The 112,660-nt window shown below is 73.2% G+C and carries 98 protein-coding genes, 1 tRNA gene, 3 pseudogenes and 1 riboswitch (2 of these 103 only partly in view); of the genes and pseudogenes, 40 read left to right on the forward strand and 62 right to left on the reverse strand.

Annotated elements, in window-relative coordinates; translation table 11 throughout:
- The 3 genes from ACFWJX_RS19355 to ACFWJX_RS19365 all read right to left on the reverse strand — a co-directional run.
- Positions 1-113, reverse strand: partial view of a putative bifunctional diguanylate cyclase/phosphodiesterase gene (locus tag ACFWJX_RS19355; RefSeq protein ID WP_383244353.1) — the start only. Its footprint begins 2,023 nt before the window's first position; 113 of the gene's 2,136 nt are visible here — the first part of the coding sequence; the start codon lies at positions 111-113; the stop codon falls past the left edge of the window.
- Complete coding sequence (locus tag ACFWJX_RS19360; protein ID WP_383244356.1) at positions 110-922, reverse strand: SAM-dependent methyltransferase; 813 nt, start codon at positions 920-922, stop codon at positions 110-112. The genes ACFWJX_RS19355 and ACFWJX_RS19360 overlap by 4 nt, the downstream gene beginning before the upstream one ends.
- Positions 923-1,187: 265 nt before the next feature.
- Positions 1,188-2,159: an SCO0930 family lipoprotein gene (locus tag ACFWJX_RS19365; protein WP_383244359.1), complete on the reverse strand. Its 972-nt coding sequence runs from the start codon at positions 2,157-2,159 to the stop codon at positions 1,188-1,190.
- A gap of 486 nt (positions 2,160-2,645) precedes the next feature.
- Between ACFWJX_RS19365 and ACFWJX_RS19370 the strand changes: the two genes are divergently transcribed.
- From ACFWJX_RS19370 to ACFWJX_RS19385, 4 genes are all read left to right on the forward strand, one after another.
- Positions 2,646-2,846: a hypothetical protein gene (locus tag ACFWJX_RS19370; protein ID WP_383244361.1), complete on the forward strand. Its 201-nt coding sequence runs from the start codon at positions 2,646-2,648 to the stop codon at positions 2,844-2,846.
- A gap of 142 nt (positions 2,847-2,988) precedes the next feature.
- Positions 2,989-3,117, forward strand: coding sequence for a hypothetical protein (locus tag ACFWJX_RS19375; RefSeq protein WP_383244364.1), 129 nt, complete (start codon positions 2,989-2,991; stop codon positions 3,115-3,117).
- Between the two features lie 21 nt (positions 3,118-3,138).
- On the forward strand, positions 3,139-3,903 hold the full coding sequence (locus ACFWJX_RS19380; protein WP_383244367.1) for a hypothetical protein: 765 nt from the start codon (positions 3,139-3,141) through the stop codon (positions 3,901-3,903).
- A 210-nt stretch (positions 3,904-4,113) separates the two neighbouring features.
- Positions 4,114-4,644: a hypothetical protein gene (locus ACFWJX_RS19385; protein ID WP_383244370.1), complete on the forward strand. Its 531-nt coding sequence runs from the start codon at positions 4,114-4,116 to the stop codon at positions 4,642-4,644.
- 114 nt (positions 4,645-4,758) lie between these two features.
- Here the strand turns inward: ACFWJX_RS19385 and ACFWJX_RS19390 are convergent.
- Positions 4,759-5,160, reverse strand: a pseudogene (locus ACFWJX_RS19390) (hypothetical protein); the annotation flags it as partial.
- A gap of 711 nt (positions 5,161-5,871) precedes the next feature.
- Here ACFWJX_RS19390 and ACFWJX_RS19395 point away from each other — a divergent pair.
- Positions 5,872-6,543, forward strand: coding sequence for a class F sortase (locus ACFWJX_RS19395; protein WP_383244372.1), 672 nt, complete (start codon positions 5,872-5,874; stop codon positions 6,541-6,543).
- Positions 6,544-6,639: 96 nt separating this feature from the next.
- Here the strand turns inward: ACFWJX_RS19395 and ACFWJX_RS19400 are convergent, their stop codons facing one another.
- Positions 6,640-7,482 carry a polysaccharide deacetylase family protein gene (locus ACFWJX_RS19400; RefSeq protein WP_383244375.1) on the reverse strand — a complete coding sequence of 281 codons (843 nt, stop codon included), beginning with the start codon at positions 7,480-7,482 and terminating at the stop codon, positions 6,640-6,642.
- A 208-nt stretch (positions 7,483-7,690) separates the two neighbouring features.
- Between ACFWJX_RS19400 and ACFWJX_RS19405 the strand changes: the two genes are divergently transcribed.
- Complete coding sequence (locus ACFWJX_RS19405) at positions 7,691-8,152, forward strand: universal stress protein (protein WP_383244378.1); 462 nt, start codon at positions 7,691-7,693, stop codon at positions 8,150-8,152.
- 35 nt (positions 8,153-8,187) lie between these two features.
- Here ACFWJX_RS19405 and ACFWJX_RS19410 read toward each other — a convergent pair whose 3' ends face one another.
- On the reverse strand, positions 8,188-9,318 hold the full coding sequence (locus tag ACFWJX_RS19410; protein ID WP_383244381.1) for a CapA family protein: 1,131 nt from the start codon (positions 9,316-9,318) through the stop codon (positions 8,188-8,190).
- A 220-nt stretch (positions 9,319-9,538) separates the two neighbouring features.
- On the opposite strand from ACFWJX_RS19410, the gene ACFWJX_RS19415 reads away from it, so the two are divergent.
- The 3 genes from ACFWJX_RS19415 (at position 9,539) to ACFWJX_RS19425 (ending at position 11,559) form a co-directional block, all read left to right on the forward strand.
- Complete coding sequence (locus tag ACFWJX_RS19415) at positions 9,539-10,084, forward strand: sigma-70 family RNA polymerase sigma factor (RefSeq protein ID WP_383244384.1); 546 nt, start codon at positions 9,539-9,541, stop codon at positions 10,082-10,084.
- 149 nt (positions 10,085-10,233) lie between these two features.
- On the forward strand, positions 10,234-10,746 hold the full coding sequence (locus ACFWJX_RS19420) for a hypothetical protein (RefSeq protein WP_383244387.1): 513 nt from the start codon (positions 10,234-10,236) through the stop codon (positions 10,744-10,746).
- Between the two features lie 150 nt (positions 10,747-10,896).
- Positions 10,897-11,559 carry a zf-HC2 domain-containing protein gene (locus tag ACFWJX_RS19425; RefSeq protein WP_383244390.1) on the forward strand — a complete coding sequence of 221 codons (663 nt, stop codon included), beginning with the start codon at positions 10,897-10,899 and terminating at the stop codon, positions 11,557-11,559.
- 30 nt (positions 11,560-11,589) lie between these two features.
- Here ACFWJX_RS19425 and ACFWJX_RS19430 read toward each other — a convergent pair whose 3' ends face one another.
- Positions 11,590-12,453 carry an Fpg/Nei family DNA glycosylase gene (locus ACFWJX_RS19430; protein WP_383244393.1) on the reverse strand — a complete coding sequence of 288 codons (864 nt, stop codon included), beginning with the start codon at positions 12,451-12,453 and terminating at the stop codon, positions 11,590-11,592.
- A gap of 31 nt (positions 12,454-12,484) precedes the next feature.
- Positions 12,485-14,572 (reverse strand): SpoIIE family protein phosphatase, encoded by a 2,088-nt coding sequence (locus tag ACFWJX_RS19435; RefSeq protein WP_383244396.1) that lies wholly within the window; start codon positions 14,570-14,572, stop codon positions 12,485-12,487.
- A 121-nt stretch (positions 14,573-14,693) separates the two neighbouring features.
- On the opposite strand from ACFWJX_RS19435, the gene ACFWJX_RS19440 reads away from it, so the two are divergent.
- A complete protein-coding gene (locus tag ACFWJX_RS19440; protein WP_383244398.1) occupies positions 14,694-16,115 on the forward strand; it encodes a lipase maturation factor family protein in 1,422 nt (473 codons plus the stop codon).
- Here the strand turns inward: ACFWJX_RS19440 and ACFWJX_RS19445 are convergent.
- The 5 genes from ACFWJX_RS19445 to ACFWJX_RS19465 are packed head-to-tail and all read right to left on the reverse strand — an operon-like array spanning position 16,103 to position 20,235.
- Entirely contained in the window at positions 16,103-16,942 is an 840-nt protein-coding gene (locus ACFWJX_RS19445; RefSeq protein WP_383244401.1) for an amidohydrolase family protein, read from the reverse strand. The two genes, ACFWJX_RS19440 and ACFWJX_RS19445, sit on opposite strands and share 13 nt — an antisense overlap.
- Positions 16,939-17,136 (reverse strand): hypothetical protein, encoded by a 198-nt coding sequence (locus ACFWJX_RS19450; RefSeq protein ID WP_383244404.1) that lies wholly within the window; start codon positions 17,134-17,136, stop codon positions 16,939-16,941. Before ACFWJX_RS19450 ends, ACFWJX_RS19445 begins: the two co-directional genes overlap by 4 nt.
- Entirely contained in the window at positions 17,133-18,143 is a 1,011-nt protein-coding gene (locus ACFWJX_RS19455) for an aldo/keto reductase (RefSeq protein WP_383244407.1), read from the reverse strand. The genes ACFWJX_RS19450 and ACFWJX_RS19455 overlap by 4 nt, the downstream gene beginning before the upstream one ends.
- Positions 18,140-18,895: an SDR family NAD(P)-dependent oxidoreductase gene (locus ACFWJX_RS19460; RefSeq protein ID WP_383244410.1), complete on the reverse strand. Its 756-nt coding sequence runs from the start codon at positions 18,893-18,895 to the stop codon at positions 18,140-18,142. The genes ACFWJX_RS19455 and ACFWJX_RS19460 overlap by 4 nt, the downstream gene beginning before the upstream one ends.
- The gene (locus tag ACFWJX_RS19465) at positions 18,892-20,235 is read right to left on the reverse strand and encodes an enolase C-terminal domain-like protein (protein WP_383244412.1); all 1,344 of its coding nucleotides are present in this window, start codon (positions 20,233-20,235) and stop codon (positions 18,892-18,894) included. Before ACFWJX_RS19465 ends, ACFWJX_RS19460 begins: the two co-directional genes overlap by 4 nt.
- A 127-nt stretch (positions 20,236-20,362) precedes the next feature.
- Here ACFWJX_RS19465 and ACFWJX_RS19470 point away from each other — a divergent pair, with 127 nt between their 5' ends.
- Positions 20,363-21,082 (forward strand): FadR/GntR family transcriptional regulator, encoded by a 720-nt coding sequence (locus ACFWJX_RS19470; RefSeq protein WP_383244414.1) that lies wholly within the window; start codon positions 20,363-20,365, stop codon positions 21,080-21,082.
- Between the two features lie 91 nt (positions 21,083-21,173).
- Positions 21,174-22,517 carry an amidase gene (locus tag ACFWJX_RS19475; RefSeq protein WP_383244417.1) on the forward strand — a complete coding sequence of 448 codons (1,344 nt, stop codon included), beginning with the start codon at positions 21,174-21,176 and terminating at the stop codon, positions 22,515-22,517.
- Positions 22,518-22,621: 104 nt separating this feature from the next.
- Here ACFWJX_RS19475 and ACFWJX_RS19480 read toward each other — a convergent pair whose 3' ends face one another.
- Positions 22,622-22,795, reverse strand: coding sequence for a hypothetical protein (locus tag ACFWJX_RS19480; protein ID WP_383244420.1), 174 nt, complete (start codon positions 22,793-22,795; stop codon positions 22,622-22,624).
- Between the two features lie 462 nt (positions 22,796-23,257).
- Here ACFWJX_RS19480 and ACFWJX_RS19485 point away from each other — a divergent pair, with 462 nt between their 5' ends.
- Positions 23,258-23,752 carry a hypothetical protein gene (locus ACFWJX_RS19485; RefSeq protein WP_383244423.1) on the forward strand — a complete coding sequence of 165 codons (495 nt, stop codon included), beginning with the start codon at positions 23,258-23,260 and terminating at the stop codon, positions 23,750-23,752.
- Positions 23,753-23,782: 30 nt separating this feature from the next.
- Here the strand turns inward: ACFWJX_RS19485 and ACFWJX_RS19490 are convergent, their stop codons facing one another.
- The 5 genes from ACFWJX_RS19490 to ACFWJX_RS19510 all read right to left on the reverse strand — a co-directional run bounded on the left by ACFWJX_RS19490 (position 23,783) and on the right by ACFWJX_RS19510 (position 30,175).
- Positions 23,783-25,279 carry an SDR family NAD(P)-dependent oxidoreductase gene (locus tag ACFWJX_RS19490; RefSeq protein ID WP_383244426.1) on the reverse strand — a complete coding sequence of 499 codons (1,497 nt, stop codon included), beginning with the start codon at positions 25,277-25,279 and terminating at the stop codon, positions 23,783-23,785.
- A 103-nt stretch (positions 25,280-25,382) separates the two neighbouring features.
- Positions 25,383-26,726, reverse strand: a complete 1,344-nt coding sequence (locus ACFWJX_RS19495) for a wax ester/triacylglycerol synthase family O-acyltransferase (RefSeq protein ID WP_383244428.1) — start codon at positions 26,724-26,726, stop codon at positions 25,383-25,385.
- 154 nt (positions 26,727-26,880) lie between these two features.
- A complete protein-coding gene (gene glgC, locus ACFWJX_RS19500; protein ID WP_383244430.1) occupies positions 26,881-28,101 on the reverse strand; it encodes a glucose-1-phosphate adenylyltransferase in 1,221 nt (406 codons plus the stop codon).
- A gap of 54 nt (positions 28,102-28,155) precedes the next feature.
- On the reverse strand, positions 28,156-29,325 hold the full coding sequence (gene glgA, locus ACFWJX_RS19505) for a glycogen synthase (protein ID WP_383244433.1): 1,170 nt from the start codon (positions 29,323-29,325) through the stop codon (positions 28,156-28,158).
- A 46-nt stretch (positions 29,326-29,371) separates the two neighbouring features.
- A complete protein-coding gene (locus ACFWJX_RS19510) occupies positions 29,372-30,175 on the reverse strand; it encodes a (2Fe-2S)-binding protein (protein WP_383244436.1) in 804 nt (267 codons plus the stop codon).
- A gap of 209 nt (positions 30,176-30,384) precedes the next feature.
- On the opposite strand from ACFWJX_RS19510, the gene ACFWJX_RS19515 reads away from it, so the two are divergent.
- Positions 30,385-31,578, forward strand: coding sequence for a DMT family transporter (locus ACFWJX_RS19515; RefSeq protein WP_383244439.1), 1,194 nt, complete (start codon positions 30,385-30,387; stop codon positions 31,576-31,578).
- Here ACFWJX_RS19515 and ACFWJX_RS19520 read toward each other — a convergent pair.
- Positions 31,568-32,767: a transglycosylase family protein gene (locus tag ACFWJX_RS19520; RefSeq protein WP_383244442.1), complete on the reverse strand. Its 1,200-nt coding sequence runs from the start codon at positions 32,765-32,767 to the stop codon at positions 31,568-31,570. The two genes, ACFWJX_RS19515 and ACFWJX_RS19520, sit on opposite strands and share 11 nt — an antisense overlap.
- A 301-nt stretch (positions 32,768-33,068) precedes the next feature.
- On the opposite strand from ACFWJX_RS19520, the gene gndA reads away from it, so the two are divergent.
- The gene (gene gndA / locus ACFWJX_RS19525) at positions 33,069-34,508 is read left to right on the forward strand and encodes an NADP-dependent phosphogluconate dehydrogenase (protein WP_383244445.1); all 1,440 of its coding nucleotides are present in this window, start codon (positions 33,069-33,071) and stop codon (positions 34,506-34,508) included.
- Between the two features lie 477 nt (positions 34,509-34,985).
- Here gndA and ACFWJX_RS19530 read toward each other — a convergent pair whose 3' ends face one another.
- The 10 genes and pseudogenes from ACFWJX_RS19530 to ACFWJX_RS19575 form a co-directional block, all read right to left on the reverse strand.
- Positions 34,986-35,636, reverse strand: a complete 651-nt coding sequence (locus tag ACFWJX_RS19530) for an aspartate/glutamate racemase family protein (protein WP_383244448.1) — start codon at positions 35,634-35,636, stop codon at positions 34,986-34,988.
- 9 nt (positions 35,637-35,645) lie between these two features.
- Entirely contained in the window at positions 35,646-35,993 is a 348-nt protein-coding gene (locus tag ACFWJX_RS19535; RefSeq protein ID WP_383244450.1) for a GNAT family N-acetyltransferase, read from the reverse strand.
- Between the two features lie 26 nt (positions 35,994-36,019).
- Positions 36,020-36,439 (reverse strand): aspartate 1-decarboxylase, encoded by a 420-nt coding sequence (panD, locus tag ACFWJX_RS19540; RefSeq protein ID WP_383244453.1) that lies wholly within the window; start codon positions 36,437-36,439, stop codon positions 36,020-36,022.
- 580 nt (positions 36,440-37,019) lie between these two features.
- Positions 37,020-37,994, reverse strand: a complete 975-nt coding sequence (locus tag ACFWJX_RS19545) for an NmrA family NAD(P)-binding protein (RefSeq protein WP_383244456.1) — start codon at positions 37,992-37,994, stop codon at positions 37,020-37,022.
- A gap of 103 nt (positions 37,995-38,097) precedes the next feature.
- Positions 38,098-38,268: pseudogene (locus ACFWJX_RS19550) on the reverse strand (short-chain dehydrogenase/reductase); the annotation flags it as partial.
- Positions 38,269-38,349: 81 nt separating this feature from the next.
- Positions 38,350-38,919, reverse strand: coding sequence for a TetR/AcrR family transcriptional regulator (locus tag ACFWJX_RS19555; protein ID WP_383244459.1), 570 nt, complete (start codon positions 38,917-38,919; stop codon positions 38,350-38,352).
- A gap of 365 nt (positions 38,920-39,284) precedes the next feature.
- A complete protein-coding gene (locus ACFWJX_RS19560) occupies positions 39,285-40,664 on the reverse strand; it encodes an NmrA family NAD(P)-binding protein (protein ID WP_383244462.1) in 1,380 nt (459 codons plus the stop codon).
- Between the two features lie 172 nt (positions 40,665-40,836).
- Complete coding sequence (locus ACFWJX_RS19565; RefSeq protein WP_383244463.1) at positions 40,837-41,271, reverse strand: hypothetical protein; 435 nt, start codon at positions 41,269-41,271, stop codon at positions 40,837-40,839.
- Between the two features lie 46 nt (positions 41,272-41,317).
- Complete coding sequence (locus tag ACFWJX_RS19570) at positions 41,318-41,848, reverse strand: protease inhibitor I42 family protein (protein WP_383244466.1); 531 nt, start codon at positions 41,846-41,848, stop codon at positions 41,318-41,320.
- Positions 41,820-42,230, reverse strand: coding sequence for a hypothetical protein (locus tag ACFWJX_RS19575; RefSeq protein ID WP_383244468.1), 411 nt, complete (start codon positions 42,228-42,230; stop codon positions 41,820-41,822). The genes ACFWJX_RS19570 and ACFWJX_RS19575 overlap by 29 nt, the downstream gene beginning before the upstream one ends.
- 76 nt (positions 42,231-42,306) lie before the next feature.
- Between ACFWJX_RS19575 and ACFWJX_RS19580 the strand changes: the two genes are divergently transcribed.
- Positions 42,307-43,374, forward strand: coding sequence for a MerR family transcriptional regulator (locus ACFWJX_RS19580; RefSeq protein ID WP_383244471.1), 1,068 nt, complete (start codon positions 42,307-42,309; stop codon positions 43,372-43,374).
- Positions 43,375-43,543: 169 nt separating this feature from the next.
- On the opposite strand, the gene ACFWJX_RS19585 is transcribed toward ACFWJX_RS19580, so the two are convergent.
- On the reverse strand, positions 43,544-44,416 hold the full coding sequence (locus ACFWJX_RS19585; protein ID WP_383244473.1) for a LysR family transcriptional regulator: 873 nt from the start codon (positions 44,414-44,416) through the stop codon (positions 43,544-43,546).
- Between the two features lie 68 nt (positions 44,417-44,484).
- On the opposite strand from ACFWJX_RS19585, the gene ACFWJX_RS19590 reads away from it, so the two are divergent.
- A complete protein-coding gene (locus ACFWJX_RS19590; RefSeq protein ID WP_383244476.1) occupies positions 44,485-45,366 on the forward strand; it encodes a DMT family transporter in 882 nt (293 codons plus the stop codon).
- Between the two features lie 281 nt (positions 45,367-45,647).
- On the opposite strand, the gene ACFWJX_RS19595 is transcribed toward ACFWJX_RS19590, so the two are convergent.
- Positions 45,648-47,531, reverse strand: a complete 1,884-nt coding sequence (locus ACFWJX_RS19595) for an ABC transporter ATP-binding protein (RefSeq protein WP_383245014.1) — start codon at positions 47,529-47,531, stop codon at positions 45,648-45,650.
- A 342-nt stretch (positions 47,532-47,873) separates the two neighbouring features.
- Between ACFWJX_RS19595 and ACFWJX_RS19600 the strand changes: the two are divergent.
- A pseudogene (locus ACFWJX_RS19600) lies at positions 47,874-48,021 on the forward strand (TIGR00374 family protein); the annotation flags it as partial.
- A 182-nt stretch (positions 48,022-48,203) separates the two neighbouring features.
- Positions 48,204-49,589, forward strand: a complete 1,386-nt coding sequence (locus ACFWJX_RS19605) for a hypothetical protein (protein WP_383244479.1) — start codon at positions 48,204-48,206, stop codon at positions 49,587-49,589.
- Here the strand turns inward: ACFWJX_RS19605 and ACFWJX_RS19610 are convergent, their stop codons facing one another.
- The 3 genes from ACFWJX_RS19610 to ACFWJX_RS19620 are packed head-to-tail and all read right to left on the reverse strand — an operon-like array spanning position 49,590 to position 53,673.
- On the reverse strand, positions 49,590-50,807 hold the full coding sequence (locus ACFWJX_RS19610; RefSeq protein WP_383244482.1) for an NAD(P)/FAD-dependent oxidoreductase: 1,218 nt from the start codon (positions 50,805-50,807) through the stop codon (positions 49,590-49,592).
- Positions 50,804-52,237, reverse strand: a complete 1,434-nt coding sequence (locus ACFWJX_RS19615; protein ID WP_383244485.1) for an FAD-dependent oxidoreductase — start codon at positions 52,235-52,237, stop codon at positions 50,804-50,806. Before ACFWJX_RS19615 ends, ACFWJX_RS19610 begins: the two co-directional genes overlap by 4 nt.
- Positions 52,234-53,673: an FGGY family carbohydrate kinase gene (locus ACFWJX_RS19620; protein WP_383244487.1), complete on the reverse strand. Its 1,440-nt coding sequence runs from the start codon at positions 53,671-53,673 to the stop codon at positions 52,234-52,236. Before ACFWJX_RS19620 ends, ACFWJX_RS19615 begins: the two co-directional genes overlap by 4 nt.
- 287 nt (positions 53,674-53,960) lie before the next feature.
- On the opposite strand from ACFWJX_RS19620, the gene ACFWJX_RS19625 reads away from it, so the two are divergent.
- The 5 genes from ACFWJX_RS19625 to ACFWJX_RS19645 all read left to right on the forward strand — a co-directional run bounded on the left by ACFWJX_RS19625 (position 53,961) and on the right by ACFWJX_RS19645 (position 61,142).
- A complete protein-coding gene (locus tag ACFWJX_RS19625; RefSeq protein ID WP_383244490.1) occupies positions 53,961-54,956 on the forward strand; it encodes a hypothetical protein in 996 nt (331 codons plus the stop codon).
- A gap of 44 nt (positions 54,957-55,000) precedes the next feature.
- On the forward strand, positions 55,001-56,554 hold the full coding sequence (locus ACFWJX_RS19630) for an amino acid permease (protein WP_383244493.1): 1,554 nt from the start codon (positions 55,001-55,003) through the stop codon (positions 56,552-56,554).
- 182 nt (positions 56,555-56,736) lie between these two features.
- Positions 56,737-57,828, forward strand: coding sequence for a mechanosensitive ion channel family protein (locus ACFWJX_RS19635; RefSeq protein WP_383244496.1), 1,092 nt, complete (start codon positions 56,737-56,739; stop codon positions 57,826-57,828).
- 164 nt (positions 57,829-57,992) lie between these two features.
- Complete coding sequence (locus ACFWJX_RS19640) at positions 57,993-60,212, forward strand: NADP-dependent isocitrate dehydrogenase (RefSeq protein ID WP_383244498.1); 2,220 nt, start codon at positions 57,993-57,995, stop codon at positions 60,210-60,212.
- A gap of 132 nt (positions 60,213-60,344) precedes the next feature.
- A complete protein-coding gene (locus ACFWJX_RS19645; RefSeq protein ID WP_383244501.1) occupies positions 60,345-61,142 on the forward strand; it encodes an N-formylglutamate amidohydrolase in 798 nt (265 codons plus the stop codon).
- A 344-nt stretch (positions 61,143-61,486) separates the two neighbouring features.
- Here the strand turns inward: ACFWJX_RS19645 and ACFWJX_RS19650 are convergent, their stop codons facing one another.
- From ACFWJX_RS19650 to ACFWJX_RS19660, 3 genes are read right to left on the reverse strand one after another with little or no spacing between them, the layout of a single operon-like run.
- A complete protein-coding gene (locus tag ACFWJX_RS19650) occupies positions 61,487-61,948 on the reverse strand; it encodes a hypothetical protein (protein WP_383245017.1) in 462 nt (153 codons plus the stop codon).
- A 17-nt stretch (positions 61,949-61,965) separates the two neighbouring features.
- Complete coding sequence (locus ACFWJX_RS19655; protein WP_190046573.1) at positions 61,966-62,604, reverse strand: RNA polymerase sigma factor; 639 nt, start codon at positions 62,602-62,604, stop codon at positions 61,966-61,968.
- Between the two features lie 7 nt (positions 62,605-62,611).
- Positions 62,612-64,048 (reverse strand): S8/S53 family peptidase, encoded by a 1,437-nt coding sequence (locus tag ACFWJX_RS19660; RefSeq protein WP_383244504.1) that lies wholly within the window; start codon positions 64,046-64,048, stop codon positions 62,612-62,614.
- Positions 64,049-64,331: 283 nt separating this feature from the next.
- On the opposite strand from ACFWJX_RS19660, the gene ACFWJX_RS19665 reads away from it, so the two are divergent.
- Entirely contained in the window at positions 64,332-66,896 is a 2,565-nt protein-coding gene (locus ACFWJX_RS19665; protein WP_383245020.1) for a CHAT domain-containing protein, read from the forward strand.
- Positions 66,897-66,919: 23 nt separating this feature from the next.
- Here the strand turns inward: ACFWJX_RS19665 and ACFWJX_RS19670 are convergent, their stop codons facing one another.
- Entirely contained in the window at positions 66,920-68,947 is a 2,028-nt protein-coding gene (locus ACFWJX_RS19670) for a LuxR C-terminal-related transcriptional regulator (protein WP_383244507.1), read from the reverse strand.
- A gap of 95 nt (positions 68,948-69,042) precedes the next feature.
- On the opposite strand from ACFWJX_RS19670, the gene ACFWJX_RS19675 reads away from it, so the two are divergent.
- On the forward strand, positions 69,043-70,128 hold the full coding sequence (locus ACFWJX_RS19675; protein ID WP_383244510.1) for a M12 family metallopeptidase: 1,086 nt from the start codon (positions 69,043-69,045) through the stop codon (positions 70,126-70,128).
- Between the two features lie 150 nt (positions 70,129-70,278).
- Here the strand turns inward: ACFWJX_RS19675 and ACFWJX_RS19680 are convergent, their stop codons facing one another.
- From ACFWJX_RS19680 to ACFWJX_RS19735, 12 genes are all read right to left on the reverse strand, one after another.
- Positions 70,279-71,655, reverse strand: a complete 1,377-nt coding sequence (locus tag ACFWJX_RS19680) for an NtaA/DmoA family FMN-dependent monooxygenase (protein WP_383244512.1) — start codon at positions 71,653-71,655, stop codon at positions 70,279-70,281.
- Positions 71,656-71,673: 18 nt separating this feature from the next.
- On the reverse strand, positions 71,674-72,879 hold the full coding sequence (locus ACFWJX_RS19685) for an LLM class flavin-dependent oxidoreductase (RefSeq protein WP_383244514.1): 1,206 nt from the start codon (positions 72,877-72,879) through the stop codon (positions 71,674-71,676).
- A gap of 78 nt (positions 72,880-72,957) precedes the next feature.
- Positions 72,958-73,149, reverse strand: coding sequence for a putative leader peptide (locus ACFWJX_RS19690; protein ID WP_383244517.1), 192 nt, complete (start codon positions 73,147-73,149; stop codon positions 72,958-72,960).
- Positions 73,149-73,898 carry a GNAT family N-acetyltransferase gene (locus tag ACFWJX_RS19695; RefSeq protein ID WP_383244520.1) on the reverse strand — a complete coding sequence of 250 codons (750 nt, stop codon included), beginning with the start codon at positions 73,896-73,898 and terminating at the stop codon, positions 73,149-73,151. Before ACFWJX_RS19695 ends, ACFWJX_RS19690 begins: the two co-directional genes overlap by 1 nt.
- Positions 73,899-73,957: 59 nt before the next feature.
- Entirely contained in the window at positions 73,958-74,983 is a 1,026-nt protein-coding gene (locus ACFWJX_RS19700; RefSeq protein WP_383244522.1) for an ABC transporter substrate-binding protein, read from the reverse strand.
- A gap of 69 nt (positions 74,984-75,052) precedes the next feature.
- The gene (locus tag ACFWJX_RS19705; protein WP_383244525.1) at positions 75,053-75,883 is read right to left on the reverse strand and encodes an amino acid ABC transporter ATP-binding protein; all 831 of its coding nucleotides are present in this window, start codon (positions 75,881-75,883) and stop codon (positions 75,053-75,055) included.
- Entirely contained in the window at positions 75,880-76,860 is a 981-nt protein-coding gene (locus ACFWJX_RS19710; protein ID WP_383244528.1) for an amino acid ABC transporter permease, read from the reverse strand. Before ACFWJX_RS19710 ends, ACFWJX_RS19705 begins: the two co-directional genes overlap by 4 nt.
- A 209-nt stretch (positions 76,861-77,069) precedes the next feature.
- Positions 77,070-77,219: a hypothetical protein gene (locus ACFWJX_RS19715; RefSeq protein ID WP_158101583.1), complete on the reverse strand. Its 150-nt coding sequence runs from the start codon at positions 77,217-77,219 to the stop codon at positions 77,070-77,072.
- A 32-nt stretch (positions 77,220-77,251) separates the two neighbouring features.
- Positions 77,252-77,373, reverse strand: a riboswitch (SAM riboswitch).
- A gap of 65 nt (positions 77,374-77,438) precedes the next feature.
- Positions 77,439-78,335 carry a glutathione S-transferase C-terminal domain-containing protein gene (locus tag ACFWJX_RS19720; RefSeq protein WP_383244531.1) on the reverse strand — a complete coding sequence of 299 codons (897 nt, stop codon included), beginning with the start codon at positions 78,333-78,335 and terminating at the stop codon, positions 77,439-77,441.
- Between the two features lie 360 nt (positions 78,336-78,695).
- Positions 78,696-79,454, reverse strand: coding sequence for a class I SAM-dependent DNA methyltransferase (locus ACFWJX_RS19725; RefSeq protein WP_383244534.1), 759 nt, complete (start codon positions 79,452-79,454; stop codon positions 78,696-78,698).
- Positions 79,455-79,513: 59 nt separating this feature from the next.
- A complete protein-coding gene (locus ACFWJX_RS19730; RefSeq protein WP_383245023.1) occupies positions 79,514-80,443 on the reverse strand; it encodes a carbohydrate kinase family protein in 930 nt (309 codons plus the stop codon).
- 11 nt (positions 80,444-80,454) lie between these two features.
- Entirely contained in the window at positions 80,455-81,141 is a 687-nt protein-coding gene (locus tag ACFWJX_RS19735; RefSeq protein WP_383244536.1) for a class II aldolase/adducin family protein, read from the reverse strand.
- Positions 81,142-81,198: 57 nt separating this feature from the next.
- On the opposite strand from ACFWJX_RS19735, the gene ACFWJX_RS19740 reads away from it, so the two are divergent.
- A complete protein-coding gene (locus tag ACFWJX_RS19740) occupies positions 81,199-81,858 on the forward strand; it encodes a TetR family transcriptional regulator (protein WP_383244539.1) in 660 nt (219 codons plus the stop codon).
- A 60-nt stretch (positions 81,859-81,918) separates the two neighbouring features.
- On the opposite strand, the gene ACFWJX_RS19745 is transcribed toward ACFWJX_RS19740, so the two are convergent.
- A tRNA-Pro gene (locus tag ACFWJX_RS19745) sits at positions 81,919-81,995 on the reverse strand.
- A gap of 580 nt (positions 81,996-82,575) precedes the next feature.
- On the opposite strand from ACFWJX_RS19745, the gene ACFWJX_RS19750 reads away from it, so the two are divergent.
- The 7 genes from ACFWJX_RS19750 (at position 82,576) to ACFWJX_RS19780 (ending at position 98,322) form a co-directional block, all read left to right on the forward strand.
- Positions 82,576-89,418 (forward strand): SDR family oxidoreductase, encoded by a 6,843-nt coding sequence (locus tag ACFWJX_RS19750; RefSeq protein ID WP_383244542.1) that lies wholly within the window; start codon positions 82,576-82,578, stop codon positions 89,416-89,418.
- 44 nt (positions 89,419-89,462) lie between these two features.
- The gene (locus tag ACFWJX_RS19755; protein WP_383245026.1) at positions 89,463-93,872 is read left to right on the forward strand and encodes a beta-ketoacyl synthase N-terminal-like domain-containing protein; all 4,410 of its coding nucleotides are present in this window, start codon (positions 89,463-89,465) and stop codon (positions 93,870-93,872) included.
- Complete coding sequence (locus ACFWJX_RS19760; protein WP_383244545.1) at positions 93,869-94,186, forward strand: acyl carrier protein; 318 nt, start codon at positions 93,869-93,871, stop codon at positions 94,184-94,186. The genes ACFWJX_RS19755 and ACFWJX_RS19760 overlap by 4 nt, the downstream gene beginning before the upstream one ends.
- Before the next feature lie 2 nt (positions 94,187-94,188).
- The gene (locus tag ACFWJX_RS19765; protein WP_383244548.1) at positions 94,189-95,001 is read left to right on the forward strand and encodes an alpha/beta fold hydrolase; all 813 of its coding nucleotides are present in this window, start codon (positions 94,189-94,191) and stop codon (positions 94,999-95,001) included.
- Positions 94,998-96,158: a glycosyltransferase gene (locus ACFWJX_RS19770; protein ID WP_383244551.1), complete on the forward strand. Its 1,161-nt coding sequence runs from the start codon at positions 94,998-95,000 to the stop codon at positions 96,156-96,158. The genes ACFWJX_RS19765 and ACFWJX_RS19770 overlap by 4 nt, the downstream gene beginning before the upstream one ends.
- Positions 96,155-97,237, forward strand: a complete 1,083-nt coding sequence (locus ACFWJX_RS19775) for a class I SAM-dependent methyltransferase (protein WP_383244554.1) — start codon at positions 96,155-96,157, stop codon at positions 97,235-97,237. The genes ACFWJX_RS19770 and ACFWJX_RS19775 overlap by 4 nt, the downstream gene beginning before the upstream one ends.
- A 140-nt stretch (positions 97,238-97,377) precedes the next feature.
- Positions 97,378-98,322: an alpha/beta hydrolase fold domain-containing protein gene (locus ACFWJX_RS19780; protein ID WP_383244556.1), complete on the forward strand. Its 945-nt coding sequence runs from the start codon at positions 97,378-97,380 to the stop codon at positions 98,320-98,322.
- Here the strand turns inward: ACFWJX_RS19780 and ACFWJX_RS19785 are convergent.
- A complete protein-coding gene (locus ACFWJX_RS19785; protein ID WP_383244559.1) occupies positions 98,286-98,435 on the reverse strand; it encodes a hypothetical protein in 150 nt (49 codons plus the stop codon). The genes ACFWJX_RS19780 and ACFWJX_RS19785 overlap by 37 nt on opposite strands.
- 179 nt (positions 98,436-98,614) lie before the next feature.
- On the opposite strand from ACFWJX_RS19785, the gene ACFWJX_RS19790 reads away from it, so the two are divergent.
- Positions 98,615-99,025 (forward strand): cupin domain-containing protein, encoded by a 411-nt coding sequence (locus ACFWJX_RS19790; protein ID WP_383244562.1) that lies wholly within the window; start codon positions 98,615-98,617, stop codon positions 99,023-99,025.
- A gap of 148 nt (positions 99,026-99,173) precedes the next feature.
- Here ACFWJX_RS19790 and ACFWJX_RS19795 read toward each other — a convergent pair whose 3' ends face one another.
- The 6 genes from ACFWJX_RS19795 to ACFWJX_RS19820 form a co-directional block, all read right to left on the reverse strand.
- Entirely contained in the window at positions 99,174-100,505 is a 1,332-nt protein-coding gene (locus ACFWJX_RS19795; RefSeq protein WP_383244564.1) for an MFS transporter, read from the reverse strand.
- Between the two features lie 118 nt (positions 100,506-100,623).
- Positions 100,624-101,574: a catechol 2,3-dioxygenase gene (locus ACFWJX_RS19800; RefSeq protein ID WP_383244567.1), complete on the reverse strand. Its 951-nt coding sequence runs from the start codon at positions 101,572-101,574 to the stop codon at positions 100,624-100,626.
- On the reverse strand, positions 101,571-102,683 hold the full coding sequence (locus ACFWJX_RS19805) for a 4-oxalomesaconate tautomerase (protein WP_383244570.1): 1,113 nt from the start codon (positions 102,681-102,683) through the stop codon (positions 101,571-101,573). The genes ACFWJX_RS19800 and ACFWJX_RS19805 overlap by 4 nt, the downstream gene beginning before the upstream one ends.
- Positions 102,680-103,402: a 4-carboxy-4-hydroxy-2-oxoadipate aldolase/oxaloacetate decarboxylase gene (locus ACFWJX_RS19810; protein ID WP_383244572.1), complete on the reverse strand. Its 723-nt coding sequence runs from the start codon at positions 103,400-103,402 to the stop codon at positions 102,680-102,682. The genes ACFWJX_RS19805 and ACFWJX_RS19810 overlap by 4 nt, the downstream gene beginning before the upstream one ends.
- Positions 103,399-104,151, reverse strand: coding sequence for a PIG-L deacetylase family protein (locus ACFWJX_RS19815; RefSeq protein WP_383244575.1), 753 nt, complete (start codon positions 104,149-104,151; stop codon positions 103,399-103,401). The genes ACFWJX_RS19810 and ACFWJX_RS19815 overlap by 4 nt, the downstream gene beginning before the upstream one ends.
- Before the next feature lie 180 nt (positions 104,152-104,331).
- Positions 104,332-104,982 carry a GntR family transcriptional regulator gene (locus tag ACFWJX_RS19820; protein WP_383244578.1) on the reverse strand — a complete coding sequence of 217 codons (651 nt, stop codon included), beginning with the start codon at positions 104,980-104,982 and terminating at the stop codon, positions 104,332-104,334.
- A gap of 264 nt (positions 104,983-105,246) precedes the next feature.
- Here ACFWJX_RS19820 and ACFWJX_RS19825 point away from each other — a divergent pair, with 264 nt between their 5' ends.
- Complete coding sequence (locus ACFWJX_RS19825) at positions 105,247-105,591, forward strand: cupin domain-containing protein (RefSeq protein WP_383244581.1); 345 nt, start codon at positions 105,247-105,249, stop codon at positions 105,589-105,591.
- On the opposite strand, the gene ACFWJX_RS19830 is transcribed toward ACFWJX_RS19825, so the two are convergent.
- Positions 105,581-106,600, reverse strand: a complete 1,020-nt coding sequence (locus tag ACFWJX_RS19830) for a LacI family DNA-binding transcriptional regulator (protein WP_383244584.1) — start codon at positions 106,598-106,600, stop codon at positions 105,581-105,583. The two genes, ACFWJX_RS19825 and ACFWJX_RS19830, sit on opposite strands and share 11 nt — an antisense overlap.
- Before the next feature lie 115 nt (positions 106,601-106,715).
- Here ACFWJX_RS19830 and ACFWJX_RS19835 point away from each other — a divergent pair, with 115 nt between their 5' ends.
- Positions 106,716-107,876, forward strand: a complete 1,161-nt coding sequence (locus ACFWJX_RS19835; RefSeq protein WP_383244587.1) for a Gfo/Idh/MocA family protein — start codon at positions 106,716-106,718, stop codon at positions 107,874-107,876.
- Between the two features lie 11 nt (positions 107,877-107,887).
- On the opposite strand, the gene ACFWJX_RS19840 is transcribed toward ACFWJX_RS19835, so the two are convergent.
- Positions 107,888-108,919: a LacI family DNA-binding transcriptional regulator gene (locus ACFWJX_RS19840; protein ID WP_383244590.1), complete on the reverse strand. Its 1,032-nt coding sequence runs from the start codon at positions 108,917-108,919 to the stop codon at positions 107,888-107,890.
- Between the two features lie 201 nt (positions 108,920-109,120).
- On the opposite strand from ACFWJX_RS19840, the gene ACFWJX_RS19845 reads away from it, so the two are divergent.
- From ACFWJX_RS19845 to ACFWJX_RS19855, 3 genes are all read left to right on the forward strand, one after another.
- Positions 109,121-110,269 carry a phytanoyl-CoA dioxygenase family protein gene (locus tag ACFWJX_RS19845; RefSeq protein ID WP_383244593.1) on the forward strand — a complete coding sequence of 383 codons (1,149 nt, stop codon included), beginning with the start codon at positions 109,121-109,123 and terminating at the stop codon, positions 110,267-110,269.
- Positions 110,270-110,284: 15 nt separating this feature from the next.
- The gene (locus ACFWJX_RS19850) at positions 110,285-111,097 is read left to right on the forward strand and encodes an SDR family oxidoreductase (RefSeq protein ID WP_383244595.1); all 813 of its coding nucleotides are present in this window, start codon (positions 110,285-110,287) and stop codon (positions 111,095-111,097) included.
- Between the two features lie 61 nt (positions 111,098-111,158).
- The gene (locus tag ACFWJX_RS19855) at positions 111,159-112,163 is read left to right on the forward strand and encodes a Gfo/Idh/MocA family oxidoreductase (protein WP_383244598.1); all 1,005 of its coding nucleotides are present in this window, start codon (positions 111,159-111,161) and stop codon (positions 112,161-112,163) included.
- A 67-nt stretch (positions 112,164-112,230) separates the two neighbouring features.
- Here ACFWJX_RS19855 and ACFWJX_RS19860 read toward each other — a convergent pair whose 3' ends face one another.
- Positions 112,231-112,660 carry the final stretch of a serine hydrolase domain-containing protein gene (locus tag ACFWJX_RS19860; protein ID WP_383244601.1) on the reverse strand. The gene runs 818 nt beyond the window's last position, so 430 of the gene's 1,248 nt are visible here — the last part of the coding sequence; the start codon falls outside the window, past its right edge; its stop codon occupies positions 112,231-112,233.

Genomic DNA, 112,660 nt, shown 5'->3' on the forward strand with positions numbered 1-112,660 from the left:
TCCTCGAGCTCCGGCCGGGTCAGCGACGTGGAGGTGACCGGGAACACCGCCCGGCTCCAGATCGTCGCGAACCGCCGCAGTCTGTCCTCCGGCCCGTCCGGCTCGGCGGTCACGAAGTGCGCCCCACGCCCGCGAAACCGGAGAAGGCATACGGATCCTCGTCCTCCGGTGCCGTCTCCGGCCGCCAGTGCGGCATCGGCACCAGTCCCGGTTCCACCATGTCGTACCCCTCGAAGAACCGCGCGATCTCGTCACGCGAGCGCATGACCAGCGGGTTGCGAATGTCCTTGTACACGTCCACCGCGCCCTCGGCCCGCTCGGGCGGCAGCGGGATTCCCTCGTACGAGGCGTGCGTGAGGACGAGCAGGCTACCGGGCGCGAGCGCGGCGGTCAGCTCGGCCACCGCAGCGTACGGGTCGTCCCTGTCTTCCACGAAGTGCAGTATGGCAACGAGGAGCAGTGCCACGGGCCGCTCCAGGTCTATCAGTTCTTCCACCGACGGGCTGGCGAGGAGGTCCCGCGGCTTGAGCAGATCCGCGGCGACGACGCCGGCGTCCGCGTTGCCCTCCAGCACCACCTGGCTGTGCGCGACGGCGACCGGGTCGTGGTCGACGTAGACGACGCGGGCGCCGGGCCGGGCTGCCTGGGCCACCTCGTGGACGTTGCCGAAGGTCGGGATGCCCGAACCGATGTCCAGGAACTGGGTGATGCCCGCGTCGGCCGCGTAGCGCACCGCGCGGCGCATGAACGCCCGGTTCGCCTGCATGATCTTGGGAAGTCCCGGCATGAACTCCATGGCCTTGCGGGCCGCTTCCCGGTCGACCTCGAAGTTGTGCGAACCGCCCAGGTAGTAGTCGTAGATCCGCGAGACACTGGGCACGGAGATGTCGATGCTCCGTGGGGCCCAGGCGGGACGTTCCATCTGTCTCTCCAAGGCGTAGGCGATCCGGTGTTCGAGCAGAGGCTACTGATCGCCCGCCAACAGGGCGAGCGGAAACGGAAATTGACCGTCCGTTCCCGGTCACTGCCTGCGGCACGTGCCGAAATGACATACCGGAAAGTGCCCAAGAAAAGTACTCGATGTGACACAGCACAGGGGTCCGCCCCCTCCGTGCGGCGCGGAGGGGGCGGACCGGGGGTCGGACGAGCCGTCGCAGGAGCGGGGATCAGCCCTGGGGAGGTGATCTCTACTGCTCGGGCGCGCCGACCAGCTTGCCGTCGGGGGCCACGGCGTACCAGGTGCCGCCGACGCCCTGACCGTTGATGTCCCCGGGGGCCTTGTCACCGGAGAAGGTGTAGATCGGCGAGCAGTTGACCGTCATCTGCTTGATGCCGTCGGGCCGGGCGAAGCTCATCAGGCCCTTCTTCTGGACACCCTGGGTGTCGTTGGTGGCGACCGGGGCGACGGCCGGCCACTTCTCCAGGCAGGCGCCGAGGCACTCGGTCACCGGCTTCGGCCACGCCTGGTCCTTGACGAAGCGGTAGACCGTCATGCCGTTCTTGTCGACGACGATGTCGCCGAGGTTGGGGTCCTTGCGCACGGACAGGCCGGGCGCGGCGGAGGCCGACTTGGCCTTCTTGCCGTCGGGGGCCAGCGCGAACCACTTGCCGCCGACGCCCTGGCCGTTGGTGTCACCGGCGTTGGTGTCCTTGGCGTAGCGGTACACCGGCCAGCCGTCGACGGTCAGCTGCTTGCTGCCGTCGGAGCGGGTGACCTCACCGAGCAGCGACTTGTCGATGCCGTCGCCGGCCGTGGCGTCGTCGGCCGGCACGGGCGGCCAGGTCGTCGCGCAGTCGCCGTCACAGTTGGACTTGGGCGGTTCCGCGGTGTCCGCGTCGAAGCGGTACAGCGTCATGCCGGCGGCGTCGATCAGCACCTTGCCCAGCTCCGCGTCCGCGGAGACGGCCAGCTGGCCCGCCGTACCGGCCTGGGCGGCGCCGCCCGCTCCGACGGCCGCCGGAGCACTGGCACTGGGGCTGGTGCCCGCGCCGACACCTCCGTAGCCGCTGCCCACGCCGGCGACGGTGCCGGCCGGGGCAGTGACACCCACGTTCTGGCTGGACGCCGCGGTACCGCCTTCCTGACCGCACGCCGTCGTCAGCGCCAGAACAGACACAGCGCTCGCCACGAGTGAGGCGCTCCGCCAGGAGGTCTTCATCTTCAACTCCCCGATCATCCCAAGGGTGTTGCAGCGCCCTGCTGCGCCGCCGCACAGCCATGGGTACGCACGCCGGGGGTCGTTGTGTTCAAACGCGGCACGAAATTCTTTTCGCCGCCTGTGCCGCCGCCCGCTTCGGGCCGCCCGCCCGGTCACCTGCTCGCGTCACCCGCCCGACCACCCGCACACGAGTACGCGCAGCCGGACGTACGAACGCACGCCGGACAAACCCGGGGGAGCGAGCTTCCCCCATTCGGGGCAATCACCCCCGCACGCGGGTATGTGTCCGCGCGCAAGGCCCCATGATCTCGTCGTGCATGGATCCGAATCGACCCGATCCGCCCTCGTGACCAGGGCGTTGGCCCTGGTGACCGTGGCCTGGATCCTCATGGCCGCGCCGGCCGGGACGGCCGAGGCCGACGCCTGTGCGTACGCCTCGACGGGCCCGGACGGCACCGAGGCGGTGGCGGTCGCGGGGAACCCCGGGTGGCCGGCCCCGCCGGGGTGCCCGACACCGACGCCGCCGAAGCCCGAGCCCCCGCCCCCACCGAAGCCGACGCCACCCCCGCCGAAACCGACGCCACCCCCGCCGAAGCCGACGCCGCCTCCGCCGCCACCGAAGCCCACGGCCAAGCCGCCGTCGAAGCCGCCTTCGTCGCCGGCCCCGCCGCCCCGGGCACGACCTGAGCCACCGCCCGCGCCCGCACCCCCGAAGCCCGCGGCACCCCTGCCGCCCCCGCCCCCCGCACCCGCGCCGGCCCCGAAGCCGACCCCCGCCCCCACGCCCACCCCGCCGCCCGAGCCCACGCCGCGGCCGTCCGTGTCACCCGTGAGCTACCCGGCGTACCACGCGCAGCCGCGCCGCGCGCCCGTCCGGCACCACCAGTCGCCGGTCACCTACGTCCTGCTCATCACCGCGCCCGCGATCATCGCCGTCGCCGCGCTGCGGCCCCGCTGACGCCCCTCCAGGAGGCATCTCTTGCCGGAATGGCTTGTTCTCACCCTCGCGATGCTCGCCGCGTGCGCGGTGGTGGTCGCCGTCACCTTCGTCCGGCACCGCACCGCGTCCGAGGACGAGGACCCGTCCGAGACCCCGGACGTCATCGAGTACATGACCATGTGGATCGGCGTGGTGTACGCCATCGTCCTGGGCCTGGCGATCGCCGGTGTCTGGGAGGCCCGCAGCGTCGCCCAGGACCACGTCCAGGCGGAGGCCCAGTCCCTGCACGAGATCTCGGAGCGGGTACGGGTCTACCCGGTCGGCGTCCGCGACCGCGTCCGGGGAGACATCGACGCCTACGTCTCGCACGTCGTCACCACCGAGTGGAAGGCCATGGCCGACAAGGGCGAGGTGACCGAGCGCGGGGACGAACTCCTGGAACGGCTCCGCGTCGACCTCACCGACTACCGGCCCGCGTCCGACTTCGAGGCACAGGCCTATCAGCCTCTCCTCGACCAGATGGCCACCGCCGACCAGGCCCGCAACAGCCGGGCCGGCTCGACCGGGGCGACCATGCCCGGCGTGGTGTGGTTCGGGCTCCTCGCCGGTGCCGTCATCACCGTCGGCATGGTCTTCGCGCTCCAGATCCGCCGCACCACCCGGGAGCTGATCCTGGCGGGGCTGTTCTCCGCGCTGATCGCTTTCCTGCTGTTCCTGATCTGGGACTTCGACGCGCCCTACAGCCGGGGCATCACCGCCTCGGCCGAGCCCTTCCTGCATCTGTTCCCCGACGCCAAGGACTGAGCACACCGGCCGGGGCGACGGCGGGCGACACGCCGACACCGTCCCCCGGTCGAGGGAACGCCGTCCCCTCTCCGGCCCACCCCGTTGCCCCATTCGCGCGACAGGGATCGCGGGAGCGCGCACGTGTTCCTAGCGTTTCGGTCATCGAGGTGCATTTATGGCGCAAGCGGAAAACACCGCGGCTGCTCCTCGGAAACCGGAGGAAACACCATGCACGCCATACGCGTCGCTTCGGCCGCACTGCTGGGTGCCTGCGCCCTGACCGTCTCCACGCCGCCCGCCGTCGCCGCGGAACGCGAGGTCACCCCGTTCGGCTTCAGCGTGCTGCCGTCGACGATCGTGGCGGGCGGCCGGGTCACCCTCCAGATCGACCGGAGCAACGGCGGCTGCGCGGGCGCGGTCACCGTCACCTCGGGGATCTTCGACTCGGTGCACATCGCCGCGCACCGCTCATCGGCCACGACGACGGTCGACCACGACGTCGAGGTGGGCGCGGTGTACCAGGTGACGTTCACCTGTGACGGCGTCAGCGGGTCCACCGGACTCAGCGTCGCCGGCCTCCGCCCGGCCTCCCCCACGCCGGTGCCCTACCCGGTCCCGCGCGGGGTGCGGGCCGGTGCGGGCGGGACCGTCGCAGGGCTCGACATCAGGGAGATCGGGCTCGGCGCGGCGCTCATCGCCGGGTCGGTCGGCGCGGCGTACCACTTCTCCCGGCGGCGCTCCGGCGAGGACGGCGCCTGACCGCGGCCGAACGGCAGGCCTTCGCCCCGGTCCCTTCCCGGAAGGGACCGGGGCGAAGGCCTGTGACGTGCGGTGTCCGTGCTCCGCAGGGTGGGAAGCCGAAGTCGGGCGGGGTCAGGCGCGGCGTTCGGCGCGCCGGCGCATCCAGAACACGCCTCCGCCGATGACGGCCGCGGCCACCAGTCCCCCGCCGATGGCCACGTCGGTCGGGGTGGCACCGCTGGAGCTGCTGCCGCCGAGACCGCCGCGGACACCACCGATGACGGTGAACGCGGTGGGGTTGGTGAGGGTACGGCCGTTGCAGTTGACGGTGATGCTGTGCGAGCCGGGGCGCGCGTTGCTGTTGACCGTCGCGGTGCCCTGCGCCGTGTTGTTGGCGCCGTTGACGGGCTTGAGGTGGGTCGTGGGGAAGGCGTCCGAACTCATGGTGCCGCCGCCCCGGCAGCCGTCGACGGTGACGGTCAGCCGGCCGCCGCGGGCGACGACGCTGGGCAGCGCGACGATGTTGCTCGGGGAGATCGCCCCGTTGCCACCACCGTTGCCACCGCCATTGTTCCCGCCGTTGTTACCGTGGTTCCCGTTGTTGTTGCCGTTACCGCCGTTGTTGTTGCCGTTACCGCCGTTGTTGTTGCCGTTACCGCCGTTGTTGTTCCCGTTGCCGCCGTTGTTGTTGCCGTTGCCGCCGTTGTTGTTCCCGTTACCGCCGTTGTTGTTTCCGCCCCAGTTGTTGTTGTCCGGGCGGCCCCCGCCGTTGTTGTTTCCGGGGTCCACCCAGTTGTTGTCGTTCTGACTGCCCGGGTTGGGCGGCATACCGTCCGCGACGGCCACGGGGGCGGCGAGCCCGAGGACGGCGACCGCTGTGGCCGCGGCCGCCAGGGCGCGTGTGTTTCGCATGTGATCCTCCGCGGAAGGCGCCCCGGGGCCCGTCCCCGGTCTGTCGGCGAGAGAACGCCTCCCGTATCGACCCTCAGATGCCCTGCACGCGCCCGCATTTCGGGAATGGTCCGTCCTGGTGAGAGGACACGCCGAGGGAAATGCGCGCAATCGGATATCGCCGCAGGTCACGGACCGTCAGAAAATTCCTGCGCGTGGCAACTCGGATGGCGGACCGAGAGACGCGCGGGCCACCCGTTCGCCGCTGCCCCGTCGCCGGTTTCCGTTGCGGGACTTAGCGTTCTCGTATGCGCGAAAGGACGTGGCGACGGCCGCGTCGAAAGGGGATGGCGAATGTCTGGGTACGAGCTGTCCGGAACGGCGGAAGAGGAGGAGCGGCCGAAGAAGCGCGCCCCTTGGGGCGTGATAGCGCTTGTTCTGCTGACCGGTCTCGCACTCATCCGGAATGGTTCGGGGGAGTTCGACGCCGGCCCGCCGCAGCCCGCCTCGGCGGCCGCCGCCGACGCCCGCGCGGCCCAGGGCACCTTCGGCAAGGCCGCCCAGCCTTTGCCGTTCTCGGAGCCCGATCGGGTCCGGATCCCCGCCATCCAGGTCGACGCCCCGGTCATGCAGGTCGGCCTGGACACGGACGGCTGGGTCGGGGCGCCGCCCCCGGAGGACCCGAATCTGGCCGGTTGGTTCACCGGCGCCGTCTCCCCCGGTGAGAAGGGGACCGCGGTCGTCGTCGGCCATGTCGACAACATGCAGGGACCTGCCGTGTTCTACGGCCTCGGCGCCCTGAAGAAGGGAAACCACGTCGAGGTGGCCCGCCGGGACGGCAAGACCGCGGTGTTCGAGATCTACGGCATCGAGGTCTTCGAGAAGAACAACTTCCCCGGCGACCGCGTCTACGCCTCCAAGGGCTCCCCCGAACTCCGGGTCATCACCTGCGGTGGCGGTTTCTCCAAGGCAAACGGTTACGACGGCAATGTGGTCGCCTTCGCCCGCCTGATCGAGGTCCGCTGAACGGACCCCGGCCGGGTGGGCGAACGCCCCACCGGGTCGTCGCCGGCCGGAGCCCCCGGGGCGGGTCCGGCCGGTGCTCGAAACCGAACGAGAGGCCTAGGCGCGCTGTCGCTGCGGCACTGTGATGTGGTAGCCCGAGTCCAGGAGTTGGGGCAGGTAGCGGCGCAGGGCCCGCACGCTCTGGGTCCGGTCGCCGCCGGCGTCGTGCGAGAGGACGACGACGCCGGGGGCGGCACCGTTCTCGACCCGGTCGACGATGGTGTCGGTGCCGGGGGAGGTCCAGTCGAGGGTGTCGACCGTCCAGGCCAGGGATTCCATGCCGAGTTCGGAGCCGAGTTGGAAGGCGGCGCGGTTCCAGGCGCCGTAGGGGGCGCGGAACCAGCGGGGCCGTTCTCCGTAAGCGTTTTCGATGACCTCGCTGGTGCGGGTCATCTCGGAGCGGATCTGACGGCGGGTGAGCTTGGTGAGCAGGGGGTGGGACCAGGTGTGGTTGCCGACGGTGTGCCCCTCGTCGGCCATCCGGGCCAGCAGTTCGGGGTGGTAGGCGGCCATCTCCCCGCACACGAAGAACATCGCGGGGACGTCGTACTCGGCGAGGGTGTCGAGGATGCCCGGGGTGTAGCGGGGGTCGGGGCCGTCGTCGAAGGTCAGCACCATGGTGCGGCCGCGTCCGGTGATCCGCAGCAGCGGTTCGCTCCGCACGGGGATGCGGGCGGCGGCCCTGCGCTGTGGGCCGTAGCCGGTCAGGGGCTGGAGGCGGTAGGCGGAGGAGTTCGCCGGGAGGCGGTGCGCGGGCGCGCCGGCCGCCGGGGCACCGGTGCGGACCGGTGTCCCGCCGCCCGTCCCCCACGCGAACAGAGAGGCCGTGCCGGCCGCGCCGACGGCGGCGGCGCCGGCGATCAACGCCCCGCGCCGCGTGAACAACTGATCCTTCTGCATGAGTCATCAGTCGCCCGGCAGGCCCCCGACGCACCACGACAACACCGCCCCGGCGGCATGAATCCACCCGCTCGGCGCAGCGGCTGACTTCCGGGCCGGGTCGGCGGCGGTGGCGTACCAGGGAAGGGGGAGCGTTGCGAGGGCACCGAAGAAGGTCGCGGGTGGCCCGCTCGGCGGCGCGACCTGCGGCTTCCGATAGCCTCTCGCCGTGACGGAACAGCACCCCTCCCCGTTCGAACGGGGCACGGACGGCCCGAAGGTCATCGTGGTCGGCGTGGACGGCTCCGACTCCTCGCTGCGGGCCGCGGCCTACGCCGGCGGCCTGGCCCGGCGCCAGCGCGCCCTGCTCGCGGTGGTGTACGTGCAGCCGGTGATGACGGCGGGCGCGGCGCTCGGGGCGCCGGTGGCGGAGGCGACCGACGAGATCGCCCAGGACATCGTGGCGCAGATCCGGGAGGGCACCGAGCGGTCCCGGGGGATATTCGACGTGCGCTGGGAGTTCCACACCTTCCACGGAGACCCGTACAACGGGCTGGTGAAGGCCGCGGACCAGCTGAAGGCCGACGCGGTGGTGGTGGGCGCCTCGGAGCAGGCCGGCCACCGGATCGTGGGGTCTGTCGCGGTACGGCTGGTGAAGGCGGGGCGCTGGCCGGTGACCGTGGTGCCGTAGCAGCCCCCGCCCTGGGTTCCCACCCGCCGGGCGGTCTACTCCCCCGTCACCAGTCCGTCCTGCGCTGCCCCGCGGCTGAGCACGAGGTCGCGGATGCGGTCGCGTACGCCCTGTACGTCGGCGCCCTGGGCGAGGGCCTTGTCGAGGTCGACGACGCGGCCCGCGTCGAGGTCGAACAGTTCGGGGACGAAGGCGGCCTTCGTCACCTCCCAGCGGGCGCCGGGCCGGGCGGGTGGGGCGAAGGTGAAGCGGGCGACGCTGGACTGGTTGGCGCGCGGGTCGACGACTCCGGCGCGGGTCGGCGTCCCGCCGGCCACCTGGTCGCCCAGGCCGTAGACGACCCAGGTGCCGTTGACCTTCTCGTACGCCTGGGGGACGTGGGCGTGGCCGCCCAGGATGAGGTCGATGTCGGGGCGGCCGCCGGTGCGGGAGGCGGTGAGGGTCCGGGCGAGGCCGAGCTGCCGGTCGTCCGGGGCGTCCTGCCACTCCGTGCCCCAGTGCAGGGAGACGACGACCACGTCGGCGCCGGCCCGGCGGGCGTTCCTGGCATCGGCGACGATCTTGTTCTCGTCGATCAGGGAGACCGCCCAGGGCTGTCCCTCGGGGAGCGGCACGCCGTCGGTGTCATACGTGTACGCGAGGTGGGCGACCTTCGCGGCGCCCGCGCGCAGGAGGGGGACGACGGCGGCCTCGGCCGCGGAGCGGGCGGTGCCGGTGTGCCGTACGCCGGTGCCGTCGAGGGCGTCCAGGGTGCGGCGCACGCCGTCGGGGCCGGAGTCGAGGCTGTGGTCGGAGGCGGTGGAGCAGCCGTCGTAACCGGTGGCGGCGAGGGCGGCGGCGAGCTGGGGCATGGAGGTGGCGGCCGGGTCGGCGGCGGAGTGGACGGTCACCAGGTGACACAGCGCCAGGTCGGCACCGGCGACCACGGGTTGGATGCCCGCGAGCATCGGGCCGAAGTCGTACCCGTTGCCGCCCGCGTCGAAGCGGGCCCGGTCGATGACCGAGGCGTGCGGGAGGATGTCACCCGTGGCCACGAGGGTGAAGCCGCGGCTCGCCGAGGGGGCCGGGCGGCCGGAGGCGGTTTCACGGTCGTGGGCCTGGCAGGCCGCGGCCGCGGCGAGGAGGGCCGTCAGGGCCAGGGCCACCTGGTGTCTGCGCGCGATCACCGAATCACCCCGTTTCGATGTAAATTCATATTTACGCACGTATCACTACTAATCCATGAGCGACGGAGTACGGCCCCGGCGCTCCCGGCACCGGGTCGGATGCGCGCGATCGGCGTAGCCCGGACCGTTCGTCGAACCGTTCGTCGACGCGATCGACCGTCCGCCGCAGACCCTTGTGCGCACTCTGTCCCGAACCGGCGCCCTGCGGTGCCATACGCCCATGACCGCCGGGACCCTCACCGCCAGGACGACGACCGCCGAACACGAACTCGCCGCGCTCCAGCGAGAGCACGGCCGGCCGCTCTTCGCGCTGCTGCTGAGGCTGTGCGACGGCGACCGCCAGCGCGCCGAGGACCTCGTCCAGGAGACCCTGGTCCGCGCCTGGCAGCACCCCGAGGCCCTGCGCACCGACGCATTCGAGTCCGTACGGCCCTGGCTGCTCACCGTCGGCCGGCGGCTCGCCATCGACGCGCGGCGGGCCCGGCAGGCCCGGCCCGCCGAGGTCGGGGACGCGGTGCTGGAGAACGCGCCGGTCTGCGGCGACCACGCCGAACGGGCGGCCGCCACCCTCGATGTGCGCGAGGCTGTGAAGACACTCACTCCGGAACACCGTGAAGTCCTGGTGCTCGTGTACTTCCGAGGGGCGAGTGTGGCGGAGGCCGCCGAAACGCTCGGCATCCCGCCCGGTACCGTGAAGTCCCGCGCGTACTACGCGCTGCGCGCCCTGCGCCGGGTGCTTCCGGGTTACGCGCCCGACCTGGGCTGAAACCCACGGTCGAGTCAAGCCTCCGTAAAGCGCCTTGCCTTGGACCCCGGTTGAGTAATCGGGTGTCCTTATCCGTGTTCCGGATGGGGCCCGGTCGCCGGTTTTCCGGCGCCGAATGAAGCGCACGCACCGGAGGAAGGCAGGAAGGGATGCTGCACAGAGGTCATCAGAGCACGGACGGCGCCGGCGGCGGGGAACTGACGGTCCCCATGGCCTGGCTGTACGCCGAGTACATCGCCGACGAACTGCTGCGGACCGGCGATCTCATGCCGCCGACGTCCTTCGAGTTCCGCGCCGGGCGCGACGCCCTGGCGCTCACCATCTTCCTGTCCGACACCGACGGCGAACTGCCCGGGATCCGGGTGGTCACCCAGCTGGAGACGTGGCTCTCGCTGACGGCGTACGACCAGCCCTGGCAGGACTGGGTCGCCGAACGTATGTCACAACTGGCGGCCGAGACAGCCGAGTCGGAGGGCCCCGACCCCGATCTGGAGCTGGCGTCGGCGGCCTGGCGCTGGCTGGAGGAGACCGAACTGCTCGCCCCCGACCTCAACGCGGTGCCGGGCGGCGCGCCGCCCGGCGAGGACGAGGGCCCCAAGATCTGGACGCCCGCCTGGCAGCTCGGTCTGCCCCTCGGACATCTCGCGATCCACCTTTTCTAGCCGTTCCGGATTCGGACCAATCCATGGGCCGGACCGCTCCGAACATCTGGGTCACGATTCGGTACGGGACTTGAGTGTTTCCTCTGGCTGGTGCGTACCGGTGGGAGCAAGGAGTAACCCCACTGGCACTCAACGGCACGAGGTTTCGGCATGAGGTCCCTGGAGAGGCATCGCGACGTCGGCGCGTACGCGCTGGGCGTGCTGGACGAGGCGGAGGCCTTCCGTTTCGAGGACCACCTCATGGAGTGTCCTCGATGCGCGGCGGAGGTCACCGAGTTCGGCGCCACCACCCGGCAGTTGATGCTGTACCGGAGGGCGACACCGCGCGCCGTGCACCCCTTCGCCGGACCCGGCCCGCAGCTGCTCGACCGGCTCCTCGGCGAGGTCGCCACCCGGCGCCGGGCCGCCAAGCGCCGGCTGCTCTACGCGGTGGCCGCGGCCGTGGTGGTCGCCGTCGCCGGTCCCGCGCTCGCCATGATGGCCGGTGGCGGTGGGAGCGGTGAGGAGCCGGTGCGGGTCGTCGCGGCGACCGACCGGAAGTCGGGCGTGTGGGCGCAGGTGACGGCCGAGGACGAGGTCTGGGGCAGCCAGGTCGAACTCGAGGTGAAGGACGCCGCGGGACCGCGCGCCTGCCATCTGATCGTCATCGGCCATGACGGCTCGGAGGAGATCGTCACCACCTGGATGGTCCCCGACCACGACGCCCGCCCCCACACCATGAAGGGCGGCGCGACCATGCAGTCCGACCAGATCGCGCGCTACGAGGTACGGACGAAGAACGGCGAGACCCTCGTCGTCCTCAGGCCCAGCTAGCGGCACAGCCGCCCCCTGTCGCCCGCCGCCCTACTTCAGCAGCCGCGACATCCGCCGGTCCGCCAGCGGCTTGCCGCCCGTCTGGCAGGTCGGGCAGTACTGGAGCGAGGAGTCGCTGAAGGACACCTCTCGGACGGTGTCGCCGCAGACCGGGCAGGGCTCGCCGGTACGGCCGTGGACGCGCAGGCCGCTCCTCTTCTCCGCCTTGAGCCGTCCGGCCGCCACGCCCCGCGAGCGTTCCACCGCCTCCGTGAGGGTGCTGCGCAGGGCCTCGTAGAGGAGATGGGTCTCCTCGGGGGTGAGGGAGGCCGCGAGTTTGAAGGGCGACATCCGCGCCGCGTGCAGGATCTCGTCGCTGTAGGCGTTGCCGACGCCGGCGATCAGGGACTGGTCGCGCAGGGCGCCCTTGAGCTGCCGTCGCTCGCCGGACAGCAGGGCGGCGAAGCGCTCCTCGTCGAAGTCGGCGGCGAGCGGGTCGGGGCCCAGCCGGGCGACACCCGGCACCTCGCCCGGGTCGCGGACGAGGTACACGGCGAGGCGTTTCTGGGTGCCGGCCTCGGTGAGGTCGAAGCCCTCGCCGGTCTCCAGGGCGACGCGCAGCGCGAGGGGGCCCTTGCCGGGGCGGGGCGGCCCGTCGGGGAGGCGGTCCTTCCAGTGCAGCCAGCCCGCGCGGGCAAGATGGGTGACGAGGTGGAGGCCGTCGGCGGTCTCCAGGTCGAGGAACTTGCCGTGCCGGCGCACCCCGGTGACCGCCTGGCCCTCGACGGCGGCCAGGGGCGGGTCGTACGTCTTCAGCACGCTGATCGCGACGGGCAGGACCCGCACGATCTCGTGGCCGACCAGGTGCTCGGTGAGGAAGTCCTTGAGCGCTTCGACCTCGGGGAGTTCCGGCATACGTCCAGGGTGCCATCCGCGGGCCCGGTGTTCAGCTCCGGTCCGGCACGCCGAACTCGCACCACACGCACTTGCCGCCGCCGCGCGCCTCCACGCCCCACACGTCGGAGAGCAGCTCGACCAGGAGCAGTCCGCGCCCGGAGACGCCCGAGTCCCCGGCCTCGCGGCGGCGCGGCAGGGCGCTGGAGGAGTCCTCGACCTCGACGCGCAGCCGGCGGCCGCCGCCGGCGAGGAGGCGCAGGGTGACGATGGCGGCACCCTCGGTGTGCATGAGGGCGTTGGTGACCAGTTCGTCGGCGACCAGCTCGACGTCGTCGGAACGCTCCTGGGCGCCCCAGGTGCGGACGGCGGCGCGGATCATGTGCCGGGCCTGGGTGAGGGCCTCGGGGTCGCCGGGCGCCACGTGCTGCTGGAGCCGGCTGCCGGTCTGCGCGGCGTCCGGTCCGCGCCGGCGCAGCAGCAGGAGGGCCACGTCGTCGTCACCGCCGCGCTCCTCGGCGACGTCGATGAGCATGTCGGCGAGTTTGCGGACGTCGTCGGGGCCGGTGGCGATCAGCTCGGCGAGGGCGCGCATGCCGTCGTCGAGGTCGGCGCCGGGCTGCTCGACCAGCCCGTCGGTGCACAGCAGCAGGGTGTGGCCGGGGTCGAGTTCCAGGGTGGCGACGGGATACTCGAGGCGGCCGAACTCGGCGGACAGTCCGAGCGGCAGCCCGCCGGGGACGGAGATGCGCCGGCAGGTGCCGTCGGTGCCGCGCACCATGGGGTCGATGTGGCCGGCCCGGACCATCTGGACGACGCCGGTGGACAGGTCGGCCTCCGTGTAGAGGCAGGTGGCGAAGCGGTCGGTGTCGAGTTCGTGGAGGAAGACGGAGGCGCGGGCCATCACGGTGGCCGGGGTGTGGCCCTCGGAGGCGTAGGCCCTCAGGACGATGCGCAGCTGGCCCATGACGGCGGCGGCGTGCGTGTCGTGGCCCTGGACGTCTCCGATGACGGCGCCGACCCGCCCGCCGGGCAGCGGGATCAGGTCGTACCAGTCGCCGCCGATGTCGCGGCCGTGGGAGCCGCCGATGGTGGCGGCGCGGTAGCGGACGGCGACGTCGGCGCCGGGCACGCTGGGGATGGTGCGCGGCAGCATGGCCTGCTGGAGGCCCTGGGCGATGTCCTTCTCCTGCTCGTAGAACATGGCCCGTTGCAGGGACTGGGCGATGCTGCTGCCGAGGGCGACGAGGATGTTGCGTTCCTCGGGGGTGAAGCCGCGCCGGTCGCTGTAGAGCAGGCCCATCGCGCCGATCGGGCGGGCCTGGACGATGAGCGGCAGATAGGCGGCCGAGGTGATCTTCAGGTCGGTGATGTTCGGCCACAGCACGGGGTAGCCGGCCGCGAACTCGTCCGGCGACTCGATGAACCGGGGGGTGAGGGTGCGCACCACCTCGCTCATCGGGTACGGCTCGTCTATCCGGGTGACGAGGGTGCCGGGCACGAAGCTGCCCTCGGGGCCCTCGGCGATCAGCCGGATCCGGCCGGCCTCGACCAGACCCATGACGAGACTGGTCGCGCCCAGATGGATGAGTCCGTGGGTGTCCTTGAGGACGTCGATGACGTCCTTCACGGTCCGCGCGTGCGCCAGGGCGGCGGTGGTGAGCTGGACGACGTTGGTCTGCTCGCGGCGGGCGTCGTCGAGTGCCGCCTCCTCGCGGTGCGCGGCGAGGTCGCGCAGCTCGTCGGTCGCGTCCCGGACGATGCCGATGATCCGTCGCGGGCGGCCCGTGTCGTCGCGCCGGATGTAGCCCTGGGTGTGGGTCCAGCGCAGGCCGCCGTCTCGGCGGCGGATGCGGAAGTAGGCGCCGTAGTTCTCGCTGCCGTCCTTGATGGCCTGGGTCACCAGGGTGTCCAGGCGCAGTGCCTCGGCCGGGGGGACGCGCGGGGAGAGGTTCTCCGGGTGGCCGTCGTACTCCTCGGGGGTCAGGTCGAAGATCTCGTGGGCGCGGGCGTCCATGGCGAACAGGCCGGTGTCCAGGTCCCAGTCGAAGCCGCCCATGCGGTTGAGTGCCAGGATCGGGTCCGGGTGGGCGGGCCAGTCGTCCGGGAGGGACAGTGCGCTCGCTCCCCGATCAACCATGCGCCCACCTTGTCAGGATTTGCCCGATTCTTCGACCGGGAGGGGATCACGTGCGTGACGCGTCCCGGCGTGGAACTCGGCGGGTCTCGGGACCTGGGAAACGGGAGAGGAGCGGAGCTGCGTGGAGTGGTTCACCGCACCCGACTACTGGCTGAGCCGGACGGTCTTCCAGCGGGCGCTGGCCTGTGTGTACCTGGTCGCGTTCCTCACGGCGGCGCTCCAGTTCCGCGCGCTGCTCGGCGAGCGCGGGATGCTGCCGGTGGCCCGCTTCGTCGAGCGGGTGCCGTTCCGGCGGGCACCGAGCGTGTTCCACCTGCGCTGTTCGGACCGCTTCTTCGCCGGGTGCGCCTGGGCGGGCTGCGCGGTGTCGGCGGCGCTGATCGCGGGCCTGGACTCCCTGCTGCCGCTGTGGGCGGCGATGCTGATGTGGCTGGTGCCGTGGGCGCTGTACGTGTCGATCGTCAACGTCGGCCAGACCTGGTACGGCTTCGGCTGGGAGTCGCTGCTGCTGGAAACCGGTTTCCTCGCCGTATTCCTCGGCAACGACGAGGTGGCCCCTCCGGTCGTCGTGCTGTTCCTGCTGCGCTGGCTGCTGTTCCGGGTCGAGTTCGGCGCGGGTCTGATCAAGATGCGCGGTGATCCCTGCTGGCGGAAGCTCACCTGTCTGGACCATCACCACGAGACCCAGCCGATGCCCGGCCCGCTGAGCTGGTTCTTCCATCATCTGCCGAGGCCGCTGCACCGGGTGGAGGTGGCCGCCAACCACGTCACCCAGCTGATCGTGCCGTTCCTGCTGTTCACCCCGCAGCCGATCGCGACGGCCGCCGCGTCCCTGATGATCCTCACCCAGCTGTGGTTGGTGCTGTCGGGCAACTTCTCCTGGCTGAACTGGATCACGATCGTGCTGGCCGTCCCCGCCCTGGAACTCCCCGCCGACCCGCCGTCCACGCCCGACGCCCCGCTCTGGTACATGGTCGTGGTCCTCACGGTGGCCGCGTTCCTGCTGTTCCTCAGCCACCGCCCGGTGCTCAATATGCTCTCGCGGCGGCAGGTCATGAACCGCTCCTTCGACCCACTGCACCTGGTCAACACCTACGGCGCGTTCGGCAGCGTGAGCCGGGTCCGCCACGAGGTGGTCGTCGAGGGCACCCTCGACGAGGTGCCGCGCGCGGACTCCGACTGGCGGGAGTACGAGTTCAAGGGCAAGCCCGGTGATCCACGGCGCTGGCCGCGCCAGTTCGCCCCCTACCATCTGCGGCTGGACTGGATGATGTGGTTCGCCGCCCTCTCCCCCGCCTACGCCGGTCCCTGGTTCGGCGCGCTGGTGGAGCGGCTGCTGGAGAACGACCGCGACACGCTCCGCCTGCTGCGCCGCTCCCCGTTCCCGCCCGACGAGCCCCCGCGGCACATCCGCGCCCGCCTCTTCCGCTACCGGTACACGGACTGGCGGGAGCTGCGCGAGACGGGGGCGTGCTGGGAGCGGACGTACGTGCGGGAGTACCTGCCGCCCACGCGGCTGGCGGGGTCGGCTCAGAGGCCGTAGACGCGGGTGGCGGTGCCCTCGAAGACCTGCGTGCGCTCGTCGGCGCTCAGGTGCCCGGTCAACTGCCGGGCCGTGTCCAGGACCTGGCCGTAGCCGGCCGCGAGCGTGCACACCGGCCAGTCCGAGCCGAACATGAGGCGGTGCGGGCCGAAGGCGTCCAGGGCGGTGTCGGCGTACGGCCGCAGGTCGGCGGGCGTCCAGGTGGCCGGGTCGGCCTCGGTGACCAGGCCGGAGAGCTTGGCGACCGTGTTGGGCAGGGCGGCCAGCGCGCGCAGGGCCGCCTCCCAGGGTTCGCGGGCGCCCGAGGCGACGGGCGGTTTGCCGAGGTGGTCCAGGACGAAGGTGAGGCCGGGGTGGCGGGCGGCGGCCCGTGCGCAGGCGGGGAGTTGGCGGTCCAGCACGACCAGGTCGTACACCAGGCCCGCGGCGGCGACGGCGGCGAGTCCCCGGCGTACGTCCGGGCGCAGCAGCCACTCCGGGTCGGGCTCGCCCTGGACCTGGTGGCGGACGCCCTTGAGGTACCGGCCGCCGGGGAGTTCCCGCAGCCGGGCCAGTTCGTCACCGACGTCGGGGCGGGTCAGGTCCGTCCAGCCGACCACGCCCGCGACCAGGTCGTGTCCGGCGGCGAGGGCGAGGAACTCGGGGGTCTCCTCCGCCACGGTGACCGTCTGCACCAGGACGGTCCGGTCGACCCCGGCGGCACGGGCCTCGGGCGCGAGATCGGCGAGGGTGAAGTCCCGCCGCAGCGGCTGGAGTTCATCGCCGGTGATCCAGTCCTGATCACGGACGGACAGGTCCCAGACGTGGTGGTGGGCGTCGACGGTCACGGCAGCTCCCCTACGACGGGCAGGTTCGCGTCGGCGCCTCGGCCGGAGCAGTCGTGCGCGACGTCGAGCAGCCCGGCCGTCCGGGCCTGCCGGGCCACGTCGCGCGGGAGCCTCTCCAGCCCTGCGGCCTCGCGGTGGGCCTCGTACGCGGCGATCCGGTCGGCGTGGACCCTGGTGTACGCGGCGACCCTCATGACGGCTCCTCCGGCGCCCTCCGCGGTGACTCCTCGCCGGGGACCGGGGCGTCGGGTGGCAGGAGGCCGGTTTCCCGCAGTTCCTGCCAGAGCGCCGGGGGGATCACAGCCCCGAACCGGTCGGCGCAGTCCTCGGTCTCGGCTGCCGAGCGGGCGCCGACGAGGACGCTCGCGACGGCCGGGTGGGCGGCGCAGAAGGCGAGGGCCGCGGCGCGCAGGGTCGTGCCGTGACGCTCGGCCGCGGCCTTCAGGCGCAGGGCGCGGTCGATCAGCTCACCGGGGGCCTGGGCGTAGTCGTAGGTGGCGGTCGGCTTCGGATCGGCGAGCAGGCCGGAGTTGAAGGCGCCGCCGATCACGACCGAGGTGCCGCGCTGCCGGGCGGCGGGCAGGAGGTCGGTGAGCGCGCTCTGGTCGAGGAGGGTGTAGCGGCCGGCGCAGAGCACCACGTCGACGTCGGTGTCGCGGACGAAACGGGTGAGCATGGCGGTCTGGTTCATGCCGGCGCCGATCGCCCCGACGACGCCCTCGGTGCGCAGCCGCTCCAGCGCCGGGTAGCCCTCTCGGAAGGCCGCTTCGGCGTGGTCGTCGGGGTCGTGGAGGTAGACGACGTCGACGCGGTCGAGGCCGAGGCGGGCCAGGCTCGCCTCCAGGGTGCGGCGGATGCCGTCGGCGGTGAAGTCCCAGACGCGGCGGTGGGTGGCGGGGACGGCGAAGCCGTGGGCGAGGTCGTCGCCGACCGCCGCCGAGGGCTCGAGCCTGCGCCCGACCTTCGTGGACACCGTGTAGTCGCCGCGGGGGTGCTCGCGCAGGGCCGCGCCCAGCCGGCGTTCGGACAGGCCGAGGCCGTAGTGGGGGGCGGTGTCGAAGTAGCGGACGCCGCGCCGCCAGGCGGCGGCCACCGTGGCGTGGGCCTGCTCGTCGTCGACCTCGGTGTACAGGTTGGCGAGGGGTCCGGCGCCCAGGCCGAGGCCGGTGACCCGGACGCCGCTGCGGCCGAGGGTGTTCATGAGCCCGCCGGACGCAGCCGCAGGCCCTGCATGCCGCCGTCGACGGCCAGGGCGGTACCGGTCGTGGCGCCTGACAGGGGGCTCGCCAGGTAGGCGATGGCGCCCGCGACCTCGGCGGCGCTGACGAGCCGGCCGCTGGGCTGACGGGCCTCCAGGGCGGCGCGTTCGGCGGCCGGGTCGGCGGCGGCGTCGAGGAGGCGTCCGATCCACGGGGTGTCGGCGGTGCCCGGGTTGACGCAGTTGACGCGGATGCCCTCGCGGACGTGGTCGGCGGCCATGGCGAGGGTGAGGGAGTACACGGCGCCCTTGGTGGCGCTGTACAGGGCGCGCTGCGGCAGGCCGGCGGTGGCGGCGATGGAGCAGGTGTTGACGATGGCCGCGTGCGCGGAGGCCCGAAGGTGGGGCAGGGCGGCGCGGGCCGTGCGGACCATGCCGACGACGTTGACGTCCAGGACGCGGTGCCATTCGGCGTCGTCGTTGTCCTCGACGGTGCCCTGGGCGCCGATGCCCGCGTTGTTGACCAGGACGTCCAGGCCGCCCAGTTCGGCGACGGCGGCCGCGACGGCCTCGCGGACGGAGGCGTCGTCGCCGACGTCGGCGCGGTGGGCGAGGAGCGGCTTGCCGACGCCCGTCGGGTCCAGGTCGAGGACGGCGACGGTGGCGCCGCGCTCGGCCAGCAGTTCGGCGGTGGCCCGGCCGATGCCGGAGGCGCCGCCGGTCACCAGGGCGGTCAGCCCCTCGAAGTCGTTCACTCCGCCTGTTCCTTCCGGTCCGGGAGGTCGGCGGCCCAGAAGCCGCCGCCGGGGTAGGTGTACCGCGCGATCGACTCGGGCCGCATGGCGGCGGAGAAGCCCGGTGCGGTGGGTGCCGTGTAGTGACCTTCCCTGATCACCACCGGGTCGAGGAAGTGGTCGTGCAGGTGGTCGACGTACTCGATGACACGGTCCTCGGTGGTGCCGGTCAGGGCCACGTAGTCGAACATCGACAGGTGCTGGACGAGTTCGCACAGGCCGACGCCGCCGGCGTGCGGGCAGACGGGCACCCCGAACTTGGCGGCGAGCAGCAGGATCGCGAGGTTCTCGTTGACGCCCGCGACGCGGGCCGCGTCGAGCTGGAGGATGTCGAGGGCGCCCGCTTGGAGGAGCTGCTTGAAGACGACGCGGTTCTGGACGTGCTCCCCGGTGGCGACCTTCACGGGGGCGACCGCCTCGCGGACGGCGGCGTGGCCGAGGATGTCGTCGGGGCTGGTGGGCTCCTCGATCCAGTAGGGGTCGAACGCGGCGAGGGCCCGGGTCCAGCGGATCGCCTCGTCGACGTCCCAGCGCTGGTTGGCGTCGACCGCGATCCGCACGTCCGGGCCCACGGCGGCACGGGCCGCCCGGCAGCGCCGGATGTCGTCGTCGAGATCGGCGCCGACCTTCAGCTTGATCTGCCGGAAGCCGTCGGCGACGGCCCGGCGGGCGAGGCGGGTGAGCTTGTCGTCGTCGTAGCCGAGCCAGCCGGCGGAGGTGGTGTACGCGGGATAGCCGCGCTCCAGCAGGCGGGCCCGGCGTCCGTCGGCGCCCTGTCTGCCGCGGCGCAGCAGGGTGAGGGCCTCGTCGGGGGTGAGGGCGTCGGTGAGGTAACGGAAGTCGATCTGGCGTACCAGCCACTCGGGTTCGGCGTCGGCGAGCAGCCGCCAGAGGGGCTTGCCGGCGCGCTTGGCGGCGAGGTCCCAGGCGGCGTTGACGACCGCGCCGATCGCCATGTGCATCACGCCCTTCTCGGGGCCCAGCCAGCGGAGCTGACTGTCGCCGACGAGGTCGCGGCTGAGGGTGCCCGGGTCGGCGCAGAGGTCGTCGACGCAACGGCCGACGATGTGCTCACGCAGGGCGCCGATCGCGGCGACCTGCACATCGTTGCCCCGGCCGATGGTGAAGGTGAAGCCGTGACCCTCGTGGCCGTCGGCCGCGTCGGTGCGCAGGACGACGTAGGCCGCCGAGTAGTCGGGGTCCGGGTTCATCGCGTCGGAGCCGTCGAGTTCGCGGGACGTGGGGAAGCGGATGTCGTGGGTGTCGACCGCGATGACGCGGGCGGGGGTCGGAGGCGCCATGCCGCATATTTATCAGACCACTTCCCGCCCCGGACAGCCCACTGACGGTAAAATGGCGCGTTCATTGCGGATGTGGTCTGACCACTTCAGTGGTCAGGCTGCGCGCACCGGCGACAGGAGAGGTGACGTGAACGAGTCCCCGCCCGGCGGGCCGCCCCCCGCCCCGAAGGGCACGGTGACGCAGCGCGCCATCGAGCGGGTCAAGGAGATGATCGGCGAGGGCCTGCTGGAGCCGGGCCAGCGGTTGCCGACCGAGCGCGATCTCGCGGCGCAACTGGGCATCTCCCGCAGTTCGATCCGCGAGGCGATCCGGGCGCTCACCGTCATGGGGGTGCTGGAGGCCCGGCACGGTTCGGGCATCTACGTGACACAGCTCCGGGCCGGCGATCTGCTGGAGACGTTCGGCGTGGTGGCCGACCTCTCGCGGGGCCCGCGTCTGGTGGAGCTGCTGGAGGTCCGGCGCGTCCTGGAGTCGACGGCCGCCGCGCTGGCCGCCGCCCGCATCACCTCGGTGCAACTGGCCGTGGTGGAGGGCCACTTGGCTGCGATGAACGCCACGGACGACCCGGAGGAGAACCTCGCCCACGACCTCGCCTTCCACCGCGAGATCGCGGCCGCGGCGGGCAACGAGACGATGGCGGCGATCCTGGAGGGCCTGTCCTCACGCACCTTCCGCACCCGCGTCTTGCGGGGGTACCAGGAGGAGGGCGCGTACGCCCGCACCCGCCGGGAGCACGCCGCCATCCACCGCGCCCTGGCCGCCCGCGACCCGGAGGCGGCCAGGGCGGCGGCGGCCGCGCACGTGGGTGAGGTCGAGCAGTGGCTCCGGGCCCAGGTCGGGCCGTGAGGGCCTCTCGACGCGGCGCCCTCCGCGAGGCACAGTTCTCCGTACGTACTCGCGAGTAGCACCCTGCACGCCCGCACACCGAGGAGCGCCTGTGACCGAGTGGGTCGGCCGTACCGCCGTGGAGATCGCCGCCGCCGTACGCGAGAAGCGGGCCGAGCCCCGTGCGGTGGTGGCGGAGCATCTGGCCCGGATCGCGCGGCTGGACGGCCGGATCGGGGCGTTCCGGGTGGTGCGGGCGGAGGCGGCGCTCGCGGAGGCCGACGAGGTGGCGGCCCGCGGCGACCGCGACCGGCTCCCCCTGGCGGGCGTCCCGGTGGCGGTCAAGGACAACCTCGCCGTGCGGGGCGAGTCGACCCGGGTCGGCTCGGCCGCGACCCCGGACGCGCCCGCCGGCACCGACCATGTCACCGTGGCCCGGCTGCGCGCGGCCGGCGCGGTGGTGGTGGGCCTGACGAACGTGCCGGAACTGTGCGTCTTCGGCACCACGGAGGGCGTGCACGGCACCGCCCGCAATCCGTGGGACACCTCCCGCACGGCGGGCGGTTCGTCCGGCGGCAGCGCGGCCGCGGTGGCCGCCGGGATGGTGCCGATCGCCCTCGGCAACGACGGCATGGGCTCGCTGCGCATACCGGCGGCCAACTGCGGCCTGGTCACGGTCAAGCCGGGCCACGGCGTGGTCCCGGCGGGGATCGGCGACGGCGACTGGTTCGGGATGTCGGAGAACGGTCCGCTGGCCACGACGGTCGAGGACGCCCGCCTGATGCTGTCGGTCCTCGCGGACACCGAGGTCGTACGGCCGCAGGAGTCCGGGGCGTTCAGGATCGCGGTGTCCGTGCGCAGCCCGCTGGCCGGGGTGACGGTCACCGGGCCGTACGTGGCGGCGGCTCGCGAGGCGGCCGGGGCGCTGACGCGGGCCGGGTATCAGGTGCGGCGGGCCGAGCCGCCGTATCCGCTGTCGCTCGGCGTCACCTCGCTCGCGCACTGGACGGCCGGTACGGCGGTCGACGCGGAGTCGCTGGACGCGCGCCTGCTGACCCGCCGCACCCGTGTGCACGCGGCGCTGGGGCGGCGGTTCCTGGCCGGGGTGCGCGGCGGCACGGCGCGCGAGGAGCTGCGCCGGCGGCTGGAGCCGTTCTTCGCGGAGTACGACGTGCTGCTCACACCGGCGCTCGCGCGGCGGTCGCCGAAGTCGGCGCCGTGGCACGAGCGGGGCTGGCTGCGCAATGTGCTGGCGAACACCGCCTACTCGCCGCTGACGCCGCCGTGGAACCTGACCGGCTGGCCGGCGATGGCGGTCCCGGTCGGCACCCTGCCGTCGGGCGCTCCCACCGCCGTGCAACTGGTGGGGCCGCCCGGCTCGGAGGTCAGGCTGCTGCGGGTGGCCGAACGGCTGGAGGAGCTGCGGCCGTGGCGGCGGACGGCGCCGCTCGACTGAGGAGCGGCCGGGGTCCGTGGGGCCTGGTGTCGCGGGGACGTGGTGTCGCATGGGCGTGCGGTCCGCACGCCCATGCGCTCGGCGATCGCGAGGGCCCGTCGGCGTCAGTCGACGCTGGGCAGGATGTGGGGTTCGTTGAGGTCTTCCTCGTAGCCCGCCAGTCGGATGGGGGCGGAGCGGGCCCACACGTCGAGGCTGCCGAGCTCCCCGGGCCGGCGGCCCGCACGCTCGGCGCGTTCCTTGGGGCGTTGTTCGCGATCCGTCTTCTCCGGTGTCACCGCGCACTCCTTATGTGTCGGTCACCCTCGGGGCGTGCCGGTCGGTCTGCGGATCCGGCGTCTGGCGCTCCCTCGGGTCTGGCTCAAGGGCAGTTCTGACGCGGTGGCGCCGGCAAACTCCAGAAGGAGCAGGCCGCTGTGAACCGGCTTGTCCCATGACGGACGGTGGGTGTGGGGTGGCACTCCGTCCTGCTGTCCGTCGGCTACAGAGTAACCAGATGAGCGGGATACCGCTCGATCGGGCTGAAAATTTGGGGTAACCATGGCAAGTCACCCACATGTCCCCGCAGATGATTCAACACGTTCGCCCCGATAGGCACCCTTTGAGCTTCACTCGTACGGCGTACACGGCCGCACGGGCGTCGCCTCACCGTTGAGCAGTTCAGGTCCCGTTGGCCCGGTCGCAAGGTCGCCATGCTCTGCTGGCGTACCGCTACGGCTGTCTCGCGGGAGGACTGACGCATGGAGCTGCGCAGCGTCGAGGAGCTGATGGACCTGCTGTACACGGGGCGGGGGGTGTGGGACACCCCGGCCCCCGGGCGCGGGGCCCATCGACACGCGGCCGGCATGCGCGGGGCCGGTGCGCGTGGGGTCGATGTGCACGATCACGCGCTGCAGACCGCCGCGCTGCTGCGCCGCAGCCGCCCCGCGGACAAGGAACTCCAGGTGACCGGTCTCGTGCACCCCATCGGCCGGCTGCTGGGGCCGGCCGACGTGGCGGGCCGGGCCGGGCGCGCCGCCGAGGCCGTACGGGCGCTGCTCGGTGAGCGGGTGGCGCGGCTGGTACGGCGGCATCCCTGGCACGGGCCGGCCGCCGACGACGACGACCTGGTCAGGCTGCGGCAGGCCGACGAGGACGGACGGGTCGCCGGGTTCGACGCGGGGGTGCTGGAGGACTGGCGGACCGTGCTGGAACTGGTGGCGGCCCGCAACTCACGGCTCGGGGCCCTCGACTGACGGTCCCTCACCGAGTGCGGGCGCGCCGTGTCACCACTTGCCGGGGGCGTAGTCCTTCAGGAAGACGCCGTACAGGTCCTCGCCCGACTCGCCGCGCACGATGGGGTCGTAGACGCGGGCCGCGCCGTCGACCAGGTCGAGCGGGGCGTGGAAGCCCTCCTCGGCCAGGCGCAGCTTGTCGTAGTGCGGGCGCTCGTCGGTGATCCAGCCGGTGTCGACCGAGGTCATCAGAATGCCGTCGGCCTGGAACATCTCCTGGGCGCTGGTCCGCGTGACCATGTTCATCGCGGCCTTGGCGGCGTTGGTGTTCGGGTGGCCGGCACCCTTGTAGCCGCGGCCGAACACGCCTTCCATCGCCGAGACGTTCACCACGTAGGCGCGCTTGCCGGAGGCCTTGCGCGCGGCCTCGGCCATGGCCGGGCGGAGCTTGCTGATCAGGATGAACGGCGCCGTGTAGTTGCACAGCTGGGTCTCGAGCAGCTCCACCGGGGAGATCTGTTCGATGGTCTGCACCCAGGTGTTGGTGTCGACGACGTCGGGGACCAGGCCGCCCGCGTCGATGGCCGTGCCGTCCAGGTGCCGGGCGATGCTGGCGTTGCCGGCGACCAGGGCGAGGTCGGCGACCTGCTGCGCGTCCAGGCCGCTGGTGCCGAGGGGCAGCGCGGCGATGCCGTCGACCGCCCCGGAGTTGAAGGCACCGATGACATGGTGGGCGGGCAGCTCGCCGGCGGGCAGGGGGGCACTCTCGCCGTCGACCAGGGCGGCGTAGGCGGAGGGCAGCCGGCGTACGGTCTGCGTCGCGTTGTTGATCAGGATGTCGAGCGGGCCCTGCCCGGCGACCTGGTCGGCCAGCGCCACCGCCTGTGCCGGGTCGCGCAGGTCGATGCCGACGACCTCCAGGCGGTGGATCCAGTCCGCCGCGTCGTCCATCGCCTTGAAGCGGCGGATCGCGTCCTTCGGGAAGCGGGTGGTGATCGTCGTGTGGGCGCCGTCGCGCAGCAGCCGGAGCGCGATGTACATGCCGATCTTGGCGCGGCCGCCGGTGAGCAGCGCGCGCTTGCCGGTGAGGTCGGTGCGGGCGTCGCGGCGGGCGCGGTTCTCGGCGGCGCAGTCCTGGCAGAGCTGGTGGTAGAAGTAGTCGACCTCGACGTAGCGCGCCTTGCAGGTGTAGCAGGAGCGGGGGCGCTGGAGTATCCCCGCGATCCGCATCTCCTCGGTGACCGAGGACGAGGGCAGGACGCCCTCCGTCTCGTCGTCGATGCGCTGGGCGGAGCCGGTCGCGGTGGCCTCGGTGACCGCCTTGTCGTGGGCGGTCTTGGCGGCCCGGCGCTCCTGGCGGCGGCGCTGCTTGACCGTGCGGTAGATACCGGCGGTGGCCCGGCGCACGGCGATCGCGTCGGGGTGGTCGACGTCGAGCTTGTCGAGTTCCTCCAGCACGGCGAGGCAGACCGCCAGCCGCTCGGGGTCGATGCCGGGCCCGTACACGACCTCGTCCATGGTCGCCGAGCCGTCCTCTGTCACCGTCATCGCGCTGCCGTTTCCCTGCTGCCCCGTGCGGCGCTCCGACCGCGCTCGCTTTCGAACCGGGAATTCTACGGAGCGCCTGGGCACACCTCCAAACCCGCGCGGGTCAAGAGTGGCAGGCCGTGATGAGCGTCTCCACCTCCGCGGTGAGCGCCCGCGCGAACCGGTCGAGATCGGGAACCGCCTCGGCGTCCGCGACCAGGCCGAAGTGGACCCGGCCCCGGTACGTCGAGATCGCCACCGCCAGGGACTGGCCACGGGCGAGCGGGGCGTAGGGGAAGACCTCGGTCACCGGGTTCCCGGCCAGCTTCAGGCCGAAGCTCGGCAGGGGCACGCTGGTGACGAGGATGTCGAACCAGAGCCGGGCGGCCTGGCTGACCAGGGGGCCGCCGAGGCGGTGGCCGAGGGCGGGGACGTGGTCGGCGAGCAGGGCGACGGCGCCCGCCCCGCGACCGGGTCCGGCGTCCTTGTTGCGGTTCATGGCGGTCCGGACCGCCGCGAGCCGGCCGAGCGGGTCGGGGTCGTCGACGGGAAGCCGCATCAAGTACCCGGAGAGCCGGTTGCCCTGCGGGTGGGCGGTGCGCGGGCGGCGCTTGGAGACGGGGATGAGGGCGCGCGGGGTCACGCCCGCGCTGCCGTCGCCGCGCTCGTCGAGCCAGGTGCGCAGGGCTCCGGCGACGACCGCGATCAGTACGTCGTTGACGGTGCCGCCGACCACCTTGCGCACCCGGTGCACGTCGTCGAGGTCGATGACGACGCCGCCGGTGCGGCGGGTGCCGGTGGGCTCGGCGGTGAGGGCGCTGGTGGAGCGCATGCCGAGGGTGTGGACGGCGACGGAGGCCCCGATGTCGAGGGCGCGGCCCACGTCGGACACGGCGTCGGACAGGGCGCCGCGCAGCAGGCCGGGCAGTCCCCGCATGTCGGGCAGCCTGCCGCGGGCCGGTTCCGCCGGGCGGGGCCGGGGCGCGGGCAGGTCCATGGGGTCCAGGACGGCGGCGGCGAGGGTCAGTGCGCGCAGACCGTCGGCGAGGGCATGGTGGAACTTGAACAGGACGGCGAAGCCGTCGCCCTCCTCGGCCGGCAGGACGTGCGCCTCCCACGGGGGCCGCCCGCGCTCCAGCGGGCGTTCCATGAGCCGCCCGGCAGCCGCCTGGTAGTCGGCGGTGGGCGCGTGCAGGTGGACGTGGTGCAGCGGGTCGAAGTCCGGGTCGGGCTCGCGCACCGCGCCGCCGAAGGAGAGCGGCCCGGTGGACGGCGCCCACACGTCGCGGATCCGCATGCGCAGTCCGGGGACGGCGGCCGCCCGGCCGGCGAGCAGGTCGGCGGCATGCGCGGCGGCGGTCGGGGAGGGCGCGGCGAAGACACCCAGCGCGCCGAGGTGCATCGGGTTCTCGGGGGACTCGATGTTCCAGAACGCCAGGTCGAGGGGTGCGAGCGGATCAGCAGTCACGGGCTTGCCTCGCGTCGACGGAGAGTGAGCCAGTAGTCAACCCCCTCCCATGATTACGGTCAAGTACGATCAGGCTACGCACAGTTAACAACGGATTAAGTATCGGCCGAAAAGAGTATTCCGCTCGAAAGCGTCACCGATCGGGACACTCCGCTCACGTGACTCTCTGCCCCTTGCCCAGGGCGATCACGCCCGCCTTCGACACCGAGTACAGCTGCGCGTCCCGCTCCGGGTTCACGCCGATCGTCGCGCCCGGCGGGACCTCGACGTTCTTGTCGAGGACCGCCCCGCGCACGACCGCGCCCCGCCCGATGTGCACGTTGTCGTGCAGGATCGAGCCCTGCACGACCGCTCCCGGGTCCACCAGCACACCCGGCGAGAGCACCGAGCGCGACACCTGGCCGCGGATCAGGCAGCCCGCGCTGATAATGGACTCACTGGCGATGCCCCCCGCGTTGAAACGGGCCGGGGAGAGCTGACCCGAGTGGGTGTAGATCGGCCAGCTCCGGTTGTACAGGTTGAAGGCGGGCCGCTCGGCGATCAGGTCCATATGGGCGTCGTAGTAGGCGTCGAGCGTACCCACGTCCCGCCAGTAGCCCTGGTCGCGGGTGGTCTCCCCCGGGACGTGGTTCTCGCTGAAGTCGTACAGCTGGGCCTCACCGCGGTCGGTGAGCTGGGGCAGGATCGAGCCGCCCATGTCGTGCACGGAACGCTCGTCCTCGGCGTCCCGCTGGAGCGCCTCGATGAGGGCCTTGGTGGTGAAGATGTAGTTGCCCATGGAGGCGAACACGCACTCCGGGTCGTCCGCGAGGCCCGGCGGTTCGGCCGGCTTCTCCAGGAACCGCTCCACGGTCTGCCCGTCCGAGCCCGGCGTGATCACGCCGAAGGACGAGGACTCGGTGCGCGGCACCCGGATGCCGGCCACCGTCACGCCCGCGCCGCTGTCGATGTGCTGGGCGAGCATCTGGCGCGGGTCCATGCGGTACACGTGGTCGGCGCCGAACACCGCCACGTACTCGGGACGCTCGTCGTAGATCAGGTTCAGCGACTGGAGGATGGCGTCGGCGCTGCCCAGGTACCAGCGCGGGCCGAGGCGCTGCTGGGCCGGGACCGGGGTGACGTAGTTGCCGAGCAGGCTCGACATCCGCCAGGTCGTGGTGATGTGCCGGTCCAGCGAGTGCGACTTGTACTGGGTCAGGACACAGATGCGCAGGATGTCCGCGTTGACGAGGTTGGACAGGACGAAGTCGACGAGACGGTACGTCCCGCCGAAGGTGACCGCGGGCTTGGCACGGTCCGCGGTGAGGGGCATCAGGCGTTTGCCCTCGCCACCCGCCAGCACGATTCCGAGGACCGAAGGTCCACCACGACGCATGGCCGCTCCCCTCACCCAGATCTGTGATCCATTGCTGCCCCCGCCGGGGGCGCGCTACGCCTGTTTGAGGGTGTCCTCGTACAGTCGGACGGTCCGCCGGGCGACCGCCTCCCAGCCGAACTCCTCCACCGCGCGCACCCGCCCGGCCTCGCCCATGCGGCGGGCGGTGCCGGGATCGCCCAGCACCGTGTCGAGTGCCCGCGCGAGACCGGCCTCGAAGGCGTGGGCCCCCTCGGCTCCCTCTTCCACGGGAACCAGCAGACCCGTCGCACCGTCCTCGACGACCTCCGGGATGCCGCCGACCCGGGAGGCCACGACGGGCGTGCCGCAGGCCATCGCCTCCAGGTTGACGATGCCGAGGGGCTCGTACACCGAGGGGCAGACGAAGACGGCCGCGTGGGTGAGGAGCTGGATGACCTCCGGGCGCGGCAGCATCCGCGGGATCCAGTGCACGCCGTCCCGGGCCCGGCTCAGCTCCGCGAACAGCTCACGGAACTCGCGGTCGATCTCGGGTGTGTCGGGCGCGCCCGCGCACAGCACGACCTGGGCCGCCGGGTCGATGTCCCGGACGGCACGCAGCAGGTGCGGCACGCCCTTCTGGCGAGTGATGCGACCGACGAACAGCACGTACGGGCGGGCCGGGTCGACGCCGATCCGGTTGAGGGCGTCGGTGCGGTGGTCGGGCCGGTACAGGGCGGTGTCGATGCCGTTGTGCACGACGTGGACCCGGTCGGCGTCCAGCGCCGGGTAGCAGGCGAGGATGTCCCCACGCATCGCGCCGGACACGGCGATCACCGCGTCGGCGGCCTCCACGGCGGTCCGCTCGGCCCAGCTGGACAGGCGGTACCCGCCGCCGAGCTGCTCGGCCTTCCACGGGCGCAGCGGCTCCAGCGAGTGCGCGGTCACCACGTGCGGGACGCCGTACAGCTCCTTGGCGAGATGACCGGCGAGGTTGGCGTACCAGGTGTGGGAGTGGACCAGTTCGCGGCCCTCCAGGGCGGCGGCCATGGCCAGGTCCACGGAGAACGTGCGCAGCGCGTCGTTGGCGCCGTCGAGCGCGGACCAGGAGCGGTGGCGCCGGACGCCCTCCGCGCGGCCCTCGCCCCAGCAGTGCACGTCCAGATCGACCAGCTCGCGCAACTCGCGCGCGAGGAACTCGACATGGACGCCCGCCCCGCCGTACACGTCCGGGGGGTACTCCCGGGTCAGCAGTCCCACTCGCACCCGGCAACCCCCTGGGTTCGCATGTGAAGGCCGGTCCCCTTCATGGTCACCCAGACGGGCCTCGTGCGGAAGAGCGCGGGGGTCGTGCGAAGCAACAGTCACCGCAGACCCCACCGCCGGGCACCCGGTGGTAGAGGCAGCAACTGCGGCGGCGGAAGGCCGTACCGGTGAGGGTTCCGGTGCCGGCGAGGAGGGGGTGGGCGAGGAGTTCGGCGGTGAGGGCGCGCGTGCGGGCCGCGGCGTCGGGGCGGCCGTGGGCGCGCGCCCACCCGTCGAGCTGCCGGGCCGCGCCGGCCAGGGCCGAGGCAGCGTTGCCGCGCAGCAGACCGGGGGCGAGGCGGTGGCGGGCGCGCAGGGCCGCCGCCAGCGGTTCGAGGTGGCCGTGCAGGACGGTTGCCGCCAGGGTCTCCACGTCCGCCGGGCGGGCGCGGACCTCCGTCAGCCACAGGTCGTCCGGGGCGCTGCCGTGCGGGTCCCAGCGCAGCAGCCCCGGAGCCAGGTCGGGTTGGCGGTCGTAGAGGACGGCGCAGCCCAGCGCGACCGACCACAGCCGGGCCGCGAGTCCCTGCTGGGCGATGGAGGCGGCGATGCGCGGCTCGGGGGCGCGCAGGGCGCGGGCGACCTTGCCGATCCGGAGGGCCACAGGGTCGGCCGGCGGATCGCCGGGGGCGCCGGGATCGCCGTTCGCGCCGGTCGGCGCCGCGGAGTAGGCCTCGGCGAGCGTCGGCAGGAGCCGGGCCGGTTCTCCTGGTCCGCCGGTGGGCGGTGTCGTGTTCAGGGCGAAGAAGCCGCCGAGGGGGCGCAGGGCCGCCAGTTGGGGGTCGAGGTCCACGAAGTGCAGTAGTACCAAGGAGGGCAGGGGCCGCGCTCAGGGGGATCCCTGGCGTATCCCCCACCCTGGGGAGGACTGTGGGCGCTTCGTACTCCATCGGTAGTAGGACCCAATGCGTGCTCAGGTACGACGACGGGAACAGATCGACAAGGCATCGTGTTGGTTATGAGAGCCGACCGTTCGCCGCGCCGGGCCCCGGGGCCCCGCCTCACGCAGAGGACCAGCTGATGAGCGCCCTCGCGTTGTCCGTGGTCCTGTCGCTCGTCTCCGCCGTGGCGTACGCGGCCGGGGCGATCGTGCAGGAGCAGGTTGCGGTGTCCTCCCCCGACGAGCACTACGCCCCGCTGCGGCGGCCCGGCTGGTGGGCGGCGGTCGCGCTGAACGGCCTCGGCGGCCTGCTGCACGTCGTGGCGCTCGCCTACGGTCCTCTCAGCCTGGTCCAGCCGCTGGGCGCGCTGACCATCGTGTTCGCGCTGCCGATGGCGGCGATGTTCGTGAGCCGCAAGGCCGGGGCGACGGCCTGGCGGGGCGCCATCATGGCGACCATCGGTCTGGCCGGTCTGCTCTCCCTGGTCGGCGCGGCCGACGTGCAGTCGCTGAACACCCCGCAGCGGGTGGGCGCGGCCGTGGTCACCGGCGGCGCGGTCGTGGCGCTGATGGTCGCCGGCCGGGCCGCGCACCGGCACCCGGCGGTGCGCAGCATGCTGCTGGCGACCGGCTCCGGCATAGCGTTCGGCATGTCGTCGGTGTTCACCAAGACCGTCGCGGTCGACTGGACCGGCGGCGTCTCGGCGGCCGACGTGCCCTCCCTGGCGGTGATCGGCGTCCTGGCCACGGCCGGCATGCTGCTGTCCCAGGCCTCCTACCGCGGTGCGGGCCTCGCGGCCCCGCTGGCCACACTGACCGTGGTGAACCCCGTGGTGGCGGCCGCCGTCGGCATCACGATGTTCGGCGAGACGTTCCGCTACGGCACCACGGGCACGGCGCTCGCCCTGAGCTGCGGTGTGGTGGCGGCCGGTGGCCTGATCCTGCTGACGACCGAGCGGCTGGCGAGCACCCAGCCGGAGACCGCCGGCGCGCGGCCCGAGGAGACGCGCGCGGTCCCCACGGGCGTCGCGGCGCCCGTGGCCGACCTCGTCGCCGCGTTTCCGGAGCCTGCTGACGACACCGTCGCGGAGCGGCCGGGCATCGCGCTCCCGGAACAGTCCGTCGGCTCGGCGGCGCCAGCGGAAGCCTCCCCGGAGGTGACCGGCACCGTGCCGGACGAGGTGTCCGGGCCCGCCCCGGCGGAGGAGGAGGCGGGGAAGCCGGTGGTTCCCGTCCCCGCGCACCTTCCCCTGCCGTTGTACGGGCCGTTCTACGGCGGCCCGTACATTCCGATGCCGGTGTTCGACCGGCACCGGGTCCGCATCAGATCCTGACGCCGCCGGCCCGCAGATAGGCCACGGGATCGATGTCCGAGCCGAACCCGGGCCCCGTCCGCACCTCGAAGTGCAGATGCGGGCCCGTGCTGTTGCCGGTGGACCCGGAGCGGCCGATGCGCTGACCGGCGCCCACCGACTGGCCGTCCCGCACGGAGATCGCGGACAGGTGGGCGTACTGCGAGTAGCGGCCGTCGGAGTGCCGGACGACCACCTGGTAGCCGAAGGAACCGCCCCAGCCCGCGCTGACCACCGTGCCCGGCGCGACGGACTTCACGGACGTGCCGGTGGGCACGGGGAAGTCGACGCCGGTGTGGTAGCCCTTCGACCAGGACGAACCCGTCGCGTGGTACGGCGTGCCGAGACCGGCGTCGACCGGAGCGACGAAGGAACGGCCGGTCGACTTCTTCTCCGACGACTTCTTCTCGGTCGTCTTCTTGTCGGCCGACTTCTTCTCGGCCGTCTTCTTCTGCGCGGGTTCCTTGCGCTCTGCGGTGCCGGGGGTTCCGGTGGCCGGCGCCTTGGTGGCGGACTGGCCGCGCAGGTTCAGCCGCTGGCCGGGAACGATGAGGTCCGGATCGGTCCCGATCGTCGTCCGGTTCGCGGTGTACAGCCGCTGCCAGCCGCCCCGTACGTCCTTCTCGTCGGCGATCCCGGAGAGGGTGTCGCCGCGCACGACGGTGTACATCTCGGCGGTGCCGGCCCGCGACTGGGGCGTGGTCTGCGGCTGGACGTCCTTGAGGGTGCTCGCCGGCTTGGTGCCGGCGGACTTCGCGGACGTACCGGCCGGATGGATGTCGGGGGTGTCGCCGCCGGCGGTCAGTCCCGCCCGCACGGAGCAGGCCGGCCAGGCGCCCGGCCCCTGACCGTCCAGCACCTTCTCGGCCACGGCGATCTGCTGGTCCTTGGTGGCCAGATCCGCGCGCGGCGCGTACCGGGTGCCGCCGTACTCCTCCCAGGTGGACTGGGTGAACTGGAGGCCGCCGTAGTAGCCGTTGCCCGTGTTGATGTTCCAGTCGTTGGTCGACTCGCACGCGGCGACCTTGTCCCAGGTGTCCACGTCGGCAGCCTGGGCGGCTCCGGCGCCGATGAGCGGGATCGCCATGCCCGCACCGCCCGCCGTGACGGTGAGCGAGGCCCGGTTGATCCTGTTCGGCTGATACCGGCGGTGCCGGCCGCGTACGGCCATGGAGATCCCCCTCGACATGCGTCAGGAGGGGCAAAAGTAAGGTCCGCTCACTGGCCGTGACAAGACGAGTATCAGCCGCACTGGCTCAACTCGGCCGGATGGCACGTCTGTTGCGTGACACCTGAGACGGGCGGGCCCCTGTGTCCGTATCCGGGTGGGCGACTTCGCGTGTCCAGCGCGTGCGGTGGGCGGAGCGACGCGACAGGATGTGCACGGGACGGGGCGGGACCCGCGCCGACGTGTGCGCGTCACGCAGGGATCACCGACCCGACGAGCTACAGATTCTTGAGGAGCCAACCGCATGACTGACTCAGCCCAGATCGGCGTCACCGGACTCGCGGTCATGGGCCGCAACCTCGCCCGCAACTTCGCTCGCAACGGCTATACGGTCGCGCTGCACAACCGGACGGCGGCGCGCACGCACGCCCTCGTGGAGGAGTTCGGCGGCGAGGGCGAGTTCATCGCTGCCGAGACCGCCAAGGAGTTCGTGGCGGCGCTGGAGCGCCCCCGCCGTCTGGTCGTCATGGTCAAGGCCGGGGAGCCGACCGACGCGGTGATCCAGGAGTTCGCACCGCTGCTGGAACCCGGCGACATGATCATCGACGGTGGCAACGCGCACTTCGCCGACACCCGGCGCCGCGAGCGCGAGCTGCGGGAGCGCGGCATCCACTTCGTCGGCACGGGCATCTCCGGCGGCGAGGAGGGCGCGCTGCACGGCCCGAGCATCATGCCGGGCGGCTCCCCGGAGTCGTACGAGTCGCTGGGCCCCATGCTGGAGAAGATCTCCGCGAAGGCGGCCGACGGGGCGCCGTGCGTGACGCACGTCGGTCCGGACGGGGCCGGGCACTTCGTGAAGATGGTGCACAACGGCATCGAGTACGCCGACATGCAGCTGATCGGCGAGGCGTACCAGCTGCTGCGCGACGTCGGCGGGTACTCCCCCGCCGAGATCGCGGACATCTTCCGCACCTGGAACACCGGCCGGCTGGACTCCTACCTGATCGAGATCACGGCCGAGGTGCTGTCGCACGTGGACGCGGCGACGGGCGAGCCGTTCGTGGACGTGGTCGTGGACCAGGCCGAGCAGAAGGGCACCGGCCGCTGGACCGTGCAGATCGCGCTGGACCTCGGGGTACCGGTGTCGGGCATCGCGGAGGCCGTCTTCGCCCGGTCCCTGTCCGGCCACGCGGCCCTGCGGGAGGCCTCGCGCGGCCTGTCCGGCCCGAAGCCTGCCGCGCTGGGCCGGGCGGAGGCGCAGGCCTTCGCGGACCGGGTGGAGCAGGCGCTGTACGCCTCGAAGATCGTGTCGTACACGCAGGGCTTCCACGAGATCGCCGCGGGCGGCGCGGAGTACGGCTGGGACATCGACCTCGGCGCCGTCTCGGCGATCTGGCGGGGCGGCTGCATCATCCGGGCGGCCTTCCTCGACCGGATCCGCGCCGCCTACGACGCCCGGCCGGACCTGCCGAGCCTGCTGTCCGACGAGACGTTCGCCTCCGAGATCGGGGCGGCGCAGGACGCGTGGCGCGAGGTGCTGGTCGCCGCGACGCTCCAGGGCGTTGCCACACCGGGGTTCGCGGCGGCGCTCGCGTACTACGACGCGCTGCGTGCCGAGCGGCTGCCCGCGGCGCTGACGCAGGGGCAGCGGGACTTCTTCGGCGCGCACACGTACCGGCGCGTGGACCGGGACGGGTCGTTCCACACGCTGTGGGGCGGGGACCGGTCGGAGGTCTCGGCGTAGAGGTCTGAGGCGTCTGCCTTTTCGAGGGGTGGGTTGCGGTGGGCGGCGTCCTGCGGGGTGCCGCCCACCGCTCTGGGCCCCCGGGTCAGCTGAGGGGTGGGCCCGGCTCCGGGTTCGGGACCGGCTCGGGGCCCGGCGGGATCGGGGACGGGTCCGGGTCCGGGGGCGGTGGACCCGGATGCGGCGGGGCCGGGGGGGTCGGGCTCGGGGGCGGGGGCGGCTCCGGGTCCGGTCCGGGAACCGGTGGGGTGGGGTCCGGTCCCGGGGGTGGCTGGGGGTTCGGGACCGGGCTGGGGTACGGGTCGGGACCCGGCGTCGGCGGTGGCTGGACGGGATCGGGGTACGGGTTCGTCATCGTGTCCTCCGGCCAGGGATGGGCTTGGCTCTGGACTACTCCCCCGCCTACCCGACGGCGGCGCGCGCAGTCACCCGGTGGTGGCACAGGGTGCGCCCGGCCGGGTCCCCCGCCGCGCGCGGTCAGTCGCGCCCTGCCGCCCCGGCGCCCGCGGCCAGGCCCGGCGCGGGACTGCTCAGCACCGGCACCGGTGTGGTGGTGAGGTGCTGGGCGGGGGCCATGGAGGCCTGGGCGAGCACGATCGCGTCGGCATCGGCGGCGGTGACCGTGTCGGCGGTGGCGGCGACGAGGCGGACGTAGCCCTCGGTGTCGCCGGCCTCGAAGCGGTCCCAGGCGCCGTCGACGAGCAGCGTGCGCACGGCGACGGGACGGCCCGCGCGGGCGGCTTCCTCCGCGACCAGTTCCGCGGTGGGGCCGAGGGTGCTCTCCAGGGCCGCCAGGACGACGACGCGCGGGCCCGCGGCGACCGCGGCGGCGGCCATCGGACGGTCGACGCGCAGCACCGGGACGCCCGGCGCGGCCGTCAGCGCGACGGTCTCCGCGACCGCGCCGAGCGTCGAGCAGGTGCACAGCACCGCGCGCGCCCCCTCGGCGACCGCGCGCGCGAGCACGGCCCGTACGTCGTCGGCGACCGCGTCGGGTCCCTGGGCACGCGCGCGGGTCAGCAGGTCCTCGTCGACGAAGTGACGCAGTTCCAGGCCGGGGTGGGCCCGGTCACGCAGGGCGTCGAAGACGGGGACGTGGACGGGTGAGGTGTGCAGGAGGGCGAGCATCGGACGCGCTCAGAACCGGCCGGGGTGGGCGCGCAGCCACTCCTTGGCGGCGGTCAGCAGCGCGGGGTCGGCCGCCGGGGCCTCCTCGGGGTGACGCGCGGCCCACTTCACGACGTACGGGCAGAGCGGGGCGACGGGGACGCCCTCGCGTGCGGAGATCGCGTACAGCTCGCGGGCCAGGGAGCCGGCGATGCCCTGGCCCTCGTGGGCCGGCTCGACGATCGTGTGCACCGGGACCAGGGCGGGCGCGGGCGACTCCAGGACGAAGTACTCGATGCGGCCGACGACTTCGCCGCCCTCACCGAGCGCTTCGAGGCGGCCGGCCGGCCGGTCGTCGCGGATGCTGATGTCGCTCACGGGCACTCCTGGGGCTGCTGCGGTGGTCAGGCGGACACGGCCTGCGGGCTGCGCTCCTGGTCCGACCCCGGCACCGGCTCCGCCGGATCGGCGCCCAGTGCCACGATCCGGTTGTCGCGGTCCACATGCACGACCCGGGGCTCCAGTGCTCGCGCCTCGGCGTCGGTGACCTGAGCGTAACTGATGATGATCACCAGATCTCCGGGGTGCACGAGATGAGCGGCGGCCCCGTTGATCCCGACCACACCGGAACCGCGCTCACCCTCGATGACGTACGTCTCCAGCCGCGCGCCATTGGTGATGTCGACGATGTGGACCAGCTCACCGGGCAGCAGATCGGCGGCGTCCAGCAGGTCGGCGTCGATGGTCACCGATCCCACGTAGTGCAGGTCGGCCTGGGTGACGGTGGCTCGGTGGATCTTGGACTTGAACATGGTACGAAGCATCGAGGTACTCCTGGATCTAGGCTCCCTGCCTGCGTTTTCGCAGGTCAAGGGCGGTTTCCACACCCTACAACGAGTCGCATGTTCGGGCAGCGTCCCCAAATTCTCCAGGACTCATGCTGACCACTTGCCGACTTTTCCGACACATCGCCAGGCGAATGAGGGAGGGCGTCACCGCTCTCCCGGACCCGCCGCGACGACGGCCCAAGCCTAAGCAACACCCGCCAAAGGGCGTCCGTGATCACCGTCACTCCGGCGGCCTGGGAGGCAGTGCCGGGGGCCGGCCATCCCTCGATCGTCACATCGAGCGCCCAGTCGTACGACGTGGCTCTCCGGCACCGCCTGTGGACCGCCTCGCAGAAGCTCACCGGTGTGGAGTCCGGCACCGTTGGCGAGACCTGCAGTAAGTCTGCGCCTCGCCGCCGGTGACGGCGTTCGCCCGGGCTGCGCCGGAACCTTCAGCGGATCCGTCAGGACCTCGGCCGGACCGCGCCACGCTCGACCGGAGCCCCGCCACGCCGGTGTCCTCAGCGGGAAGACTCCGGCGTGGCGTCCTTGTGCTGCTTCCGGGCCGCTCGGCGGCTCAGGCAGCGGCCAGCTTTCGGATGCGCGGGTGGTTCTCCAGAGCCCACCGCACGGTCTTCGGCGGGCGGCCGAGCAGGGTCTCCAGCTGGTCGGTGGTGCCGCGGTACCCCCCGCCGCCCATCAGCCGGGTCAGGGTCTTCAGGTGCTCCGCGATGTGCGGGAAAGCCGCCAGGGCGGGGTCGACATAGGTCTCGTTCCAGGTTTCCACGTCTTCGGGAACGTACGTGACCGGGTGTCCCAGCACGGCCGCGTAGTCCTCCGCGAACCCGTGCATGTCCTTCAGCTCCGGGCCGGTGAGGTCGTAGGACTTCGAGATGTGCGGCGCCGGGTCGGTGAGGATCTTCACGCAGAGCTCCGCCACGTCGTAACCGGCGATGGGCGCGAGCCGGTGGTCAGCGAAAGGCAGGCGCAGTTCACCCCTGCTCAGCGGCTCCAGTGCCAGCCAGGTCATCAGGGGGTTCTCGACGAACATGGCCCCCCGCACGTTGACGGTCGGGACGCCGGACCACTCCAGCACCTGCTCGGCGACCCAGTGGGCCCGCTGCTGCGGCGACCAGTTGGCGACGAGTCCGCCGAGCCACGCGCGCCGTTCCTCCTCCGGTGCGGTCATCCTGTCGAGGGTCATGAACGACTGCTCGTACTCGGAGATGTTGACGAACACCTCGATGTCGCCCTGGGCCCGCGCCGCCGCGGCCATCAGGCTGACGGCGTCGGTGTAGTACGGCGACAGGCTCATGCTGAAGTAGATGCGCCGGACGCCCTTCAGCGCGGCGGTCACGTCGGCGATGGTGAGCAGGTCCCCGACGAAGACCTCCGCCCCGGCCTGGCGGAGCGAGCGCGCGCGTTCGTCGTCCTGCCGTACGAACGCGCGCACAGGGTGCCCTTCTTCGAGCAGCATGTCCACCATCGTCCGGCCCACACCGCCGATTTCGCCGGCGGCACCGGTGATCAGGATGGGATGGCGCTCTGGCATCAAGGTGTCCTCTGTCTGGTGGGGGTGGGTCAGCTGTTCGGAAAGTCGGGGAGGTGGGCGGCGACCGTCCTGCCGGGTGGCCGACTCCGGGTGAGCCTGCGCGTCAGCCGGCCAGGCGGTTGATCCTGCGGATCTGCTTGTCGAAGGTCCGGGCGGGAACGAGACGGCGCAGTGCGCTCGCGCGTCCGGCCGTGGGGCCGGCGGTGTGGCGCAGCTTCGGCCTGGCGTCGGTCGCCGCCGCGACGATCGCCTTGGCGACGACGGCGGGCGCGTCGAGCCGACGCCGGCGTGTCGGGCTTCCCCCGAACGCCGGGCGGTAGGGACGCGTTCGGGAGGGTTCGGGAGGGGCCGTACGTCAGCGCACGCCTGCCGCGTCGAGCAGGGTGGTCACCGTGGGCGCGATGAGACCCGTCAGCCTGTCCGCTCCGATGCCCGCGCGGGCGCTGGCGCCGTCGAAGACCAGGCTGAGCTGCCGAGCCAGCAGACCGGGATCGCTCGCCCCGCCCTGCTCGGCCTCGGCACGGAAGAAGGCGGTCAGGTTCTCCTTGACCCCATGGGCGACTCGGCTCGCGGGGTGGCTCTGGTCCTTGAGCTCGATCTGTGCGGCCAGGTAGGGGCAGCCGTAGAACTCGGGCGCGCGCGACTGCGATTCCACCTGATCGAACACGTGCAGGATCCGCTCCCGGGGTGAACGGCCGTCGTCCGCCTCGGGCAGGAGCGCTGCCACATAGGCGGAAGTGCGCCGCTCCAGACTCGCCGCCAGCAGTTCGTCCTTGCTCTCGAACAGCTGGTACATGGAGCGCTTCGACACTCCCGCCGCCTTGCACAGCGCCTCGACGCCGATGCCGACGCCTTCTCGGTAGGTGAGTGTGGCCGCTGCCTCCAGCAGCCGCTCCCTGGGGCTCGGCTTCACTTCGGTGGTCATACCGCGAGGTTAACCCGAAGCGGACACAATGAAAACCGATCGGTTTCAGTGGCCACGGCAGAGGCTCGGCGATGATCAGATCCGGGGAGAACACCTCGTCCGCCCCGTCGACGTGGCCGGTGTCCGGTGTCGTGGAGCCCCAACTCGCGTGCGGCGACGCGCAAGGCGGTGCTCGTGGCCGAGCGCACCACCTCGCTTGCGGTGTCGGCCGTACCGATCGCGGGCATGAGGTACCCCATGGTGTGCGGTGCGGGCTGCGCCAGCTACGGTGAGTGATACGGAGCACTCTCTGCCGGAACGGCCGATCGCCGGCTTCCTGACCGTGCGGAACGGGCCCTGGGGAAGGCCGAACAGGACGGGCCCGTTCACAACTTGCCCGTCCTGAGGTCCGCGCTGCTCTTGAGGATCGCGGAGTCCATGCTCCAGTTCTCCGGCTGGACCCTCTCCCAGAGGCTTCCCTTGCCGAGTTCCCTACCCAACTGGTCCTCTCGACGGAACCACTGCTCAGCGCTTCTGATCCTGTTGGGGTGGATCTCGTCGAGCAGAGCGTAGTCCCTGGTGATGATCCCGTGCTTCCACACATTCCAGAAACCCGTGAAATTGTCGCGGAAGCTCATGGTGCTTTTGTCGTTGGGGTCGGCGTTGTATCCGGCAGGGTGATCGGCGATCCCTGTCAGGTCCGGACTGTTCCAATACGCGTCCAGGTCCGTGTCGATGTACCGCGCCGGGCGCCCCGTGACCTTCTCGAATGCGGCAGCCATGTCGGCATAGGTCATGTGCTCGATGGCGACTTCGAGGTCCATGCCGTTAGCCCGTTCTGGATGGTCGAAGAGCCAGCGGACATAGAATCCGCAATCTTCGAGAGCCACGTGCGGAACGGCTCCCTCACCGAGTGGGACTCGCCACGTGACGACACCGTCCTCGACGGTGGGTGTCATGGGCGTGAGCGGTGAGATCACCATCTCGATATAGGGACCGGAGGTGAAGACCGCCGCTCCCATCCGGTCCCTGTTCTTTTCGTTCTGGAACAGCACCCATTCGGCCATGCGCCCCTTGCCGTCATAGTGGCCGGTGCGGAACCTGGAGTCGTAGCCTGCTTTCTTGAGGGCGTAGTCGAGGTTTCCGTAGACGAAGAACTTGACACCTTCTTCGATCGCTATCTCATAAGTGCGGATGGCCCAGTAGGTCTCCGTTTTCTCGCCGGTGTTGAACCCGTCGATGTTGATGAACGCCCCGTCGCAGCCGCGAAATCCTTCGCGCAGTACGTCCTCGTCGGCGAATGACCCTTCGAGAATGGAGACGTTGCCGAGCGCGAGGAGATCCTGGGCCCGGGGGGAGGCGGCATCCCGCGTGAGGACCTTGGCGGAGTACTTCTTGTCGGCGACAAGAGCGCGGACAATGGGTATCCCTTGGGCCCCTGTGCCGCCGATGACGAAGATGGTGGAGGTGGCATGAGTAGTCATGTTCTCGACTCCAAAGAGGAAACCGATCGGTTTCTCATACGGTACACCGATCGGTTTCCAGGCGGCAAGCGTCCAGGCGTCCGGATCTTCACCGTGGTGCAGCGCGGAGGGGTCTGCGTGCTCGTGGCGTCCAGTGACCTGATCGCGTAGGGACGCCACATCGGCACGGGGCGTCAGGCCCTCAAAGGGCTCATGATCCGTCGGCCGTAGGTCCGAGCCCGACCGGCGCCACCGCTCGGTGTGCGCGCCGACGGAAAACCTTCTAGCAGCACGCAGGTCCACGCGGAGAAGAAGCGCGCTGCGCCGTCTGTCGCGCAAGCGCGCCGGGAGCTGGGGCGGAAGACGTCGCGGAATACGCGAGTCGCATGTCGTCAGGCGACCGCCGGGGGCCCCAGGGGACCCCGGCGCGACGACGGCACAACCCTGAGCAGCGCCCTCCCAGGGGCAGCCGTGATCACCGTCCCTGCGGCGGTCCGGACGGCAGCCGAGAACGAAGGCGGGTCAGCTGCTTCCGTTCGATGATGGTCGCGACGGCGCGCAGCCAGGTGGCCGCTGTGTCGTCGGCGGCGATCCCGCCCACGAGTTCGGTGCCGGCCCGCAGCCACTCCCGTACGAGGTCGGCCGCCTCGCGGCGGGGCAGGGGCTCGGGCAGCTCCGCGGCGTGGGCTAGTCCGCCGGCGCGCACGGTGTCGGCGAGGAAGGCGACCGAGCGCGGCTCGGTGCCGAGGCGGTCGAGGACGACGGCGGCGGCCGCGGCGCCGTCGCCGAACAGCGCGGTGCGCCGGGTGCCGGGCTCGGCGGTGAGGCCGTAGCGCAGCAGGACGGTGATGTCGAGCCGGGCCAGCTCGTCGTCCGTGCGGTCGGGCGGGTACGGTGCGTCGTCGTTCATGGCGGGGCCTCGGGTGTCTCGTCTCATCCGACTGGTCCGCTGCGGCTCAGTCGACGGTGACGGTGTAGGTGATGCGCTCGGGGGCCTGGGAGGGTGGGGCCGCGCTCGTGGTCGGAGTGGCGGAGGGGCCGGTCGTCCCGGGGGGCCGGGTCGAGGTGTTGCCCTGACAGGTCGTGAACGTGCAGTGCAGCAGCGTGAACCGGGTGGTCCCCTTGCCCTTGGCCTCGAAGGTGAAGGTGCGCCGGCCGTCGGCACCGGCCACCGGCTCGTCGCCGGAGTCCGACGCGTGGTCCTGACCGCGGCTGACCAGCACCGAGCTGTCGGGCTCGGGGTCGACCAGGTACCAGTACTCGCGGGTGGAGGCGTTCTGGTCGACGGTGAGCGTGAAGCGCTCGCCCGGCTGGGCGGTGATGCTGGTGTCCTCCACCGGGTGGCTCGTCGGGCGGCCCGCGGTGCTCGTGGAGCCGTCGCCCGGTTCGTCGGTGCCCGAGCCGCAGCCCGTGGCGAGAGCGAGGAGCGCGGCCGCCGCGATCGCGGAGCCGCCCCTGCTACCGCGGAAGATAGACGCTGTACGCATTGGGGAGATCACTGTTGGAAGCCTTGCCCATGTGGCCGTTGATGAAGTCGTCCTCGCTGACCCAGGTCGTCGAGCCCCAGGGGTTGTACACCTGGAGCATGTCACCCTCCTGGGCGATGATGGTCATGGCGTGGGCGCCCTCCTTGCCCGAGACGTCGACCGGCACCGGATGCCCCTGCGCCACCGACCTCTCGACCTCGGTGAGGACAGCCCTGCGGTCGGCGTCGCTGTTCAGATCCTGGCGCTCGTAGTCGCTGCCGGTGGCACTGCCGACGGCGGTGTCGTTGATCCGTTCCTGCCCCTCGGGCCCATCCGCCGCAGCGCCCTGCGGCGCGCCCTTGTACGCGGGGGTGGCCCGCAAGCAGGTCAACGGGGCTCGCACGGCCGGACTGCGGCCTCGCGGCCGGGTTGACCCTCGACCTGGTCGAGGGGTCAGAGTCCCGGGTGTGGAGAGCGAGATGCGCAGCATTGGTGAGATGGCCCGGGACAGCGGGCTGGGTGTGAGTGCCCTGCGGTTCTACGACCGGGCCGGTGTGCTGGTGCCGGCCTGGGTGGACCCGGTGAGCGGCTACCGCTGGTACGGGCCCGAGCAGCTCGACGAGGCGCGACTGCTGGCGCGTCTGCGGCGGGCCGGGATGCCGTTGGCGGACATCCGGCTGGTGCTGGCCGGCTGGTCCGGTACCGACACCGGCCTCGTCCGCAAGCTGCTCGAGTCGCATCTGCGCCGGCTCGAACAGGGCCTGTCCGATGCCCGCGGCGAGTTCTCCGCGCTCCGAGCACTACTCGATCACAGGGAGAACCTCATGACCTCGCTCCGCACCGCCACCGTCCGGCTGTCCGTCGCCGCGCCCGAACTGGCCGCCGCGCTGGACGCGGTCCGCTTCGCGGCGAGCGCCGATCCGGAGCTGCCGATGCTCGGCGGGGTCCTGTTCGACATCGAGCCCGAGGGGCTCCACGTCGTGGCGACCGACCGGTACCGCATGGCCGTCGCGGGGGTCGGCGTCACCGGTCACGACGGGAGTCCCGTGCGGGTCATCGTGCCCACCCCGCTCATGGACGCGATGCGGGCACTGCTGGGCGGCGAGGGCCCCGTACGCCTCTCCGTCGACGATGACCGCGTGACGCTGGAGGCCGGGGACCGGCAGGTGGCCGGTCAGTGCCTCGACCACGACTTCCCCGAGTACCGTCGCCTCCTCCCCCTGTCCGGCGGGCGCCGCGCCACGGTCGACGTGGCAGCCTTCCGGAAGGCCCTGGAGACCGGCCCCGTCCGTTCCACCGAGGCCGGCGGGCAGGACCTCAGCGTGCTCAGGGTGGCGGACGACGGCACGGTGACGCTCTGCGCGGACGGCGACGAGAGTCCGGACCGCGTGGCCGTCAACCGTCGGTTCCTGCTGGACGCGCTGACCGCGGGGGCCCGCGACCAGCTGGTCCTGGAACTCGACTCCCCGACCACTCCGATCGCGATCCGCCGCCCCGACGAGGAGGACACCTTCTCGATCCTGATGCCGGTCCGCCTGGAGGACTGACGGGAGGCGTCTTCTCGCGGCCCGTCCAGACCAACCGGGCGGGCCGTTCCCGGTGCCAGGAAACCGAAATCGGCCGCCGCCGAGAGCGCACGGCCCAACCCACCGGTGCAACCTGCGCACCCACTCCCGTGCTTCCTCCGCAACTTTGACTCCAAGGCGGCCGGGGACCTCAGTCCCTGCGGTACAACCCCGTCAGGAGTTCGATCACCGGCTGGGTCGACGGGTGGGGGTCGTCCCGCCACCAGGTGAGGCGGACGGCTATCGGTTCGGCGTCGCGGACCGGGCGGTAGACGACTCCGGGGCGGGGGTATTGGTGGGCGGTGGACTCCGCGGTCATGCCGACGCAACGGCCGCTGGAGATCACGGTGAGCCAGTCGTCGACGTCGTGGGTCTCCTCGGTGGCGGGGCGGGAGTCCGGCGGCCACAGGTCGGTGGTCGTCGTTCCGGTGCGGCGGTCGATGAGGAAGGTACGTCCGCCGAGGTCGGCGAGCCGGACCGAGCGGCGTCCGGCCAGGGGGTCGTCGGCGGCCAGGGCGCACAGTCGCCGTTCCAGGCCGACGATGGCGGAGTCGAAGCGCCGGTCCTCCAGCGGTCGGCGCAGGACCGCGAGATCGCAGGCGCCCTCGGCCAGGCCGGCGGTGGCGGAGTTGACACGGACCAGGTGCAGGTCCGTGTCCGGGTGGGACTGGGACCAGCGGCGCTGGAAGGCGGAGGTGTGCCGGCCTAGCGCGGACCACGCGTAGCCGATGCGCAGGCTGGTGTGGCCCGAGGTCGCCGTGCGGACGAGGTCCTCCACCTCGCCGAGCACCCGGCGGGCCTGGGCCAGTACGCGCAGGCCCGTCGCGGTCGGTGCCACCTGGCGGGAGGTGCGCCGCAACAGGCGTACGCCCAGGGCTCGTTCGAGAGAGGCCAGGGTGCGGGAGACGGCCGCCTGGGAGACGCCGAGGGCGATGGCTGCGTCGGTGAAGCTGCCCTCGTCGACGATCGCGACCAGGCAGCGCAGCTGCCGTAGCTCCACGTCACGGGTCACGTCCGGATCCATGACTAAAGCGTATAGGTGACCGCGTCGACGCATTTTGCGCATGGAGGTGGCCCGATCACCATCGGCGCATGACAGTCGAATCCGTAGCGGGCGATGCAGCCACCGGGTCGCGGCCTGGCTCGCGGGGGCTCGGTGGTGTGGTGACCATGGCGGGCAGCGGGCTGTCGAACCAGGTCGGTGCCGCCGTGGGGTCCCTGGCCTTTCCGGTGCTCGGGCCGGTCGGTGTGGTCGCGGTGCGTCAGTACGTCGCCGCGTTCGTGCTGCTGGCCGTCGGCCGGCCGCGGCCGCTGAGCTTCACCTGGCGGCAGTGGTGGCCGGTGCTGCTGCTGGCGGGGGTGTTCGGGACGATGAACCTGTCGCTGTACAGCGCCGTCGACCGCATCGGGCTCGGGCTCGCGGTGACGCTGGAGTTCCTCGGCCCGCTCACCGTCGCCCTGGCCGCGACCCGCAACCGGGTGGACGCCTGCTGTGCGGTGATCGCCGCGGCGGGCGTCGTCACGCTGCTGCGGCCACAGCCCTCCGCCGACCACGTGGGGATGGGGTGGGGGCTGCTCGCCGCGGCGTGCTGGGCGTCGTACATCCTGCTCAACCGCACCGTCGGCCGTCGCCTCCCCGGCGCGCAGGGTGCCGCGACGGCCGCCGGGGTGTCCGCCCTGATGTTCCTGCCGGTCGGTCTGGTGGTCGTCGGGCGGCATCCGCCGACGCTCACGGCCGTCGGCTGCGCGGTGGCCGCCGGGGTGCTCTCCTCCGCCGTTCCGTACCTCGCCGACCTGTTCGCCCTGCGCCGGGTGTCGGCCCAGGCCTTCGGTCTGTTCATGAGCGTCAACCCCGTCCTCGCCGCCCTCGTCGGCTGGATCGGGCTGGGGCAGGGCCTGGAGTGGACGGAGTGGGCGGGCATCGGCGCCGTCGTCGCCGCCAACGGGCTGAGCATGGCGGCCCGGCGCGGCTGAGGGGCAGGGCCTACGCGGGCTGAGCCGTCCGGTGCGGCGCACAGCCCGTGCGGCGCGAGCCCCATGCGGCGCACAGCCCCGTGCGGCGCAGCGGTCCGGCGAGGCAGTCCGGCGAGGCAGTCCGGCGGCGGACCACAGTGGTCCCGTGATTGAGCCGGCGGGCATCGCTGGGCCGCCCCCGGCCCCGGCCGCCGCCCACCCGATCCCGCCCGCCCCACGCCGTCCGCGCCCCGCCGTCCGCCCGAGGTCCTGCCCACTCCTCCGTCCCGGCCCGCGCTGCCTCACGCCGGGGTCGGCACCTGCGTCCCCGGCTTCTCGAACTGGGTGCGGTACAGCTCCGCGTACCGGCCCTCCTTCGCCAACAGCCCCTCGTGCGTCCCGCGTTCCACGATCCGGCCGGACTCCACGACCAGGATCAGGTCGGCCGCCCGCACCGTGGAGAGGCGGTGCGCGATGACGACGGCGGTACGGCCCTGGAGCGCCTCGGTGAGCGCCTCCTGGACGGCCGCCTCGGAGGTGTTGTCGAGATGGGCGGTGGCCTCGTCGAGGATGACGATGCGCTGGTGGGCCAGCAGCAGGCGGGCGATGGTCATGCGCTGGCGTTCTCCGCCGGACAGGCGGTACCCGCGTTCGCCGACCACCGTGTCGAGGCCGTCTGGCAGGGAGCGGACCAGGTCGTCGAGGCGGGAGCGGCGCAGGGCGTCCCAGAGTGCGTCCTCGGTGGCCTCGGGGGCGGCGAGGAGGAGGTTGGCGCGGACGGTGTCGTGGAAGAGGTGGCCGTCCTGGGTGACCATGCCGAGCGTCGCCCGCAGGGAGGGGGCGCTCAGGTCGCGGACGTCGACCCCGCCGATGCGGACGGCACCCTCGTCGACGTCGTAGAGGCGGGGCAGCAGCTGGGCGATCGTCGACTTGCCGGCGCCGGAGGAGCCGACGAGGGCGACGGTCTGGCCGGGTTCGGCGCGGAAGGAGACGCCGTGCAGGACCTCGGCGCCGTCGCGGGTGTCGAGGGCGGCGACCTCCTCCAGGGAGGCGAGGGAGACCTTGTCGGCGGACGGGTAGCCGAAGCGGACGTCGTCGAACTCGACGGAGACCGGGCCCTCGGGCACCTCGCGGGGGTCGGGCTTCTCCTCGATGAGCGGCTTCAGGTCGAGCACCTCGAAGACGCGCTCGAAGCTGACCAGCGCGCTCATCACCTCCACGCGTGCCCCGGCGAGCGCGGTGAGGGGGGCGTAGAGGCGGGTCAGGAGCAGGGCGAGGGCGACCACGGCGCCCGGGTCCAGGGTGCCGTCCAGGGCGAGCCGGCCGCCGAGGCCGTAGACGAGGGCGAGGGCCAGGGCCGAGACCAGGGTGAGGGCGGTGATGAACACCGACTGGGCGGTGGCGGTGCGGACGCCGATGTCGCGGACCTGGGCGGCGCGCGCGGCGAACTCGGCGGACTCCTGCTCGGGGCGGCCGAACAGTTTCACCAGGGTGGCGCCGGGCGCGGAGAAGCGTTCCGTCATACGGGTGCCCATCACCGCGTTCAGCGTGGCCGCCTCGCGCTGCATCTCCGCCATCCGGCGGCCCATGCGGCGGGCGGGCACCACGAACACCGGCAGCAGGACGAGCGCGAGCAGGGTGATCTGCCAGGACAGGGTGAGCATGACGGCGAGGGTGAGGACCAGCGTGACCAGGTTGCTGACGACGCCGGACAGGGTGTTGCTGAAGGCGCGCTGGGCGCCGATCACGTCGTTGTTGAGCCGGGAGACGAGCGCGCCGGTACGGGTGCGGGTGAAGAACGCGACCGGCATCCGCTGCACGTGATCGAACACCGTCGTGCGCAGATCGAGGATGAGCCCCTCCCCCAGCGTCGCCGAGAGTCTGCGGCCCAGGATGCCGAACACCGCCTCCAGCACGGCGATCAGCGCGATGAGCAGCGCCAGCCGCACGACGGTCGCGGACTCGCCGTGCTGCGACACGATCGTGTTGACGACCTTGCCCGCGAGGACGGGGGTGGCCACGGCGAACAGCGCGGTCACCACGCCGATCAGGACGAAGGCGGCTATACGGCGGCGGTGCGGGCGGGCGAAGGCGCCGATGCGGCGCAGCGTCGCGCGGTGGAAGGGGCGGCGTTCGTGCCGGGCGTTCATGACGCTGTACAGCTGCGTCCAGGCCGTGGTCTCCATGCTCATGCAGAGGACCGTAGGACCTCGACCAAGGTTGAGGTCAACATGACGATCTGCGCTTCCCGGCCACCGTCGACGCTGCGGCCACCCGGCGTCGGCGTGACCCGGAGAAGCTCTCCCGGTGTGACAGCCGTTCACCTTCCCCGAGGTCCTCTTCCCACAAAACCGCCCCCTCAGGGCCCTTTCCCGAGGGTCCGGCTCCCGCGGCGCCTTCCGGTCCGCCGGATGATCTGCCTGCTCCCGCTCGTCCTCGTCGGCGTCGTCGCGGTCCGCAATTGGCCGGTTCTCGCCGAAGGCCTCGGGCAGCTGCGGACCGCCCGGTGGCCGTGGCTGCCGGCCGCGGCGGCGCTGATCGTGGCCCTGGTGGCGGGCGGGCGGTCCGGTGGCGGTCGCCACGGCGGTCGTCCTCGCCTACCGCGTCATCACGGTCTGGCTCCCGATGGTGCCGGGGGCGGTGACACTGAGGGTGCAGGTGCGGTGGAAGGTGATCCGAGGGGCGGACTCCGCGGTGATCCGAGGGGCCGCCTCCGCGGTGTCTGCGGGGCCGCCCCCACTGACTGAGGGGCGGACTCGGCGCGTGATCCGAGATACGGCCCCTCTGCGCCACCGTGCCCCACACCCACCCCGTCGGGCACACTGTCCCCTCAGCACGACGACGGGGGAACGGTTTCCATGACGGCACTTGATGTGGTACCCGGCCTGGCGAGCAACCCCGCCGCTCCGGCCTCGGTCCTCCTGCGGCTGCTGAAGCTCGACTACGACTGGTACACGGTGGCCCGGCTGACCTGGCGCGCGTCGGTGCCCGACGAGGTGGCGGAGGCTCTCCTCGCGCATCCCGACCGGCGGGTGCGGTCCGCGCTGGCGGAAAGCGCGGGCGCCGATCCCGCGCTGCGCGCCCGTCTCCTGGACGGTCCGGCCTCGGACGCGATCCTCGTGGCCTGCGGCCCGACCCCGTACGGCACGACCGCGCCACCGCTCCCCGACCCGACGTACGCGCGGCTGCTGGCCCACGACGACACCAACGTCCGCTACGAGACGGCGAACGCGCCCTCCACGCCCGCCCACGTCCTGCTGCCGCTCGCCACCCACGAGGACCCGTTCCTCCGGCGCGCGGCCTGCCGCAGGGTCTGGGAGGAGCTGGCGCCGGAGGTGCGCGCGGCCCTGCTCGACGATGCGGACCCGGAGGTGCGCAGGGAGGCGGCGCTCCAGGTCATGGCGGACGACGAGGAACGCACCGCCTGGCTGGTCGAGACGCGCGCCGACCACTTCTGGCTGTGGGAGGTCCTCGCCCACGGCAGGCTGGAGCGCGGCCTCGCCGAACGCCTGCTCGCCGAGGGCACGCATCTCTCGCAGCTCGTGGGCAACCCCACGTTCCCCGCCGACCTGGCGGCCACGCTGGCCGGGCACGAGGATCCGGCCGTACGCGTCGCCGTGTCCGCCCGTCCCGAACTCACGGAGGAGCAACGCGCGGCGATCGACTGGCAGGTGGCGCCGGAGGACCGGCTGGAGCCGCTGGTGTGGGTGTGGCGGGGCCGTGCGGACGGGGAGTTGCTGCGCCGGTGCGCCCGCTCGGCCCACACCTGGCTGCGCCGCAGTGCCGCGGTGTGCGCCGAGCTGCCGGACGACTGCGTCGAACTCCTGGCGGACGACGAGGACTTCGCCGTACGGCTGCTGCTCGCCGAGCGGCATCCGAAGGCGCCGCCGGAGCTGCTGCTCGACCTGTATCTGCACGGATCGCACCGGGCCGCCGGCATGCTGGTCGCGCGGCCCGGGTTCCCCTCGGCCGGGCTCGCGGAGCGGTTCGCCGACGCGGCGGATCCGCGGGAGCGCGCCCTCGCGCTGCGCGACCCCGCGGCGACGCCCGTGCTGGTGGAGCGGCTGAGCCGGGACCCGGACGGGTCCGTCCGCGCGGCGGCGGCATGGGACGGCAGGCTGCCGGTGGGGCGGCTCGTCGAGCTGCTGGACGACCCTCGGGCGGGCGCTGCCGCCGCCGCCAACCCGCTCCTGCCGGTCGCCGAGATGACCGCGCTGCTGGACCGGGCGGGCGTCCCCGGCTGATCAGCTCGCCGTCACCCGGACCGGCCCGGCGCCGGGGTCGACCCGGTGGGTCCAGTGGGCGGGCAGGCGCAGGGTGCGGTTCGGCTGCGCGGTGCGCAGCCGCTCGCGGTGCAGGACACGGCCGTTCTGGATGACGTACAGGACCGGGCGGGTGAGTTCCGTCGTCGTGCGCAGGACGTACGGGAGCCGGTCGGACGGGGTGACGCGGTTCGGGGCGATCCAGCGCAGGGGCGGGGCCACCGACAGGGGGACGCCGGGCGGGAGTTCGGCGCCTTTGAGGTGGGCCAGGACGGCGCCGGCCGCGTGGACGGCCTCGCGGGCCGCGGTGGCCGCGCTCTCCACGGGGTGCAGCAGGCTGCCGGCCGCGAAGACGCCCGGACGCGAGGTGCGCAGGGTGCCGTCCACGGCGGGGCCGCGGGTGCCGGGGTCGAGTACCAGGCGGGCGCGGCGGGCCAGTTCGTGGTCGGGGACGAAGTCGCCGGTGAACACGACGGTGTCGCAGGGCAGTACGGCCGTCCGGCCGTCGCGGTGCCGGACGCGCACACCCGACAGGCGGCCGTGGCCGAGGAGTTCGACGACCGTGGTGCCGGTGAGGAGCGGAACGCCGTGACGCAGGCGGAAGTCGGCGGCGCGTGCCGGAGCGGTCTGCGGGCGGGTCTGCTCCGTGAGCATCGCCACCACCGTGGCACCCGCGGCCCGTACGGTGTCGGCCGCCGCGTAGGAGACGTCCTCGGCGCCGACGACCACCGCACGCGTACCGATGTGCTGCCCATGGAGATGGACGGCCCGCTGGAGTTCGCCCGTGGTGCGGACGCCCGCCGGGCGGGTGCCGGGCACCAGGCGGGCGGCGCGCGGACGTTCACGGGCGCCGGTGGCGAGGACGACCGCGCGTGCGGTGAGCGTTTCGGGGCCGTCGGGGCTCACGGTGTGCAGGGACAGCGGGCCGGCCCAGTCGAGGGCGGTGACGCCGGGGCGGACGGTGGCACCCGCCTGCCGGGCTTCGGTGACCAGGAGGCGGGCGTACGCCGGACCGGTCAGGGGGCGCAGGAGGGTGCCGTAGCCGCCGTGCGCGCAGTGGCGGGGTACTCCACCGGGTTCCGGTTCCCGGTCCAGTACCTCGACCCGGCCGACACCTGCCGCGGCGAGGCGGGCGGCGACCGCGAGCCCGGCGGGGCCCGCGCCGACGATCAGGACGTCGACCTCGCGTGCGGCCGTCATGCCCGCGTCTCCTTCCCCGGCAGGGCCGGCGGGGCAGGCGCCTCCGCCAGGAGGGCCCGTACTGCGGGTCCGCAGTACGTGCCCTGACAGCGGCCCGCACGGGCGCGGGTGCGGCGGCGCAGGCCCTCGAGGGTGCGGGGCGGGATCGGTCCCGCGAGGGCGTCGCGGATGTCGCCGCGGGAGACGTGCTCGCAGTGGCAGACGAGGGTGCCGTACTCGGGATCCGCGGCGATGCGGTCGACTGCGATGCGGTCGGCGCTCGGGCGGGGGGCGCGCATCCGCACCGGTTCCAGGGCTCGGGCGGGGCCCAGGTCGAGGCCGGTCTCGTCGGCCAGCAGGGCGGTGACGTGGGCGGCGATGGCGAGGGACGCGGTGAGGCCGGTGGAGCGGATGCCGCCGACGGTGACGGATCCGTCGTCGGGGTGCGCGGTGATGCGGTAGTCCTCGTACTCGGTGGCGGCGCGCAGGCCGGCGTAGACGGCGGTGACCTCCTCGTCGAGGAGGGCGGGCAGGATGCGGGCGCCCTGGGCGCGCAGGGCGGCGAGGCCCTCGGCGGTGGATTCGGTGGCCCGTTTGTCGTCGAGGTCCTCGGCGGTGGGGCCGAGGAGGACGTTGCCGTACACGGTGGGGGCGACGAGGACGCCCTTGCCGAGGGCGGTGGGGACGGGCAGCAGGATGTGGCGGACGAGGTCGCGGGCGAAGGTGTCGAAGACGATGAGCTGGCCGCGGCGCGGGGTCACGGTGAAGTCGTCGTGGCCGAGGCGCCGGTCGAGGGTGTCGGCGTGCAGTCCGGCCGCGTTGACGATGCGGCGGGCGCGCAGGGTGCCCCGGCCGGTGACCAGCGTGTGCGTGCCTTCGCGTCGACTCACCTGCACGACAGGGGAGTCGAGGTGGAGGTCCACTCCGTGGTGGACGGCCTGGGTGGCGTACGCCAGCGGGGTCGTCCACGGACAGATGACGCTTTCGCCGGGCACGTGCAGAGCGCCGAGGGCGCCGGGCCCCAAGTGCGGTTCGTGCTCGTGGAGTTCGGCGGGACCGAGGAGGCGGGCGTCCCGGTACTCATTGCGTTCCGCCTTCTCCGCGAGGCGGGGCAGGGCGGCGAGCTGCTCCTCGTCCCAGGCCACGAGGAGCGCGCCGACCGGGTCGACGGGGATGCCGGACTCGGCGGCGTACGCGGTGAGCAGGCGTGCGCCCTCGCGGACGAGCCGCGCCTCCAGCGAGCCGGGCACCGCGTCGAATCCGGTGTGCAGGATCGCGGTGTTGGCCTTCGAGGTGCCCTGGCCGATGTCGTCCTGGGCCTCCACGAGGGCCACCCTCAGGCGGGGCCGGCGGGCCAGTTCGCGGGCGACGGCGCAGCCGACGACCCCGGCGCCGACGATCACGACGTCGTACGGGGCTGACGGCAGCGGCCCTTCGGCGGTCACCGTCATGCCGGGGGGCCGTCCAGCAGGGCCGTCACCGCGGCGCGGAAGCGGCCCAGGCGGTCCGCCGCCTCGCCGGCCGAGACGCGGGGCTCGTACACCGCCGACGGCTTCCCCTCGGGGAGCGCTTCGGCCAGGGGCGTGCCGGGAGCGGCGCCGAGGCGGGCCAGGGCGCCCACGCCCAGGGCGGTCGCGTCGGGCAGGGCGGACACCTCGACCGGGCGTTGCAGCAGGTCGGCCTGGGTCTGCATGAGGAGGGCGGAGCGGGTCAGGCCGCCGTCGACACGCAGCACGGTCACGGGGGTGCCCAGGTCGGCCGCCGCGGCCTCGGCCAGCTCCACGACCTGCGCGGCCAGGCCCTCGCACAGGGCGCGCACCAGGTGTCCGGGGGTGGTGTCCAGGCCGAGTCCGGTGAGGGAGCCGCGCAGGTCGCCGCGCCACCAGGGGGCGGCGAGTCCCGCGAGGGCCGGGACGAAGGTGACGCCGCCGCTGTCGGGGACGGCCGCGCCGACGGTGTCGAGGTCGGCGGCGCCCGCGATGACGCCGAGGTCGGTGAGCCAGCGTACGGCGGAGGCGGCCGTGTACACCTGCCCGTCCAGGCAGTACTCGGCGCGTCCGGCGAGCCGCCAGGCGACGCAGCTGACGAGCCCGGAGGTGCCGCGCCGGGGGGTGCCGCCGGTCGGGGCGAGGAGGAACGCGCCCGTGCCGTAGGTGCACTTGGCGGTACCGGGTGCGGTGACCCGCTGGGCGAGCAGGGCGGCCTGCTGGTCGACGGCGAGGCCGGTGAGCGGCATCTCGTACCCGAACACGCTTGTCGTGCCCACCGGTTGGGCGTTGTCGACGATCTCGGGGAGCCGCTCCGCCGACAGGCCGTACAGGTCGAGGGCGCGCGGCGACCAGGTCACCCGGTCGAGGTCGAGGAGCTGGGTGCGGCCGGCGGTCGCCGCGTCGGTGACGTAGGCGCCGGTGAGGCGGTGGGCGAGCCAGGCGTCGCTGGTGGTGACGACTCCCTCGGCGGTGAGGTGACGGCGGATCCAGGCCATTTTTGGGGCGGCGAAGTACGGATCGACGGGCAGGCCGGTCAGCTCCCGCAACTCATCGGCGTGCGGCGTGAGTTCGGCGCAGACGGTCTCGGCGCGGCGGTCCTGCCAGACCAGGGCGTCGGTGAGCGGCCGGCCGGTCGCCGGTTCCCAGGCGAGGACGGTCTCGCCCTGGTTGGCGAGGCCGAGCGCCACGACGCGCTCACCGGCCTCGGTGAGCGCGCGCCGGCCGGCGTCCAGCACCGACGCGTACAGCTCGGCCGGGTCGGCCTCGACGAGACCGCCGGGCAGATGGCGAGGGCGTACGACCGCGAAGCCGGTGCCCAGGACACCGCGTTCGGGGCAGATCACCAGGGCCTTGGTGCCGGACGTGCCCTGGTCGACGGCGAGTACCGGACCCGTCATCACGCCCCTCCCTCGGTGATCGGCGGGCTCAGCCTGCCGCCGGACGGGCCGCCCCGTCAAGAGGCCCCCACCTCCGCCGATCCGGCCACTCGGACACCGGCTGATCACCGGTCAATTGCAGTATCGACAAGCCCAGTCGGATCGACCGGAAAGCTGACGCGAGGGCCAACTGCCGGCCCTATAGTGACCGCCGAACCCAGGCGATCTCCTCATCCGCCGCCCCGAGGAGGGCTGTTGTTACTCCACCCTGCCGTCCCGCCCGATCCCCGGCCGGGGGCGAGCGGCTGATGGCCAGAGACGGAGCACGCCCCGCCTACGACCCCGCGGGCCACGACGGCGAACTGCGGGCCGCCCTCCAGGAGGTGCGCACCGGCCGCTGGCTGTCGATGCGGACCCTGCTGGAGCGCACCACGCACTGGTGGCAGTGGACACGGCGCACCCAGGTACTCGCCGCGCAAGCGGCCGGCACCGATGTGATCCGGGCCTGGCTCGCCGAGGAGCCGGACAGCGTGCCGGCCGCCGTGATGCGGGCCCGGGTCGCCGTCGAGCGGGCACTGCGGGCGCACCGCGAGCGGCACCGCCGTACGCACGAACTGTGGATCGAGGCCTGGGACATGAGCCAGGGCGCCGCCCGCGTCGCCCCGCAGGATCCGGTGCCGTGGGTGTGTCTGCTGGCCCTGGCCCAGCTGGACCGCGAGCAGTCGTGGGAGGAGCACCGGGCGCCGCCGCCGGACCCTACCCTGCCGCCCGGCCCGTGGGGGCTGCTGGAGGAGGCCGTCAAGCGCGACCCGCACAACCGCGAGGCCCACCACCGCATGCTCCAGTTCCTGTACGCGCGGTCCGCGTCCGGCCGGCTCGCGGAGGCGGCCGGTTTCGCCCACCTGGCCGCCGAGGACGCCCCGCCCGGTTCCGCGCTGCACGTCCTGCCGCTGTACGTCCGGGTCGAGCGATACCGGCGCGGCGGCGGGCGGGAGGCCGCTCTCGACCTGCACTGGGTGGCCGAGGACGCCGCCCGTGAGGCGGTGCACGCGCACACGGCCTGGTTCGAGAACGGTGCCGCCGCCGAACGCTCCCCGCTCGACCTGAACCATCTCGCCCACGCCCTGTGGGGAGCGCACCGATTCGCCGACGCGGCCCGGGTGTTCGACGCGATCGGCCCCTATCGCACGCCCCTGCCCTGGGCGTACCGCACCGCCGTGCCCGGCGACCACGCCCAGGCCGCGCAGGTGTTCCTCCAGGCCCGCACCCGGAGCCGTTCGGCCGCGCCGTCCACGGACGGCTGACACACAGTCATCCCCCCTCACCCGACCCCTTCGGAGGCCTCCGCATGTCCAGCACGTCCGAACCACCGGTCCCCGCGCCCGAACCAGCGGTCCCCACCTCCGTGCCCCGGCCGGACGAGGAGCAGCGGCTGCGCGAGCTGGGCTACCGGCCCGTGCTGGCCCGCCGTATGGGCGGCTTCGGCAACTTCGCGATCAGCTTCTCCGTCATCTCGATCCTCTCCGGCTGCATGACGCTGTACGGCTTCGGCATGGGCGCGGGCGGGCCCGCCGTGATGCTGTGGGGCTGGGCCGGGGTCGGCCTGTTCGTGCTGTGCGTGGGGCTGGCGCTGGCCGAGGTCACCAGCGCGTACCCGACGTCCGGTGCCCTCTACTACATGGCGGACCGGCTCGGCGGGCGTCGCTGGGGCTGGTACACGGGCTGGCTGAACCTGCTCGGACTGCTCGGCGCGATCGCCGGCATCGACTACGGCGCCGCCCTGTTCGCGGGCGCGTTCGCCAATCTCCAGTGGGGCTTCGAGCCGACGCCGGAGAAGACGATGCTGATCTTCATGGCGATCCTGCTGCTGCACGCCGTGCTGAACCTGTTCGGCGTCCGCCTCGTCAGCGTCCTGAACTCGATCTCCGTCTGGTGGCACCTGGCGGGCGTCGCGCTCATCGTCGGCGCGCTGGCGATCGTCCCCGACCACCACCAGTCGCCGTCCTTCGTCTTCGGCGAGTTCGTCAACGACACCGGCTGGGAGAACCCGCTGTACGTGGCGGCGATCGGCCTGCTCCTCGCCCAGTACACGTTCTCCGGCTACGACGCCTCCGCGCACCTGTCGGAGGAGACCGCCAACGCGTCGGTGTCGGCGGCGCGCGGCATCGTCCGCTCCATCTGGGTGTCCTGGATAGCGGGCTTCGTCCTCCTCGCGGGCCTCACCTTCGCCATCCAGGACTACGACGCCACCCGCGCCACCGAGACCGGCGTACCGCCCGCGCAGATCCTCCTGGACGGGCTCGGCACGGACGGGGCCGGCGCGCTGCTGCTCGTCGTGATCGTGGCCCAGCTGTTCTGCGGCAACGCCGAGGTCGCCGCGGCCAGCCGGATGGTGTTCGCGTTCAGCCGGGACGGCGCCCTGCCGGGCTCGCACCTGTGGCGCAAGGTCAGCGCCCGCACCCAGACGCCGGTCCCCGCCGTCTGGCTGTCGGTCGTGGTCGCCTGCCTCCTCGCCGTGCCCTCGCTGTACTCCGCGACCGCCTACGGCGCGGTCACCGCGATCAACGTCATCGGCATCACGCCCGCGTACGCCATCCCCATCCTGCTGCGTCTGCGCGCCGGGGACCGTTTCCGGCCAGGTCCCTGGAGCCTGGGCCGCTGGAGCAGGCCGATCGGCTGGATCGCCGTGGTGTGGGTGGCCTGTGTGACGGTGCTGTTCTGCCTGCCGCAGTCCTCACCGGTGACGGCGGACACGATGAACTACGCCTCCCTCGCCCTCGCCGTCGTGCTGGTCCTGGCCACGGTGTGGTGGTTCGTGGCCCGCCGTTCCTACGGCACGCCCACGGCCGCGGCGTACGGCTCGGACCAGGAGCAGGCGGAGCTGGCCGAAGGCATCGTCTGAGCCGGTCGCCGGGTACGAACTGTCGTTCCGCGTACGGCAGGATGAGCGGTCGCGTCCGCGTACGCGACGGACGCGACCGCACTTCGCACTTCCCGGAATCGAGCAGGTGACCACGTGACGACACTTCACATCCGGCCGTCGGCGACCCCCCTCGCCGCCGACCGTCCCTCCGGAGGCGACCGGTGAACCGCGCGCTGACCCTCGACGACGTCGTCCTGGCCGGAATCGCCCTGGCCACCGGCCTGTTGGTGGCGTTCCTGTCACGGACGCTGCTGCGCTGGCTGGGCAAGCACGCCAAGCGCACCAAGTGGAGCGGCGACGACGTCGTCGTGGACGCGCTGCGCACGGTCGTGCCGTGGGCGGCACTGGTGGCCGGCGGGGCGGCCGCGGCGGCCGTACTGCCACTGACCAAGCCGGTCCAGCACACCGTCAACCAGAGCCTGACCGTCCTGCTGATCTTCGCGGTGACGGTGTCGGCGGCCCGGGTGATCGCCGGGCTGGTGCAGAGCGTCACCCACTCCCGCTCCGGCGTCGCCGGCTCCGCCACGATCTTCGTCAACATCACACGGGTGCTGGTCCTGGCGCTCGGCTTCCTGGTCGCGCTCCAGAGCCTCGGCGTCTCCATAGCGCCGATGCTGACCGCCCTCGGTGTCGGCGGTCTGGCCGTCGCGCTGGCCCTCCAGGACACCCTCGCCAACCTCTTCGCGGGCATCCACATCCTCGCCTCCAAGACCGTCCAGCGCGGCGACTACATCCGGCTCAGCAGCGGCGAGGAGGGCTATGTCGAGGACATCAACTGGCGGCAGACGACCGTGCGCGCCCTCTCCAACAACCTGGTCGTGATCCCCAACGGGCAGCTCGCCAAGTCGAACATGACCAACTTCATGCGTCCCGAGCAGCAGCTGACCATCCTGGTGCAGGCGGGCGTGGCCTACGACAGCGACCTGGAGCACGTCGAGCGGGTCACCTGCGAGGTCGTCACCGAGGTGATGACGGAGATCACCGGCGCCGTGCCGGACCATGAGCCGCTGGTCCGCTTCCACACCTTCGGCGACTCCCGGATCGGCTTCACGGTGATCCTGGGCGTCGGCGAGTTCAGCGACCAGTTCCGGATCAAGCACGAGTTCATCAAGCGCCTGCACCGCCGCTACCAGGACGAGGGCATCCGCATCCCCGCGCCCGCCCGGACCGTGGCCCTCCAGCAGGGCACGGTGGTCATCCCGCAGCAGCGCACGGGCGACGACCTGGCGCCGCCGGCGGCCCTGCACGACTGATCCCCTCACGCACCGCTGATCCCTTGAGCGGGATTCCGCTCGCGGCGGCCGGTCCGGCCCGGGACCGGCCGCCGCGGGTCCCGCCGTGGGGTCCTGTCGAGTCCGGGTCGGCCACGAGATATCTTGATGTCGAGCAATGTTGCAGACGTGGAGCGGAGCACCCGGTGACTGACTCGACCATCATCTATACGCACACTGACGAGGCCCCGGCCCTGGCAACGTATTCCTTCCTGCCGGTGGTCCAGGCGTACGCCTCGCAGGCCGGTGTCTCCGTGGAGACGCGGGACATCTCGCTGTCCGGGCGCATCATCGCCGTCTTCCCGGAGTACCTCACCGAGGACCAGCGGATCGCGGACGACCTGCACGAACTGGGCGAGCTGGCGAAGACGCCCGAGGCGAACATCGTCAAGCTGCCGAACGTCTCGGCGTCGATCCCGCAGCTCAAGGCCGCGATCGCCGAGCTTCAGGCGCAGGGCTACGCGCTGCCGGCCTACCCGGACGACCCGAAGACCGACGAGGAGCGGGACATCCAGTCCCGCTACGACAAGGTCAAGGGCTCGGCCGTGAACCCGGTCCTGCGCGAGGGCAACTCCGACCGCCGCGCCCCCGCGTCGGTCAAGAACTACGCCAAGACCCACCCGCACCGCATGGGCGCCTGGACGTCGGAGTCCAAGACCAACGTCGCGACCATGGGTCAGAACGACTTCCGCTCCACCGAGAAGTCGACCGTGATCTCCGAGACCGGCTCCCTGCGCATCGAGCTGGTCGGCGAGGACGGCACCACCACCGTCCTGCGCGAGTCCGTACCGGTCCTCAAGGACGAGGTCGTCGACGCCTCCGTGCTGCACGTGGCCGCGCTGCGCGAGTTCCTCACCGCGCAGATCGCCCGCGCCAAGGCCGACGACGTGCTGTTCTCGGTACACCTCAAGGCCACGATGATGAAGGTCTCCGACCCGATCATCTTCGGTCACGTGGTGCGCGCCTTCTTCCCGAAGACCTTCGAGCAGTACGGCGCGACCCTGGCCGGCGCCGGCCTCACCCCGAACGACGGTCTCGGCGGCATCCTCAAGGGCCTGGAGGCCCTGCCCGAGGCCGACGCGATCAAGGCCTCCTTCGAGGCCGAGCTGGCCGAGGGACCGGCCCTGGCGATGGTCGACTCCGACAAGGGCATCACCAACCTGCACGTGCCGTCCGACGTGATCGTCGACGCCTCGATGCCGGCCATGATCCGCACCTCCGGCCACATGTGGGGCCCGGACGGCGAGGAGGCCGACACCCTCGCGGTGCTGCCGGACTCCTCCTACTCCGGCGTCTACCAGGCCGTCATCGACGACTGCCGCGCCAACGGCGCCTACGACCCGTCGACCATGGGCTCGGTCCCGAACGTCGGCCTCATGGCGCAGAAGGCCGAGGAGTACGGCTCCCACGACAAGACCTTCGAGGTCAAGACCGCCGGCACGGTCCGCCTCGTCGACCAGGCCGGCAACGTCGTCCTGGAGCAGTCGGTCGCCCAGGGTGACATCTTCCGCGCCTGCCAGACCAAGGACGCCCCGATCCGCGACTGGGTCAAGCTGGCCGTCACCCGTGCCCGCGCCACCGGCAGCCCGGCGGTGTTCTGGCTGGACGAGACCCGCGCCCACGACGCCAACCTGATCGCCAAGGTCAAGGCGTACCTGACGGAGCACGACACCGAGGGTCTGGACATCCGCATCCTGAACCCGGTCGAGGCGACCAAGTTGTCGGTGGAGCGCATCCGCCGCGGCGAGGACACGATCTCGGTGACGGGCAACGTGCTGCGCGACTACCTCACCGACCTGTTCCCGATCCTGGAGCTGGGCACCAGCGCCAAGATGCTGTCGGTGGTCCCGCTGATGGCGGGCGGCGGTCTGTTCGAGACGGGCGCCGGCGGTTCCGCGCCGAAGCACGTCCAGCAGCTGGTCAAGGAGAACTACCTGCGCTGGGACTCCCTCGGTGAGTTCTTCGCGCTGGTCCCGTCGCTGGAGCAGTACGCCGAGTTCACGGGCAACGCCCGCGCGAAGGTCCTCGCCGACGCGCTCGACCGCGCCACGGCGACCTTCCTCAACGAGGACAAGTCCCCGACCCGTCGCGTCGGCGGCATCGACAACCGCGGCAGCCACTTCTTCCTGTCCCTGTACTGGGCGCAGGAGCTGGCGCGGCAGACCGACGACGCCGACCTCGCGAAGGCCTTCGCCCAGCTCGCCGAGTCCCTCGCGGCGAACGAGCAGAAGATCGTCGAGGAGCTGAACTCCGTCCAGGGGCAGTCGGTCGACATCGGCGGCTACTACCGGCCCGACCCGGAGAAGGCGGCGGCGGTGATGCGCCCGTCGGCCACCTGGAACGAGCTGCTCGCCTCCCTGAGCTGACGCCCACCCGCTCGGCCCTCCGCCCCGACCGGTGCACCGCCCGGCCGGGGCGGAGGTGTGTGTCGGGGCGGTTCGGCGATGTGGCACCTTGATCGTGCAGCTTGCGGCCGATCAGCCCCCGGGAGCCCTCGTATGACCCCTGCCGAACCGTCCTTCGCCGTCCTGCCCGGTGCCGGTGAGTCGCCGGTGATCCTCCACGTACCGCACTCGGCGCGGGAGATACCGCCGGGCGTACGGGCCGGGATCGTGCTGGACGGCCCGGCACTGGAGCGGGAGCTGGACCACATCACCGACGCGCACACCGCGGAGATCGCCGAGGCGGCGGCGCGGCGGGCCGGGGTGACGCCGTGGCGGTTCGTCAACCGGCTGTCGCGGCTGGTCGTCGACCCGGAGCGGTTCCCCGACGAGCGCGAGGAGATGCTGTCGGTGGGGATGGGCGCGGTGTACACGCGGACCACGCACCGGGGCGTCCTGCGGGGCGAGGACATCGATCCCGAACCGCTGATCGACCGGTACTTCCACCCGTACGCGGCGGCGATGACCGACGCCGTCGGCGAGCGGCTGGCGGCCGTCGGCCGTGCCGTCATCATCGACGTGCACTCCTACCCCACCGAGCCGCTGCCCTACGAGCTGCACGGCGAGGGCCCGCGCCCACCGGTGTGCCTCGGCACCGACGCCTTCCACACCCCGCCCGAGCTGCTCGCGGCCGCGCGGAAGGCGTTCGGGACGATCGGGGAGACGGGGCTCGACAGCCCGTTCGGCGGGACGTACGTACCGCTGGCGCACTACGGGACGGACCCGCGGGTCTCCGCGCTGATGGTGGAGATCCGCCGCGACACCTACATGACCGAACCGGGCGGCCCGGCGAGCCGGGGCCTCACGCGCCTCGCCGAGGCACTGGCGGAACTGGTGGACGCGGCCTCCGGCTGACCTGCGGCCCGCCCCCGGCGGACGAGAGGGGGCAGGTGAGCGGGGAGGGGGCGAGTAGGGAGAGGCCGCCGCCGCGGCGGGCTGCGGGCTGCGGGCTGCGGGCTGCGGGCTGCGGGGAATGCTCGCCGGGGCGGCCCGCGCCGCGCGGGAGCAGGGGCCGTGGGCGGGCGCGTGGGCCTCCGGCAGGTGGCGGGCTGCGGCTGCGGGAAGGGCGTGGGGCTCGCCCGGACGGCCTGGAGCAGGGGCCGTTGGGGTGGGTGCGGCCTCGGTCGGTGTCATGGACGACCGCCACCCCTGCCGCCGCGGGGTCCGGCGGGGTCAGGTGGTGGGCGGTGTCCGGTGGGTCAGGCGCGCAGCCACTCGGTGACCACCACCTCGCCGCCCGCGCGCAGGCGCAGGGCGAACGGGCCGGTGGGGCGGGCCTCGGTGGTGAAGCGGCCCATGTCGTCGGCGGTGAGGGCCGCTCCGGCGCGGGGGCCGTCGAGGACCTCGATCGACGCGGGCTGCGGGGGCAGCAGCTGGCCCATGATGCCGCGGGGGGTCACCTCGACGTCGACGGTCAGCCCGCCGGTGTGGAAGGTGAGCATCCGCGGTACGTCCACGGCTCCCCTGACCGGGATGGCGTCGACCAGCGAGTCGAAGGTCAGCTCGGCGATCTTCGCGTCGAGGTCGTGCAGCGCGTAGGCCTCGACGGCCAGCAGGCGCAGCTCGGCCGGTACGGGGTCGAGGATCGCGGCGGCCTCGCGGAGTTCCGCCTCCAGGCCGCCGTGGTCGAACTCCCCGGCGTAGGCGTTGTCGTCGTCCATGTCGTCGTCCATGTGGTTCACAGGGCTCCCCGTGCGTCGAGTCGGGCCCGCAGGCGGCGCAGGCATCGCTGGCGCATCGGTCCGATGCTGCCCACGGCGATGCCCAGCGCGGCCGAGACCTCCTGGTAACTGGGCGGCGGCGAGGAGATCAGCACCCGCAGCAACTGCCGGCAGCGCTCACCGAGCGCCTCGAACTCCTGCCAGAGGTGGCGCACGCGCTCACTCTGCGCGGCCGCCTCCTCCGAGTCGAGCACCGACTGCTCCGGCGTACGTTCCTCGCTGACCCGGTCGAGCAGCTGGGGATCGTCGGTCGGTGTCAGCCGCCGCAGACTCTTGATCACTTTCAGGCACTCGTTGCGCGCGGTGCTCGCCAGCCAGGAGCCCGCCTTGTCGGGTTCGCGGATCCGCCCGAGGTGCTGGGCGAACCGGAACCACACGGTCTGGTACACCTCGTGCCCGTCGGCATCGGAGAGCCGATGCGCGCGCACGACGGACCACACCAGCGGGCTCAGCCCTTCCACGATCGCCTTCCAGGCCGCCGTGTCACCGTCTACGGCGGACTGGACGAGCGCGCCGACTTCACTACGGTCCACGGTCCCACCCCTTGTGTACGGCAAGTCATCGTACGCCGTGACGGGGCCGGCCCCGGACCTCATGACGCCCTCATGCCGGGACGGCCGACTGCCCCACGGGCACCGGGGTCCAGGTGGCCGGCAGCAGCGCCGGCACGTGGGCTCCGCGCACCTCGGCCAGTTCGGCGTCGGCGGCCAGCAGTTCCCGGGCGGCCGCGCGCGGGTCGGTCAGGTTGTTGGCCGTCATGTGAGCGGCGACCAGTCCGGCGACGACGGGCGTCGCGAAGGAGGTGCCGCTCCAGGAGGCCAGCCCCTCGAACATGACCTGGTCCGGCTTGCCCGCGGTGGCCGCCGACTCCTCGCTCAACACCCCGGTGTGCCGCGGCGACCGGCAGGTGCAGGAGTAGGTGAAGCCGTAGCGGCAGGCGTCGTAGGTGGAGTGCTGGTACACGTACGGGACGGGGCTGCCGAAGCCGGTGAGGGCGCTGGTGAGGCGCTCGCCGGGGGCGTAGACCCGCACCCAGGGGCCGTGGTTGCTGAAGCAGGCGCCGAACTCGCCGTCGCCGCGCAGCGCGCCGACCGACAGCACCGCGTCCGCGTACTCGGGGAGCGAGGCGTAGGCGGCGGGCCAGAACGGCGTCGCGCTGGAGTTGTTGCCCGCGGCGGCCACCAGGAGGGTGTGCCGCGCGCTCAGTTCCTCCATGAAGGCGGCCACGCCGAGGAGGCCGTCGACGCGGCCGTTGGAGGTGCCGGCGGAGAGGCTGAGGATGTCGGGCCAGCCGCCCTCCTCGACCGCCTCGAACAGCTTGTCGCCGAAGTCGTACTCCAGGATCGCGCCGGCGTCGTTGAGGGTGTTGCGCACGGTGATGTCGGTGTTGGGGGCGACGGCCGCGACCAGCCCGGCGATGAACGTGCCGTGGCCGACGTACTGCTGGAGGACGCCGCTCTCGTCGGTCTCCCGGATCTGCGCGTCGCCCTCGGTGTGGGCGAGGAGGGGGTAGGAGCGGTAGTCGTGCATCAGACCCGTGTCGACGACGAGCACGCCGACGGCGCCGGCCGGGTCGTGGGCGGCCTGGACCGCGGCCGGGTTGGGCGGCGCGTTGTAGGCGGCGGGCACCGGCTCGTCGCCGGGGCAGGCGTTGACCGCGATGGACACCACGTGGTTGCGGCTGACCAGCCGGCGGCCCGCCCGGCCCTCGGCCCCGCGCAGGGCGCGCAGGGCTCCCGCGACGGCGCGGTCGGCGCCCGGCACGCCCTGGCCGGGGTCGGCGACCTGGATGCGGGTGATGCCGGAGCGGTTGGCCTGCGGTCCGGCCCGGCGCACATGGTCGGGGGTGAGGTCGGGCGCCGCCGTGAAGTGCGTGCGGACGGCGTCCTCGACGACCTGGGCCTCCTCGCCGTCGCGCGCGAGGACGACGCCCTTCTCGTAGATGAACTCGCCGGAGTCGTCCGGCCCCATCGCCAACGGCACACCCGGCAGCGCGCGTTGGATCTGCCCGAACTGCTCGTGGAATCGCTGTGGCGCCATGGCGTGTCCTCCCCTGAACCCGATGGTCTTCAATCAGAGCCGCGAGACCCTCATCTGATACAGGTGGTGCGACGACAGGGACGAGTGGTGCGGTTGCGGCCGCGCGCCCTCGACGTACGCGGCCGCGCGCCCCAGGGCGTACGCCGGGCGGTGTTCGTGTGCCGTTGACGCGACGTCCAATTGATACGGCCTGAAACGACTCCAGCCCTGTGTGACATGCGACCGGAGCACTACCATCCGTGGGGTGACAGCGGGAAACGACACGGTTCTGGAACTGCTGCCCATGGTGTTCGCCGCCCCCAACGACGCCCTGGCACGGGCGGAGGGAGTGCTCCACACCGATCCCCCGCCCCTACACGCCTCGGTCGCCCACCAGGTGATCGGCATCTGGCAGCGGGACTGGGGCGACATGCGTCTCGCCCTGGACCATCTGCGGCGCGCCCGCGCGCTGGCGGCGCGCGCCGACTCCGCCGAGCGGGAGGCCGACGTCCTGGGCACGCTCGGCGTGGCCCTGGTGCACGCGGGCCGCACCCGGCAGGGCCTGGCGGCGTTCGAGCGGGGCATCGAGCGCGGCACCGGGCACACCCGCGCGCGCGTGCTGTACCGGCGGGCCTACTCCTGGTGGGTCCTGGGGCATCACCGCGAGGCCCTGGACGACCTGCGCCGGGCGATCACCGTGCTGCGACAGGCGGACGACGTCATCTGGACCGCGCGCGCCCTCACCCTGCGCGCCACCGTGCACCTGGCGCTCGGCGCGGTGGACCGGGCCGACGCCGACTTCACGGCGGCCGAGGCACTGTGGGACACCACCGGCCAGGAGCACGACAAGGCCGACGCGGTGGAGAGCCGGGGGCTGGCCGCGTTCCGCGCCGGGGACGTGCCGGCGGCGCTGCGGCTGCTGGACGAGGCCGAGGAGCGGTACGCCAAGCTCGGCACTCCCACCTTCATGCTCGACATCCGGCGCTGCGAGGTGCTGATGGCGGCCGGGCTGGCGCCCGAGGCACTCGCCGAGGCGGACGCGGCCATCACCGTCCTCGACGGGATCGGCGGGCAGTCCACCCGCAAGGCGGAACTGCTGCTGGCCGCGGCCAGGGCGGCCCGGCTGGCGGGCGATCCGGGAACGGCGACCGCGCGGGCGGCACTGGCCGTGCGGCTGTTCGCCGGGCAGCGGCGCACCTGGTGGGAGGCGCACGCCCAACTCGTGCTGACAGAGGCGCGGGTGGCGACCGGGCGGAGTTCGGGGCGGCTGGTCGCGGACGCGGTCCGGGTCGCCGAGCGGCTGTCCTCGTTCGGGGCGCCCGCCGCGCCGGAGGGCTGGCTGCTGGCCGGCCGGATCGCGCTGGACCTGCACTGGGCCGAGGACGCCGAACGCTATCTGGCGGTCGCCGCGCGCAGCCGGCGCAGCGGGCCGCCGCTGGCCCGGATGACGGGCTGGGCGGCGCAGGCGCTGTGGGCGCGGGCGACCGGTTCGGGTCGGGGAGTCCTGGAGGCCTGCCGGCGCGGTCTCGACGTCCTCGACGACCACCGCACCACCCTGGGCGCCTCCGAACTGCGCGCCCGTGCCACCGCGCAGGGTGCCGAACTCGCGGCGCTCGCCCAGCAGGTGAGTCTGGAGCGGGGCGGGCCGCGGCAGTTGCTGGTGTGGAGCGAACGCTGGCGGGCCACCGTCCTGTCGGCGCCGCCCACCCGGCCGCCCGCCGATCCGGCGCTGCTCAGCGGGCTGACCGCCTACCGCGAGATCGCCGCCCGCGCGGAGGGCGCGCGGATGGACGGCCGCCCGGTGCCGACGCTGGAGCGCGAACAGCGCCGGCTGGAGCGGGAGATCCGCTCCCGCACCCTGCACATCCGCGGGGAGTCCCCGGGGGACGGCGACCGCTTCGACGTGGGCCGGCTGCTGGAGCGGCTCGGCGACGGACGGCTGGTCGAGATCGCCGTACTGGACGGGCGGGTGCAGGTGCTGCTGTGCGGGGGCGGGCGGGTGCGGCGGTTCGCGGGCGGGCCGGTGGCCGAGGCGGAGCGCGAGGCCGAGCACGTACAGGCGGGGCTGCGGCGGCTGGCGCATCCCGGTGCGGACGCGCGGCTGCCGGTGGTGGAGGCGGCCGGCCGGCGACTGGAGGGGCTGCTGCTCGGCGAGGCCGCCGCGCGTCTGGGCTCCGGCCCGGTCGTCGTCGTCCCCCCGGCCCGGCTGCATCAGGTGCCGTGGGCGCTGCTGCCGTCGCTGCGGGAACGGGTGCTCAGCGTGTCGCCGTCGGCGAGCAGCTGGCTGCGGGCCCGGGAGACCCGGCCGACGGCGGGCGGACGGCACGTCCTGGTGCGCGGGCCTGGCCTGGCGACCGGGGGCGCCGAGGTGCCCGAGGTCGCGGGCCGGTACGGCAGGCCGACGGTGCTGGAACACGAGGACGCGCGCGTGCCGCGGGTGCTGGAGGAACTGGACGGGGCCGCGCTCGCGCACATCGCCGCCCACGGCACCTTCCGGGCCGACAGCCCGATGTTCTCGTCCCTGCGGATGGCCGACGGCCCGCTGATCGTGCACGACTTCGAGCGCCTCGCCCGCAGCCCGTACCGGATCATCCTCTCCAGCTGCGACACCGCCCGCCTCGCCTCGGTGGGCGCCGACGAACTCCTCGGCCTGGTCGCGGCGTTGCTGCCGCTGGGTACGGCCGGGGTGGTGGCGAGCAGCGCACCCGTCAACGACGAGGCGGTGGTCGCGCTGATGCTGGCCCTGCACAAGGGGGTCAGTGCCGGTCTGTCCCTGGCGGAGGCGCTGCGCGACGCCCGCGCCGCCCTGCCGGGGGACGCGCCGCACCAGGCGACGGGGTGGGCGTTCACCGCGTTCGGCGCCGCCTGAACTTCCGCCGCCCGGCGGGTCGGTCAGGCCGTCCGGCTGTCCGGCAGCTCCACGAGCCACGGCAGCGCCGTCCTGTCGCTCGCGCCGAGGCGGGTGTACGCGCCGTACAGGTGATTGCCGACCGTGCGCACGGACAGGGTCAGCCGCTCGGCGATCTGCCGGTTGCTGAGGCCGGCCGCCGCGAGGGTGACGATCTGACGCTGCCGGGTGGTGAGTTCGCCCAGCACCAGGCCCGCCAGCGCGGGGGTACGGGCGCCCTGGCAGCGGCGGGCCAGGGCGACGGCCCGCGTACGGGCGGTGCGGGCCGCGCGGGGGTCCCGGTGCAGTCGTGCGGCCTGGGCCTGCGCCTCGGCCGCCAGCAGGAGGAACCCGCGCTCCTCCAACTCCGCGGCGGCGGCGTCGAGTCCGGGCCCGTCCCCCCTGGCGAGGGCATCGGCATGCCGCGCGAAGACCCCGCCCTCGGGGGCGGCTTGCCGTACGGCGTCGTAGGGGATCAGCTGGTCCGGCGTTCCGGGCAGCGCCCCCTGCCCTCCCGTCCGGAGGGCTCCGCCCCCCGGACCCTCCGGCCCATGCCCACCCTCCCCCCCGCTCGGCTGCGCTCGCGCGGGGGGACCCCCGTCCCGACTCGGTGAGAGCGAAGGTGAACGTCCCGGTACCCCGCTCGGTGGGACTGACGGCGACGGTCCCGGCAACCCACCCCGTCCGGGGGTCCCCCCTCCGGGGGAGTTCGCGGACGAGGCCCGTTCAGGGCCGAAGGGGGGTCTGGGGGCGCAGCCCCCAAGGTCCGGTCGGGCAGGGGCGGCGGGGGCGGACTCACCCAACTGGGCCGCCGCGCAGCCCAGTTCGAACAGACACCCCTCATCCCCCGGCGCCCCCGCCAACCCCTCCCGCGCCCAGGCCACCGCCTCCCGCGACTCCCCCCGCAACCGGGCGAACCGGGCCCGCACAGCCGCGTACCCGGCCGGCACCACCTCCCCCTCCGCCTCCCCCACCAGCCACTCCCCCACCGGCGCAGCCCCGTCGCGCACATCCGCCCCGTCGATCCGCCGCGCCAGCTCCCCCGCCTCCGCCTCCAGCGCCGCTCCCCACGCCCCCCGGTCCCCCGCCAGCCGGCGAGCCCGCAACCGCCCCGTGACCGCCCGCAAGAGCGGACCGTGCAGCGGATGCGCGAGCCGAACCGTCGCGTCGTCCTCGCCGTCGGCACGCACCAGAGCGTCCACCTCGAGCCGCTCGAGCACCCCCGGATCCAGCCCCTCCACCCCCAGCGGCAACGGCTCCGCGAAGGCGAGCCGGTCGAGGATCTCCCGTTCCTCGGGGCAGGACCGGCCGAGGACGGCGGCGGCCCGCTCACGCAGGGCGGGCGTCACCGGCACCGGCCCGCGCCACCTCCACTCCTCACCCTCCGGGTCCCGGCGCAGCACCTCCCGATCCCGCAGAGCGTCCAGCAGGTCACGCAGCAGACCGAGGTCCCCCCGGGCCAGCCGTTGCAGCCGGTTGACGGTGAGCGGCTCCAGAGGGACCCCGGCGGCGGTGGCCAGCAACTCGGTGATGTCCTCGCGGGGCAGGGGCTCCAGGGCGAGGCGCGGCAGGAGGTCCCCCGAGCGGAGGCGGGCCACGGCTCCGGGCGCGGGTGCGCCGTCCGTGGCGAGGATCAGCAGCCGGGTGCGCCCGTGGACGGCCAGTTGATGGACGAGGGCGGCGGAGTCGTCGTCCAGCAGGTGGGCGTCGTCGACCAGCAAGAGCCGCACTCCGGCGAGCAGTTGGACCGCTCGGTGGAGGGTGACGCCCTCGGGCAGGAGATGGGCGAACGCGGCGAAGGCCGTGCGACGGGTCTCGGGCGTTCCGGCGACCCGCACGCGGTCCGTCCCGCGCACCGCCTCCGCGGCCAGCCGGCTACGGCCGCAGCCGGGCGGGCCGGTCACCACGATGCCGCCCCGGCCGGCTCCGGACGAGCGGCGGAGAAGCTCCAGTTCCCCGTCCCGGCCGGTGAACGGCCACGGCGGCGACGGGAGCGGCCGCAGGGTCCTTGCGTCACGTACGGAAGTCGTCACATCTACAGGAGTCCGCATACTCATGCCTGATACAGGGCGACTTGAGTAGCCCCCGACTCAGGCCCCGGATGGCGTTGCGGGGCAACCTGGAGCCCATGACCGCCCGTTACTGCTCGCTCGCGCAGCAGCCGGCCCTCGCGTTCGCTCCGGGGCTGGCCGCCGAGCGGCTCGGCGCGCTCATGAGCGGACGCCGGATGTGGGTCAACGGCACCGTGCTGCACTACTGCTTCCTCGGCGGCGAGACCGACGGGTCGGTCATCCCGGTGCCGGGCTCCGGGGGGACCCGGTGGGTGTCGTGGGCCGGGGACAAGATTCAGCAGGACGTGGTGCGCGATGCGTTCCGCGAGTGGCGGGATCTCGGCATCGGGGTGTCGTTCGTCGAGGTCGACGACCGGTCGGAGGCCGAGCTGCGCATCGGGTTCCAGCAGGGCGACGGCTCCTGGTCGGCGGTGGGCCGGGACGCGCTGCGGGCCGGTCTGAACGAGCGCACCATGAACTTCGGCTGGGATCTGACCGCGCCCGGGGAGCGCGCGACGGCCCTGCACGAGATCGGGCACGCCCTCGGTATGCAGCACGAGCACCAGAGTCCGTTCGCCGGCATCCACTGGGACGACGAGGCCGTGTACGCCGATCTGGCGGGCCCGCCGAACTTCTGGAGCCGGGACCGCACGTTCTTCAACATCCTGCGCAAGCTGGACCCGGCGGAGGTCAACGGCTCGGTGTGGGACCCGCAGTCCGTGATGGAGTATCCGTTCTCGGCGGGGCTGATCCTGGAGCCGGAGCAGTTCCGCGGGGGTGTGCATCCGCCCGGTGCGCTGTCGCCGCTGGACAAGGAGTTCGTGCTCCGCTGGTATCCGCCGCCGGGTGCGCCGCGGCCGCCCGCCCTGGTGCCGTTCCGTTCGGTGCCGCTGTCGCTGGCGGCGGGCGAGCAGGCCGACTTCACCGTCGAGCCGCCGGAGACCCGCGAGTACGCCTTCGGCACCTTCGGGGACGGTGACTCGGTGGTCGTGGTCTTCGAGGAACGGGACGGGGAGCCCCGCTTCCTGGCCGGCCGGGACGACGGGGGCACTCCGCACAACGCCACGATCAGGGCCCGGCTCGTCAAGGGGCGCCGCTACTTCGTCCGGGTCCGGCTGTACTCCGGCTGGGGTGCGGGAGAGACCGCCGTCATGTGCTGGTGACGGCACGGGCCGGCGCCGTACGCGCACACAGACCACATTCCGGCGCCGGGGGAAAATGGCCGGCGTCCGTCACCTTCGGGGGAGGGAGACGGGCGCCGGCCGCTTCCGGCGCGGCCACGACGGTGGCCGGTCAACTCACCGCGGGGAACGTCACGAGGCCGCCCGGTGCGCCGCGCCCCTCTCGTCCGGGTGCGCGAGGCCGAGGTGGTCGCGCAGGGTGGAGCCCTCGTACTCCGTGCGGAAGACACCCTGTTCCTGGAGGAGCGGAACGACCTTGTCGGCGAACTCGTCGAGGCCGCCGGGGGTGATGTACGGGACGAGGATGAAGCCGTCGGAGGCGTCCGCCTGGACGTAGTCGTTGATGGTCCTGGCGACGGTGGCCGGGGAGCCGATGAAGTTCTGCCGGTTGCCCGTCTCGATGACCAGGTCGCGGATGGACCAGTTGTTCGCGGCGGCCAGCTCCCGCCACTCCCGGGCGACGGCCAGCGGGTCGCGGTACATGCGGACCTGGGCACGGCCGCGGGCGATGTGGTGCTCGCCGGGGTCGGGGTCGATGTCGGGGAGCGGGCCCTCGGGGTCGTAGCCGGACAGATCCCGGTTCCAGACGAACTCCAGGTGCTTGATCGCGGTGGCGCCGCTGACCTGCCGGCGGCGGACCTCGTGGGCGATCTCCTCGGCCTCGGCGTCGGTGTCGCCGAGGACGAAGCTGGCGGCGGGCAGGATGAGCAGCTGGTCGGAGCGGCGGCCGTACTTGGCGAGGCGGGACTTCACGTCCGTGTAGAAGGCCTGGCCGGTGTCGAGGGCGGCGTACCGGCTGAAGATGGCGTCGGCGCTCGACGCGGCGAACTCGCGGCCCTCGTCGGAGTCGCCGGCCTGGAAGATCACCGGGCGGCCCTGGGGGCTGCGCGGGACGTTGAAGCGGCCGTGGATGTCGAAGTGCCGGCCCTCGTGGACGAAGGCGCCGGCCTTGGCGTCGCCGAGGAAGGTGCCGGTGGCCTGGTCGGCGATGATCTCGTCGCCCCGCCAGGAGTCGAAGAGTTCGTTCGCCGTGGCGAGGAACTCCTCGGCGCGGGAGTAGCGCTCGTCCTGCGGGAGGAAGCCCCCGCGGCGGAAGTTCTCGCCGGTGAAGGCGTCCCAGGAGGTGACGACGTTCCACGCGGAGCGGCCGTCGGAGAGGTGGTCGAGGCTGGCGAACTGGCGGGCCACCTCGTAGGGCTCGTTGAAGGTCGAGTTGATGGTGCCGGTCAGGCCGATCCGGTCGGTGACGGCGGCGAGTGCGGCGAGGACGGTGAAGGTGTCGGGGCGGCCGACGACGTCCAGGTCGTAGATGCGGCCGCCCTGTTCGCGGAGCCGGAGTCCTTCGGCGAGGAACAGGAAGTCGAACTTGGCGCGTTCGGCGGTCTTGGCGAAGTGGGCGAAGGAGCTGAACTCGATGTGGCTGCCGGCGCGTGGGTCGCTCCACACGGTGGTGTTGTTGACGCCGGGGAAGTGGGCGGCGAGGTGGATCTGCTTCTGGGGCCTGCTCATGTCGGGGTGCCCTCCGGCTCAGGCGACGGGTGAGTAGCGGTTGGCGGGGCGGGGCAGGCCGAGCAGCCCGCGCAGGGTGTCGGCCTCGTAGGCGCGGCGGAAGGCTTCGCGGCGCTGGAGTTCGGGGACGAGACCGCGGGTGATCGCCGGCAGGTCGTGGCCCACCACGGCGGGGCGCAGCCGGAAGCCGGTCAGGCCGGTCTCTGCCAACTCCTGGAGCAGGTCGGCGAGTTGGGCCGGTGTACCGGTGAAGATCCGGGCGTCGCTGGTGTACTCCTGGCCGGCGAGGGTGTCGAGGCGGTCGCGGCGGGCGGCGGCCTCGGCCGGGTCGTCGTCGAGGAGGACCACCAGGTCGGCGAAGACGTGCAGCCGCTCCTCGGCACGGCCCGCCGCGTCCTGTTCGGCGCGGATCTCGGCGAGGATCGCGCGGGCCTGCCCGGTGTCGTGCGGGGTGGTGTAGCCGACGTCGGCGGCGCGGGCCACCAGGCGGTAGGGGACGGTGTCGTGCGCGAGGGCGGTGACCAGGGGCTGGCCCTGGGGCGGACGGGGGGTGATGGAGGGGCCCTTGACGCTGAAGTGGCGGCCCTCGAAGTCGATGTAGTGCAGCTTGTCGCGGTCGATGAAGCGGCCGGTGGTGACGTCGCGGATCTCCGCGTCGTCCTCCCAGCTGTCCCAGAGCCGGCGCACGACCTCGACGTGGTCGCCCGCCTCGTCGAAGAGGTCGGCCACCAGTTCCCGGGTGGCCGGGGCGTCGTAGGCCTCGATGCGGGCGATGGTGCGGCGGCCGAAGTGGGCGGCCTCGGTGGGGCGGGCGGTGATCTGGACGCGCAGGCCCGCCCGTCCGGAGCTGACGTGGTCGAGGGTGGCGACGGCCTTGGAGATGTGGAACGGCTCCGTATGGGTGGCCACCACGGTCGGGACCAGGCCTATGTGGCGGGACAACGGGGCGATCCGGGAGGCGATCAGGACCGCGTCGAGCCGGCCGCGGACCTGGTCGGTGCGCTCGTCCGGGTCCAGGAAGTGGGAGGACTGCGGGCCGAGGCCGTCCTCGATGGTGACGAAGTCGAGCAGGCCGCGCTCGGCCTCGGCCACCTGGTCGGCCCAGTAGCCGGCGGTGAACAGTTCACGGGGGCGGGCGACCGGCTCGCGCCAGGAGGCGGGGTGCCAGCCGGTGCCGTCGAGGGCGACGGCGAGATGCAAGGGGACAGCGGGAGTCGAGGACACGGAGGTGCCTTCCTGGAGGTCCGTACGAGAGCGCCGGGCCCGCCGGTGGTCAGCGGGCGCGGGGGCGGGGCAACGGGGTCAGGAGCAACAGAGGGCGCCGGCCACGCGCTGAAGGTCGATGTGCGGCCGGGAATGGAGATGGATCGAACGGAGCGGGTTCGGGGCGCCGGTACGCCGCGCTGCCGTCATGTCCCGCACGTCCGTCACCTCCGCCCCCCGCGATCGGCCGGCCGCCGTCCCCGGCGCCGCCTGGTACATCTCGTCGTGCATCACAACGCCGCGTCTTCGCGGGGTGTTCCCGGCGTGCGCACCGACACGATGGCGGAGCGGCGGCGCAGGGTGAGGCCGAGGGATTCGTAGAGCCGGATCGCCGGGGAGTTGTCGGCGGCGGCGTGCAGGAACGGGGTGTCGCCGCGGTCGCGGATGCCGGCGGCGACGGCGCGGATCAGGCGGGTGGCCAGGCCCCGGCCGCGGTGGCCCGGGGCGGTGCAGACGGCGCTGATCTCGGTCCAGCCGACCAGTCGCAGCCGTTCCCCGGCCATGGCGATCAGCCGGCCCTCGTGCCGGATGCCGAGGTAGCCGCCCATGGCGACGGTCCGCTCCAGGAACGGGCCGGGCCGGGTACGGGCGACCAGGTCCAGGATCTCGGGGACGTCGGCGGGACCGAGGCGCTCGGCCTCGGGGGCGGGCTCGCCCTGGAAGGCGTCGGTGGCGACGAGTTGGACGCCCTCGCCTCTGCCGAGGACCTCCCAGCCGTCGGGTACGTCGTCGACGGGCTTGACGCGTACGGCCGTCGCGGGTCCGGCGAGGGTGTGCAGGTCGGCCCAGGCCGCCGGGTCCGCCGGATCGGCGCGCGCGGCGAAGGCGTAGACGTCCGCGGGGTAGCGGGCGGCGAGGCCGACGCGTTCGGCGAGATGGGCGTGCGGGCCGGTGAGGGCCGCCCAGACGGCGTTGTCGAGGGGGTGCGGGCGGGTGGTCGGGGCTCCGCCTCCGCGGAGGCGGGTCGGATGGTGGGTCACGGAGGCGAGGTCCCCTTCCGGTGTCTACGGGTGTACGGCGGCGTCCCTCTGACGCCGGATCAGGAGTCGGTCAGCGGCAGCCCCGGCGGGTTGACCTCGGACTTGGCGACGGCTTCGTTGGACAGGTTCCAGGCGGCGAGCCACTTGGCGTACTGGCCGTTGTCGATCAGGTGGTTGAGGGCGGCGGCCAGGGGCTCGGCGAGGCCGCTGTCCTTCTTGGCGGTCGCCGCGATCAGCCCCTGGAGGCTCTCCCCCGCACCGGAGAACTGCCCCGCGATACGCGTCTTGTCGGGCGTGCCGGCCGACTGGGTGACGTGGTAGGAGAGGCTCGGGCTCGGACCGAAGTAGGCGTCGATCTTGCCGCTGTTCAGAGCCAGATAGGTGCTGTTGCTGTCCTGGAAGTACTTGACGGTGAGCTTCTTGCCCTCGCTCTCCAGCTTCTTCTTCCACGCCAGCAGGATCCGCTCCTGGTTGGTGCCCGCGCCGACCGAGACGGTCTTGCCGGCCAGCACCTCGTAGTCGCCGTCGAACGTCCAGGTGCTCGACTCGGGCGCCTCCAGGGCCAGGTCGTCCTTGCGGTACGAGGCGAACTCGTACTTCCGCTTGCGCTCCTCGGTGACGGTGACGTTCGTGAGGGCGACGTCGACCTTTCCGCTGTCGATGCCGACGAAGAGGTTCTCCCAGGTGAACCGCTTGATCTCCGGCTTCAGGCCGAGCACCGCGGCGACCAGGCGGCCGAGGTCCGGCTCGGAGCCGGTGAGGGTCTTCTGGTCGCCGCCCACGTAACCCAGCGGTGGGGAGCCGGACGGCAGGGTGCCGCTGCCGATCACCAGCTTGCCGCTCTTGCGTATGGCCTCGGGCAGTCGGGCGCTGATCGACTTCACCTCGGACACCGTGAGGGTGGTCTCCTTCGCGGCGCCGTTGGAGACCCGGCCGACGGTCACGCTGCCCGAGGCGGCGGCGTCGGTCGTGGTGGCCGCGTCGCTGTCGCCACCGCAGGCGGCGAGTCCGGTGGCCAGGGTGGCGACGGCGGTCGCCGCGGTGATGCCGCGTATCAGGCTGCGTCGGGTGAAGTGGGTGGGCATGGCCGTCCTTCGTGGCTTGTGGCTGGTGGCTGGGACGAGAGGGAAGAGAGGTGGTACGGCGCGGGGCTGTCAGAGGACCTTGCTGAGGAAGTCCCGGGTCCGTTCGTGCCGCGGGTTGTCCAGGACCTCGGCGGGCGGACCCTGTTCGACGATCTTTCCGCCGTCGATGAAGACGACCCGGTCGGCGACCTCGCGGGCGAAGCCGACCTCGTGGGTGACGATGACGAGGGTGGTGCCGCTGGTCGCCAGGTTCTTGATGACGGCGAGGACCTCGCCGACCAGTTCGGGGTCGAGGGCGGAGGTGGGCTCGTCGAAGAGGATGACGCCGGGGCGCAGGGCGAGGGCGCGGGCGATGGCGACGCGCTGCTGCTGGCCGCCGGACAACTGCCGGGGGTAGGCGGCGGCCTTGTCGGCGAGGCCGACGCGGTCGAGGAGTTCGCGGGCCAGTTCCTGGGCGGCGGGCCTGTTGAGCCTGCCGGTGGCCACGGGGGCGGCGGCGACGTTGTCGAGCACGGTCAGGTGCGGGAAGAGGTTGAAGTTCTGGAAGACGAACCCGATGCGGCCGCGCTGGGCCCGGATGGCCCGTTCGCTCAGCTCGCGCAGCCGGTCGCCGTGCCGGCGGACGCCGATCGGCTCGCCGTTGACGCTGACGTGGCCGATGTCGGGCTTCTCCAGGTGGTTGATGACCCGCAGCAGGGTGGACTTGCCGGAGCCGGACGGGCCGAGAATGACAGTGACCTCACCGGGGCGCACGGTCAGGTCGACCCCGTCCAGCACCCGGTGGGCGCCGTACCACTTGTGCACGCCGTGGACCTCCACGGCGGCGGGCCGCACCTCGGCGGGCACGACGGTCCCGGCTGCCTTCGTGGTCACGACGGTCTCGGTGGTCTCGGCGGTCATACGGCGGCCTCCCTGCGCGCACGCTCCCGCAGGTCCCGCAGGCCGGTGCGCAGCTTCTGCAACGGGGTCGGCGGCAGGGAGCGCGTGGCGCCCCGGGCGAAGTACCGCTCGACGTAGAACTGGACGACGGACACGAGGCTCGTGAGGATCAGGTACCAGACAGTGACCACCAGGAGCAGCGGCACAATGTCGCCGGGGTAGGTGGACCCCATCGACTGGGCGGTGCCGAACAGGTCGAGCAGCGACACGTAGAAGACCAGCGAGGTGCTCTTGATCAGGCCGATCAGCTGGTTGACGTAGTTGGGGGTGATGGACCGCAGGGCCTGCGGGAAGACGATCCGCCGGAACTGGTAGCCCTTGGGCAGGCCGAGCGCGGACGCCGCCTCGTGCTGGCCCTGGTCGACGGAGAGGATGCCGCCGCGGACGACCTCCGCGGCGTACGCGGCCTCGTTGAGGCTGAGGCCGATCACGGCGATCGCCATGTCGGTGGCGAGCCGGGACTCGTCGAAGGTGAAGAAGGCGGGCCCGAAGGGGACGCCGACGCTCAACGTCTTGTACAGGGCGCTGAAGTTGTAGAGGAACAGCAGCACGACGATCAGCGGGACGGAGCGCAGCGCCCAGACGTAGGTCCAGCTCGCGGCGCGCAGCACCGGGCTCCTGGAGAGCCGGGCCAGGGCGAGCAGGATGCCGCCGAGCAGGCCCAGCACCGCGCTCCAGGCGGTCACTTCCAGGGTGATCAGCAGCCCGTCGAGGATCGTCGGCCGCAGGAACCAGTAGCCGAAGCGGTCCCACTGGTAGAAGGGGTTGGTCACCAGGCCGTGCACGAACTGGGCGGCCAGGACCAGTACGACCGCGGTGGCGATCCACCGTCCGGGCCGGCGCAGCGGCTGGACGCGCTGCGCGGTGAGTTTCTGCGGCGGCGGGGGGTCGGCGGGTGGCGCCTCGGCGAGGGTCGTGGCGCCTGGGGGTTCACTCATGAGGGGCTCCGGCGGGAGTCGGGGCACCCCGGATCACGGCAGGCGTGGGTGGCTGCGGCGGCGCGGCAGGGCGGCGGGGACCGCGCCGTGACGGGCCGGCGCGCACGGCGCACGGATGCGTACGGGGAACCGGGGTGGGGCGGACAATGGCACACCGCTCGGGCGGTGTTCGTCAGGAACGCGGTGTCGGGGCGAAGGGTGTGAGGGGTTCAGCCCCGACAGCGGGCACGGCCCGGTGCGGTACACAGTGCGCTGCTCACGCGCAGGAGATCGACGGCGCGGTCGGCGACGAGGATGTCGAGGTACGGCCGTACGCAGCCCCGGGGGCGGCGGGCCGCCGTCCTGAGATCTGCGTACATGTCCGTCACCGTCTCTGTCCGGCCCCGTGGGGCCCTCGCGCTTACCGAAGCGTCCACGAAAACGTCATCCGGTCCGGTCGTCACCTGGGGCACCCCACCGCCGAGCGAGGGTTGCCGGTCAGCGAGCCAGGGCTTGTCGCTGACGCTCATGACCGTTCTGGGCCGTAAGTAAGACAGTTGCCCGAACGAATGTCAACGCCGTCCAGGTGGTGGACCGGGTCAGACCCGCCCGGCCTGCGTGTCTGTGCCTGTTCGGGGGGTCGAGTGGGTCGCCCAGTCCAGGATCTGGACGGCGGAGCCGGCGGCCTCCAGGCCCTGACAGCGGGCGTGGTGGCGGCGGTTGACGCCGTCGAGGTCGAGATGGGCGCCGAAGGCAGGGTGGGCGGCCAGCCGTCGGGCGTACGCCCACAGGGCGGGGTGTCCGGCGATGCGGCGTACGGCGTCCACGTCGAGGTGATGCCGGTGCACGGTGTCGAGCTGGACCAGCGCGGCCCACAACTCGACGTCGGCGGCCGTGATGCGATCGCCGATCAGGAAGGGCTGTGCGCCGAGCCCTTGGTCGAGGACGCCGAGCGTGCCGAGCAGCGTGTCGAGAGCCGCGGTGCGCCCGGACTCCTCGGCGCCGGCCGCTCCGGCACGCTGCGCGGCTTCCTCGATGCCCTGGGCGCACATCCGCTCGACGGCCTCGATCTCCGACTCCCTGCCGCACGGGTACAGCGAGGTCCGGCCGCCGCCGAAGTGCCGGGCGAGGTCGCGGGCGATGTCGGGGCCGTGGGTGGAGACGATCCGTCCGGACCAGTCGTCGCTGAGCACCGGCGCGAGGGCGGGTCCGGTGTAGTGGTGGGCGCTGGCCTCGTACAGGGGGCGCAGCGCGGAGTGGCCGCCGTCCGGACAGTCCGGGACGGCGGGCAGGAAGGTGACGGGACAGGCGCGGTCCAGGCCGAGCAGGCTGTGGGTGACGGCGATGCGCAGACCGTCGGGGTCGGCCGGTGACAGGTGGAGCCGGTAGCGGCGCGGCACGGCGTAGTGGCCGCTGCGGGCGTCGCGGCCGATGCGGCCCCGGAAGGCGGGGGCCGGGCGGGCGGACGGGTGGGCGGCGAGCGGTGTGGCGGACATGACTCTCCACGGGGGGGCGTGCGCGTGGACGGACGCGCGGCGGATGCGACGTCGGACGGGAGGGGCCGGACGGGAGGACGCGGCCAGGGTCCCGCGCGCCGGTGGGGTGGGAGCGGGGACACCGTCGAGAGGGCTCGGCGCAGGGAGGCGGGGCCGGTTCAGCCCTGGGGCATCGCGCTGCAGACGCGCAGCAGGTCGATGTGACGGCGGGAGGTGAGAAGGGGTGACGACCACGCCGTGCGGCTCACTCGGCGGGCGACCGTCTCACACCCCATGCGATTCCCTACCTGTTCACTAGGATTACCGGTCCGAGTGTCGATCCGCCCCCGGCCGCCGTCAAGAGGGCGTCCACCAGGTGAGTCAGGGGGTGCGGGTGCCGGGGTCCGGCAGCCGGTACACCGACACATGGGACCGCGACTCGGCGGTGAACTCGGAGCCGGTCCAGTCGGCGTGCCGGGACTCCGGCCGGAAGCCGGCCAGTTGGGCCATCAGGTCGAGTTCGGCGGGCCAGATGTAGCGGTGCGGGGTGCGGTCCAGCCGGGCCTGCCGGCCACTCTCGTCGAACCTGAAGTGGTGCGAGACGACGTGCTGGCGCAGGACGTCGTAGGTGTCCAGGCCGATGTAACCGGGTTCGGAGTGCCAGACGGTCGCCTCCTGCCCCGGAGGGAGACGGCGCAGGTCGGGCACCCACAGCTCGATGACGAACCGGCCGCCGGGTCCGAGGTGGCGGGCGGCGTTGTGGAAGCACGCGACCTGGTCGGCCTGGGTGAGCAGGTTGGCGATCGTGTTGTAGACGAGGTAGACGAGCGTGTACTCCCCCGGTGCGCGCGTCGTCGCCATGTCTCCGACGACCACCGGGATCGCCGTCTCGTCGGCCTTGGTGCGCAGTCGGTCGAGCATCGGGCGGGACAGCTCGACACCGGTGACGGGCACGCCCCGCGCGGCGAGTGGGACCGCCACGCGGCCGGTCCCGACGGCGAACTCCAATGCCTTTCCGCCGTCGGCGAGTTCGGCGAGCCGGTCGACGGTCGGCCCGAGTACCTCGGGCGCGAACATGCCGGTGCCGGGAGTGTCGTAGCGCTGGGCGATGTCGGCGTCCCAGATCTGCTGCTGATCCATGCGCCTCAACGATGGTCAGACGTCGGGGAGTTGTCCAACCATTTGTCGCCCCACGGGCCTCACGCGCGCCTCTTGCCGCTCTCCGCGAACTCCTCGGCGGCGGCGAGGTCGAAGTCCCCGTGGTCGCTGCCGAGTCCCTGGGCGACCAGAGCCGCCGCGGCGCAGCCCAGGACGGCGGCCTCCGCCGGTGCGCGCCCGAGGGCGACACCCCGCAGATAGCCGGCCGAGAACGCGTCGCCGCACCCGGTGGTGTCCACGACGTCGACCGCGAAGGCGGGGACCGTCTCGCTCCCGTCGGCGCTCACCACGAGGGCGCCGTCCCCGCCGCGGGTCACCGCGACCACGCCCACCCCGGCGCCGCGCAGTTTCCGTACGCCCGCCGCCAGGTCCGGCTCACCGGAGAAACCGAGCACCTGGTCCTCGTTGGGCAGCAGATGGTCGATGTGGGGCAGGGCCGCCTCGATCTGGTCGAAGCTGCCCAGCACACCGGGGGCGAGGAGGTCCACGGAGGTGACGGTGCCGTGCTCCTTGGCGTACGACAGGATGCGCGCGGCGACGTCGACGCCGATCAGTTCGGGGCCGCCGAGGTGCAGGTGGGTGGCGGCGGCGACGGCGTCCCAGGGCACGTCGTCGAGGCCGTAGGTGATGTTCGCGCCGAGCAGGTGCAGGGAGGGCCGGTCGCCGTTGGGGCGGATCGGCAGGACGCTCGCGGAGGTGGCGGTGCCGGTGCGGCGGACGAGGAACTCGGTGTCGACACCGGCCCGTCGGAGGAGCTGGACGAGCATGTCTCCGGTGGGGTCGGTGCCGATGGCGCCCGCGCTGCGGACCGACGCGCCCAGTCTGGCGAGGGTGAGTGCGGTGCCGCCGGCCGTCCCCGCGGCGGTCATCCTGATGTCCTCGACCAGGGTCGCGCCCTGCCCCTCGGGTATGGCCTCCACGGGCCGTACCAGCACGTCCAGGACGTGCACGCCCATCGTGACGACGTTCATCGGGGCGAGGCTCATCGGTTTCCCTCCTGCACGGGCGGTACGGGCCGGGTGGTGCCGTAGTCACGGGCCGACGCCGCCTCGATCACGGCGAGTTGCTGTCGTTCGTCGAGGACGCGGGGCCGTCCCATGGCGGCGGCGTGCTGGTAGACGCCGCAGGCCCATTCGAGCAGCAGGGCGTGCTCGACGGCCTGGTCGAGGGTCGGGGCGTGGGTGACCGCGCCGTGGTTCGCCATCAGGGCGGCGCCGCGTCCGTCCAGCGCGTCGAGCACCGAGGCGGCGAGTTCGGGGGTGCCGAAGGTGGCGTACGGCGCGACCCGGACCGTGCCGCCCAGGGCGAGCAACTGGTAGTGGACGCACGGAAGTTCGTCGAGAACGCAGGAAACGGCGGTGGCCATCGGGGCGTGGGTGTGGACGACCGCTGCGGTGCCGTAGCGGCGGTAGACGCCGAGGTGGAGTTCCAGTTCGGAGGTGGGCCGCAGGGTGCCGGCCACGACCTTGCCGTCCAGGTCGACGACGGTCACCTCGTCGGCGGTGATCCGGGCGAGGACCGCTCCGGTCGCCGTGACGGCGACCCGGTCGCCCGCGCGCGCACTCACGTTCCCTGCCGTGCCGATGAGGAGGCCTTCGGCTGCCAGGCGCCGGCAGGCGCCGGCGACGGCGGCCCGCTCCTGACCCAGCGCGGAGCTTGAGTCGGTCATGGCCGCGACGGTAGCGTAAACGTGAAACAAAGTCACCTTCATGTTCGGAGGCAGTTCTTGAGCCCGGCACACGCGGATCAGGGCGCCGTCCCGCTGCGCCGCACCCCCCGGCAGGCACGCAGCCGGGCCCGGCTGGCGCTGGTGCTCCGGGCTGCCGAACGCGTCCTGGTCGCGGAGGGGGTCGAGGCGCTCACGACGACCCGGGTGGCGGCCGAGGCGGAGGTCTCGGTCGGCTCGCTCTACCAGTACCTGCCCGACCGCGACGCGCTCATCGACGCTCTGGCGGCGGGGTACTTCGCGCGCATCGAGGCCGTCATGGACGACCTGGTGCGGGCTGCCGCGGCCGAGCGGTGGGGGGACCCCGTGGGCGCGCTGCTCGACGCGTTCGCCGGCATCTACCGCACCGAACACGGCTTCCGCGCCCTGTGGTTCGGCAGCGGGCTGACCGAGCGGACCCGGGCCGCCGACCGCGAGCACAAACGCCGGATGGCCGACGGCATCCGCCGCGTCCTGCTCGCCCTGGACATGGCGGAGGACGACGAGGCGCTGGCCCGCGCCGGCCACGCGGCGGTCCTGGCGGCGGACGCCCTGGCCCAGGAGGCGTTCCGACGGGACCCGGCGGGGGACGCGGCGCTGCTGGAGGAGGCGAAGGTGATGCTGCGGGGGTATCTGGGGGCGGTCGTGGCGCGGTACCCGTCACACGACGGCGGGAACTGAGTCCGGACACGGCGGAGGCCGCCTCCTCGTCCGAGGAGGCGGCCTCCGACCACCTCACGCTGGTCGGGACGACAGGATTTGAACCTGCGACCCCTTGACCCCCAGTCAAGTGCGCTACCAAGCTGCGCCACGTCCCGTCGCGTCCCGCGCCGGTGAACCGTGGGAACGCGCAGGTAAACCCTACCGTACGCGTACAGGTGCCACGGTCGCGGCCCTGCGGGCCCCCGCGCCGGACGGGCCGGCGGGGCGGCCGTCGCGGACCGGCGGGGAGGCGGAGGCGGCACCGGGGATGCACTGGGGAAGCACTGGGGCCCTTCCCGGTCACTCGGGCGCGACATGCAGATTTTCCCCGGGGGCCACATGCGGCCGGACCTTCCGACCCCCGTTTCGGACATGCGCTCCAAAGGAACCCATTTCCGTCGGTCGTGCGCGTTTCAACAATGTGTGGACCGGATGAACCGGATCAGCGAGAAAACCAATAGATCCGTTTTCCTACGCCGTGGCCTTTTCTCCGAAGGTGACCGAATCAATACGGCGGGAAACCGAGCGGTCGTTCAAACGTTGACTGGCGAGTAATAACCGCACTACCTTCAACGCGCTTCGAACAAGCGATTTCCTGGGCCTTCCGCGGTGATCCTTTCCCGCCGGAACCCCGGTGCACGCCTTTGCTGTCCCGAACCCCCCACCGTGCAGTTTCACCCTTGATTCGGAGAATCAATGACGTCCACTGTGCGCTCCGAGGACATGATCATCGGCATCACCCCTTTCGGCGAGCCCGACGCCGGGCTCACCCTCGCGGTCGCCGGTGCCGGCGGCCTCGGCGTCCTCGATCTCGGGGACGGCGGCCGAAGATCGCGTGAGGCGCTGGCCCGATTGCGGCGCTCGGCGCCGGGCGGCTTCGGGGTCAGGGTCGGCCCGCGCTGCCCCCTGTCCGCCGCCGACCTCGGAGCCGACGGCCCCCACACGGTGGTCCTGGCCGCCGACGCGCCCCGGCCGCCCACCGGCCTCACGGCGCGGCACCGCGTCCTCGTCGAGGTCACCGATCTGCCGGGCGCGCGGGAGGCCGTCCGCGCCGGGGCGCACGGCCTCATCGCGCGGGGCAGCGAGTGCGGCGGCCGGACCGGCGCCCTGGGCACCTTCGTCCTGCTCCAACAACTGTTGTCGGCGACCGAGTTGGGCGTGCCGGTGTGGGCCTGCGGGGGCATCGGCCCGCGCACGGCCGCCGCCGCGGTGGCCGGCGGGGCTGCCGGGGTCGTCCTCGACGCACAGCTCGCGCTGCTGGCCGAGTCCGCGCTGCCCGAGGCGGCGGCCGCCGCGCTGCGCCCCCTGGACGGCTCGGAGACCGTCGTCGTGGCCGGTCACCGGGTGCTGCTGCGCCGGGGCCCCGACGCCCCGCGCCTTCCCGAGGACGCCGGACCGGAGGAGGTCGCGGCGCTGCTCGGCGCGCGGGACCCCCGCACCCAGCTGCTGCCGGTGGGGCAGGACGGCTTCCTCGCCGCCCGGTTCGCCGACCGCTGGGGGGACGTACGGCGGACGGTGCGGGCGGTGCGGGACGCGGTGCGCGATGCCGTGGGGGACGACGGGACCGTACGGGCGCTGGCGGACGGGTCGCCGATGAGCCGGGCGCTGGGCACCCGGCTGCCGGTCGCGCAGGGTCCGATGACGCGGGTCAGCGACGGGGCCGCGTTCGCGGCGGCGGTCGCCGCGGACGGGGCGCTGCCGTTCCTCGCCCTGGCGCTGGCGGACGGTGAGCGGACGCGGGAGATGCTGGCCGGCACACGCGACGCGGTGAACGGCCGGCCCTGGGGGGTCGGTGTGCTCGGCTTCGCACCCGAGGACGTACGGGCCGCGCAGTGGGAGGCCGTACGGGAGCTGCGGCCGACGCACGCCGTCATCGCGGGCGGGCGGCCCGCGCAGGCGCAGGCGCTGGAGCGGGACGGGATCCGGACGTTTCTGCACGTGCCGTCGCCGGGGCTGCTGCGGCAGTTCCTCCAGGCGGGTGCGCGCCGGTTCGTGTTCGAGGGCTCGGAGTGCGGCGGGCACGTCGGACCGCGTGCGAGCTTCCCGCTGTGGGAGGCCCAACTGGCCGTGCTCGAGGACTACCTGGACGACGGCGGTGACGCCGGGGACGTCGAGGTGTTCTTCGCGGGCGGCGTGCACGACGAGCGGTCGGCCGCGATGGTGGCCGCGCTCGCCGCGCCGCTGACCGCGCGCGGGGCGGCCGTCGGCGTCCTGATGGGGACGGCGTACCTGTTCACCGAGGAGGCTGTGGCGCACGGCGCGATCCGGCCGCTGTTCCAGCGGCAGGTGCTCGACGCCGACCGCACCACCCTGCTGGAGTCGGCGCCGGGGCACGCCACCCGCTGCGTGCCCAGCCCGTTCGCCGTCGGCTACCGCGAGGAGGAGGCCCGGCTGCGCGCCGAGGGCGTCCCCGACCGGCGGATCTGGGAGGAGCTGGAGCGGCTCAACGTCGGCCGGCTGCGCCTCGCCAGCAAGGGCACGACCCGGGAGGCGGACGGCACGCTCACGCCCGTCGACGAGCGACGGCAGCTCGCCGAGGGGATGTTCATGGCCGGCGAGGTGGCCGTGCTGCGGTCGGCGACCACGACGGTCGCCGCGCTGCACACGTCCGTGACGGCGGGAGCGGCCGCGTTCCTGTCCCGCCGGGCCGCCGAACTCGGCGTCGAGGAGGTGCCGCGCCCGGAGGCGCCCGCACCGCTCGACATCGCCGTCGTCGGCATGGCCTGCATGTTCCCGCAGGCACCCGACCTGCCCACCTTCTGGGCCAACGTGGTCGGCGGCGTGGACGCGGTCGGCGAGGTCCCGGCCGACCGCTGGGACCCGGCCGTGCACCACGGCGGGTCCACCCCGTCGAAGTGGGGCGGCTTCCTGCCGCCGATCCCCTTCGACCCGCTGCGCTACGGCATCCCGCCCGCCTCCCTCGGCCACATCGAGCCGGTGCAGCTGCTGTCCCTGGAGGCCGCCCGACGGGCCCTGGAGGACGCCGGATACGGCGACGGGGGGCGGGAGTTCGACCGCTCGCGCACCTCGGTGGTGTTCGGCGCGGAGGCCGGCAGCGACCTCTCCAACGCGGCCACCCTGCGGGCCGTCCTGCCCTCCTACTACGGGAAGGTGCCGCAGGGTCTCGACGAGCAGCTCCCGCAGCTCACCGAGGACTCGTTCCCCGGCATGCTCGCCAACGTCATCTCGGGCCGGATCGCCAACCGTCTCGACCTCGGCGGCGCCAACTACACCGTCGACGCCGCCTGCGCCTCCTCCCTGGCCGCGGTCGACGTCGCCTGCAAGGAACTCCTCGGCGGCACCAGCGACGTCGTGCTGTGCGGCGGCGCCGACCTGCACAACGGCATCAACGACTACGTCCTCTTCTCCTCCGTGCACGCCCTGTCCCCCACCGGACGCTCCCGCGCCTTCGACGGCTCGGCCGACGGCATCGCCCTCGGCGAGGGCGTGGCCTGCGTGGTCCTCAAGCGGCTCGCGGACGCCGAACGCGACGGCGACCGGATCTACGGCGTGATCAAGGGCCTCGGCTCCTCCAGCGACGGCCGCTCCCTCGGGCTGACCGCGCCCCGCCCCGAGGGCCAGCGGTCCGCGCTGGAACGCGCCTACCGCAACGCGGGGGTCTCCCCGGCCCAGGTCGGCCTCGTCGAGGCGCACGGCACCGGCACGGTGGTCGGCGACCGCACCGAACTCGCCATCCTGGGCGAGGTGTTCGGCGAGGCGGGCGCCGAGGCGGGCGGCTGTGTGATCGGCTCGGTCAAGTCGCAGATCGGACACACCAAGTGCGCCGCAGGGCTGGCCGGCCTGATCAAGACGGCGCTCGCGCTGTACACGGGCGTACGGCCGCCGACGCTGCACGTCGAGGTGCCCAACGCGGCCTGGGACGCGGACAGCAGCCCGTTCGCCTTCCACACCGAGGCCCGGCCGTGGGCCGCGCCCGCCGGTGAACGCCTCGCCGGGGTCAGCGCGTTCGGCTTCGGCGGCACCAACTTCCATGTGGTACTGGGCGCCCACCCGGACGGGGTGGCGCCGGCGCGAGGGCTGGACGCCTGGCCGGCCGAACTGTTCGTGTTCCGCGGCCGGGACGAGAAGTCGGCCCGTCGCGCCGTCGAGGACCTCCTCCGGGTCGCCGGGACCGACGGCCGCCCGTGGCGGCTGCGCGACCTCGCGCTCGGAGCGGCGCGGCGGTCGGACGCGAGCACGGACCCGGTGCGGTTCGCGGTCGTGGCGAGCGACGTGGACGACCTGACCCGAAAGCTGCGGACCGTCCTCGACGGCCCGGCCGGCGCCGCCCCCGACCGCGGGATCCACCGGGCCGGCGCCGAGCCCGCCGGGGGCGGCAAGGTCGCCTTCCTCTTCCCCGGGCAGGGCAGCCAGCGCCCCGGCATGCTCGCCGAACTCTTCGTCGCCTTCCCGGAGTTGCGCCCCTACCTGGAGCTGGGGCGGGCCCACGCGGGCGCGCTGTATCCACCGGCCGCGTTCGACGAGGCCGCCCGGGACCGGCAGCGGGCCGCGCTCACCGACACCCGGGTGGCGCAGCCGGCCCTCGGCATCGCCGGGCTCGCCGCGCACGCCCTGCTCACGGCCGCCGGCGTGGAGCCGGACATGGCCGCCGGGCACAGCTACGGCGAGCTGGTCGCCCTCTGCGCCGCCGGTGCCCTCGCCCCCGAAACGCTGCTGGAGCTGAGCACCGAGCGGGCGGCGGCGATCCTCGGGGCCGGCGGGGAGGACCCGGGGACCATGGCCGCGGTCACCGCCGGTGCCGAGGAGGTCGAGCAGGCCCTCAAGGCGGCGGGCGCACCCGACACCGTGGTCGTCGCCAACCGCAACTCCCCCCGCCAGACGGTGGTCTCCGGTCCGACGGACGCGGTCGCCGAGGCCGTACGGCTGCTGCGCGAGGCCGGTCTGCGGGCCCAGCGGATCCCCGTGGCGTGCGCCTTCCACAGCCCGCTGGTCGCCCGGGCCGGCGACCGCTTCGCCGAAGCGCTCGCGGTCCACCCGGTGCACGCGCCGGAGTTCCCGGTGTGGTCCAACCGCACCGCCGCGCCCTACGCCGCCGACGCGGGCGCGGTCCGGGCCGAACTCGCCGCGCAGATCGGCGCCCCGGTCTCCTTCACCGAGCAGATCGAGGCGATGTACGAGGCGGGCGCGCGCGTCTTCGTCGAGGCCGGTCCCGGGTCGGTGCTGACCCGGCTGGTCGGACAGATCCTCGGCGAGCGCCCGCACACCACCGTCGCGTGCGAGCCCCGCCCCGGCGGCGGCCTGCGCGACTGGCTCGACGCCCTCGCCCGGCTCGCCGTCGCGGGGGTGCCGGTGCGCACCGGACGGCTGCTGCGCGGCCGGGACGCCGTCGACGCGGTCCGCACCCCCGCTCCCGAGGTCCCGGGCTGGACGGTGGACGGGCAGCTCGTCCGCACCGCCGCCGGCGCCCTCCTCCCTGGTGCGCTCGCACCGGCCCGACGTGTCGTGGACACCCTGGAGACGACTGTGACGACCACCCCCCCGCACGGCGTCCCCTCCGACCGGGACGCGCTCGTCTCCGAGTTCCTGCGCACCAGCCGGGAGATGATCGCCGCCCAACGGGACGTGCTGCTCACCTACTTCGGCGGCAGCCCCGGTACGCCGGTCGCCGGTCCCGTCCTCGCGCAGGCGCCGCTCCCCGCGGTCGAGGCCGTGCCGCAGGCGCCCGGAACACCCGTCGCGGCACCGCCGCCGGACCCGGAGCCCGTGCCGGAGGCCACCGGGCCCGTCGACGTGCGGCAGCTGGTCCTGGAGATCATCAGCGAACGCACCGGCTACCCCGTCGACATGATCGAACCCGATCTCGATCTGGAGGCCGACCTCAGCATCGACTCCATCAAGCGGGCCGAGATCGCCGGTGAGCTGGCCAGGCGGCTGGGCGCGGGCGGCGGCGCGGACCTCACCTCGATGGACGACGCGGAGCTGGAGGAGCTGGCGAAGGCGCGTACGGCGGCGGCGGTGACCGGCTGGCTCACGGCCCGGCTGGGGGCACCTGCGGCACCGGAGGTGGCCTCGGCACCGGTCGAGTCGACGCCCGTTGAGTCGCCCGGCTCGGAGGCGGTGACCGGTGAGCCGCCCCGGCGGCACGTCCTGCGCCCGGTGCTCCTCGACGGCCCCGGCGGCGCCGACCCCGCCGCCCTGTTCCCCGGCACCCGCTGGATCCTGCTCGGTGACGCGCCCGAAGTGGCGTCCCGCGTCGAGGCGTTGGGCGCCGAGGTCGCCGTACGCGGCCGGGACCACGTGCTGGGCGACGGGGACGGGCCGGTGGACGGGGTGCTGTACCTCGGGGCGCTCGCGGACGACGGCACGCCCGTGCTGCCGGACGCGTTCCCGGTGCTGAAGGCCGCCCTGGCGCGCGGGCCGCGGTGGCTGCTGGCCGTCCGGCCGTCCGGCGGCGGCGCACGGTCTGCGGGGCTGCGCGGCTTCTTCCGCACCGTGGCCCGCGAGTACCCGGGGACGGTGGCACGGGTCGTCGACCTCGCCGATGTCTCGCCCGCCGCCGTCGCGGACGCCGTGGCCGGGGAGGCCGCCGCCCCGGACCGTACGCCGGTCGTCGTGCGGGCGGATGCCGGCCGGTACGGGTTCGAGCTGGTGGAGGCGCCGCTCGGCGCGCTCGGCGGCACGGGTGCCGGACCGGCCGGGGCCGGCGCGGCCGAGGCTGCCGCGCTGGGCCTGGACCGGGACTCGGTGGTGGTGCTGGCGGGCGGGGCGCGGGGCATCACCGCGCAGTTCGCCGCCGCGCTCGCCGGCGCCGCCCGCTGCCGCCTGGAACTGCTCGGCCGCACCCCCGCGCCGGACGGTCCGGAGGACGCGGACACCGCGGCCGCCCGCACCCCGGCGGAACTGCGCGCCGCGCTCGCCGCGCGCGGCGGGGCGAAGCCGGCCGAGATCAACCGGGCCGCCGGACTCCTGCTGGCCCAGCGGGAGATCAGGGCGACGCTGGAGGAACTCGCGGCGCTCGGCAGCCGGGCCCACTACCGCTCGGTCGACTTCCGCGAGCCGGACGCCGTACGTCAGGCCGTGAAGGAGATCCACGCCGAGCACGGCCGCCTCGACGGCGTGGTCCACGCGGCCGGGGTGATCGAGGACCGGCTCATCGCGGAGAAGACCGCCGAGTCCTTCCAGCGGGTCTACGGCACGAAGGCCACCGGCGCCCAGGCGCTGCTCACGGCGCTGGAGGAACTGCCCGCCGCGCCCGCGTTCACGGTGCTGTTCGGCAGCATCTCAGCCGTCCTCGGCAACCGGGGCCAGGTCGACTACGCGGCGGCCAACGACGCCCTGGAGTCCCTCGGCGCCGCCTTCGCCGCCCGCACCGGCCGTCGCGCGCTGACCGTGCACTGGGGTCCGTGGGCGCCCGCGGCCGGGCACACCGGCATGGTGGGGGCGGAGCTGGCGCGCGAGTACGCCCGGCGCGGCATCCGGCTGATCGACCCCGAGGAGGGCACCGCGGCGCTGCTGCGGGAGCTGGCCTGGGGCGAGGAGTCCGCGACGGCCGTCGTCCACACCGCCTCGGGCTGGTGACCGGGGCCGTGACACCTCGTCAAGTGCCGGTGGCGATCGTCGGCATGGCGGTGCTGCTGCCGGGTGCGCCCGACCTGGACACGTACTGGCGGAACCTGCGGGACGGCGTGGACGCCGTCGGGGAGGTGCCGGACGGACGCTGGGACGCGGACTACTACCACCCCGGCACCGCCTCCGAACCGGCGGTCGCGGACCGGGTGTACGCCCGGCGGGGCGGGTTCGTGGACGGGCTCGCGCAGGTCGAGGTCACCCGGTTCGGGATCATGCCGAACTCGGTCGCCGGAACCGAGCCCGATCAGCTCATCGCGCTGCACGTGGCCGCCGCCGCCCTCGACGACGCGGGCGGCACGGACCGGCTCCCGGACCGGGCGCGGGTCGGCGTCGTCCTGGGCCGGGGCGGCTACCTCACCCCGGGTCTGGTCCGGCTCGACCAGCGGGTCCGGACCGCCGGTCAACTCGTCCGCACCCTGGGCGAGTTGTTGCCGGACCTGACACCCGGCCAACTCGACCGGGTGCGGGAGGCGTTCACGGACCGGCTGGGCTCCGACAGCCCCGAGTCGGCGATCGGCCTGGTGCCCAACCTGGCCGCCTCGCGGGTCGCCAACCGGCTCGATCTGCGCGGCCCCGCCTACACGGTGGACGCGGCCTGCGCCTCCTCGCTGGTCGCCGTCGACCAGGCGGTGGGCGAACTCGCCACCGGGCGCTGCGACCTGATGCTCGCGGGAGGCGTCCACCACTGCCACGACATCACGCTGTGGAGCGTGTTCTCCCAACTGCGCGCCCTCTCCCCCAGCCAGCGCATCCGGCCCTTCCACCGGGACGCCGACGGCATCCTGATCGGCGAGGGCACGGGCGTGGTCGTCCTCAAGCGGCTCGCCGACGCCGAGCGCGACGGCGACCGGGTCTACGCCGTCGTCCGGGGCACCGGTGTGGCGAGCGACGGCCGGGCGGGCGGGCTCGTCAACCCCGATCCGGGCGGCCAGGCACAGGCCGTACGGCAGGCGTGGCGGGCGGCCGGGATCGATCCGGCGGCGCCCGGTTCGATCGGCCTGCTGGAGGCGCACGGCACCGCCACCCCGGCCGGTGACGGGGCCGAACTGGCGACGCTGGCCGAGGTGTTCGGGCCCGGTGACGGCGAGGCCGTGCTGGGCTCGGTCAAGTCGATGATCGGGCACACCATGCCGGCCGCCGGGGTCGCCGGACTGGTCAAGGCCGCCCTCGCGGTCCACCACGCGACGCTGCTGCCCACCCTGCACTGCGACGACCCGCACCCGGCGCTGGCCCGCACCCGCTTCCGCACCCTGGAGAAGGCCGCCCCCTGGGAGACCACCCCGGATCAGCCGGTACGGCGGGCCGCGGTCAACGCGTTCGGGTTCGGCGGGATCAACGCGCACGTGGTGCTGGAGGAACCGCCGGGTGCCCGCGGAGCCGCTCCCGTCCCGCAGGTCACCGAGCCGGAGCCGGTGCTCCTGCTGGCCGCCGCCTCGACCGAGGGCCTCGCCGCCCTGCTCGACGCCGACGACAGCGCCGTACGCGCCGCCGGACTCGATCCGGCCCGCCCGCATCCGGAGGCCGGGCCGGTCCGGCTGGGCATCGTCGACCCGACCGGGAGACGCCTCGCCCTCGCCCGGCGCGCGGTCGCCAAGGGGCGGGCCTGGCACGGCCGCAGCGACGTCTGGTTCCGGCCGGACCCGCTCCTTGGGGCGGGCGGCGGAAAGCTGGCGTTCCTCTTCCCCGGCCTGGAGGGCGACTTCGCCCCCCGCGTGGACGATGTCGCCGCCCACTTCGGGCTGCCCGCGCTCGCGGTCGCCGGGGACGGGGTCGGCGACCTCGGCCGGCACGGTCTGGGAGTCGTCGCCGTCGGCCGTCTCCTCGACACCGCGCTGCGCCGTACCGGGATCGTGCCGGACACGGTCGCCGGACACAGCATCGGCGAGTGGACGGCGATGGCCGCGGGCGGGCTGTACTCCGGGGACGAGGTCGACGCCTTCATGGCGGACTTCGACCCGGACGCCCTCACCGTGCCGGGCCTCGCCTTCGGGGCGATCGGCACGTCCGCCGGGCGGGTGCTGGCCGCGCTCGGTGCGGAGGAGTGGGCCGGGGCGGGCCTGGTGCTGTCCCACGACAACGCGCCCGGCCAGTCGATGGTGTGCGGGCCGGACGCGGCGGTCGAGGAGTTCGTGCGGGTGTTCCGCGCCCAGGGCGTGCCGAGCCAGGTGCTGCCGTTCCGGTCCGGCTTCCACACACCGATGCTGGAACCCCACCTCGACCCGATCAAGGAGGCCGCCGCACGATTGCGGCTGCACCCCCCGCACACCCCCGTGTGGTCGGGGACGACCGCCGCGCCCTTCCCCCAGGACGAGGCGCGGGTACGGGAGTTGTTCGTCCGGCACCTGCTGGAACCCGTCCGCTTCCGGCAACTCGCCGAGGCCCTGCACACCGCGGGCCACCGGGTGTTCGTCCAGGTCGGACCGGGCCGGCTCGGCTCCCTCGTCGGCGACACCCTCGGCGCCCACGACCATCTGGTCGTCGCCGCCAACTCCCCGCACCGCACGGGCCTCGCCCAGCTCCGCCGGGTGGCGACCGCGCTGTGGGCGGCGGGCGCCGAAGTGGCCCCGGCGCTGACACCGGCGGCCCGCGCCGGGACCGTACGGACGCGACGAGAGCCGGTGCGCCTGGAGCTGGGCGGCGGGCTGGTATCGCTGGCGCCCGCTCAACTCGCGGTTCTGCGGGACGATTTGAGGCCGAGGGCCACGAGCCCTACGACCCCCGCCCTGGACGCGCTCGTCCCCGGCTCGCCGATCGCCGCCGAGCTGTCCGCGCTTCTCCAGGACACGGCGGACACGGCGGCCGCCCTCCTGACGGCACCGGCCCGCACCCCCGCCTCCCCGTCACCGCCGGCCCCGTACCGCGCGACCGTCCGGGTCTCCCCCGACACGATGCCGTACCTCCTGGACCACTGTTTCTTCCCGCAGCGGCCCGGCTGGCCGGACGTCTCCGACCGGTGGCCGGTGGTCCCGGCGACGACGATCGTGCAGCACATCATGGACACGGCACGGGAGGCGGCGCCCGGCCGGGTGCCGGTCGCCGTGCACGGGGCGCGGTTCGAGGAGTGGCTCACCGCCACCCCCGCCGTCGACGTCCCCGTCACGGCGGTCCCCGAGGGCCAGGACCGGCTGGCGGTCTCCTTCGGCCCGCGGGCCCGCGCCACCGTCGAACTCGCCGCCGCGCACCCTGCCCCGCCGGCCCCCTGGCCGGCCGACACCGCCTCCGAACGTGTCCCCGAGCACACGGCCGCCCAGCTCTACGACGAGCGCTGGATGTTCCACGGCCCGGCCTTCCAGGGCGTCACGGACCTCACCGCGATCGGCGACCGGCATGTCCGGGGCGTGATCACGACCCCTCCTGCGCCCGGCGCCCTGCTGGACAACGTCGGCCAGATCCTCGGCTACTGGATCATGGCGACCCGCACGTCCCGGACCGTCGTGTTCCCGGTCGGCATGCGCGAGATGCGCTTCCACGGGCCGCATCCGGCGCCCGGCACCGAGGTGGCGTGCCTGGTGCGGATCACCTCGCTCACCGACGCCCTGCTGGAGGCCGACGTCCAGCTGACGGTCGACGGCACGGTGTGGGCGGAGCTGTACGGCTGGCAGGACCGCCGCTTCGACAACGACCCGACGACCCGCCCCGTCGAGCGCTTCCCGGAGCGCAACACGCTCTCCGAGGCCCGGCCGGGCGGCTGGTCGCTGCTCCACGAACGCTGGCCCGACCTGGCGTCCCGCGAGCTGATCATGCGCAACTCGCTGGCCGGGCCGGAACGCGTCCGGTACGCGGAGCACGCCCCGCGCGGCCGCCGGCAGTGGCTGCTGGGCCGGATCGCCGTCAAGGACGCCGTACGGCAGTGGCTGTGGGACCAGGGTGAGGGGCCGGTCTTCCCCGCCGAGCTGCGGGTGCACAACGACGAGGCGGGCCGGCCGTACGTCACCGGGGTGCACGGCCGGGTCCTGCCGGCGCTGGACGTGTCGCTGGCGCACTGCGCGGAGGCGGGCGTCGCGATCGTGCGGCCCCACACCCCCGGGCCGGGGCCGGGGATCGACATCGAGGAGGTCACCGACCGCACCCCGCAGACCCTGGCCGCCGCCCTCGGCCCGGACGAGCTGCGGCTGCTGCGCACGCTGGTGCCCGACGGGTCCGAGGCCCTGTGGTTCACCCGTTTCTGGGCGGCGAAGGAGGCCGTCGCCAAGGCGGAGGGCACCGGGTTCGGCGGGCGGCCACGGGACTTCGCCGTCCTCGGCGCCACCCCGGCCGGCGACCGGCTGACCGTCGCGGGCCGTCTGGAACGCGCGTACACCGTGCACTGCGCCCCGGCCGCCAACCCGCCCCACCTGCCGGACCGCACCTATGCCGTGGCCTGGACGACGGGTCCCGTCGAAGCGAAGGAGTACGACCGATGACCCCCCACACTTCCGTCACCGCCGACGAGCGGACCGTCCTCGCCGACCTCACGGAGCTGCTCGCCCGGCTCATGGAGGACGAGTACGGCCTCGACGACATCGCGATCGGCCCGCACACCACCTTCAACCGCGACCTGGAACTGGAGAGCATCGACCTCGTCACCCTGGCCGGGCTGCTCCAGGAGCGGTACGGCGACCGGGTCAACTTCGCCGAGTTCCTGGCCGGCATGGAGTTCGACGAGATCATCGAGCTGACCGTCGGACGCCTCGTCGAGTACGTAGTGGCGAGCCTGAAGGCCGCGGAGGCGAGCTGACCATGGCCATGGTCGACACCGGCGCCGTCCGGTTGCACGTGCAGCGGATCGGCCCCCGCGACGGCCGGCCGGCCACCGCCACCGTGGTGCTGGTGCACGGCCTGCTGACCGACAGCCTGGCCAGCTACTACTTCACCGTGGCCCCCGCGTTCGCCGCCGCGGGCCTGGACGTCGTCATGTACGACCTGCGCGGCCACGGCCGCAGCGGACGCCCCGCCGACGGCTACACCCTGGACGACAACGTCGACGACCTCGAGGCGCTCCTCGACCGCCTCGCGGTGACCGGCCCGGTGCATCTGGTGGGCAACTCCTACGGCGGGACGGTCGCGTTCGGCTACGCGGCACGGCATCCGGAGCGTGCCGCCAGCGTCACCCTGATCGAGTCCGAACCGGCCACGCCCGCCTGGGCGGTGAAGCTGGGGGGCATCCTGGACCGGGTGGTGACGCAGCTCGCGCACAACGAGACCGACGCCATCGCCTGGATCACCGCGCACCGCGGCCACAACACCGCGCGCCTCGCCAGGGGCGCGGCCCGCCTCGCCCGCGACACCACACTGGGACGGGACATCCCGGCCAGCCGGGTGCTGACGGAGGAGCAGATCACGGCGGTGCGCTGCCCGGTGCTCGGCGTGTACGGCGGCGACTCCGACCTCGCCGGACTGGCGCCCTGGCTGGAGGCGTTGCTGCCGGACTGCCGGACCGTGGTGATTCCGGGGCACGAGCACTCGGTGCTGGTGGAGGCGGCCCCGGCGGTGGGCGGCCATGTGCTGGCGCTGGTGCGGGAGGCCGAGACGGCGAGGGCCGAGGTCCGGTGAGCCGATTCCTGTTCGTGGTACCACCGTTGACCGGGCACATCAACCCGGTCGTGGGCGTGGCGGCCGAACTCGCCGGACGGGGGCACCGGGTGGCGTGGGTGTGCGCCGACCCCGCGCTGGTCCGGCGGCTCGCGGGTGCGGGCGCCGAGGTGTTCGCCTGCGCCGGGGCACCCGAAGGGAGCCGGCCGCCCGAGCTGCGCGGGCCCGAGGCGCTGAGGTTCCTGTGGGAGTGGTACCTGCTGCCGCTCGCCGAGGCGATGGCGCCGGGCGTGCGCGCGGCCGTCGGGGAGTTCCGGCCGGACGTGGTGCTCGCCGACCAGCAGGCCTTCGCGGGCGCGCTGGTCGCGGAACGGCTCGGGGTGCCGTGGGCGACCTCGGCGACCACCTCGGCCGAGTTCACCGATCCGCTGGCAGGGCTGCCGAAGGTCAGGGAGTGGCTGGAGGAGCGGCTGGCGCTCCTGCGCGCCTCGGTCGGTGACCCGGCGGGCCGGGCCGACCCGCGGTTCTCGCCGCATCTCGTCCTCGCCTTCAGCGCACCGGAGTTGGCGGGACCCGCCGACGGGGTCCGCTGGGTGGGCCCCTCCGTGGCAGCCCGCCCCGCCGGGGCCGGCTTCCCCTGGGAGTGGCTCGACGCCGGACGGGCGACCGTGCTGGTGACGCTCGGCACCGCGAACACCGACGTCGGCGACCGCTTCCTGGAGGTGTGCGTGGAGGCGCTGCGCGCACGGGCGGACCGGGTGCAGGGGGTGGTCGTCGACCCCGGCGGCACCCTGCGGGCACCGGGCGACGACAAGGACGTACTGGTCGTGCCGTCCGTTCCCCAACTCGCCCTGCTGCAGCGGGGGGTGGCTGCGGTGGTCTGCCACGCCGGGCACAACACGGTGTGCGAGGCACTGTGGCACGGGATCCCGCTGGTGGTGGCCCCCATCCGCGACGACCAGCCGGTGGTGGCCGGACAGGTCACGGACGCCGGGGCCGGGGTGCGGGTGCGGTTCGGCCGGGCCGGCGCGCCGCGGCTGGGCGCGGCCCTCGACGCCGTACTCGACGAACCCGGCCACCGGGCGGCGGCCGAACGGATCGGCGCCGCCTTCCGGGCGGCCGGCGGGACCCCTGCGGCCGCGGACCATCTCGAGGAACTCGCCAGGGAGTTGTCATGAGTGACGAGACCGAGCGCGACAAGATCAAGCCCGGCGCCCGGATCGCGGCGCTGCGCCCCGGATACCAGGCCGATCTCGCCGCGGGCCTGGACCGCTTCTTCGAGCCCCGGCGCACCGACTGCCCCTGGTGCGGATCCGACCGGCTGACCACCCGGCTGCGCACGACGGACCTGCTCCAGCACAAGCCGGGCCGGTTCGTCCTGGACCGCTGCGAGGGCTGCGGGCACACCTTCCAGAACCCCCGGCTCAGCGCGGCGGGGCTGGAGTTCTACTACCGGGACTTCTACGACGGGCTCGGCGAGAAGAAGCTCGGCGACGCCTTCGGCGGGCGCACGAAGATGTACCGGGGCCGGGCCGGGTCGATGCTGCCGCACGATGCCGGGCCCAAGACCTGGCTGGACGTCGGCACCGGACACGGGCACTTCTGCGCGGTCGCCAAGGAAGTGCTGCCGGGGACGACGTTCGACGGACTGGACTTCACCGACGGCGTCGAACTCGCCGCGCGGGAGGGCCGCGTGGAGCACGGCTACCGGGGCGCGTTCCCCGACCTCGCGCCCGAACTGGCCGCCCGCTACGACGTGGTGAGCATGTTCCACTACCTGGAGCACAGCACCGATCCCGACCGTGAGCTGCGCGCCGCCCGGGAGACCGTCCGGCCCGGCGGGCATCTCCTCATCGAGGTCCCGGACCCGGAGAGCCGGTACGCCCGTCTCCTGGGCCGCTGGTGGCTGCCGTGGCTCCAGCCGCAGCACCTGCACTTCGTGCCGGTGGCCAACCTGCGGGAACGGCTCACGGACCTCGGGTTCACGGTGGTCGCGGAGCAGCACGCCGAGCCGCACGACCCGGTGGATCTGCTGGCCGCCGTATGGCTGGCGCTGGACCGCGCGGCGCCGCGCGAGGACGCGCCCTGGCTGCCGGAGCCCCCGAACGCGGCGCTCCGCACGCTGCGGGCCGCGCTGTTCCTCACCGGCGTTCCGGTGCTGATCGCGGGCACGCTGCTCGACCGGTTCGCGGTCCGGCCGCTGTCGCACCGGCTGGGCGTGTCCAACGCCTACCGGATCGTGGCGCGGCGCGACTGAGCGCGGGGGGGGGCGGGGCCAGGGGGGTGTGCGGGCGTCGGCGCCGTGCTACTTTCAGCCCGACCGATCGCCAGGATTCCTGTCAATGACAGCGATCACGGCCTGCCGGCCGACGCTACGCCCCGACGAACGGAAAGCCCATGTCCCTCCTGGCCAGACCCGCGGTGGCGACCCGTGCCGCCAAGACCCTGCAGGGCCTCACCCGGCTGGCGAGCCGCCGCTCCGACGGACCCGGTTCCACCGCCGCCCGGCAGGCCCGGTTCCCCGCCTACCCGCGTGACGCCCGCGAGGCGACCGTGCCGACCTCCGTCGCCCCGGCCCCGGTCACGATCTACACGCCCCCGGCCGGCACGGCCGCACGGCCTCCGGTCCACGTCAACTTCCACGGCGGCGGCTACGTCATGTCGATGCCGGAGATCGACGACGCGCTCTGCCGGATCCTCGCCGTCGAGGCGGGAGTGGTCGTGGTCAACGTGAAGTACGTCGTCGCCCCACAGCACCCGTTCCCGGCCCCGCCCACACAGGCGTACGACGTGGTCCGCTGGGTCGCCGAGCACGGTGCGGAACAGGGCTGGGACGGCGGCCGGCTCAGCGTCGGCGGGCAGAGCGCGGGCGGCGGGCTCGCCGCCGCCGTGGCCCGCCAGTCCCTGGAACAGGACGGTCCCCCGCTCGCGCTCCAGGTGCTGCACTATCCCCCGCTGGACCTCGCGACCAGCGCCCGCGACAAGAAGGCCGCCGTCGCCAGGCCGATGCTGCGGCCCTGGATGGCGGAGGTCTTCGACACCTCGTACGTGCCGGACCCGCGTCACCGCGCCGACCGGCTGGTCTCGCCCGCCGGCGTCTCGGACACCGCCGACCTGCGGGGCATCGCCCCGGCGCTGGTCATCACGGCGGAGTACGACCTGCTGCGCGACGAGGCGGAACGCTACGCCGGGCGGCTGGCCGCGGCCGGCGCCCTGGTCGAGCACCACGAGGTCGCCGGGGCCGACCACGGCTACGACACCAAGGACGACGTGAGGGCCCGCTCCACCTACCTTCTGATCGCCCGTCACCTGCGGCGGGCCGCCGCGCCCGACGTCTCCTGACGGTGGACGGTGAGGTGCGCGGTCTCCTGGACCCAGTAGCCGATCGCGTCGTCGACGCAGCGGGCCATTATGCCCATGTGATCGATGATGCCTGCCTTTTCTTTCCGGCGCATGACGGTCACGGGTCCTAGAGCCGTGCGGTGCAGGTGAAGGTACAGCCGTGCCGGACTTGCTCACCCACCTCGGAACGCAACGTAGACCTGCTCGCCGGAGGCCCCCCTTCACGAAGGCGGCGACCTAACGTCGTTCGGCACGATGCCTTCGGGCCATGGAGAGGAACGAGGAACTCCGGATGACCACCATCAAGGTCGCGTCGGTCCCGCTGCCGGACCGCGGCGGCTCGGTCGTGACGACCCCGCTGATCACCACCCCCGCCGCGAACGGGGAGAACCGGATCACCAGCGGGATGAGCGTCTACCCGGTCGGCTCCGGGGCGCCCCTGCACTCGCACAACTGCGACGAGCACGTGACGGTCCTCGACGGCGAGGCGGAGGTGTGGGTGGACGGCGAGGTGACCAGGCTGGAGCGGTTCGACACGACGTACGTCCCCTCCCCGGTCCCCCACCTGTTCCGCAACGTCGGCGACCGTCCGCTGCGCATCCTGTGGGTGTACTCCTCGGGCCACGTCACGCGCACGTTCACCGAGACGGGCCGGACGGTGGAACACCTGTCGGCGGAGGACCGGATGGGCACGGCCGAGTAGCCGCGACCGGTAACCCCAGCAGGTTCCCGGCCGTTCCGCGACGGGGAGGAGAGTGCGACCGGACGCCGGCCCCGCACCTGCGGCGCGGTGGCCGGCGTCCGTCGTCACCTCCGGTGGCCGGGCAGCCCCTGACCGGCCGCCCGGCCGGTCAGTGCGCGGCCAGCTGCTGCGCGCGCGGGCTGTCCTGGGCGGCCGTCCCCGGGGTGCGCAGGGCCGCGATCCCGATGAAGACCATGGACGAGACGCCGGCCAGGGCGAAGGCGGTGAACCCCCAGTCGCCCTGGTTCGAGGCGAGGAGCTGGCCGCCGAGCCACGGACCGAAGACGGCACCGAAGCGGCCCATGCCGGAGGTCCAGCCGACGGCGGTGGCGCGGTTGTCCGGGTGGGAGCGGATGGACACCGTCGCGTAGATCATCGTCTGGGCGCTGTTGAGGAAGACGCCCGTGAGGAAGACGACGATCATCGTCACCGTCATCGGCATGTGCACACTGAGCAGGTACACGCCGACGGCGGTCAGCGCGAACCAGATCGCCGAGATGCGCGGGGCGCCGAAGCAGTCGGCCGCCCGGCCGGCGATCAGCATGCCCGCGATGCCGCCGAGGTTGAAGACGACCACGAAGGACAGCGCGGAGCCCAGTTCGTAGCCTTCGGCGCGCATCAGGGTGGGCAGCCAGGTGGCGACGCCGTAGACGAGGAGCAGACCGCCGAAGGAGGCCAGCCAGTACAGCAGCGTCTGGGTCCACTCACGACCGCGGAAGAGGCTGACCAGGTTGGTCCAGCGCTCGCCCGCGCCGGCCTTGGCCGACTTGGCGGCGGGCACCTCGACGTCGTAGCGGGCGGCCAGTGCGCGGGCTTCCTCGGTACGTCCCCTGGCGACGAGGAAGCTCAGCGACTCGGGCAGGAACCGGGCGAGGACCGGGGCGAACAGCAGCGGCAGTACGCACACCCAGAACGCGGCACGCCAGCCGACGGGCTCCACGAGCCACTTGGCGACGTAGGCGGAGAGGATGCCGCCGGCGTGGTGGGCGGTCATCAGCAGGCCGATGACGATGGCGCCGCGGCCGCGCGGGGCGTAGTCGGAGACCATGCTGATCGCGGTCGGGAGCAGTCCGCCGAGGCCGACGCCGGCGAGGGTCCGGCCGAGGCCGAAGACGGCGACGCTGTCGGCGAGGGCGCACAGGCCCGAGGCCAGCGAGAAGAGGGTCACGCAGGAGACCATCAGCTTCTTGCGGCCGATCCGGTCGGCGATCGTGCCCGCGGCGAGCGCGCCGATCAGCATGCCGAAGGTGGCGTAGCTGCCGAGGTCGCCGGCCTGGTCCGGGGTGAGGCCGAAGGTCCTGGTCTCCAGCAGGTGCGGGAGGACCGAGCCGTAGATGAACATGTCCAGGCCGTCGAAGAGGACGGCCAGCCAGCAGAGACCGACGACCAGGAGGGCCAGTCTGCTGCCGCGGGCGGACAGGGGGGAGGGGGAGGAGGACATCTTTGTTTCCTCTCGTGCGGGCGGGGTGCCCCGACGCTAAGGACCCACGGCGATTTTCGTCAACACTTTTGTCAACAATCTCATCGACGAGGTGTGGGCATCGGGGCCGCTGGGGCCGTTACGCGACCGGTGGGGTGCCGTGCGTGTGGAACGACGCGATGGTCTGCAGGCCCCAGGCCTGCCCCTTCTTCCGCTCCTCCTCGGTCCAGGTGACCAGCGGCCAGTCGGGCGCCAGCACCAGGCGGGTGAGCGGGTTGCACAGTTCGATGCGGTTGCCGCCGGGCTCGTAGACGTACAGGAAGAACGTCTGCTGGATGGCGTGCTTGTGCGGGCCCGTCTCGATGAACACGCCGCTGTCGATGGCGAGATCGGCGGCGCGCAGGATGTCCTCGCGGGTGTCGGTCGCGAAGGCGATGTGATGCAGCCGCCCGGCACTCCCGGTCCAGTCCGAGGTGTAGACGACGTCGTACGACTTGTCCGTGTACGTCAGCCAGCGTGCCGCGATCCTCCCGGTGTCGAGCCGGATCTGCTCGGTGGGCCGGGCGCCGAGGATGTTCTGCTGGAACTCGGCGTTGGCGAGGACGTCGGCGGCGAGGAAGTTGACGTGGTCCAGGCGGCGTACGCCGACGCCCCGGTTGGGCTTGGCCTGCGGCTGGTTCTTCAGCGCCGGTTTCAGCTCCTCGGGGGCCCGGTAGTACTCGCTCTCCCAGTAGAGGGCGTGCTCGTGGCCGTCCGGGTCGGTGGTGACGTACAGCTTTCCGAGGCCGGGCTCGTCCTCGGCCCAGCGGCCGGTGCCGCCGGCCTCCTCGACCGCCTTCACGCGGCGCTGGAGCGCCTCCTCGCCGGAGGTGCGCAGGGCGAGCCGGCCGAGGCCGGGGGTGGCGCGGGCGGTGAGGACCAGGCTGTGGTGCTCGTAGTCGTCGAAGGTCCGCAGATAGACCGTGTCACCGTCCCGGCCGTTGACGGTGAGGCCCAGGTAGTCGGTGAAGAAGCCGACGCTGGCGTCCAGGTCCGGGGTGAACAGCTGGGCGTGGCCGATGTGCGCGATGTCGCCGAGCGGCGGAGTCATCGTTGACCTCCAAGGGGGTGCGGGTGGATCGGTGCCGTCCCGGCGGACCGGGGGAACACGGTGCCGTCGAAGATCTTGCGGGCCGTGCGGACCACGGCCGTGCGGCGGGCGGAGGGCAGGCCCTCGGGGGTGGGGACGAGGCTGCTTTCGATGTCCAGGAAACCAGTGGGATGTTCTAGGCGAATCCGGTCACTGCCGGGCTCGAGGTGCGCGAGGTCGGCACCGACGCTCCCTTCGATCCGAAGGCCCGCCGCGACTCCGGCCGCGCCGAGCACTCCGATGGAGGGGTGGCAGCGCACGGGGATGAAGGTGCGGGTGGTGACGGCGCCGCCTTCGCGGGGCGGGGCGAGCAGCGTGAGCTTGGGGACGGTGGTGTCCGTCACGTCTCCGAGGCCCATACGGCGGCCCGCCTCCAGCCTGATCCCGCGGAGCCGGCCGGCCAGGCCCGGGACCTCCTCCAGTGCGGCGGGCGACTCGTAGCCGGTGACCTCGAGGGAGGTCGCGGCGATCAGGACCGTCGGCATGCCGTTGTCCACGCAGGTCACCTGGACGCCGTCGATCTCCTCCCGGACGCTGCCGGTGGGCAGGAGCGGGTTCGGGCCGGGCGGGAACTCGATCAGTACGGGTGCCCCGGCGCCCGGTACGCCGGAGATCTCCGCGTCGCCGGTGTGGTCGACCCGGCCGCCGGGCGTCGGGAAGGTCGCCGTGGCCCGGTCGCCGCTGTTGACCATGCGGATGCGGACGGAGGTCTCCCGGGGGCCCGCCGGCACGAGTCCGCGCTCGACGGCGAACGGTCCGACGCCGGCGAGGATGTTCCCGCAGTTCTGACGATCACTCACCTCGGGCCGGTCGACGGAGACTTGGAGGAAGAGGTAGTCGACATCGGTGTCCGGATCGGCCGAGGGTGAGACCACGGCCACCTTGCTGGTGAGCGGATGGGCGCCCCCCAGGCCGTCGATCTGGCGCTCGTCGGGACTGCCCATGATCCGCAGCAACAGGTCGTCGCGCAGGGCCCCTTCGGCGGGGAGGTCGGCGGCGAGGAAGTAGGCGCCCTTGGAGGTGCCGCCCCGCATCAGCAGGCACGGCACCCCCTCGGGCACACCGCTCACGAGGACTCCCCCGCGTCCGCGGCGCCCGCCGTGTACTCGTCGTAACTCCGGTACTCGACGCCGAGCCGCTTCAGGGTGTCGCGCAACCCGTAGCGGTCCAGACCCAGTTGGCCGTCGAGGAACGCGGCGCGGGCCTTCGCCTCCTTGACCTCGCGGGCCTCGGACGCCTCGGCGGTGGCGCGGGCGCGTTCGCGCGGGACGACCACGACACCGTCGTCGTCGGCGAGGATCACGTCACCGGGGCGGATCACCTGGCCGTCGACGGCCACGGGGACGTTGACCGAGCCGCCGGTGGCCTTCACCGTGCCTTGCGCGCAGACGGCACGGGACCAGGCCGGGAAGTCCATCTCGCGCAGTTCCTGGGTGTCGCGGATGCCGGCGTTGATGACCAGGCCGCGCACGCCCCGCTGGCGCAGCGCGGTGGCGAACAGCTCGCCGAACATGCCGTCCGTGGACGGCGAGGTGGTGGTGACGACGAGGATGTCGCCCTCGCCGCACTGCTCGACGGCCGCGTGGATCATCAGGTTGTCGCCGGGCCAGCTGAGCACCGTGACGGCGGTGCCGGCGACCCGTACGCCCTGCTGGATCGGGCGGATCCCCGGGCCCAGCAGGCCCGTTCGCCCCATCGCCTCGCTCACGGTGGCCACCCCGAAGGCGGCCAGCGCGTCGACGTCCTTCGGGTTCGCCTTCGGCGGGCCGGTGACGATCACGCCGCTCATGCCAGCTCCTTCGCGATCTGCGGGTAGGGGCGCATGTACGCCTCGGCCATCGTCCTGTGCGCGAGGCCCAGGTTGGGGCCCGCGTTGCGCTTGAGCTGGACGCCTCGGCGGACGGCGAGGTCGGTGTAGTAGTCCCACAGGTGCTGCTGGGCGCCGAGGCACTCCATGGCCTTGCGCTTGGTCTCCCACACCTCGGTGATGTCGAGGAGGACCTCGGGCCGGAAGCCGCTCATCTCGGGCTGGTGCGGCTCGAAGTAGAAGACGGGCGGGGCGCCGATGATCTCGCCGGGACCCGGGTAGCCGATGGCCTGGGCGAGGACGCGGGCCTCCAGGGCCATGCGGTTGGCGGCCGGGTGGTCGCCGTTGTACGGGTCCTCGGTGGGGTGGGTGAGGACGACGTCCGGCTGGGTCTCGCGGTAGACCTCGACCAGCCTGTCGGTCAGCTCGGCGGTCACGACCAGCGGGTAGTCGCCCGCGTCGAAGAAACGGACCTCGGCGCCGAGGGTGGCGGCGGCGCGCTCGGCCTCGTCCCGGCGGATCGCCTTGATCTCGTCCAGCTTCTTGCCCTCGCGCCATGCCTTGGCGGACTCGCCGCGCTCGCCGAAGGTCAGGCACGCGATGGTGACCCGCTCCCCGCGCGAGGCGGCCAGGGCGATGGCACCGCCCGCCCGCCACACGAAGTCACCGGCGTGCGCGGTGACGACGAGGGTCGATCGGGGTGGGCCGGCGGGCGCTGTGGCCTGGGTCATGCTGCAATCTCCCTTGTGGGGCGGCTCGCCTCCGGAGCGCTCCGACCGGCGTTCGTGGGACCGCGACCGCGCGTTCGGCCCCCTTCGGGCCTCCGCACGCTCGCGCTCCCGGACACCGGCGCGCCCCATCGGCTCACTCGCCGTGGTGAACAGGTGGGCGCCCGCCCCGCGCAGCCGTGATCAGTCGCGCAGCGCCTCGATCACGCTGGTGAGGTGGGCGCGGACGGCCGCCTCGGCCGCCTGCGGGTCCCTGGCCCTGATCGCTTCGATCATGGTCAGGTGCTCGTTCAGGGATTGCTGCGGACGCCCCGGCCTCAGCGCCAACTGGAAGCGGTGACGCACCAGTTGGGCGTTGAGCCGCTCCAGCAGCTCCTGCGCGGTCCGCTGGTCGGAGAACTCCCGGATGCGGACGTGCAGTTCGTGGTTGAGCTCGGAGTAGGTCACCGGCTCACCATCGGCCACGGACTTGCTCATCGCGGTGCCGAGGTCGGTCAGCCGGTCCAGTTGGTCGTCGCTGGCCGCGACGGCCGCCTTCGCCGCGCACAGCCCTTCGAGGACCATCCGGCACTCGGTGATGGCGACCGCTTCGTCCACGCTCACCACCCGCACCCGCGAGCCGCGGTTGCGGATCCGTTCGACGAGTCCCTGGGACTCCAGATCGATGAGCGCCGCGCGGATGCTGGCCCGCGTCACACCGAACTGCTCGGCGAGCTCGTTCTCCACCAGCCGCTGCGCCGGTGCCATCTCGCCGTGCAGGATCGCCTGCCGCAGCTGCGCGAGCGCATGCTGCTTGGCCTGCTCCCCGGTGCTCGGACGGGCTTCTTTCGGCATCGTTGCCCTCCCTGAGTGAGTGCCTGTCGAACCTAAATCTAGCCAAACAAGATTGTCAACAATTTTGTCTGCCATATTGCGGTGGGCTCGACGAGCCTACGGGCCCGGAGCCGTGGGATCCCGCCATGTACGCCGGTCCGCCCTGTCTCCCAAGGCCACCGGCTCCGGCAGGGGCTTCGGCCGCGACGAAATGTCACGCCGTCCGCTCCGATACCGCACACACCGTCAACCCCGCCCCACGCACCGCCTCGTTAAAGTCGCCCCATGACACCCAGCTTCGCTCTCCACATCCCCGACGCCGATCTCGAACCCGAGCCGCTCGACCCCGGGCAGATCGTGTCGGGGGCGCCCGAGGTGAGCGGCAAGGTGGTGTGGGAGTCGCCGGACGGGCGGCAGGTTCGGGGGATCTGGCAGATCACGCCGGGAGTCGTCACCGACACCGAGGCGGACGAGCTGTTCGTGGTGATCAGCGGTTCGGCGACCGTCGAGGTCGAGGGCGGGGCCACGCTGCGGGTCGGGCCCGGCGACATGGCGGTACTGCGCGCCGGCGACCGGACGACGTGGACCGTGCACGAGACCCTGCGCAAGGCGTACGCCATCAACCTCTGACGGTCCCCGGCACCACCGGCGGCCCCGAGGTCCCCCGCACCTCCAGCGTCGGTGCCGTCAGGTGGAGGCGGCCCTCTCCGCCGGGCCGCTCCAGGCGGTCGAGGAGGCAGCGGGCGGCGCGGCGGCCGACCTCGTGGCCGGCGTGGTCGACGGTGGTGAGCCACAGGTGGCGCAGGCGGGAGATGCTCGTGTTGTCGTAGCCGACGAGGGACAGGTCGCGGGGGACGGAGAGGCCCAGTTCCTCGGCCGCGGAGAGGGCGCCGACGCACGCGATGTCGTTGACGGCGAAGACGGCGGTGGGCCGGTCGGGCCGGCTGAGCAGCCGTACGGTGGCGCGGTAGCCGCCCTCCTCCGTCATGTCGCACGGCTCGACCGGCGCCCGCTCCGCGAGCCCGCGCTCGCGCATCACCGACTCGAAGCCGGCCCGGCGCAGCTCGCCGACGGCGCCGTAGCCGGCGAGGTGCGCGATCGTGCGGTGGCCGAGGCCGATGAGGTGCTCGGTGACCAGCCGGGCGCCCCGCCCGTCGTCGTTGGCGACGACGTCCACCCCCGTCGGCACCGGCTCGCGCGCACCCGCGACGACGACCGGGATGCGGGCGGCGACCGCGTCGAGGGCGGCCGGGTCGGGCAGCGTGCCGACGACGACCAGGCCGTCGGCCCGCAGGTCGAGGAACGGTCCGGCGAGGTCGCGGCCCACGCGCCGGTTGAGGCGGGCGTCGGCGAGCAGCATGTGCAGGCCGCTCGCGGACAGCAGCGAGTTGAGGCCGTCGAGGAGATCGACGTACCAGGGATTGCGCAGGTCGTTGAGGAGGACCCCGATGGTCCGGGTGCGGCGTTCGCTGAGGCTGCGGGCCGCCGCGTTGGGCCGGTAGCCCAGCTCGCGCACGGCCTTCAGAACGGCGTCCCGCTTCTCGGCGCGCACCTGGTCGGAGCCGCGCAGGACGAGGGAGACCAGGGACTTGGACACGCCGGCCCGGTCGGCGACGTCACGGATGGTCGGCGCTCTCATGCGGTGGACCGTTCCATGGGCCACGCCGGTTGTCAAAGGGCCTTGACACGCTGGGAAGAGCACCCTCAGGGTGACCTGGACAGGATATGGACCGGTCCAAAGAAGGGCTGCTGCCGTGAGTGATCCGCTGGGTGTGGCCGTCGTCGGGTTCGGCTGGATGGGCCGGGTGCACACCCAGGCCTACACGCGCGTGCCGCACCATTACCCGCAGCTGGCCCTGCGGCCCGAGCTGATCACGGTCGCCGAGGAGGTGCCGGGCCGGGCCGAACAGGCCGCCGGGCAGTACGGGTTCGCCTCGGCGGTCCGCGACTGGCGGGAGGTCGCCGCCGACCCCCGGGTGGGCGCGGTCAGCATCACCGCGCCGAACTTCCTGCACCGCGAGATCGGCGTGGCGATGGCCGGGGCCGGCAAGCACATCTGGATCGAGAAGCCGGTGGGCCTCACGGCCGGCGACGCCCGTGCGGTCGCGGACGCGGTCGCGAAGGCCGGCGTCCAGGGCGCGGTCGGCTTCAACTACCGCAACGCGCCCGCCGTGGAGGCCGCCCGCGACCTGATCGCCGCCGGTGACATCGGCGTGGTCACCCACGTCCGCATCCGCCTCTTCAGCGACTACGCCGCCCACCCCGACTCCGCCCTGACCTGGCGCTACGAGCGTGAGCGCGGCGGCAGCGGGGTCCTCGGCGACCTCGCCTCGCACGGGGCCGACCTGGCCCGCTTCCTGCTCGGCGAGATCATGTCACTGACCGCCGACACCGCCGTCTTCGTCCCCGAGCGGGCCCGTCCCACCGGGACCACCGCCGGCCACACGCTGGCCACGGGCGGCGAACCGGGACCGGTCGAGAACGAGGACTACGTCAGCTGTCTGCTCCGGTTCCGCTCCGGCGCCCGCGGCGTCCTGGAGGCCTGCCGGGTCTCCGTCGGCGAGCAGAACTCCTACGGCTTCGAGGTGCACGGCACCCGCGGCGCGGTGTCCTGGGACTTCCGCCGGATGAACGAGCTGGCCGTCAGCCGCGGCACCACGTACCAGGACCAGCCGGTGAGCACGGTGTACGTCGGCCCCGGCGCGGGCGAGTTCGGCGCCTTCCAGCCGGGCGCCGCGAACGCGATGGGCTATGACGACCTGAAGGTGATCGAGGCCTACCGCTTCCTCCGCTCGATCGCCGAGGGCACCCCGTACGGGGCGACCCTCACGGACGCCGTGCGCAGTGCGGCCGTTCTGGACGCGATGGCGCGCTCGGCGGAGAGCGGGGCCTGGGTGGACGTGCCCACGGCCTGACCGGACGGCCGTCAGCCGAGGGCGGCGGGCGGCATGTTGTACGGCGTCACCACCTGGATCGCCGACGGCGGTACCGGCCCGGCGGGCGGCAGCGCGCCGTGCGCCCGCATCACGGCGTGGCAGGCCTCCCGCATGTCCTGGCGCAGGTCGTGGTGGAGCACGGCGGAGAGCCGGTGCTCGCGCAGCAGGCGGGTGTTGTCGTGGTCGAGGTCGTGGGCGACGAACACGGCGCACTCCCGGCCGAGGTCGGCGAAGGCGCGCAGGGTGGCGATGTTGCCGCCGCCGATGGAGTAGACGGCGCGGATCTCCGGGTCGCGTTCGAGGGCGGCGCGGACGAGGTCGTACTGGGTGGCGTCGAGGCCCTGCCCCTCGGCGATCTCCACGAGCGCGCGCTGCGGGTGGCGGGCGCGCACGGCGCCGCGGAAACCCATCTCCCGCTCCTCCTCGTTGCGGAAGAAGCCGCTGCTGAGACTGGTGAGCACATTGCCGGGCCGCTCGCCCAGCCACTGGCCCATGAGGTAGGCGGCGGTGGCGCCGGCGGCCCGGTTGTCGATGCCGACGTAGGCGAGGCGGGCCGAGGTGGGCAGGTCGGTCACGAGGGTCACCACCGGGACGCCGGCCTCCGTGAGCCGGCCGACGGCGGCCGTGACCTCGGGGACGTCGGGCGCCTTGAGGACCACGCCCTGGGAGCCGCGCCGGGCGATCCGGTCCAGGGTGCGGACCAGTTCGGCGACGGGTCCGGTCTCCCGGAAGTGGAAGCGGGAGCGGACGACCGCGGGGTGCAGCGCCGGCAGCTCGGCCTCCAGGGCGGCCCGTACGGCGGTGGAGAACCGTTCGGGTGTCTGCATCACGATGTCGATCATGAAGGTGCGGCCGACCAGCCGGACCTGGGTGCGCTGCCGGTCGAGGTCGGTGATCGCCCGGCGGACCTCCCGCACGGTGCTCTCGCGCACCCCTCCCCTGCCGTTGAGGACCCGGTCCACGGTGGCCTCGCTGAGGCCCGCCTGCCGGGCTATCTCACGGATCGGGAAGGGATGCCCCATGTCGTCGTCTCCTTGAGGGGTTTTTGATGGCTTCCTGCTGGTTGTTCGAGGGGTTTGTACTGACAAGAATGACAGCGCCGGGCAACGCCTGTCACCGAGCCGGGCGACTCCCGTTCACGATCCGTCCGACCGAGCCGGGCGACTCCCCTCCACGGAGCCGTCCCACCGAGCCGAACCACCCCTGTCACCGAGAGGACGACGATGTCCTTCACCCCCTGGCTGTCCGAGCGGGACTGCGACCTCGACGCCTTCCGCGCGCTGGTCGAACGCGGGACCGAGGTCGCCGACTACCCGCACGCCGCCTCCGTGGAGCAGAACGTCCTCGTGTACGACGGCGACCGGCTGCGCGGCGGCGTCGTCCCGGAGGTCGGGGCCGAGCTGGTCCGCGCCCTCGCCGACGGGCCCGGCATCGTGGTGTTCCGGGACGCCTTCCCCGACCCGGCGGTCGTCGACCGGCTGACGGCCGTGTTCGACGCCCTGATCGCCGAGCAGCGCGCGTCGGGCACGGCCGCCGGCGACCACTTCGCGAAGCCCGGCGCCAACGACCGGGTGTGGAACGCGCTGGAGAAGGCCGCCCGGCACGACCCGGAGGCGTTCGCCGACTACTACGCCAACGACCTCCTCGCCCTGGTCGCACGGGCCTGGCTCGGCCCCGGCTACCAGGTGACCTCGCAGGTCAACGTCGTCAATCCGGGCGGCGCCGCACAGACCGCGCACCGCGACTACCACCTCGGGTTCCTGTCGAACGAGGCCGCGGCCGCCTACCCGGCGCACGTCCACCGGCTCTCCCCCGTGCTCACCCTCCAGGGCGCGGTCGCCCACTGCGACATGCCCGTGGAGTCCGGTCCGACGATGTATCTGCCTCACTCGCAGAAGTACGGCCCCGGCTATCTCGCGTGGCGACTGCCCGAGTTCCGGGCCTACTTCGAGGAACGGCACGTCCAGCTGCCCCTGACCCGGGGCGACGCCGTCTTCTTCAACCCGGCCCTCTTCCACGCGGCCGGCACCAACCGCTCCGCCGGCATCCGCCGTACCGCGAACCTGCTCCAGGTGTCCTCCGCGTTCGGCCGGGCCATGGAGACGGTCGACCGGGAGGCGGTGACGAACGCCGTGTACCCGGTGCTGCTGAAGCGCGCCGCGGACGGCGCCGGCACGGCCTGGCTGGAGCGGGTGGTCGCCGCGAGCGCCGAGGGCTACCCCTTCCCCACCAACCTCGACAGCGACCCGCCGGTGGACGGCCTGGCCCCGCCCTCGCAGGCGGACACCGTACGGCGGGCGCTGCGCGAGGCCTGGACCCCCGAAGCCCTGCGGGACGCGCTGCGGGCCGGCGCCCGACGGCGCGCGAGCTGAAAGGACCTTCCCCCCATGGGATCTCTCCCCTCCACCGGCCCCCTCCCCTCCACGGGGCTTCTCGCCGACAAGGTCGTCCTCGTCAACGGCGGCAGCCAGGGCGTGGGCGCGGCGATCGCGCGGGCCGCCGTCCGCGAGGGCGCCGTCGTGGCGGTCACCGGCCGCCGCCCGGAACCGGGCGAGGCACTGGTCGCGGAACTGGCAGCGGCCGGCGGCAAGGCGATGTTCGTCCGGGCGGACCTCGCGGACGCGGAACAGGCGAAGGCCGCCGTGACCCGCACCGTCGAGGCGTACGGCCGGGTGGACTGCCTCGTGAACTCCGCCGGGCTGACCTCGCGGGGCACGCTGCTGGACACCACGCCCGAGCTGTTCGACCAGCACATCGCGATCAACCTGAAGGCGCCGTTCTTCGCCATGCAGGCCGCCGTCGCCGACATGGTCGGCCGGGGCGCCCCCGGCACCGTCGTCAACATCATCACCTCGTCGGCGCACGGCGGACAGCCGTTCCTCGCCCCGTACGTCGCCGCCAAGGCGGGTCTGGCCGGCCTGACCCGCAACGCGGCGCACGCCCACCGCCACGACCGGGTCCGCATCAACGGCCTGAACATCGGCTGGACGGCGACGGAAGGCGAGGACGCGACCCAGCGGGCCTTCCACGGCGCCGGGGACGACTGGCTCGAGCGGGCGGCCGCCCGGCTGCCGATGGGCAAGCTCGGCCAGCCGGACGAGATCGCCGACTTCGTGGTGTTCCTGCTGTCCGAGCGGTCCGGCGTGGTCACCGGTTCGGTGATCGACTGGGACCAGAACGTGCTCGGCGGCCTCGACTAGCTCACTCCTCCCCTCCCCCGGTAACGACCTCCCCTGTACGACGCCCAAGGAGCTGCACCCCATGCGTATCGGCATTCTCGGCCTCGGCCGCATCGGCGCCTTCCACGCCGAGACCCTGTCCGGACTCGACGCCGTCGAGTCGCTCGTCGTGTCCGACCCGTTCGCCGAGGCCGCCAAGTCCGCCGCCGACCGGTTCGGCGCCGAGGTCGCCGACTCCCCCGAGGCCGTGCTGGCGGCCGGGGTGGACGGCATCGTCGTGGCCGCCGCCACCGACGCCCACCCCGCGCTGATCCTCGCCGCCGTGGAGGCGGGCGTGCCCGTGTTCTGCGAGAAGCCCGTCGCCCGGACCATGCGGGAGGGCGTCGACGTGCTGAAGGCCGTGCGGGGCAGGGACGTGCCGATCCAGATCGGCTACAACCGCCGCTTCGACGCCGGTTTCGTCGCCGCGCGTGCCGCCGTACGCTCCGGTGAGCTGGGCACGCTGCACACCGTGCGCTCCACCACCCTGGACCCGGCGCCGCCGCCGGCCGCGTACATCGCCGCGTCGGGCGGTATCTTCCGGGACTGTTCGGTACACGACTTCGACATCATCCGCTGGGTGACGGGCCGTGAGGTGCGCGAGGTGTACGCGGTGGGCGGGAACCGGGGCGCCGACTACATCCGGGAGGCGGGCGACGCCGACACCACGGGGGCGATCCTCACCCTGGACGACGGCACGATCGCCGTGATCTCCAACTCCCGGCACAACGCCCGCGGTTACGACGTCCGCATGGAGATCCACGGCTTCCAGGACTCCATCGCCGTGGGCCTGGAGGACAAGCTGCCGCTGCGCTCGGTGGAGCCGGGCGTGACCTTCCCGGCCGGGACCCCGCACGACTTCTTCATGGACCGCTTCACCGCCGCCTACCGGGCCGAACTCACCGCGTTCACCGAGGTGGTGGCCGGCAGCCGGCCCTCCCCCTGCACGATCGAGGACGCCCTGGAGGCCGGCTGGATCGCGGAGGCGTGCACGCTGTCCCTGCGCGAGCACCGGCCGGTGACGATCGCGGAGGTCCGCACCGCCTGAGCGGCGTACGTGACTCCTGAGGGGGGTACGGCTGGGAGGTCACCCGGCTCGGTGCCGGGTACCTCCCTCACCTCGCGGCGGGCTGGCTCGGCAGGTTGAAGACGTGGTCCGGAGAGATGATCTTCGTGATGGCGTCGCCGAAGAGGGTGCTGGGTTCCTCGTTCTTGTAATTGATGTCGGTGTTCAGCAGGACGACGAGAGTGGCCTGGGCCGACGGCAGGTAGATGGTCAGGGACTCGTAGCCCGGCAGCGAGCCGTTGTGGCCGATCCAGCCCTGCACGTCGAAGATGCCGAGACCGTATCCGGCGCCGGGGATCGGCGTGGGCGGTGTGGTCAGCCGCTCCTTCTGCGTGGCGGGGCTGATCAGCCGTTCGCCGTCGGGGAGCTGGCCGGTGGCCACGGTCCGCGCCCAGACCCGCATGTCCTCCAGCGTGGAGATCATCGCGCCGGCGGCCCAGCCCCAGGAGGGGTTCCAGTCGGCCGTGTCCTCGACCGCG

It is taken from the genome of Streptomyces sp. NPDC058335, from assembly GCF_042723915.1.
GTDB lineage: Bacteria > Actinomycetota > Actinomycetes > Streptomycetales > Streptomycetaceae > Streptomyces.

Excerpts from the sequence above, each read along its gene's own strand:
- ACFWJX_RS19530 (WP_383244448.1), bottom strand. The coding sequence starts at position 35,636 with ATGCTCGCCCTCCTGCACACCTCACCCGTCCACGTCCCCGTCTTCGAC.
- ACFWJX_RS19720 (WP_383244531.1), bottom strand. The coding sequence starts at position 78,335 with ATGTCCGCCACACCGCTCGCCGCCCACCCGTCCGCCCGCCCGGCCCCC.
- ACFWJX_RS19690 (WP_383244517.1), bottom strand. The coding sequence starts at position 73,149 with ATGCACGACGAGATGTACCAGGCGGCGCCGGGGACGGCGGCCGGCCGA.
- ACFWJX_RS19785 (WP_383244559.1), bottom strand. The coding sequence starts at position 98,435 with ATGCGCCGGAAAGAAAAGGCAGGCATCATCGATCACATGGGCATAATG.
- ACFWJX_RS19515 (WP_383244439.1), top strand. The coding sequence starts at position 30,385 with ATGAGCGCCCTCGCGTTGTCCGTGGTCCTGTCGCTCGTCTCCGCCGTG.
- ACFWJX_RS19715 (WP_158101583.1), bottom strand. The coding sequence starts at position 77,219 with ATGTACGCAGATCTCAGGACGGCGGCCCGCCGCCCCCGGGGCTGCGTA.
- ACFWJX_RS19675 (WP_383244510.1), top strand. The coding sequence starts at position 69,043 with ATGACCGCCCGTTACTGCTCGCTCGCGCAGCAGCCGGCCCTCGCGTTC.
- ACFWJX_RS19710 (WP_383244528.1), bottom strand. The coding sequence starts at position 76,860 with ATGAGTGAACCCCCAGGCGCCACGACCCTCGCCGAGGCGCCACCCGCC.
- ACFWJX_RS19850 (WP_383244595.1), top strand. The coding sequence starts at position 110,285 with ATGGGATCTCTCCCCTCCACCGGCCCCCTCCCCTCCACGGGGCTTCTC.
- ACFWJX_RS19580 (WP_383244471.1), top strand. The coding sequence starts at position 42,307 with ATGCGCAGCATTGGTGAGATGGCCCGGGACAGCGGGCTGGGTGTGAGT.
- ACFWJX_RS19810 (WP_383244572.1), bottom strand. The coding sequence starts at position 103,402 with ATGAGCGGCGTGATCGTCACCGGCCCGCCGAAGGCGAACCCGAAGGAC.
- ACFWJX_RS19845 (WP_383244593.1), top strand. The coding sequence starts at position 109,121 with ATGTCCTTCACCCCCTGGCTGTCCGAGCGGGACTGCGACCTCGACGCC.
- ACFWJX_RS19660 (WP_383244504.1), bottom strand. The coding sequence starts at position 64,048 with ATGGCGCCACAGCGATTCCACGAGCAGTTCGGGCAGATCCAACGCGCG.
- ACFWJX_RS19585 (WP_383244473.1), bottom strand. The coding sequence starts at position 44,416 with ATGGATCCGGACGTGACCCGTGACGTGGAGCTACGGCAGCTGCGCTGC.
- ACFWJX_RS19625 (WP_383244490.1), top strand. The coding sequence starts at position 53,961 with ATGGCCAGAGACGGAGCACGCCCCGCCTACGACCCCGCGGGCCACGAC.
- ACFWJX_RS19750 (WP_383244542.1), top strand. The coding sequence starts at position 82,576 with ATGACGTCCACTGTGCGCTCCGAGGACATGATCATCGGCATCACCCCT.
- ACFWJX_RS19365 (WP_383244359.1), bottom strand. The coding sequence starts at position 2,159 with ATGAAGACCTCCTGGCGGAGCGCCTCACTCGTGGCGAGCGCTGTGTCT.
- ACFWJX_RS19855 (WP_383244598.1), top strand. The coding sequence starts at position 111,159 with ATGCGTATCGGCATTCTCGGCCTCGGCCGCATCGGCGCCTTCCACGCC.
- ACFWJX_RS19820 (WP_383244578.1), bottom strand. The coding sequence starts at position 104,982 with ATGCCGAAAGAAGCCCGTCCGAGCACCGGGGAGCAGGCCAAGCAGCAT.
- ACFWJX_RS19630 (WP_383244493.1), top strand. The coding sequence starts at position 55,001 with ATGTCCAGCACGTCCGAACCACCGGTCCCCGCGCCCGAACCAGCGGTC.
- ACFWJX_RS19775 (WP_383244554.1), top strand. The coding sequence starts at position 96,155 with ATGAGTGACGAGACCGAGCGCGACAAGATCAAGCCCGGCGCCCGGATC.
- ACFWJX_RS19415 (WP_383244384.1), top strand. The coding sequence starts at position 9,539 with ATGACCGCCGGGACCCTCACCGCCAGGACGACGACCGCCGAACACGAA.
- ACFWJX_RS19620 (WP_383244487.1), bottom strand. The coding sequence starts at position 53,673 with ATGACGGGTCCGGTACTCGCCGTCGACCAGGGCACGTCCGGCACCAAG.
- ACFWJX_RS19645 (WP_383244501.1), top strand. The coding sequence starts at position 60,345 with ATGACCCCTGCCGAACCGTCCTTCGCCGTCCTGCCCGGTGCCGGTGAG.
- ACFWJX_RS19735 (WP_383244536.1), bottom strand. The coding sequence starts at position 81,141 with ATGACCGACTCAAGCTCCGCGCTGGGTCAGGAGCGGGCCGCCGTCGCC.
- ACFWJX_RS19425 (WP_383244390.1), top strand. The coding sequence starts at position 10,897 with ATGAGGTCCCTGGAGAGGCATCGCGACGTCGGCGCGTACGCGCTGGGC.
- ACFWJX_RS19590 (WP_383244476.1), top strand. The coding sequence starts at position 44,485 with ATGACAGTCGAATCCGTAGCGGGCGATGCAGCCACCGGGTCGCGGCCT.
- ACFWJX_RS19520 (WP_383244442.1), bottom strand. The coding sequence starts at position 32,767 with ATGGCCGTACGCGGCCGGCACCGCCGGTATCAGCCGAACAGGATCAAC.
- ACFWJX_RS19605 (WP_383244479.1), top strand. The coding sequence starts at position 48,204 with ATGACGGCACTTGATGTGGTACCCGGCCTGGCGAGCAACCCCGCCGCT.
- ACFWJX_RS19555 (WP_383244459.1), bottom strand. The coding sequence starts at position 38,919 with ATGACCACCGAAGTGAAGCCGAGCCCCAGGGAGCGGCTGCTGGAGGCA.
- ACFWJX_RS19360 (WP_383244356.1), bottom strand. The coding sequence starts at position 922 with ATGGAACGTCCCGCCTGGGCCCCACGGAGCATCGACATCTCCGTGCCC.
- ACFWJX_RS19400 (WP_383244375.1), bottom strand. The coding sequence starts at position 7,482 with ATGCAGAAGGATCAGTTGTTCACGCGGCGCGGGGCGTTGATCGCCGGC.
- ACFWJX_RS19610 (WP_383244482.1), bottom strand. The coding sequence starts at position 50,807 with ATGACGGCCGCACGCGAGGTCGACGTCCTGATCGTCGGCGCGGGCCCC.
- ACFWJX_RS19430 (WP_383244393.1), bottom strand. The coding sequence starts at position 12,453 with ATGCCGGAACTCCCCGAGGTCGAAGCGCTCAAGGACTTCCTCACCGAG.
- gndA (WP_383244445.1), top strand. The coding sequence starts at position 33,069 with ATGACTGACTCAGCCCAGATCGGCGTCACCGGACTCGCGGTCATGGGC.
- ACFWJX_RS19800 (WP_383244567.1), bottom strand. The coding sequence starts at position 101,574 with ATGACTCCGCCGCTCGGCGACATCGCGCACATCGGCCACGCCCAGCTG.
- ACFWJX_RS19780 (WP_383244556.1), top strand. The coding sequence starts at position 97,378 with ATGTCCCTCCTGGCCAGACCCGCGGTGGCGACCCGTGCCGCCAAGACC.
- ACFWJX_RS19420 (WP_383244387.1), top strand. The coding sequence starts at position 10,234 with ATGCTGCACAGAGGTCATCAGAGCACGGACGGCGCCGGCGGCGGGGAA.
- glgC (WP_383244430.1), bottom strand. The coding sequence starts at position 28,101 with ATGCGTCGTGGTGGACCTTCGGTCCTCGGAATCGTGCTGGCGGGTGGC.
- ACFWJX_RS19570 (WP_383244466.1), bottom strand. The coding sequence starts at position 41,848 with ATGCGTACAGCGTCTATCTTCCGCGGTAGCAGGGGCGGCTCCGCGATC.
- ACFWJX_RS19545 (WP_383244456.1), bottom strand. The coding sequence starts at position 37,994 with ATGCCAGAGCGCCATCCCATCCTGATCACCGGTGCCGCCGGCGAAATC.
- ACFWJX_RS19655 (WP_190046573.1), bottom strand. The coding sequence starts at position 62,604 with ATGAGGTCCGGGGCCGGCCCCGTCACGGCGTACGATGACTTGCCGTAC.
- ACFWJX_RS19830 (WP_383244584.1), bottom strand. The coding sequence starts at position 106,600 with ATGAGAGCGCCGACCATCCGTGACGTCGCCGACCGGGCCGGCGTGTCC.
- ACFWJX_RS19465 (WP_383244412.1), bottom strand. The coding sequence starts at position 20,235 with ATGGCGCCTCCGACCCCCGCCCGCGTCATCGCGGTCGACACCCACGAC.
- panD (WP_383244453.1), bottom strand. The coding sequence starts at position 36,439 with ATGCTTCGTACCATGTTCAAGTCCAAGATCCACCGAGCCACCGTCACC.
- ACFWJX_RS19765 (WP_383244548.1), top strand. The coding sequence starts at position 94,189 with ATGGCCATGGTCGACACCGGCGCCGTCCGGTTGCACGTGCAGCGGATC.
- ACFWJX_RS19485 (WP_383244423.1), top strand. The coding sequence starts at position 23,258 with ATGGAGCTGCGCAGCGTCGAGGAGCTGATGGACCTGCTGTACACGGGG.
- ACFWJX_RS19795 (WP_383244564.1), bottom strand. The coding sequence starts at position 100,505 with ATGTCCTCCTCCCCCTCCCCCCTGTCCGCCCGCGGCAGCAGACTGGCC.
- ACFWJX_RS19760 (WP_383244545.1), top strand. The coding sequence starts at position 93,869 with ATGACCCCCCACACTTCCGTCACCGCCGACGAGCGGACCGTCCTCGCC.
- ACFWJX_RS19840 (WP_383244590.1), bottom strand. The coding sequence starts at position 108,919 with ATGGGGCATCCCTTCCCGATCCGTGAGATAGCCCGGCAGGCGGGCCTC.
- ACFWJX_RS19705 (WP_383244525.1), bottom strand. The coding sequence starts at position 75,883 with ATGACCGCCGAGACCACCGAGACCGTCGTGACCACGAAGGCAGCCGGG.
- ACFWJX_RS19825 (WP_383244581.1), top strand. The coding sequence starts at position 105,247 with ATGACACCCAGCTTCGCTCTCCACATCCCCGACGCCGATCTCGAACCC.
- ACFWJX_RS19615 (WP_383244485.1), bottom strand. The coding sequence starts at position 52,237 with ATGACGGTGACCGCCGAAGGGCCGCTGCCGTCAGCCCCGTACGACGTC.
- ACFWJX_RS19815 (WP_383244575.1), bottom strand. The coding sequence starts at position 104,151 with ATGACCCAGGCCACAGCGCCCGCCGGCCCACCCCGATCGACCCTCGTC.
- ACFWJX_RS19435 (WP_383244396.1), bottom strand. The coding sequence starts at position 14,572 with ATGGTTGATCGGGGAGCGAGCGCACTGTCCCTCCCGGACGACTGGCCC.
- ACFWJX_RS19450 (WP_383244404.1), bottom strand. The coding sequence starts at position 17,136 with ATGAGGGTCGCCGCGTACACCAGGGTCCACGCCGACCGGATCGCCGCG.
- ACFWJX_RS19650 (WP_383245017.1), bottom strand. The coding sequence starts at position 61,948 with ATGGACGACGACAACGCCTACGCCGGGGAGTTCGACCACGGCGGCCTG.
- ACFWJX_RS19490 (WP_383244426.1), bottom strand. The coding sequence starts at position 25,279 with ATGACGGTGACAGAGGACGGCTCGGCGACCATGGACGAGGTCGTGTAC.
- ACFWJX_RS19385 (WP_383244370.1), top strand. The coding sequence starts at position 4,114 with ATGCACGCCATACGCGTCGCTTCGGCCGCACTGCTGGGTGCCTGCGCC.
- ACFWJX_RS19565 (WP_383244463.1), bottom strand. The coding sequence starts at position 41,271 with ATGAACGACGACGCACCGTACCCGCCCGACCGCACGGACGACGAGCTG.
- ACFWJX_RS19455 (WP_383244407.1), bottom strand. The coding sequence starts at position 18,143 with ATGAACACCCTCGGCCGCAGCGGCGTCCGGGTCACCGGCCTCGGCCTG.
- ACFWJX_RS19730 (WP_383245023.1), bottom strand. The coding sequence starts at position 80,443 with ATGAACGTCGTCACGATGGGCGTGCACGTCCTGGACGTGCTGGTACGG.
- ACFWJX_RS19700 (WP_383244522.1), bottom strand. The coding sequence starts at position 74,983 with ATGCCCACCCACTTCACCCGACGCAGCCTGATACGCGGCATCACCGCG.
- ACFWJX_RS19595 (WP_383245014.1), bottom strand. The coding sequence starts at position 47,531 with ATGGAGACCACGGCCTGGACGCAGCTGTACAGCGTCATGAACGCCCGG.
- ACFWJX_RS19395 (WP_383244372.1), top strand. The coding sequence starts at position 5,872 with ATGTCTGGGTACGAGCTGTCCGGAACGGCGGAAGAGGAGGAGCGGCCG.
- ACFWJX_RS19665 (WP_383245020.1), top strand. The coding sequence starts at position 64,332 with ATGGTGTTCGCCGCCCCCAACGACGCCCTGGCACGGGCGGAGGGAGTG.
- ACFWJX_RS19755 (WP_383245026.1), top strand. The coding sequence starts at position 89,463 with ATGGCGGTGCTGCTGCCGGGTGCGCCCGACCTGGACACGTACTGGCGG.
- ACFWJX_RS19790 (WP_383244562.1), top strand. The coding sequence starts at position 98,615 with ATGACCACCATCAAGGTCGCGTCGGTCCCGCTGCCGGACCGCGGCGGC.
- ACFWJX_RS19680 (WP_383244512.1), bottom strand. The coding sequence starts at position 71,655 with ATGAGCAGGCCCCAGAAGCAGATCCACCTCGCCGCCCACTTCCCCGGC.
- ACFWJX_RS19725 (WP_383244534.1), bottom strand. The coding sequence starts at position 79,454 with ATGGATCAGCAGCAGATCTGGGACGCCGACATCGCCCAGCGCTACGAC.